This window comes from Paenibacillus barcinonensis, from assembly GCF_003217495.1.
Taxonomy (GTDB): Bacteria; Bacillota; Bacilli; order Paenibacillales; family Paenibacillaceae; genus Paenibacillus; species Paenibacillus barcinonensis.
This window is the reverse complement of sequence record NZ_QJSW01000005.1, coordinates 1-115,343: the sequence shown is the minus strand read 5'-3', so window position 1 is coordinate 115,343 and position 115,343 is coordinate 1. Positions and strand designations below refer to the sequence as shown.

The following is a 115,343-nucleotide window of genomic DNA, read 5'->3' as shown; positions in this document are numbered from 1 at the left end:
TGTGCTCCATGATAATTATCCATGCCAATGACTGCTGCAAATATTTTGGTACTCATATAATTACTCCTTTTCTTCTGTTATTCCCTGATGACTAGAGAGCCTCCTCATCTTCATAGCGCTCCAGCCATACCAAAAGCTGTTTACGAATCTGTCTTCGATACTCGCGAGGTTCCAGCACCTCCGCCTCAGGACCAAACTGATATAACCACATTAAAAATTCACGGCTGCTATTCAGTGTTACCTCAAATAACAAGCCTCCATTTACAAGATCCGTCATCCGAGGACGAACAAACATCTCTTCTTCTTTTATGTAGGGGGCAACTTTTTCAGAGAATCTCACTTTAAAATGAATATGCTCTTCTCCTCGGTCGATCGACCAGGTATTTTTCATATACTGGGTTATGTTGAAATCGCCCATATCAAATACAGCATTGGTTTTCGTAACATCCAGAAAACGGCTGATGCGAAATAAACGAACCTTCTGTTGCAGATGACAGTATCCTATCAGATAGAAACGTTGATCGCGCGGGACCAGATAATAAGGATCAATGTGCCGGAATGTAATTTGATTATTGGTGAGTGTATGATATTGAGCTTGGATTGTCCTCCCGTCTAGAATTGCCTCGATAATAGGGATTAACAGGTTGGGGTCCTTGCCTTCCTCACGGTAAGCAGGTATTCCCATTCGAATGATGCCAGCAATATTTTCCACAATTTCACTATTCCTTGTTTTAAGTTTGGTGTGTGCCGATATAACTTTATCATAAGCTGAATCAAACTCAGTCGGTAATTTAGAAGTATCGACCAAGGCAGGAAGCATACAAAAAAGCATGGCCTCCTGTTCGGTAAAATCTAGCGGATACATCGCGAAGTCACCTATAAATCGATAACCCTTTCCATATCCTTCGTTCATTATGGGAGCAACCCTGTCCAAAATCCGGAGATCACGATAAATTGTACGTACAGTTGTACCGCATTTAAGGGCCAATTCCTTAGCAGAGATTCCGGGATTAGCTTGTATAGCCTGAAGTATACGTAGCAGACGAATTAATTTCTCTGTCATGTAGTTTCTCCCCTTCGATATTTTATCGGCAAGGAAAACTAGTTCCTTTAGTTCATATATAAATCTTTAGTCCCAAGTATATTTTCGCAATTTCACCTTTTATTTGTATTTTAGTTGCACTTTTCCCCCCTTTTAATATACATTCTCTTACTTGGTTGCGTAAATTAATAACCCAAAATCAAGTCCAACTAAGCCTGAAAGCCTATACAAAATTCTAAAAATAATACAAAAAGCCCTGATCTCCAGACGATACAAGGCATAGATGGTTGTATATTTATTAAAGTAAACCCGCTTTTAAATTCTTATTTTTCCATTATTCCCAATCTGTGTAGCACGTGCAGCATGTGATGACATAACTCTGGCATGTCCTGCATCTGATCTTCATTCACCTTTCGATCAAAATATACACTGGAAGCCACATTAAAAGATGCGGGCGTCTCACCAAACGTATAATGAATACGTTGCAGCGTCCGCTGTGAGGGCCAATATTCCTGCATGATGGCCTGAATGTCAGGACATAGCAATTCCGGCTGCTTCGTCGTTACGAGCGCAAAGCGAAGCTCCAAACCACAACCCGGCTGGCTGCCCGGTGTCTCCAGAATTTCTGCAGCCGTATCCTCCAGGGCACTCTTCAGCACCAGTTCAGCGGTAATTCCAGCCTTCTCTCTGAGACAAAATTGCAGCGTAAACACTCTGGACATGCTCGCCATATCAAGCTGATCTCTTCGATGGGTAACATGGATGCGTTCATCAAGATTGTCCAGATCATAAATGTAGTTTTCAATGGCTACTTTGAGATTATCGTAGATGGTCGGATCAAACATACAGCAACCTGCTTTCTTTTCTTTTATTTTATTTTTATTTTGCTCACTTCGTTTTCTCCTCTTTTCGTCCGTCTTCACGTTGTACCACAAGTTCCTCCGTTATTTCAATGAAAGTTTTGATACCTGTGGAGAACGAAAAAAAGCCCAGCCCACATCGTGTGGACTGAGCCTGCCCGCTTAACAAGCATAAATCAGGTTTACAGCGTTTAATTATTGTTCAGCAGCTTCACCCTCTGCTGCAGCTTCAGGCTGCGCTTCATCAGCTGAAGCTGTTGGCTCCTGTTCAGCAGCCTGTGGCGGCATCACCGAAGCTACGATAGAATCTGGTGACGTGATAAGAGTCAGACCCTTATCCAGTTTAATCTCACCTGCGGTGAGTCGATCACCGATCTCCAGACCGCTGACGTCAACTTCAATGGAGGTTGGCAGGTCAGCTGGCAAACCTTCCACTTCTAGCTGTGTTTCCTGGGTCTGGAATACACCGCCTGCTTTGGAGCCGGCAGCAGTCCCCTGAAAATCAATCGACACACTCACGGTGATCGGTTTGTTTTTGGAAATCTGCAAAAAGTCTACATGCAGTAGACGGCCGTTACGCTCCTGCTGATCCTTGATCAGCACAGGAACCGTTTTGCCACCCTCTACATTCAGGTTAAACATCTCGGAGCGGCCTGTGCGTGCCACTTTAAGCACTTCCTTTTCATCCACATGTATGGCGGCACCTTCTTGCCCCGGTCCGTAAACTACGGCAGGAACTCGTCCACCTTGTCTTAACAGGCGCAGTGCTGCACCTTTCTTTTCTGTTCTTGGAGTTGCTGTAAGTTGAGCCATTTTTCCGTTGGATTTCATGATTGAACATCCTCCTTCAAGGGTTCCCTACTTTGTTTTTGTTGGCAAGCTCTGCATCTTCTCACCAATAGATCAATATGGTCTATTTGTGAGGGCCGTATGTTGGGCCATATCTATATTTACCCCAATGACCTCGCATCTAAAACATTAAACCGAATATTTTTAACCTTTTTTTGTTATTTAACACTTTTTTAAACACAAAAAAACAGCCGGAATTGCTTCCAGCTGTAAAAAACTCAAGCGCTATTCAGGTCATCATTGTCACGTGGCTCGCGTATGATGTGCATCTCATCCGATCCGCTCTGCACGTTAATCTGCACGTCACCATCCTCAGGCGCGATATCCACATAGCGGTCTCCGCACGTATCCTTGGCCTCCCATTCGTTCAATCGGATGATAAAACCCAAATGATGCAAGCCTGGAGCGACACGGAATCGTGCTTCTGCCGCACTGCCTGCCCGTTCCAAGCGAAATGCGCCATCCTGCATGCCTGTGCCCCATACCCAGACATCCCAGCCATCGTAGCAGTGATCCTCTCGTTCATAGCGGATGGTTATCACTCGCGACAGATGTCTGTGAACCGTTACTGTGTACACAGCCCGGACATTTCCGGCTTCAGCGATAATACGTGTTGTACCTGCCGTCACCGCTCTAACAAGGCCAGCATGGCTCACGGCTGCTACATCCGAATGAGAAGAGCTCCAGCGGATATGGGCATCTGTCAGAGGTTGCCCATACTGATCCAGCACCAGCGCCCGAAAACGACTGATTCGAGTCGTGTATACCACTGGCTCACCAAGAATCTCGATTCGAGCTGCAAATCGGACATCGACCTCTACCGTGCAGGTCGATGTGATCGGACCGCAAGCGGCAGTGATTTCAGCGGTGCCTCGGGTCATCGTATGCATCGTACCGTCGTCATCCATACGCACAATATCGGGATCGGACGAACTCCACAGCACATGCATATTTTCCAATACATTTCCCATGCTGTCCCTCACAACGGCTCGCAGTCGAGTAATCTCCTGCGGTGCAAACACCCGGCGCGGGATGCCAATCTCAAGCGCTGCTGGTTCTGCCTCGACAGGATGCTCCAGATCATACAGAACCATAAGTGACCATCGTTCCACCTGAACTTCTCTTGTAACTGTCTCCAGCACATCCGTTCCAGCTGTATGGTGGTTCACAACCACCTTCCATTCTCCCTCATGCAGATGAATCGTTTGAGCCTCATCGGAGCCGTTATAGATCACAATAATTCGATGCCACGAATCCCCATTAGCCCTTTGTTCAAGCATATAGGCCGCCACGTTTCCATCTGTTCGTATAACGCGAAGATGTCTGCGCACCTGCTCCGCCTCCGTCATGCGGAATGCCGGATGAGTACGCCGCAGATGAATTAACCCTCGATAATAATCAAACACAGGTCTGAAGCGCTCTTTATTCGCCCATCTTATCGCGTTCACTGCATCGCCACTACGATAGCTGTTATGGTCTCCGGCCTTGGACCTTAACATCTCGTCTCCGGCCTGCAGAAACGGTATGCCCTGTGATGTAAGCAGGATGCCTGTAGCAAGGATCGAGCGGCGAACCATCTCATTCTCCATGAGATGAGCTTCGTTCACATGCCGATAAGCATCTACCGCCTTCACCGCCGATTCAGCACTGCCACCTTCTGCGGGCTGTCCGTCCTTCCATACGGGAAAACCCAGATCATGGCGCAGATCAAGACAGGTTGCGATTTTATCCCATAGGTTCAGGTTATCATGAGCGGTTACATAATTAACGGTTTCTGCAGGTGAAGAGGCGAAATCATTCAACGCCCCTTCAGCACCCTGCATAATGGCATGCTCCTGCCCTTCTGCGCCTGTCACGAATCCCCTGCCGCTACCATCGCTATCTCCCTTGATTGCACTTCGAAAGTGATCATTGAATACAGCAAAACCATGGCCTCGCTGCGTTCCTTTGAGTGTCTGGCGTGTCAGCGGTGAAGCCCCGCCAGTCCATGGCTCTCCATAGATCAGAAAGGCGGGATCAAACTGCTCCCTCAATTCACGGGTCAGCTCAATCATCGTATCCTGATCAATCAATGCCATCAGATCAAATCTGAACCCGTCAATATGAAATTCCTCGGCCCAGTAACGTAATGAATCCAAAATATATTTCCGTACCATCGGGCGCTCTGTCGCCAGTTCATTACCGACACCAGATCCGTTACTGAGCGTACCATCCTCATTATGGCGATAGAAGTAGCCTGGCACAATCCGCTCAAAAGGACCCTTCTCCACGCTATACGTATGGTTGTAAACAACGTCCAGCACGACACGCAGACCCTGCCTGTGCATCGACTGAATCATCATTTTGAACTCACGGATGCGGACAGCGGGGTCGCGTGGATCAGTCGCATACGAGCCTTCAGGCACATTGTAATGCTGCGGGTCATACCCCCAATTGTAGGGCGCTTTGACATTAAAATCGGCATGGGCAGCCGTAAGCTCGTTTACTGTCTGATAATCGGCCACAGGAAGTAAATGAATATGTGTCACACCCAATTCAACCAAATGATCAATACCGATCCGGTTTCCTGCCTGGTCTGTAAGCCCGCTCGCTGTAAAAGCCAAATATTTTCCTTTATACGGCAGTTCTGCATAAGAATCCGAAGAGAAATCACGAACATGCAGTTCATAGATAACCGCATCTACAGGATGAACAAATGCAGGCTTTACGTCCTGATCCCATCCCTCTGGATGTGTATAACTCCAGTCGATAATTGCCGTACGCTGCCCATTCGCTGTAACAGCTTTGCTGTACGGGTCTGCTACAACATGCACTTGCTGGTTATCATGAACGATACGGTACATATAGAAGTGTCCAGCCCAGTCGCCCGGAAGCGTCAGCTGCCAGATGCCATCTGCATCACATATCATCTCGTATGCCTGGCCATCATCATGATTGGTTACAATACCAAGGTCGTTATACTCGCCCTCATTTTCAAAAATCAATATATGGACCAACTGTGCAGTAGGTGCCCATAGCTTGAACGTGCTCTCAGCACAGGTATAAGTTAAGCCAAGGTCGTTGCCTTCATAACGAAAAGAAGTCCATTCCGGCATCATTCCACCGCCTTTATATCCTTTGATTTCGTGTTGTCCCGATGTTACGAAGCGGGAAGCTATTTGTCAACCCAGGGTTGTCTGTACTGAACATATCGGTTAGAGCGACACTTTCGATGAGCAAAACGCTTTCATCTACAGCATATGTAAACAAGCCGCTGTGGTTGACAGCTTCTGTACCTGTGAACTCAAAAAACACTCCCTTTAAAACATATAAGAGAGTGTCTTGACGTATTGGCTTATTAAACAGGTCTACTTCACAAAACGGAATATAAAGTGGTCATGGAGATGCCCCTGACCTCAATCTGGCTGTTCTCTCCGTATGGACCGTTCTGACCGTTTTCCATGGTGCGAAGCGAATGCATGTCCACTCGCCCGTCTTCAACAGCGACGTTCCACACCCCGGAAGGGAGCGGGATCGAGCGAGTCTGCATGGACGCATTATAAATCACTACAATCCGCTGCCATGTATCCTCCGCCGCTGTACCTTGTATCTCGTATGCAAGCAGTCCCTCTTCCTGATGCAAAAGACAAACATACCGTTCAATCGCTTCGCGTGTACGCAGACGAAATGCCGGATGCTCTCGCCGCAGATGAATCAGCCCACGGTAGTAGTCGAACACCGGCTTATACCGCTGTTTCTGGTCCCAACGGATCGCATTAACTACATCCCCGCTCTGATGGCTGTTCATATCCCCGTATTTACTTCGCAGCAGCTCGTCTCCGGCCGCAATCAGAGGAATACCTTGTGCGGTCAATACAATGCCATTCGCAAGCAGACATCGCCTGACCGTTTCGTTGCCAAGCACATCGTTCGGATCAACCTGAAGATAGGGATTGGCTTTGCTCACCGCCTCTTCCACGCTGCTGCAGCCCTTTAGGCTTCCATCCTCGTTATACTGCAGAAAACCCAGCACCTCATGTAGCCCTTGTGTTCGTGCAACCTTATCCCACAGATTGAGATTGTCATGTACGGTGACATAATTCAGAGTCTCGGCTGGTGCTTCCGCAAAATCATGAATAGCCCCCTGTACCCCTGTCCATAAATGGGCTGCCTTCCCTTCTTCACCTGTCGCAAATCCTTTGCCATCTCCATCACTGTCCCCTTTAATGACGCTACGAAAATTGTCATTGAAGACTGCAAATCCTGCTCCGCGCTGCGTTCCCTTCAAGGTCATCTCCTCTGCCAGCGGGGATTCCATTGCTCCCCAAGGCTCCCCGTATAAGAGAATCGAAGGCGACACGCGAGTATGAAGCTCAGATGTGAGCTGCTTCATGGTAGCTACATCAATCAGACCCATCAGATCAAAACGAAAACCGTCCACATGGTACTGCTCGGCCCAGAATCGAACGGAATCAATGATAAACTTACGAACCATCAGTCGTTCTGTTGCCACCTCATTGCCTGTGCCTGACCCGTTGCTATAGGTGCCATCCGCATGCTGGCGATAATAATAACCGGGAACCAGCTTTTCAAATGAGCTGCCTGCTGTATCAAACGTGTGGTTATAGACCACATCCATAATGACCCCTATCCCCTTTTGGTGAAGTGCAGCAATCATGGACTTGAACTCACGAATGCGCGTCTCGGGATCATCTGCGCGTGATGCATACGAGCCCTCCGGCACATTGTAATGTAGCGGATCATAACCCCAGTTATAGTTGGAGACATCATGCAGATTGTCATTTACACTTGATTCATCTACCGTTGCAAAATCAAAAACAGGCATCAGGTGCACATGCGTAATGCCCAGTTCAGCCAGATGGTCAATGCCAAGGGTATGACCTGCTTCATCACGCAGCCCCGTTTCCGTGAATGCCAGATATTTGCCTTTGTTCACAATGCCCGATGAGGGATGAATGGAAAAATCCCGAACATGCAGCTCGTACAGTACAGCATCTGTCGCATGGAGCAGCTTCGGCCGCTGATCCTTCCTCCACCCTTCTGGATGGGTCCGCTCCAGATCTATGATGACACCCATCTCCCCGTTCATGGTGACAGCTCGTGCATAAGGGTCCACAGCCGTAGTGGAGGTCCCATCAGCAAAGGTGGGCCTGAACATATAACGATACCTTTGCCAATCTCCCTCTATGTTAAGAACCCACACCCCCTGCCCATCAGACTGCATCGGCATCACTTGATATTTCAGTTGATCCAGTTGTTCAGCAGAATTTCTGTCGGTCAATGGCGGGTAAAGAAGAAGGTGCATCTGGGCGGCCACCGGCGACCACACCTTGAAAATACACAGATTCGCTCCAAGGCTAACCCCAAGATCATTTCCTTCATATACAGCAGTTATCTGAACTGGACTCGCTTTTTCAACGGCTCGCTGTCCCTTCTTGTCGTCGATCATCATCGTTCTCCTCTCGCTGCGTTGAGTGTGATAAGTAGATTATTAAAATAACTCTTTACCCTTTATACCCGTTCTTCAGGTCAGTCATAATAGATCAGCTCAAAAAGAAGCAGCTGTGATGTATACCCCATCACAGCTGCTTCCGCGCCAGTATGATCCTATTTTATTTCCCGTTCAGCTCTTTGTACGATGCTTCAAGCTCAGTAAGCAGCTGGTCACCGCCTGCTTTTCTCCAGTTCGCAACTTCCTGCTCCCAGCCTGCATCATCAATTTTGCCCATAATGTACTTGGTCTGTGCATCCCAGATCATCTGATCCAGTTCCTGACCGCGCTCGGTGTAGATGGCAGACGACAGCGTCAGTGCCGGATTAGCAATCGCATACTGCTCATTTTCACGAGCCATCTTGGTGCCTTTCATGCCAATCGGAACATCGACCAGCTCAGGCACGTTGTATCCTTCCACGCTAAGCAGGTTATCACGATATGGCTTGACCTCCCGCTGGTACGCGTCGAAGTCTTTTAACTCTGTTTTGCCATCCGCTGTCTTGCTGTAATGTACGTCGAGCAATCCACGCAGTTGCAGCGTGCTAAGCTCCTCATCCATCAGTTTGTCCAGGAAGGTGAGCACTTTTTTTAGTTGCTCCTCATCCTTCACAGATGCTTTAGGAATAACAAGCATGCCATAGTTACCTGGCTCACCCGCAATGCGGATGCCCTGTGGTCCCTGGAATGGTGCAACATCAATGATACCATCCGGTGCATTCGGTGTAAGACGCTGCTGAGACGATTTCCCGTTCTGGGCTACACCGTTCAGCTTCATGGCCACGAGGCCCGAATCCATTTTTTTGTCCGCATCCGAAGGGTCCAGTGCAGGGAAATCACTGTTAATCAGCCCCTCCGTAAACAGACGCTTGAACAGCTTCATCGTATCAACATATTCGGTCGTCAGAAATTCCGGAGTTAGTTTGCCAGCATCATCCACACCCCATTTGTTGACTCCGCCAATACTTACAGCAATCCGTGTCAGTGGTGAGGATACACCCTCATTATACTTTTTGAACAGCAACGCTCCGTAAGTATCTTCCTTGCCGTTGCCGTCCGGGTCCTCCTTGCGGATCGCACGCATCACCTCATACCAGTCATCCAGCGATTTCGGGATATCCAGCTTCAGCTTGTCAAACCAGTCCTTACGATATACAATCGCGGTCCGTCCGATATCCCGGAAGTTCGGGATGCCATAGATTTTGCCCTCGATCTTGATATTGTTAAAATGAGCCTCGGACTGGGCAGACAAATTTTTGTAATCTTTCAAATACGGCCCGAGCTCCCAGAACAGCCCCGTCTTCGCTGCATTAAATGTAGTAGGCACATAGTTGACACGCATAATCGTTGGCATCTCCCCCGATGCCACCATCACATTCACCTTGTCATCAAACGCCGACTGTGGAATCCACTGCACGTTGACATCCGTGTTGGTATATTCCTCAATCTTCTTTTCAATCGCATTTTCCTTGGCAGGCACATCTCCTACCTGCATCAATGAAATGGAAATAGGCAGCTTGCCTTCCTCCGCAGCTGGAGCTTTTTCTCCCCCGCATCCTGCCAGCAGACCAGCAGACATCGCACCTACAATAACTAAGCTCCCTATGCGAAGCATAGCATTCTTTGAACTTCTTGGACCTTTTGGACTCATGAACCATCTCTCCTTTTGGATAAGCCTAGTGTTCAGCGATCTTGCCCTCATCCCCACTCATAGATGCCTTCAATCTCAAAATGTATGCGCTATCATAATTTTCGGGAGAAAAGAACTAGCGTTATGCCAGTTCCATCTCTACCCCTGCCAAAATAAACGGAGCAACCGATTTCGGATCATTGATGCGAATGGACTCGGTCACATAGTATTCGTAAGAGCCATCACGATACGGCGTTCCCCCAAGGCCTGCTCCCCCGTTGCATTGTGTCAGGGAAAGCACACCCTCTTGATCGGCTTGCAGCAAATGCTGCAGCAGACCTTGATATCCTTTTTCCGCAATCGCTTTGAACTTGCCGCTCAGATACCCTTTGCGCACGCCTTTCGCCAGAGCATAAACAAACATCGACGTTCCCGAAGCCTCCAGGTAGTTCCGCTCACGTCCCGGCTGATCGAGCAGGTGCGGCCATAAGCCCGTCTGCTGATCCTGTACATGTACCAGCGCATTGGCAAGCCGCTCGAAAATACCGATAATCTGTCCACGCTGCTCGTGATCCACGGGCAAATAGTCCAGCGTATCTACAACCGCCATCACATACCAGCCTACTGCCCGACTCCACACATGTGGAGAGCAGCCTGTATCGCCAGAACTCCAGCGCTGCTCCTTGCTCTCATCCCAGGCATGGTATAACAAACCGCTGCGTGGGTCACGCGTGCGCTCTTCGACAAGCAGCAGCTGCAGGGCAGCCTTGTCAAACCACTTTGCTTCACCATTCACTGCCCCGTATTGAGTGAGAAACGGTGTTGCCATGTACAACCCGTCCAGCCACATCTGGAACGGATAAATCTTTTTATGCCAGAATCCGCCCTCACGGGTGCGCGGCTGTCCTTTAAGCTGGGTCATCAGCAGCTCGGAAGCTTTGCGATACTTCTCCTGTCCCGTTTTCTCCAGTAGGAAAAATAATGATTTCCCCTGATTAATCTGGTCCAGATTATATTCCTCAATCGTATAGGAACGAATGGAGCCATCTTCTTGAATATAAAGGTCCATCAGCTCCTGGATGTAGTCAAAATATCTCTGCTCGCCTGTGCTCGCATAAAGCTCTTCCAACGCTTTCAGCAGGCAGCCGTTCTCATAATGCCAGGTGGAATACAGCTCATGACTGCGATAACTCTCCATAAACTGGTCAGCCATACGCATAGGTGTATGTTGCAATGTTTGCTTCATGCTTCATCCTCCGATTCTGCTCTTTATTGAGCCTGCTTTTTATAATCCTCGGCGTATTCCTCACGAATTTTGTCTCCGCCAGACTTAGCCCAGTTCTCGATTTCCTTTTCCCAGCCGCTTTGATCAATCTTGCCCATAATATACTTGGTCTGCGCATCGGCAATCATCTGATCCAGATCTGCTCCGCGATCACCGTATGTTGGTGAATACAGCGTCAATGCAGGGTTTGGCACAGCATGTTCAGCCAGCTCCTTCACTAATGCTGTCCCCTTCTCTCCCAGCTCCGTATCCTTCAGCTTAGGTACGTTGTAGCCCTCCACATAAGGGAAATTATCACGATAAGGTTTTACTTCACGCTGGAACGCATCAAAGTCACTCATCTCTACTTCATTGTCACTTAACTTGGTGTAATGCTTGCCTTCCACACCACGCATCAGCAAGGTAGCCATCTCCGGGTCCATCAGCTTGTCAATGAAAGAAAGCAGGTTTTTCAGCTCTTCTTCCGATTTTACCGTTGCTTTCGGGAATGCCAGAATACCGGAATTACCTGTCTGTCCAGCTACACGGTCGCCATTCGGCCCTAGCAGACCCGCAATATCCACAACGCCGTCCGGGTTATTTTTGGACAGACGCTCCTGCTGGCTTTTACCGTTCTGAGCGACACCCACACGCATGCCTACAGCGCCAGTGTCATACTTCTTCTCTGCTTCCGTTGAATCGAAAACAGCAAAGTCCTGGTTGAGCAGCTTCTCTTCATACAATCGTTTCAGCAGATCCATCACCTGCTTGTATTCCGGTGTCATGAATTCAGGTGTGAAGCTGCCATCACTTTCGACCTTCCACTTGTTCGGTGCACCAAAGCTTACGCCGAGACGTGTCGTGAAAGAGTATTGATCCTCGTTATATTTTTTAAACAGCATCAATCCAAACGTATTGTCCTTCCCGTCGCCATCCGGGTCAGATGTGGCCAAGGTTTTGATCGTGTTGTACCACTCGTCCGGGGTCGATGGCACCTTCAGATTAAGCTTGTCGAACCAGTCTTTGCGGTAAATGACCGTTGCCCGTGCAATATCAGAGAATACCGGTACGCCGTAGATTTTACCCTCAACCTTGATGTTGTTAAAGAAACGTTCATTCTGGGCAGCAAGGTTTTTATAATCCTTCAGGAAAGGGCCTACTTCCCAAAACACATCATTCCGCATTGCACTTGTCACCGTTGGGTTATACTGCACCTTTACGATTTTGGGCATGTCGCTGGAGGCGATCATAACATTGATTTTGTCATTGTATGCCGAAGCCGGAATCCACTGGATGTCCAGTTTGGTGTTGGTGTACTCTTCAATTTTTTTCTGTACCTCATTGCCTTTACTTGGTACGTCACCTACCTGTGCAATAGCGATGGATACGTTTTGTACGCCGCCTTCTGCAGCCTGACCATCATCTGATCCGCATCCTGCCAGCAAACCGCCCACTAACGCGAGTGTGCTCAAGGCAGCTACGGCTTTCTTTTTCACAGCTTTCATTTCATGAAAACCTCCCTTTGAATATACAGCCATGCTTCATTACGAAAGCCTGAACCCAATTCCAATAAGTCTCACTTTATTAATGCATTCTCAACCCGTCTCGAATCAATCCTGCACCATTAGCCTTTGACCGAACCAAGCATCACTCCTTTGGCAAAATGCTTTTGCAGGAATGGGTACACCAGCATGATTGGAATCGTGGAGAACACGATTACGGCCATACGAATCGTCAGCGGCTGAATTTCAGTCTCTTCAATGCTTGTATCACCGATTCGACTCTGTGCAAGAATGACGATCTCACGCAGCCAGACCTGCACAGGCCACTTCTCACTATCATTGATATAGATAACGGCGCTGAAGAAGCTGTTCCAGTGTGCCACCGCATAAAAGAGTGAGAAGGTAGCCATCGCTGGCATCGACAGCGGCAGCACAATGCGGAACAATACACCCACATCGTTACAGCCATCAATCTTCGCTGCGTCCTCCAGCTCATCCGGGATGGCCTGGAAGAAGTTTTTGAGTACGATCAGGTTGAACGCACTGATTGCCGTCGGCAGCATCAAGGACCAGAGCGTATCGGTCAGATGCAGAGATTTAACGACAAAGTATGTTGGAATCATACCGCCACTGAACAACATCGTGAATAGCACGCCCAGCAGAATCGGCTGGCGTCCGCGCAAATATTTTCTGGAGAGCGGATAAGCCATAAGCGATGTAAACAGCAGATTAATCAGCGTGCCGATTACGGTAATGTAGATCGACACACCCAAACTGCGAATCAAGGTGTCCGTGGAGAAAATGTAACGGTATGCTGCCAGAGAGAACTCTTTTGGAAAAAGGATAAATCCTCCCTTGGCTACTTCATGCGGGCTGGTAAAGGACACAGCCAAAATATAAATAAACGGGATTACGGTCACGATGCCGATGAGCAGCAGCAAGCCATGATTCACAAAATCAAAGATCCGGTTGCCCCATGTTTTATCCTGTTGCATCTGAATGTTCACTCCTGTCTGATGGAAAACGTCTGCTGCAATGCATCAATAGACGCCTTCCTCCCCGAATTTTTTGGCCAGTGTATTAGCTCCAAGCACCAGCGCCAGTCCGACAACCGACTTGAACAATCCGACAGCAGCACTATAGCTGTACTGTGCCTGGGTAAGTCCCTTCGTGTATACGTAGGTATCGAACACCTCACCCACATCACGATTCGTTGGTGTCAGCATCAGGAAGATCTGTTCAAACCCTGTATCCAGGAAGTGACCCAGACGCAAGATGAGCAAAATGATGATGGTACTGCGAATCGCTGGCAACGTAATGTGCCAAGTCTGACGCCAGCGGTTGGCTCCGTCAATCCGGGCAGCTTCATAGAGCTGTGTGTCTACTCCAGAGAGCGCAGCCAGGAAAATGATTGTGCCCCAGCCTACCTCTTTCCAAATGGATTGTCCTACAATCATCGTACGGAACCATCCAGGTTCAAGCAGGAAGGCAATTTTTTGTCCTGTCAGATTATAAAGCAATTCGTTGATTGCCCCACCCTCTGTCGTAAACAGCATGTAGAACACTCCGACGACAACAACCCAGGATACAAAGTGTGGAACGTAAACCAGTGTCTGTACGAAGCGTTTGAATCGCTCCCGCCGAACCTCATTCATCATCAGCGCAAGTAAGATTGGGAGTGGAAAAAAGAATACCAAATTATAGATGGCAAGCAAAAACGTATTTCGGAATAGTGTCCAGAACTGCGGTTCTCCAAAGAAACGCTGGAAATGCTTGAAGCCTACCCAATCACTCCCCAGAATGCCCTTGTACGGGGTGTAATCCTGAAAAGCCATCGTAATGCCATACATCGGTATGTATTTGAAAATAACAAAGTAAAGCACTCCCGGAATGAGCATGATATACAGCCACCGGTTTTTGATGATGTCCCTCCACAGCAGGTTTTTGTCACTGCGGGTAGCGGGCCGTGTCCGAGCCGCCGTTTCGGCTTTCATAGTGTCTTCCTCCCCACGTTGGAAACGATTACAAAAGATCACTTCCTGAATTCATGTCTCCATTGTGGCTGATAATCGAATCACTGGCTATCGTCTCGTTTTAGCCTCTTGTTTATCCTTATGTATCAAGGGTTACAGCGTTTGGATGCTCGCTGGATACACACCAAATACACTGTTTTCAACCTGCATGTTCCTCGTTTAACTTTGATATATAAGCACGAATCATTATTGGATAAATCTGGATTATGTGCAAAAAACCTGCCTGCCATAGCGGGCAGAGCAGGCCTTGTTGTTATCGCTGCTGCTCCCGGTACTTGCCGGGAGTGGTTCCTGTTATTTTGCGGAAGGTGCGAATAAAAGCTGTTGGGTTGGTATAATTTAATTTTTCCGCGATTTCCGCAATTTTCAGATCCGTTGTCTGCAGCCATGTTTTGGCTTTTTCCATACGGTACTCGGCAAGATATTCGGTAAAATTCACGCCCGCCTCCTTCTTGAAAACCCGGCTTAAATAGACGGGATGAAAGTTCAATTCCTCCGCACAGGCTTCCAGTGACAAATCCCGATCATACCTCTCCTCAATTAAACGAATCATCCGGCGAGCGATATTCATGTACTGAGACTCCTCCTGCTCCCGCCAGAAACGAATAACAGGCTGAAAGAGTCGCTTGCGGAACCAGTTGGTCATTTCGTCCAGAGTTGAAAGCTTGAGCAGATATGCCATAGAAGCCTTCTCTCCCAGCACTTCGGCCACATCTCCACCCTGCTCCTGCACCAGTTGATACACACGGGACAGCAGCTGAACCATAATGACGGGATATTCGCTGAAATGAAGCTTTTTATCTGCCAGCAGACCTAAATACTGCGTAAAATAAATATCTGTTTTCTCCTCGTCTCCCTGCTTGAGTGCTGATGCCAGCTGATCCTCAATCATTCGCAGCTGTGTATAGAGCGCAGCCTCCATCTGACCTCTTGGTTGAATATCCTCGTAGTGTAAAATAATGCGGCTCCCCAGGCTGACTCTGCCCTGCAAAGCTTCCTTGCTCTCCTGATATGCTCTAGGGGTAGCTCCAATGCTGGAATACGCTCGACTGATGCCTATACTCACGGGCAGATTCAGATAGGTCACAACCCGCTCACGTAGCCAATCAGCCTGCCTATGCATCCATTCCTTCAGCTGCACCTCATCGCTCAGTTCGGACGCAAGCACAGTGACCTGTGCATCATCCAGCATGACCGGTGTGAAGCGAATTTCGGCTGGCAGCAGCTCACCGACCATATTGTTAACCGCAAACAGTAGCAGATCGCGATCCTGCTCTTCATATCTTGTGCCCTCCAGCGTATCAATCTGCAGCATGAGCACTCCCAGATGTGACCAGCCGGTGGGGAAGTCGTATAATTCCCCCTGATATTTGAAATCCTCTTCCGAGATTTTGCCTGTCAGCAGCTTGGTCATAAAAAATTCCTGCAGATGCACATGTTGCCCTTTCATCTGCTCACGCATCGTTTTCTCCGAGCTGAACAGGGTAGACAATCGTTCCTCAATATAAATAAACTCATCCTGACGGCGCCCCGCTGGAGGCAGCGGGGAACCCAGTCCTTTCGTGAATTGCAGCAGTCTTGAGATCGGAGAATACATACGCCGACTGCCATATATCGCCACAAGCCCTGTCACGCATAACATGATTAACGTAGCCACACCGGTCACCACGGCAATCTTCTGTGATTGGGCTGTGATCTGCCCCAGAGAGACCACGGATACATATAACCAGCCATTAAGCGGAGACTGTCTATAACTCACTGCTACAGGTTTGTCCTCTACTTCTGCGCTGAAGAACCCCTGCGATTCTCCTGTTACCTGAACTTTTTCTTGAATTTCTTTGTTCAGTTGATCATATTTGCTTCCGTAATTGGTGTCGTTCAAAAAATATTTCTGGTCCTGGTCCAGCACGTACAGATCACCGGAATTCGGATTTCGGCTCAGAAAGCTGCTGAGCTCTGCATCCGCAATATCAATGACAAGAAAGCCCTTAGGTTTGACATTTGTCGGGACCATTGGAATTTTGAAAACCATACTCACAACGTTATCGGATGAGATCAAGGTTGGTGCCTGCTCCGTCAAAGCCTCACCCATGCCTGCCGATACAGGTACACTCTCTTTGGCCGAGATTTTATTCTGAGTCACCCAAAACAAGCTGTTCGTATGTGTAAGATAAGTTCCAATCCGATCTCGAATGCTGAAGTCGCTCAGTTTGCCAAATGAACGCATGGATACAACCCAGTCTTCATCCAGATTAACAAGATATGCCTGATCAATACTAGTGACGGCCTGCAAGTTGTTGAACCCGGAGGTAAGATCACGAATCTCCTGAAATTCGCTGCTATCCAGCGGCTGCTTCATTGCTCGCAGCACCAGTGGCGAGTTAACGTACTGAATCGAGGACAACTGTAAGCTTCGTAATACTTGCTCCACCCTCATCTGGGTCTGATGCAGTATTTGAAGATTGCTCTCGCGCACCTTCTGTTCGATATCACGAGAAGCAATCGTATAGGAGACGGAACCAATTACGATGACCGGCAAGGCCCCAAGAATCATGGTAAAGCAGAGCAGACGCAAAAGATATTTAGGCAAGAAGAGCATCTCCCTTTTAATAAAATCGCTTTCATTGGGTTAAATTACTATTGTTATTTTAAAACCCAATCATAATCAAGTCCACATCTTTATTACGATTCATTAACTTTGAAGTGATTTCCAGTTTATATTACAGGTATATTCCTCAGGTTGAAGGAGAGATTTTGATGTCGGTGAGCGCTCTTAACTAATCAAGCTTCATATTCAGGAGTTTGGCCCTTCATGACGCTTGTGCCCCTTGGCATACGTGGATTTCATGATGCGCCAGAACCCTGTACTTAGTTAAGAACAGCGGAAATCAAACATCGCCTCCGGGATTGCCTGTGTCCGGGTCTATTTCCGCGCTGTGTTCAGCGCGGATTTTTTGGATTAGACCTGTCATGGGCCCTGCTTTCCCATACGTTTCGGGCGGAGAATGACGTTTGTTCATTCTCCGCCCTTTTTGTGTTTTCCATGAGGAATATTTTTCTAAAAACATTAAAGGAGCGGTTCAAGCATGAATCCTGACCAAAACCAGCATTAAAACCAGAACTTCACCACAGATATCAAAAGTTCAAACGAACACACCCTGACCAGTCTGGGCTTCCGCATGTTCAAAAACATGCTGCAGACTGTGCTCTTTCGTACCTGGATCAAGCAGGCATCGTGTGTGAAGAAGAGGACAATCGAGGACAGATTGGGGTCATGATCCGGGGACGCAAGCTGAAAAAATTCAGAAGAAATGCTCGCAGCTGCATATCGTTGCTGACGAGTTGTACCGTGGGAATGAGGACAGCAATCAGCCTCCCTCCCACATTTATATCCACATAACCTGTACGGCAACAATATTTGGTATACTGGTATGAAGAAGATTAGCGCTGTCAAAGTGAATGTTGGTATGCATAGGCAGATCAATAGCGGATTGCATTGGTGGGTTTGAAGAACAAGGGGGGATACAGCATATTGGACAAACAAGACATTACTCATATGCATCAAGCTAAAACAAATACGGACAACGGGGTTGTATGTCCACTTTGCGGAGAAAGCAACGGCTGTACCTACGCTGCGGGCAAGCCACATTCGGAATGCTGGTGCAACCATGCCTCATTCCCTGAAGGTGTGCTTGAGCGCATCCCGGCTGAGCACCGCTTGAAATCCTGCATCTGTCAACGCTGCTTGGACAGCTACGTACGTGAACAGGTATAGCCGGAGGCCAGCAGCAGATAAATTAGGTGGTAGAGGTAACAGAATCGCGGGTAACATACCAAGTCTAACTTGTAGATTGCTCCGTATGATGTAATTAACGAAGCGTGCTGCAATCCGGCCGCCTTTTCAAAAACAAAGAAACCACTCCTGCAGCAATGGTGTGCACTTCATGCATCAGCCATTTCAGAGGAGGGTTTCTTTGTTTTTTTATGATGAATCATGTAAGATAGCTTCTTCTTATTATTACATCTATAATTCTGTATAAATAGATTATGAATGCATTAAACTACATCTGATGGTACTGCTTCACCGCTTCTGCCAGTACCGGATGGCCCTGCTCCATAGCGGTATAATGCGACAAGGCAGATGCCACGCCCTTCTCGCGAATTAGGCTTTGCAGTTCGACCACTTCCGGGTCATCGGAGACATCGAACTTGCAGGCCGCTGCTATACCCATAGCCAGATGAGTTACAGGCATGCCTTCTGCATGTGCGAGCAGCGCCGGGCGAACAAGACGATCATTCGGGGATAGCTTGCGCAGAGGCGAACGTCCCACACGGGTTACCTCATCGGTGAGATAAGGGTTAACGAACCGGCCCAATATTTTTACAATATACTGCATATGATCTTCCCGGTTAAAGCCAAAGCGCTTTACCAGTACCCCACCCGTTTCCTGTAAAGCCCCGTATACGACGGATTTCACTTTTTCGTCGGCAATGGCCTTCTGAATGGTGTCATATCCGTGCACATAACCAATGTATGCGGCAATACAATGCCCGGTATTGACAGTAAACAATTTGCGCTCAATGTACGGCTCCAGATCATCTACATAAACGACACCCTCCATCGGTTTGAAGGCCGGCGCCATCCGGGAGCGATCCACCACCCATTCGTAAAAGGGTTCCACCTGAACATGCAGCGGGTCTGCATGATTCTGAATAGGTACAATCCGGTCTACCGCCGAATCGGGAAAATATACATATTGATCAGCGTAAGCTTGTGCCTGCTCATCCAGCAAAGCATATACATGCTCTTTCAGCTGGGTGCTTCCACCAATCGCATTTTCACAAGCGATAATATGCAGCGGCTTTTGCACAGTACCGACATGTCTTCTGTACTCCAGACCTTTCGCAATACCGGCCGCAATATGCTTCAGCACCCCCACACCAACTGCGGTTGTCACCAGATCTGTTTCAGCCACAGCCTCTGCAACCTTCTGCAGATCGCGACCGTCAATGGCTGTTACCCCAGTCACCGTCTCCTGCTCTTTACTCTCATTAGCGAGCTCAACGGTGTACTCACCGCGCTCTAGCAGCGCATGGACTAGCTCCTGATTCACATCCGAGAACGTCACCTTATATCCGGCACGAGACAGAATCAAGCCGATAAATCCACGTCCAATGTTACCTGCGCCAAAGTGGAGAGCCTTCATAGCTCCATTTCACTTTCGAGAATGGTGATAACTTCCTCTGCTGTTTTTGCATGACGCAGCGCTTCCATGTTCTCTTCCTCCGCGCAGATAACCGCAATGCTGGTCAAAATCTCCATATGCTCCCCGCCCTGTGCCGCGATACCGATGACCATATATGCTTGTTCGTCCCCAAAATCAACTCCCTGCGGGAACTGAATAACCGAAATTCCTGTAGACAGGATCGAGGCTTTGGACTCTTTCGTACCATGCGGAATGGCAAGTCCGTTGCCGACATACGTGGATACGATCTCTTCCCGCTCCAGCATTTTGTCAATATAATCCGCCGTAATATGCCCTGCATCTTTCAAAATCTGTCCTGCCATACGAATAGCCTCATATTTATCCTGAGCCGTTGCGTTCATGATGACTTTGTCTGTTGTTAACATACTCATGTTAATGTCCTCCAATTTCATTTTTACTGCGATAAAATCCAACCAGCTCCCGGGACAGATAATGAATAATTTCATCTCTGTTGCCTTTACCCAGCAGCGCAATCATCTCTTCCTGTAGCAGCAGTGCACTAATCTCGCTGAGTACCTCCAGACTTTCCTTGGACAATTCTTTTGGACCCAGCATCAGTAACACATGACTGACTCCTTCAGGATCATCCATCGTCTGGAGCAACGGTTCCTCAAGCTGGAACAGATTGATGGATGGCCTATAGATGCTTTCACTCCGTGTATGGAACAGCGCCAGCCTGGTGCCGGGAATCTTCTGACTTCCCATCGACTCACGTACCTCCAGCAGTCTTGCGACCTCTCCCGGGTCTTTCAACACACCTGCACGATGTACGATTTTGCACATGGCAAGCACACTATGTGCAAAATCAAGATGTGCATTATCCAGTGCATGCACCTGAAATTTGCCGATGACTCGCACGATTTCAAGCAATGTTGTCTCCATCGCATCCGGGTCGGAATAACGATTCGGAGCCTCATCCCCCGTCTCGCGAGGTTTACGATGCTGCCGCTGTAACGTTGTCGTTTTGATAAAATGTCGAAGCCGTTCACTCTCGTCTGCCGTTAACAGCGGGCTGACTTTGTAATACTGACCTTCCTCCATCGGCAGATCGACGGTAGATAAGACAAGATCATATTCTTCCGTCGGAACTCGGGCGGCCTCGTACCAGGACACGCTGTCTATAATCTGAATTTCCGGAAACTCCTTGGACAGCCGACTGGATAGCATACGGGACGAGCCAATGCCGCTGTTACATACCACAATTGCGCGAATGTCCTGCTTTAGTGCTCGCAGCCGCTCAATGGACGCACCAAAATGCATGACTAAAAAACCGATCTCCTCATCTGGAACCTCTGTCCCCTGCCACGCTTGTAACACCGATGCTTTAACCTGTTCAAAAAGGATGTCATAATCCTTGCGAATCTGTTGTAGCAGCGGATTGCGAATGACCTGATGTGCTTCAAGACGTTCCATCACAGGAATCATATGAGCAATCAGACCTTCCCGAAGCAAGCGATCCTCATGAAAGGCATACCCTGCTCTTTTCTGCATCTGATCCGTAAGCGAGTGCACCCGATCCATCAGAATCAGATCATCAATCGGGAGCAGACTGGAAGAAAGCAGCTGCTGCTCTGTCTCCATTAGCAATTGATGAAAATAGTGCTGCTCCTCCTCGGAGAAGCTCATGCCAAGCTGTGAGGATAATACGCTGCATAGACGAGAGGCCATGAATACGGGCACTCGTGTTTCATGCGGCTCTGTCACTTTTCCCGCCGTGGCAGCCGATCCTGTCCCGGATCGCGGACGTTCAATATGAAAACCTCTGCGTATACGAACAACTGCTACTGATAATTGAATAAGCAGCTTCATATACTGCCGTTCAGGAATTTTTTCGAGCCATTCAATATCCGGTTGCCATAATGCATTTTCAATCGTAAGCACATCACTATGTCCGATCATGCCAAGCAGCTTTTGATTCACAAGCGAACCGCCTTGCTCCGGCTGTCTGCCAAAAAGATCAGACTCATCCAGCATTTCCAACGCCAGCGCAGCAATCGCTCTACGGTGAATCGCCTCACTGCCGGTGATTTTAACCCCGTATCCTCGCCTTCGGACCAGCTTCAGCCCGGCCTGACGAATGCGGGATTCCAGATCATCCAGATCCGTGGTGACCGTGGATACCGTCACCTTCAGATCGGAAGCGAGAGCAAGTAGTTTGACCGGCTCCGCTTCATCCAGCAGGATGCAAAGCATGAAGAGCTTACGCTCTTCCGGCGTAAACTCTACATATTCATTACCCTCCAGCTTCTGGCGTAATGTACTAAGGTCGTCTGAACCGGAATAAATCCGAATTCCGGTCCCTGATTTTTTTTCCAATCGCATACCGAGCGGCTCCAGCCACTGTTCAATCATCAGCAGCTCACGATGCACAGTACGGGCACTTACTTTTACTTCAACGGCGATCTCGCCAGCCGTGACTTCATGAGGATGCTCCAGCAGGAACTCCACAATTTCACGTTGTCTTTTCGTAATACTCATATCTCAGCCTCCGGCTCTTGGAAAACGGCTGCCAGGTTTAAAGCTGTATCGCAGCGGTTCACCGCTTACTTCAAACGTTCAACAAGCGCATCGTATTCCGGGCTTTTTAGGAAGTTGTCAATGGATATATGCTCTGCGTTCGGTGCAACTGTACGTGCTCGATCCGTTAATGTTTTTTGCGTAATTACAACGTCAGCATCCTGCGGAATCTCACTAATCGCCGTGTTTGTTACGGCAACATCAATGCCGTCGGCTTTCATCTTCTTACGAAGAATTGAAGCTCCCATGGCACTTGACCCCATACCCGCATCACAGGAGAATACAATCTTCTTCACATCTGCCTTTGCTTTGGTAGCAGCGGCAGTGCCGACATCTGCTGTAATGGCTGCATTTGCGGTATTACCTTGACGCTTCATGTCCTTCATTCGGCTGGAGGCCGATTCCAGATCCTCATCCTCATCCTTCTGTTTACCCGTTTTGAGCAGCAAAGAGGCGATCAGGAAGGAAACAACTGCTGCGACGATAACCCCTGCGAGCATTGGAATATATCCACCTTTTGGTGTCAGCAGGAAGTAGGCAATGATACTACCCGGTGATGGCGCAGATACCAGACCTGCTCCAGTCAACACAAACGTCAATGTGCCCGCTATGCCTCCTGCAATAGCTGCAAGAATCAGAATCGGTCTCATCAGGATGTACGGGAAATAAATCTCGTGAATACCACCGAAGAAGTGGATAATAACCGCACCCGGTGCAGATGATCTCGCTGTCCCCCGTCCAAAGAAGCAATATGCAAGCAAAATCCCTAGCCCCGGTCCCGGATTAGACTCCAGCATATAAAGCACGGATTTACCCAGCTCTCTCGCTTGTTCCGTAGCAATCGGTGTCAAAATGCCGTGGTTAATCGCATTGTTCAGGAATAACACTTTACCTGGCTCAATGATCAGATTGACCAGTGGAAGCAATCCCAGGTTCATCAAACCCTGCACCCCTGCAGAAAGCACCTTGCTGATGGCCTCTACAGCAGGTCCGATACCTAATAAAGCAATGATGCCCAGAATACCGCCGATGATTCCGGCAGAGAAATTGTTGACCAGCATTTCAAAACCAGCTCTGATTTTACCCTCGACCGATTTATCAAACTTTTTGATCACCCAAGCTCCGAATGGCCCCGCAATCATGGCTCCAAGGAACATCGGAATATCACTGCCTACAATGACACCAATTGTCATGATTGCCCCGACGACCCCGCCCCGCGTTCCATGCACCATCGTGCCCCCGGTATAACCGATCAGCAGCGGCAGCAAATATTTAATCATCGGATCAACGAGTTGTGATAACGTTTCATTCGGGAACCAGCCTGTTTTAATAAACATGGCAGTGATTAATCCCCAAGCAATAAACGCACCCATATTAGGCATAACCATACCGCTCAGGAATCGTCCAAAGCGTTGCACACCGACACGTAATCCACCCTTGGAATTGGACGTTTGGTCCAAATTACTCATTCGTTTATCCTCCTTGAATCAAGTCATAATAATTGTGAAAGGGGTGTCATCCATCCCTGCTGTAATCCTAAGCGAGAAACCTCTCCCGTTCAATCAAATGAAAGCGTACTTTCGTCATGAACAATGATGACAACATTAGATTATGTAATCGTTTTTATGTAGTCATATTCTATAAAACCCTTGATACACAAGGAATTTCATAGCTATGATCCAGATCATATACAGCACATAAAACAGCATAATAGTGTGATCCAGGAGCAGCATATTTATCCTGAAGTCATCCTTTTGGGGCTCAAACACCCTGCTTAGTCTCCTGAAAAGACATCAAAAAAACCTGCGCGGGCTGGCAGCCCACACAGGTTCAGAGATCATCATTCTTTTTTCTTATGTGATAATATATATGTCATTAAGTACAAATTAATCAGATCATGCAGATCCTCTTCTACTCAATATGCTTGTGATAAGCGTCCGCATTCAGCAGTGAAGATAAAGCCGCCTGCAAATCTCCCTCAACACGAATTTCGATCATCCAGCCATCTTCATAAGGAGAGCTGTTCACCAGTTCCGGTGAGTCCTGCAGCGTTTCATTCACCGCAATAATTGTGCCGCTAACAGGCGAAAATAGATCCGACACGGTTTTTACCGATTCAATCGTGCCAATGCTGTCTGCCGCAGCTACACTTGCTTCCAGGTCAGGCAGTTCTACAAACACAATGTCACCCAACTGATGCTGTGCGAACTCCGTAATGCCGATACGTACGGTATCCTCCCCAACGGTTTGAACCCATTCGTGCTCTTCACTGTACAGGAAATCACTTCTCAATTCGCTCATTCATATCCGCCTCGCTTTTCATTAAATGAGTGCATGCGTTCTTTGACCTTCACCTTTTCCCCAAACAACAGCGTAAATATTTCGCATGCAAATGTCAAGATAGCTGACAATTTATTTGAATTTATGCCCCTGGCTCTATCACCAAGCAATGCACTTTCTACATATACTGGAGAATAATAACATAGTAAACGTATCCATTTAAAATAAACGAACATTAAATAAAAAAAACAATATATCATTCGTATTTTATACAGGTTTAATGATATTGTTCTTGACATCATGATCGAATTCACGCTTTAATGAAAGGAGCAACTGAATTGAATTACATTACGTATGAACCGCGGATGAATGTAAAGGGAGAGACTGCCCGCGACACCCGTTATGGGGATGTACATAAGGCGGCGCCGAAGGAGTAAACCACCGACAAGCGGAGGTGAATCTCTCAGGCAAAAGGACTTTTACAGGACGCAACTCTGGAGAGCATCTAATCGTCCGTAACGGACGTTACGATCACCCAAGGGGAAACCTGTCTGCATTAGCAGCGGGGTAACTCTCAGGTACAAGGGACAGAGCCTAAGAATACAGCGTGCTACACGGCATGCCGATTCTTTGGCCTGTCCTTTTCTTTTCCCCAAAATGAAATACAGGATATCGAATCGTCTGTCTTGACAGCGTGTTTTCATAAACGACTTATTAATTTATGTATGGATGTGCCGGTTACATGACGTTTCTAAACTTGGCCCGTTAACGGCTATGACGAGGTGATTACATGTCCGATTTGTTAAGAACACCGCTCTTCCCCCTCTATTCGCAATATGAAGGCGTACGCTGCATTGATTTTGGCGGCTGGGAGCTGCCGGTGCAGTTTAGCGGTATTCAAAAGGAGCATGAAGCGGTACGTGAGCGTGCCGGGCTGTTTGATGTATCCCATATGGGTGAATTCACCGTAACGGGTGAACAGGCGGAAGCCTTTTTACAGCATATGACGACTAATGATGTAACCGTAATTGCACCAGGTCAGGCTCAATATACCCTGATGTGTTATCCCGATGGTGGTGTGGTCGACGATCTACTGATTTACAAATTGGCAGAGCAGCACTACATGCTCGTTGTGAATGCCTCCAATATCGACAAGGATTGGGCATGGCTTCAAGAGCACTTGACTCCTGGTGTGATCCTGACCAATGCTTCGGAGCAAACGGCTTTGCTTGCACTGCAAGGCCCTCTGGCGGTCGAAATTCTAAGCAAAGTTACAGGTACACACACCGATACAGGCTCTATTGAACCGTTCCGCTTTGTACAGGATGCGCATGTATGCGGGGTTAAATTGCTGCTGTCGCGCACCGGATACACTGGAGAAGACGGCTTTGAGCTGTACGTTTCAGCAGAACAGGCTGCTCTGGTATGGAACGGATTGATGGAAGCAGGTGCTGATCTGGGCCTTGTTCCAGCTGGACTTGGCGCTCGCGATACACTTCGGTTTGAAGCGAAGCTGCCTTTGTATGGCCAGGAGCTGTCGCCAACCATCTCTCCACTGGAGGCAGGTCTCGGCATGTTTGTGAAGCTGAACACCGGACCTTTTATCGGACACGAGGCTTTGCTGCAGCAAAAAAATGACGGTCCTGACCGCAAGCTCGTTGGTATTGAAGTACTGGAACGGGGTATCCCTCGGCCGCATTATCCGATCTATGCTGATGGCGTGCAGATTGGAGAAGTTACAACAGGCACTCAATCACCTACCTTGAAGCGCAATCTGGGCCTAGCCCTGATTGATGCCAGACATGCCGCACTGGGAACACCGCTGGAGATTGAGATTCGTGGCAAAAAGCTGAAAGCCGAGGTCGTCAGGACCCCTTTTCATAAACGGACACGTACGTCAAAGACCCCATCCCAAGGAGCTGAGCAAGCATGAGCAAGCACCGCTATATCCCCATGACTGAACAGGACCAGAGCGCAATGCTCGCCACGATTGGTGTGGATACAATTGAAGATCTGTTCAAAGACATTCCGCAGGAGATTCGTTATCAGGGCGAGCTGCCGGTATCCTCCAAGCTGGACGAATACGCATTAACACGTCACATGTCCAAACAAGCTGGTAAAAATGCCAACTTCGAGACACACGCCAGCTTTCTCGGCGCAGGCATCTATGACCATCACATCCCTTCTGTCATCAACCACGTCATTTCACGCTCGGAGTTCTATACAGCATACACCCCTTATCAGCCTGAGATCAGCCAGGGGGAGCTGCAAGCAATCTTCGAATTTCAATCCTATATCTGTGAGCTGACGGGCATGGCCGTAGCGAATGCCAGCATGTATGATGGTGCAACGGCTTTTGCAGAGGCTGGTAATCTGGCTGCAGCAGCCACACGCCGCAAACAACTTATCGTATCCAGAACCGTTCACCCGGAATCCCGTCAAGTGTTGCAAGCATATGCACATGGGCTAAGCCTTGATATTGTCGAGATTGACTACAAGGATGGTGTAACCGACTGGGATGCCCTGCAAGCAGCCATTTCGAACGACACTGCGGCAGTCATGATTCAAAGCCCGAACTTCTTTGGTGCTGTGGAAAATGTAAAACTTGCCGCCGACCTTGTGCATGCGCACAAAGGCCTGCTCGTCGTGAGCGCCAACCCGCTGTCGCTCGGTTTGCTGGAAGCCCCAGGCAAGCTGGGTGCCGACATCGTTGTAGGCGATGCGCAGCCCCTTGGAATCGCCGCTTCGCTTGGCGGACCCACTTGCGGATACTTCGCCGTGTCTCAGGCTCATATGCGCCGGATTCCCGGTCGCATCGTCGGTCAGACGACCGACCGCAACGGCAAGCGTGGCTTCGTACTGACGCTGCAAGCCCGCGAGCAGCATATCCGCCGCGAGAAGGCGACGTCCAATATTTGCTCGAACCAGGCACTGCTGGCACTGAGTGCTTCCGTCTATATGTCTACGCTAGGAAGACAAGGCATGATGGATGTCGCTGATCTGAATTTACAGAAGAGTCACTATGCGCTTCAGAGGTTAAAAGCGATCCCTGGTGTAAGCTTGACTTTCGCAGCTCCGACGTTTAATGAGTTTGTGATCCAGCTTCCAGAAGGAACCGATCTGGATGCCCTCCAGCTGAAGCTGCTGGATGCAGGCTTTATTGGTGGTTATGAGCTCGGTCGAAACTATCCAGAGCTTGCCGGACATATGCTCATCGCGGTCACCGAACGTCGCAGCAAAGAAGAGATTGACGAATTCGCACGTGTATTGGAGGGATCACTGTGAGTCAGGAAACGACAACCAAAGCGAATGTGGCCGGAGCCTCACCGAAAGGCCAATCAGATACACAATCCACTACGACAAAACCAGATCAGGCTGTAACTCAGCAGCCAGAGACTGGTGTGCAAACTGCAGCTGCCAAGCTGCAAGCCACATCATCCGCCGCTCCCGAGCAAACCTTGATCTTTGAATTAAGCAGTCCGGGTCGCGTAGCGTATTCCCTGCCGGAATGTGATGTGCCCCGTCAGAAGGCTGACTCACTGATTCCCCGGGAAATGCTGCGCTCCGAGGCAGCAGCGCTGCCGGAAGTATTTGAGGTGGATGTCATTCGCCACTATACTGCATTGTCCCGCCGCAATTTCGGCGTAGATAACGGCTTCTATCCGCTCGGTTCCTGTACGATGAAATACAATCCGAAGATTAACGAGGATGTAGCCCGTTATAGCGGATTTGCCAAAATCCATCCTTACCAGCATGAATCCAGCCTTCAGGGTGCGCTGGAATTGCTGTATACACTGCAGCAGGATCTTGCCGGTCTGACAGGCATGGATGCTGTAACCCTGCAGCCAGCTGCCGGAGCACATGGCGAATGGACCGGGCTGATGATGATTCGTGCTTATCACGAAAGTCGCGGCGAGCTTCGTAGCAAAGTCATCGTGCCCGACTCTTCTCACGGCACGAACCCGGCCAGCGCAACGGTGGCTGGATTCGAAACAGTCACGATCCCATCCCGTACAGACGGTCTTGTTGATCTGGATGCACTGCGTGCAGCAGTTGGCCCGGACACCGCTGCTCTGATGCTGACGAATCCGAATACACTCGGCTTGTTTGAGAAGGACATTCAAGAGATTGCGGCGATTGTACACGAAGCCGGTGGCCTCCTGTATTATGACGGAGCCAACTCCAATGCCATTATGGGTATTACACGGCCAGGGGATATGGGCTTTGATGTGGTGCACCTGAACTTGCACAAAACGATGAGCACCCCGCATGGCGGCGGCGGCCCAGGTGCAGGTCCTGTCGGTGTGAAAAAACTTCTGATTCCGTTCCTGCCCAAACCGATGGTCATTCAGACTGATCAGGGCGTTTACGCACTGGATAATGAACGAGATCAATCCATCGGCAGGGTGAAAGCCTATTATGGCAACTTCGGCATTCTGGTTCGTGCTTATGCTTACATTCGCACCTATGGACCAGAGGGCTTGCGACGTGTATCCGAATGTGCCGTGCTGAATGCCAATTACATGATGGCACGGCTCGCCCCCCACTATGAAGTTCCATATCCGGGGGTGTGCAAGCATGAATTTGTAATGTCAGGTCGCGGACTGAAGCAGTACGGTGTACGCACACTGGATGTGGCGAAGCGTCTGCTGGACTTTGGTTATCACCCGCCAACGATTTACTTTCCGCTTAACGTGGAGGAATGTATTATGCTTGAACCGACGGAAACCGAGAGCAAAGAAACGCTCGACGGATTCATTGATACGATGATTCGCATCGCCAAGGAGGCGGAGGAAACGCCTGAACTGGTACTGAACGCACCCTATGGCACACCTGTCACTCGACTGGATGAAACGACCGCAGCGCGTAAACCTGTATTGAACTGTGCTTGCAGTTGAGCCACGACCTATAACTGTTAATTCACTTACTGCTGGTTGACTTGTATGTCATCCCCTTGGCGTAATGAGGCATTCCCTCTCCTGCGCAAGGGGATTTTTTGCGAGAACTCACCCGTACCGTTCATTACGACTACCGTTTCATGTGTCCAAAACAAAAAAAGCCGGCACCCACTTCATCGTGGACACCGGCGATATTGCTGCATGTATGCAGCCCTTTAATTCGGAAAAAGAAAACCTCAAATCCGGAGGAAACTCCGGCAAAATTACGCTTGAATACTTTGAACGAGTTCAACCACTTGTTCTGCAGTTTGCATTTCCAACGCTTTGGCTGCCAGTTCCTGCATGTCCGCACGGGACAGCTTGGTAATCTGGCTACGAGCTGGCAGGATGGAGGTTGCGCTCATGCTGAACTCATCCAGTCCAAGACCAAGCAGCAATGGAATTGCAGTTTCGTCGCCCGCCATCTCACCGCACATGCCAACCCATTTGCCTTCACGGTGCGCTGCATCAATAACCATTTTAACCAAACGCAAAATAGCAGGGTTGTAAGGCTGGTACAGATAAGACACACGCTCGTTCATCCGGTCAGCAGCCATGGTGTACTGGATCAGATCGTTAGTACCGATACTGAAAAAGTCCACTTCTTTGGCGAATTGATCCGCCATGACAGCTGTTGATGGAATTTCGACCATGATACCGAGTTGAATGCTGTCGGAAACAGCAACACCTTCAGCGACAAGCTTTTCCTTCTCTTCGAGCAGGACAGCTTTGGCTTCACGGAATTCACCCAGTGTTGCGATCATCGGGAACATGACACGCAGGTTTCCATGTACGCTTGCACGCAGCAAGGCACGCAATTGGGTACGGAAAATATCCAAGCGGTCCAGACACAGACGAACTGCACGGAAGCCGAGGAATGGATTCATTTCTTTTGGCAGATCGAGATAAGGAAGCTCCTTGTCCCCACCGATGTCGAGTGTACGCACAACGACCGGCTTGCCTTCCATTTTTTCAAGTACCGCTTTGTAAGCATTGTACTGAATGTCTTCGGAAGGAAGCTTGTCTCTGCCCATGTACAAGAACTCGGTACGGTAAAGGCCAACTGCCTCGCCGCCATTCTCCAGAACACCTGTAACGTCATTCGGCGTTCCGATGTTAGCCGCCAGTTCCACATGTACGTTGTCCACGGTAACCGTAGGTTCGTCACGCAGTTTTCTCCACTCGGCACGCTGTGCATCATACTGTTCCTGTTTGGCACGGTATTCAGCAACAACATCGTCAGTAGGGTTAACCAGCACATGGCCATCCAAACCGTCAACGATAATCAGGTCGCCTTGTTTCGCTTGAGACAAAATGTCCTTCGTTCCGACTACAGCCGGAATTTCCAGCGAACGAGCCATGATTGCAGAGTGAGAAGTACGTCCACCAATGTTGGTTGCAAAACCTTTAACATACTGGCGGTTCAATTGAGCTGTATCGGAAGGAGTCAAATCCTCCGCAAGCACAATCACTTCTTCACTAATCTCGGCCGGGCTCATGAAGTCGATACCAAGCAAGTGATTCAGCACACGCTTCGTAACGTCACGCATATCTGCCGCACGTTCCTGCAGGTATGCACTCTTCATGTTTTCAAACATGGAGATGAACTGGGAAGCCGTTTCATTCAGAGCGAATTCCGCATTCACCATTTCATCAGCGATTTTGGATTTCACCGGATCAATCAGTTCCGGGTCATCCAAAATGAGCAAATGTGATGCAAAAATTTCAGCTTTCTTCTCACCAAGCTCTTGTAATGTACGCTCTTTGATCGCTTCGAGCTCAGCTCGGGACTTGCCCAGAGCCGAGTCGAGTTTAGCGATCTCTGCGTCAACGTCGTTAATTTGGCGTTTTTCTACAGAGTAGTCAGGATGCTCCAAGATAAACGCCTTGGCGATAGCAATACCCGCCGAAGCCGCGATCCCGGAAACATTAAGCATTAATTTCGCCCAACCCTTCGTTCACCATAACGTCAGTCAAAGCTTGCAGAGCTTCTGCTTCGCCTTCACCTTCAACGATAATGCTGATGGTGTCACCTTGCTCCAGACCGAGGGAAAGAACGCCCAGAATGGATTTCAACGTTACTTTTTTGCCGTTCGCTTCTGCAAAGGATTCAGCACCTTTGAATTTGTTTGCTGTATTAACCAGGGCAGTTGCCGGACGTGCGTGGATACCATCTTCGTCTGTAATTCTGAATGTTTGTTGCATTACAATCATCTCGCTTTCAGTAGTTTGGTTTAGGCATTGCATATATTTACACTTGCTTGCCATCGTTGGAACAGTTCTTATTTTATCTCAATGATCGGCTGATCGCCAACTTTGAGCACGCCACTCTTCTTCAGCGTGACGGTAGAGCCTTCTGGCAGGTTGGTGAAAATCACCGGCGATATGATAGACGGAGCGTTTGCTTTCACATACTCCAGATCCACTTCCATAATCGGTTGTCCGGCAGATACCAGATCACCTTCCTGAACAAGCACGTTGAAACCTTGACCTTTCAGCTTCACCGTATTGACACCTATGTGTACAAGCACTTCCTTACCGCCATCGGACATAATGCCTACGGCATGTTTGCTTGGAAATACATTAAATACTTTACCATACACAGGGGAGGTAATCGTTCCGTCATGTGGCAAAATAGCGAACCCGTCGCCTGTCATCTTCTCAGCAAAGACGGGATCAGGTACTTTGGTTATATCAAGCAGCTCGCCATTAACCGGCATAACGATATCCTCTGGTACAATGCGCTCGCCCTGCTCTCCTTGCGCCTTCTCCTCTTCAGGAGCTGGTTTAACCTCTGCCGCCGGAGCTGGTGCAGGTGTGCGACCTGCAATGATATCCTGCATTTGGGATTTGATCGTATCGGAACGTGTTCCGAAGATGGCTTGAACATTATTACCCACTTCAAGCACACCAGATGCACCCAATTGCTTCAAACGGTCTTTTTGCACATTCGATTTTTCGTTAACTTCAATCCGCAAACGAGTAATACATGCATCCAGATGTTTAATGTTTTCCTTACCGCCAAAGGCTTCAAGGATATTGTGAGGCAGATCGTCCGTGGAGCCCGTGCTTCCACCAAGTGCCGTTTCAGGTGTGGCATCCTCACGACCCGGTGTTTTGAGATTGAATTTGCGGATGATCAATCGGAAACCGAAGTAGTAGATCACTGCAAGAATCAAACCAACGATAATAACATCCCACCATGGCGTGCGGTTTGGAATGATACCAAAGATCAGGAAGTCAATGAAACCACCTGAGAAGGTCATCCCGATTTTGACATTAAGCAGTTGCATGGTCATGAAAGACAAACCTGCAAAGATACAGTGTACTGCAAACAACAGTGGAGCCACAAACAGGAATGAGAATTCAAGGGGTTCCGTAATACCTGTCAGGAATGAAGTCAGCGCTGCTGAGCCCATGATACCTGCAACGTATTTTTTGTGTTCTGGTCTTGCTTCATGGTACATCGCAAGTGCCGCTGCGGGCAAACCAAACATCATGAACGGGAATTTACCAACCTGGAATGTTCCTGCTGTAAGGGTTACACCGTCACGCAGTTGGTTGAAGAAAATTTGCTGATCCCCGTGAATAACATCTCCAGCCTTGTTCACGTACTGACCAAACTCAAACCAGAATGGCGAGTAGAAAATGTGGTGAAGGCCGAATGGAATAAGCGATCGCTCCACAACTCCGAAGATAAATGCCGACAGTGTCGGACTTGTATCCACCATGAAGTGAGATACAGAGTTCAATCCATTTTGGATCGGTGGCCAGATGATAACCATGAGCAACCCGAGCAAAAGGGAAACCACTGATGTGATGATTGGAACAAATCGTTTACCTGCGAAGAAGCCAAGGTAAGACGGCAATTCAATTTTGAAGAACCGATTATAACACAGTGCTGCGGCGATACCGATAATGATACCTCCGAACACCCCTGTGCTTAGTGTAGGAATTCCCAGAATACTCGCATAACCCGGCACCTTGCCAATCATAGCAGGTGTAACACCTACAGCAGTCCCCAGAGTTACGTTCATAACCAGATAACCAATGATGGCTGCAAGTCCTGCAACACCTTCACCACCAGCCAGTCCGACGGCTACACCGACCGCAAACAGCAATGCCAGATTATCAAATACGATCTGACCTGCATTCATCATGATGGTTGCAATCGAATTTACCCAAGGGGTATCGAGCGCAGTAGCATATTGCAGGAAATCAGGATTTACTAGCATGTTACCAATTCCGAGCAGCAGACCTGCGGCTGGCAGAATCGCTACAGGCAGCATGAGAGCTTTACCTACTCTTTGCAATACTCCAAAAAGCTTTTTAAACATCGCGTCGTATTCTTCCTTTCGTTTAATTCTGTATGTCGTGATGCAAGCAAGGGAACACAAAAAAAGGCATGAACTAATAAAAGTGAATTGTGCCAACCTTAGGGTATAGCATACCCTTAAAAAGGTAGAACAATCACACTCAAATTAACTCATGCCTGATCGAGTCAGTAACACGTCGCTTATGTTTATTCAGTTGCTTGATTACGGTCACCATTGTAGCATCACTTTGGACACATTGCAAGCCTTTACAGAAAAAAACGTTATTCCTGTGTTATTTCAAAACATACTTCAGTTATTTTCTTCCTCTTTCCGCTGGTTTAGCCGCTGCAGATGTATGGTTAAGTAGCCAACTTCTGCCGGATAAACAGGCAGCTTGAGGCGTTTTTCCATCACTTTGGTCAGCTTCCATGCAAGCGAGTACATTTCGGGATACTCCAATTTTAACAGCGAATCCAGCTTGTGAAGCTCCTCCACCTTATCTCCCCGGCGTACACGCTCAAGAGCAAATCGCAGATGCGTTAACAAACGCGAATAATCCAATGATTGCGTTTCAAATGAATAATCCAGCTGATCTGCAACCAGATTCACCAGATCCGTAATTAACTGCGAATGCTCCCTTACCTGGGAAATATTCTGGTTTGTCATCGCACTATAGATATGCAGAGCTACAAAGCCGATTTCATCCAGTCCAAGATCCACACCCATTTTTTCTTTAATCAAACGAATGGCATACTCGCCCATACGATATTCATCGGGATATATCTCCCTTGTTTCGTACAGAAACGGATTTTGAATGACAATGCCCTGCTCTTTGCGTTTCAAGGCAAACGAGATATGGTCTGTTAAGGCAATATGAATATGTTCATTGAGCGGAACGTCGGTACGCTCTGCAATATACGTAATTACTTCGTTAATAATTTCGATAAGCGCTTCATCCACCTGCGGAAGCAGCTGCTTGTACTGCTCTTGCTCCTGCTGGTTTTTCAAAATAAACATCTTTTCCACAGCCGTCAGCGGAATGTCATCACTCGGCTTCCGATTAAAGCCGATGCCTTTACCGATGACCACGACTTCACCATGCTCGGGATGCTGTGCAATAATTACATTATTATTTAGCGCTTTATTTACATGCAGGCTGCTCATTTTTGCACCTCTTTTTTTCACACCATCTTGGATGTGCCGCACACATCTTGTTACAGACAAAAAAACGACCGGAGCGGGCAAACCGCGCCGGACGTCTCGCTTAAAAAGTAACAAAAAATCGCCTTTAGGTCAATAGACAAGCCCTGTATTGCCGTTGCCAGTTCTTACTCTTTACTTTCGCTTCTTTCCACAAGGCTCTCCATAACAGGTAAGGTCTCTTTTACAGGTTCACTTGATTGCACCGCTGTTTTTGTTTTGGTCAAACCTTTAATGAGCTGTTCCACGTCGATACCTGACACACTTTTCAACATCTCAGGAGCTGTGGCCATCAGTTCGGTTACATAGTTGCTGACACGCGCAGCCCCTTCCCCTTTTCCTGTATCTACCACCGTCAGCTTATCAATCGACGCGATCGGCTCAGCAATTTTGCCAGCCAGCTCAGGCAGCATCTTGACAATGATATCGAGCACCGCTGCTTCGCCAAACTTCTGGAACGCCTCTGCCAGCTTCTCTTTCGCTTCCGCTTCAGCAAGACCGCGAAGACGAATAACTTCAGCGTCCGCTGTACCTTTGGCGCGCTCTGCATCCGCAATAGCCTGACCCTCAAGTCGCTTTTGCTCGGCTGTTGCCTTGGCTTGGGTTTCGATCGAGTATTGTACTGCGTCAGCTTCACGCATACGCTTTGCTTTGTCCGCTTCCGCAGCCTGTTCTACCGCATAACGATCCGCTTCCGCTTTTTTCTTCACTTCAGCGTCGTATTGCTTCTCACGAACGGTAATTTCTTTTTCTTGCAAATCAATCTCGCGTTCTTTACGGACGAGTTCAACCTTCATCTGCTCTTCAACAACCGTCTGTCTGGCACGAGCCTCCTGAATGTGGTACGCCTGATCGGCTTCCGCTTTGGCGGTATCCTGATCACGTTTAAATGCAGCTACCTTCAATTCTTTTTCTTTGGCGGCCTCGGCGATGTTGGTATCACGAAGCAGCTCGGCCTTCTGCCCCTGCTCTTCCGCATTTGCCTTCTGAATCCGTGCATCACGCATTGCTTCCGCTTCAGCAATCTCGGCATCACGCTTTACGGCCGCGATTCTTGGCTTACCAAGCGCATCGAGATATCCTTGCTTGTCACGAACATCCTTAATTGTAAAAGAGACGATCTGAAGACCCATCTTTTTCAAATCCCTGGCTGCCACGCCCTGTACTTCCTGAGCGAAACGGTCCCGGTTCCGATAAACCTCTTCTACCGTCATCGTACCGAGAATGGCCCGCAAATGGCCCTCCAGCACTTCCTGAGCTTCGCCCCTGAGAGATTCCACCGGCTTGCCTATAAATTGCTCTGCCGCCGTTGCAACGTCCTCTACAGCGCTTCCAACCTTGATGATCGCCACCCCGTCAGCAATAACGGGAACACCCTGCTCTGTGTACACTTCAGGTGTGGAGACATCAAGCTTGTGTGAAAGCAACGAAATAAATTCAGACTGCTGGAATACAGGCAGAATAAACGCACCGCCACCACGCACAATTTTAATTTTGCGCCCGGAGTCATCCTCGGATATATTTTTGCTGCCCAGGAATGAACCTGTTACAATCATCGCTTCGTCCGGTCCAACCGTCTTGTATCTTGCCCAGAAGGCCAGCCCCAGAATCAGAATAACCCCTATAACCACGACAGGAATCAACAATACATCCCAATCCAAATTACCGAACATTCACATCTCTCCCCTTATTCTCATAAGTATTTAAAATGAATTCCTACACTGTGAGCTCCTCCCCTCTTTCGGGATCACTCACTGATCTCACACTTCTTTAAGTCCATCCTCATCCCACTCGGAAACTCTCAGCACACCATCCACCACATCAATAACAACCACTCGCGCTCCCGCCGCAATGGGAAGCTGCTCGAAGCTGGATGCCGTCTGAATGGTATTTCCAGAGGCAAAACGAATCATGACTTCACCGAATCCGTTTGCCGGTATCGGAATCGTAATCTCCCCGATTTTCCCCGCCAATTCTTTCATCGAAAAAGCAATTGATACGTCACTGTTGCGCATCGGCTTGATATATGCGAAGAATACCAGCATGGCTGCAGCAATACCGATCAGCAGGGATAAGATCAGACTTGACATCATACTGAACGAGCTATACCGTGTCAGCAGAATACCCGCTCCGCCAAAAGCAGTAATGGAACCTGCCAGTACCACAGGTTTGAAAAAATCAACACCCGGCATTTCGAAAGCTCCATCCAGCAAGCCGTCAATCAAGTCACCAAGCACCAGACTCACTATAGCAAACACAGCGCCTCCGATAAGACATCCCCAATAAATTGCTTCCATCCCCTCTTCCTCCTCTCTCTGCTGCAAATTCTCCCAACTGTGCATTCCACATGTAAATAAATACGTAGAACTGGGCAAAATGTTTCAAAATCTTTCCTAAGATGTATCCTGAAGGCTACTATTGGGGATTATCATCACAATCTTCAAACATGCTCCAGTTCGCTCGAAGATATGAATCGACAGCACAGCAAAGAACGCAAGCCCGTTAAGACTTGCGTTCTGATTGTTATTTTGCGTATGCAGGGATGTCTGTCCCTTGGTCTTCGAATAGCGTGCTTATAAAGAAGCTTTATAAATGGATACTACATCTTCACGCTGCAGTTTTTTGAAGTTACCGAACGGTCCAAACAGCATCGCTTTATCCGCCATAACCTCGATCTGGCTATCGTCAATATCATAATCCGCCAAACGATTTGGTGCTCCAATGGATGTCCAGAATTGGCTAAGAGCGTCAATGCCTTCTTCAGCGATCTGTCTGTCCGATTTGCCTTCAGGGTTCACGTCAAATACATGGACCGCAAGACGTTTGAAACGCTCCACCTTCACATCAAGGTTATGTCTCATCCAATGCGGGAACAGAATGGCAAGTCCACCCCCGTGCGGAATATCATAAACGGCAGATACCGCGTGTTCAATGTTGTGAGTTGCCCAGTCTCCGGCAAGCCCCATATTAAGCACACCATTCAGTGCCATCGTGCCGCAATACAGAATCGTTTCACGCAGCTCGTAGTTCTCCAGATCTTGCACCAAACGAGGAGCTGCTTCCATTACGGTCCGCAGAATTGTCTCACAGAAACCCAATTGAACCGGCGTATTCGGGTCCAAATGGAAGTAATGCTCCAATACATGCGTCATCATGTCTACCATACCATATACCGTTTGATCCTTCGGTACCGTGTATGTATTCACTGGATCAAGGATGGAGAATGCAGGGAAGGAATATGCACTGCCCCAGCCCAGCTTCTCTTGTGTGTCCTGATTAGTAATAACAGAGCCCGAGTTCATCTCCGAACCGGTAGCTGCCATAGTCAACACTGTGCCGAGTGGAAGAGCGTCTTGTGCAACAGCCTTGCGCTGCGCAAAGTCCCACATGTCCCCGTCATATTTAGCACCAACAGCAATCGCTTTGGCACAGTCGAGTACACTTCCGCCACCTACTGCCAGAATCAACTCAATATCATTCGTTCTGCAGAGGTCCACTCCCTGATGCACCGTCGAAAGACGCGGGTTAGGCTCTACACCTGCAAGTTCGGTAACTTCTGCCCCGATTTCCTTCAGCAAGCCAAGCACCTGATCATACAATCCACTACGTTTAATGCTTCCACCGCCATATACAAGCAGAACTCGTTTGCCGTATTTCGGCACTTCCGTTTTCAACGCTTCCAGCTGTCCTTTACCGAAAATCAGGCGAGTTGGGTTATAAAATTGAAAAGATCTCATGATCTATAATCGCCTCCAATGGAGTTTAGTTTTTTAGTGCAACCTCAATTATAGTACCCTGTTTATAGAAAAACAAATCCATAGCCGCTCACTTTAGTTCAACCCGTTGATCTGAAGATGGGCGCGAAACATTTCACTCATGGAAGGCAGCTGCTCAGATTGCGCCCATGTCGATGTATCCCATAGCCCCGCCTGATCAAAAGCTCTGGGACAATGAATGAAGCATTCCTCGACCTCCACAATGACAGCTGCTCCAATCGTTTTGCCGCTCCAGTTCATCCCCGTAATGAATGCTTCATCCTTCGTAATTTTTGCTGTTCCGTTGATGCGCAGCACCTCATTTAATCCCGGTATCACAAACAGCATGCCCACTCCAGGATCCGATAAAATATTTAACAAGGAATCCATCCGGCGATTGCCCGGTCGTTCCGGGTAAACCAGTCTATAAGGGTCCAGAACATGAACAAAGCCGGGACCGTCTCCACGCGGAGATACATCACTTTTTCCATCACGATCCGAGGTTGACAAGAAAAACAAAGGTGACATTGCTATAAATTGTCGCACATGGTCATCTGCATACGGAATCACTTTGTTACGCACGCGCTCACTTGCTTCGCCTACCATGCTTTTAAGTTCATTTTCATCCGAAATAAACGGAATATGAAGCGGCTGCTTTTCCATGATCTCTCCCCGTTTCGATATACATTTGGCTGGACATCCGACTCCAATTTGGATGCTCCTTCCATTATACATGATTACGCTCTTTTCACACATTGATCCATACCAAAAAGCACCCGTTCATCATCGAACGGATGCCTTCTGTTATCTGTAAGCTTATAACACAAATGCAATTACATTTCTTCTTACTCTGTATACCCCATGCTGCTTACGAAGCGGCGGAAGCCTTGACGTCCAGCCTCATCATGCTTGTACACACCTGCATGCTCCAGAATCTCAGAGAATTTCAGTCCAACCTGCTGCTGTACAAGCGCAACTGCTTCTTCCTTCGTCAGATGGGAGCCATGATTCTGCTTCAGCTCTTTTGTCCACTGCATATGTTTGTTCAATTCATGATCTGCCGCCTGTGCAGCTTCAGCAAGCGCTGTATTCCCTGCCAAAATATCGGCAATGCCGTCCAATTCTTGCTTCAATCGTCCCGGCAAAATAGCCAGTCCCATCACTTCGATCAGACCGATGTTTTCTTTCTTTAGATGATGCATCTCGCGGTGTGGGTGGAAAATGCCCTCAGGGTGCTCATCGTTTGTACGATTGTTACGCAGAACGAGATCCATCTCGTAACCGCCATCCGCACTACGACGAACGATTGGTGTTACCGTGTTATGAGGCACCTGTTCCCCGTCTACTTCGCTGAAAGCTTCGATCTCCACTGCCGAGTCACTATACACCTTCCACGCTTCATAAACGGCATTACCCGCTTCCAGAAGCTCCGCAGGATCATGTGAATGCAGACGCATCACGGACATCGGCCATTTTACAAGGCTAAGTTTCAGCCCTGGTGCATCTGCGTGACGGAAGACTGCCTCAGGCTGTGCATTTTGGATGGCAAATGTATGGCGTCCTCCCTGGAAGTGGTCATGTGTCAGAATGGAACCGCCCACGATTGGCAGATCGGCATTAGATCCGATAAAGTAGTGCGGATATTCCTGAACAAAGGCAAGCAGCCTGCGCAGTGTATCCTTCGTCAGCTTCATTGGCACATGATCATGGTGGAAAATAATACAGTGCTCATTGTAGTACACGTACGGCGAGTATTGGAACAACCACTTCTCATTGTTCAGCTGCAACGGAATGACCCGCAGATTCTGTCGAGCGGGGTGATTGACCCGTCCCGCATAACCTACGTTCTCGCGGCAGAGCTGACACTTTGGATATACCGGTGGTGGAAGGAGCTTTGCCATAGCAATTTCCTTCGGACTTTTCTCCGGTTTGGACAGATTGATCGTGATCTCCATCTCGCCATAAGCGGTATCCTGCGTCCAGTACACATTCTTTGAAACACGATCCATCCGAATATAGTTCGAGTTAATGGATAAGTCGTAGAATTGAGAGGTCGCCGCCTCAATGCCTTCATTCTGCTCCGTGTGGCGGAAAGCACGCACAACCTCTGATGGGCGTGCCATCAGATGCCCCATAATTTTCGCATCCAGCAGGTCACGGAATGTGTCGCTGTTTTCGGGAATGAGTCCAATCGTATATCCGTAATCAATCAACGTATCCAGCATGGATTGCGGACCATCAGGTATCGTTGTATCCGGTTCACCAGCATACGGCTCGGAGAATCCGAACTGCTCCATCAGCAGATTACGACTATAGTCGTAATCCGCTTCCTCAATCAATTTTTTCTCTAAGGCAAATGCAACCAGACGATCAATGGCATGCAGTGCTTCCTGCTGCTCGGGTGTACGCTCTGTGGCCTCTGCTCCAGGTTGAGTCTGTGACATATGATGTTCGCCTCCTAGTTTTTTCCGTAGCCTTCAGGGCGGGACTGGTGCCAGTTCCATGCACTTTGAATGACATCTTCGAGATTCGTCCATTTCGGGTTCCAGCCCAGAACGGATCTGGCTTTGGCAGATGAGGCCACAAGTACAGCAGGGTCTCCGGCACGACGCGGCTCCTGAACAACCGGGATGTCCAGACCTGTTACTTTTTTCGCTGTTTCAATGACCTGTTTTACCGAGAAGCCCGTTCCGTTACCCAGGTTAAACACGTTACTGCTCTCGCCTTTACGCAGGTAATCTACTGCACGCAGATGTGCATCCGCCAGATCGCTAACATGGATGTAGTCACGGATACATGTGCCATCCTCTGTTGCATAGTCATCACCGAATACAGCAATATGCGAACGCTGCTTCAGTGCGGTTTGCAGCACAAGTGGAATCAGGTGACTTTCCGGCTGGTGATCTTCACCGATTTTGCCGCTTTCGTGGGCACCGGCTGCATTGAAGTAACGCAGTGACACGTATTTGATATCCTGAACTTTATCGAACCAGGACATCATGCGCTCCATCATCAGTTTGGTTTCACCATATACGTTGGTAGGTTCAGTACGGTCGCTTTCCTCGATAGGCACCTTCTCAGGCTCTCCGTAGGTTGCTGCTGTAGAAGAGAAGACGATGCGGCGAACGTTCGCTGCATTCATCGCTTCCAGCAGGCAAAGTGTACCGAACACGTTGTTGTCGTAGTATTTCGCTGGCTCTTTCATGCTCTCGCCAACCAATGAGTTCGCAGCAAAGTGAATGACGGCATCAATTGAATTTTCCGCAAACAGCTTAGTCAAAATCTCTTTGTCACGCAGGTCCCCTTCGTACAGCTTGCCACCGAGCAGTGCCTCACGATGTCCTGTCTGCAAGTTATCCAGTACAACAACCTCTTCGCCACGCTCCAGCAATGCTGCCACTGTATGAGAACCAATGTATCCTGCTCCACCTGTCACCAAAATTGCCATTTTACTTCGCCTCCTTGAGTTCGTTAACGCCTTCGCCTACACCACATACGTAGAAATCACCTTGGAGCCCGGTACGCGCTTCATACGCTGCACCCACTTCACTCACAAAGCGTTCAACATCATTTTCATGCACCAGAGATACCGTACATCCACCAAAGCCAGCACCCGTCATACGCGCACCTAACGTACCAGAAATACGCCGTGCTTCTTCTACCATCACATCCAGCTCCGTGCAGCTCACCTCATACAGATCACGCAGCGAGTTATGAGAAGCATTCATCAACTGACCAAACGCTTCCAGATCATTGTTTCGCAGTGCTTCCACAGATGACAGCACTCTTGCGTTCTCTTCCACAACATGCTGGGCACGCTGTCTGACCTTCTCATCCTTGATCTGATCCTGTAATGTTACGAATTGCTCCGGCTTCAATTGAGCCAGATAATTCAGTGCAGGCAGCTGTTCCTTCAAAATGGCAAGTGCCTGCTCGCATTGAGAGCGCCGCTCATTGTATGCCGAATCGACCAGACCGCGACGTTTGTTCGTGTTACCAATAATTAGCTTGTACGCGCCAGTACGGAAGGGAACCTTCTCGTATTCCAGCGTATCACACATGAGCAGAATGGCATGATCCTTAGCCCCGTTCGCTACTGCAAACTGATCCATAATGCCGCAGTTGACACCGACAAACTCATTTTCTGCTTTCTGGGACAAAAGCGCAAGCTCAACGGTATCAATCTCCGATATCCCTTCCATCGCCTGAACCGCATAACCGGTGAGCACTTCCAGAGATGCAGACGAGGAGAGTCCTGCTCCATTCGGAATCTCACCATGGTAGAGAAAATCATATCCCTTACTTACCTTCACGCCTTTGCCTTCCAGCTCTACCATGACGCCAACCGGATAGTCAGTCCACTCTCCCGTTTTCTCCTGACCGATGGAGGCTGTGTCCAGCGTTCCCTCGTACGTCATATTCGTGGAGGCCAGATTCAGCTTGTGATCCGCACGTTCACGAATGAGCAGGGTTGTGCCAAATTCAAGCGCGGCCGGAAGGACATAACCACCGTTATAGTCGATATGTTCACCGATCAGATTCACACGCCCAGGGGCATGAAACACACGGATGTCCGCTCCACTTTCTCCGTACTTCTCAATAAACTTTTGTTGCAATTCAGTTGCATTCAAAGCTGATGCACCTCGCCTCTTTGTTGTGGTTTTCTTAATGCTATTATACAAGGCATTGCTCTCTCTTGAAATGAAACCATGTGTGATTGATATGGATAAATGTGACCTTTCATCCTATAATGATATTAACGATTGAACACGGAAACATAGGAAAGAAGGAACTACGATGAAGGACTCCAGTACAAATCCAGCGGAAACATCTCCTAACACTGCCGAGGTGCCCACTCCCCGGTCCGTGCAGGAAACAAGCTCTGGCAAGAGTGGCGCGCTCAGTTATTCAGTTGCATCCAATCCGGTCTATTATAATGAGGGGGCCCTGCATGTCCTCTTTGCCGGAGCAAGTCAGACGCTGCCTGGACACGCCCTTGGTCCGAAGCTATATGATTATTATCTGTTGCATTATGTAGAAAAGGGGGCCGGTACGTTTCGTACCGAGCTGCACACCTACGATCTCTACGCTGGTGACTGTTTTCTCATCCCTCCGGGCCAACTGGTCAGCTACCAATCGCATCCCCGCAATCCATGGCAGTATCGCTGGATGGCTTTTACCGGGAGTCAGGCAGCCCAGCATGTGGAAGAGGCTGGCTTCCGCCCGGAAAAGTCTTGTTTTCATGCAGGAACCTCCTGTGACATCTCGGATTGGCTGGCTGTCATGCAGGATGCTTTTGCCGAGCGTAAAGAAAGTGCCCACTTTACTTCCCTGGGTACCTTATACATGATTTTGGCCGAAGCCCAGAATCAGCTGTCAGAGGGACCCACATTGACGTCGGGCGAATCCTCCATCCGGCGAACGGTCAAACAGATGATTCAATATATGTCTACTCAGTACGCTTACCCCGTGTCCATTGAGCAAATGTCTGAAAGTCTGGGATATAACCGGGCTTATCTTTCCCGTATTTTCAAGCAGGAGACCGGCCTCACCCCGGTGACATATTTACTGAAACTTCGGATTGACAAATCCCGTCAGCTGCTACGCGAGCGTCCTGATCTCTCCATTGAGCAGGTATCCGCATCGGTGGGTATGCCAGACGCATTGTATTTCTCGAAACAGTTCAAACGTTTCCACGGAGAAGCCCCCAGTCTTTACCGGGAGAAGCTTCTCACCCGTCCGGTAAAAGTTAAAGGCAAGAACGATAAATAAGATGAATACCAAGCGCTGATTAGAATGAATCGGCATCAGTTTACGCATATTGGGGCATCTATCCCAATGCACACCAAAAAAAGTGCACTCAGCCTTTATGGCTAAGATGCACTTTTTGGGCATGATTTATTTGTGAATCCTCCCTTGCTGGAGGGTCAAATGTTAATGCTTCTTTTTGTTCACAGACTCGGGACGTAGAATGGATTCAATTCGCTCCAGTTCATCAGAGGAGAACTCAAGCTGGCTGAGCGCAGCTACATTCTCTTCGATCTGGGACACACGACTTGCGCCAATCAGCGCAGAAGTCACTCGTCCATTGCGCAGTACCCAGGCCAGTGCAAACTGGGCCAGACTTTGACCTCGTGCTGCAGCCATCTGATTCAGTGCACGTACCTTGCGAAGTGTTTCTGGTGAAATATTGTTCTCATTCAGAAATACGGAAGGGCCCTTGGCGCGTGAATCCTCAGGAATGCCATTCAGATATTTGTTCGTGAGCACTCCCTGCTCCAACGGGCAAAATGCGATACTGCCCGCACCATACTCATCCAGCACATCCTGAAGTCCGTCTTCAATCCAACGATCCAGCATCGAATATCTTGGCTGATGGATCAGGAGCGGCGTACCCAGGCCTTTCAAAATTTCGGCAGCCTGTTTCGTTTGCTCTGCAGGATAATTCGAGATACCGACATACAATGCTTTGCCGGAACGAACAATCTGGTCGAGTGCCATCATCGTTTCTTCCAATGGTGTATCCGGGTCATAGCGATGGGAGTAAAAGATATCAACATAATCCAGCCCCATTCGGGTCAGGCTCTGATTCAGACTGGAGATCAGATATTTGCGTGAACCCCACTCGCCATAAGGCCCCGGCCACATGTAATATCCTGCTTTGGTGGAGATAATCAGTTCATCCCGATAAGGCTTCAGATCCTGGGCAAGCACCTGTCCAAACAGCTGCTCTGCGGAGCCTGGCGGTGGGCCATAATTATTGGCCAGATCAAAATGTGTAATGCCGAGATCAAATGCGCGGGTAATCATGTGGCGCCCGTTTTCTACACTGTTTATCCCGCCAAAATTATGCCACAGTCCGAGTGAAATTGCGGGCAGCTTGAGACCAGAACGTGCAACACGGTTATACTTCATCGTTTCATAACGCGCTTCAGCAGCTACATAGACCATCATGAATCCCTTCTTTCCACAGAATTAACCAAGAAATTAAGCCAGGAGCCTATCCACTTCCTGCATAACCGCTCCAATTGGCTCGGTAATTAATACATCCGCCTGGCGGTCATACGCAGTTGGTGTGGCATTGAGCAGCACGGTGTGCTTTCCTTGAAAATAAGTAATCAGCTGGGCTGCCGGATATACTGTTAGTGAAGTTCCACCGACAAGTAGCAAATCTGCTGACGACAGCGCATCAATAGAATGATACAGCGTTGCCTGATCCAGCTCTTCTTCATAGAGCACCACATCTGGTTTGACTACCCCTCCGCATGACGCGCAGCGAGGCACGATATCTTTCGAATCCATAATGTATTGCAATGAATAAAACTGCTTGCAGTCCATGCAGGCATTGCGATGTACCGAGCCATGAAGCTCTAGCACGTTGCTGCTGCCTGCCTTTTGATGAAGACCATCGATATTTTGTGTGACCACGGCCGTTAGCTTGCTCTCCTTCTCTAACCTGGCAAGCAGGCGATGGCAGCCATTAGGCTCCGCATCCGGATGAAGCATCTTCCCCCGGTAAAAGTCATAGAAAATATCCGCATGCTGATCAAAAAAATGGCGACTCAATAGTTCTTCCGGTGGATAAGGAGAGTGCTGCTCCGTCTGATACAATCCCGCAGCCGAACGGAAGTCGGGAATACCGCTCTCCGTGGACGTGCCCGCTCCTCCAAAAAAAACAATGCGCGAGCTTTCCTTAATCCAGGCAGCCAACTGCTCTATCGCGTTCATTCTCTCTCCTCCTTTAACCCGATGCCCACTTCATCATAGTGACGAATGACGGCATCTGCCTCATGCAAATAGGAGCCCTGATTCAATTGCGGACAATATCCCACCGTAAAGGCTGATCCCGCATGACGTCCCATCTGCATATCACCGTTGCTGTCTCCAATGACTACAGCCTCATGTGCCTCAACGGATAATTCCCGGCAAGCCAGCAGAAACGATTCACCATCAGGTTTACCGCGCGTTACCCGATCACAACCAACGATGGATGTGAAAAAAGAACGAATACCCATCCACTCCAGATGTGCTTCAGCCGCAGCCGTACTGTCCGATGTGACCACGGCAAGTGAAAGCCCGGCTTCCTTGCAGCGCTGGAGCAAGTCCAGCAAACCAGGCAGCGGTTCAGCAGATTTTCGCTCTCTCACCGATTTCATTGCAGCACTGGAAAACTGGCGGATTGTTGTAATCGCTTCATTCCAGGGTGTCCCGCCCGCATAGAGCTGACCAGCAAGCCATCCGTTACACTCATCTACTGTCGCAATTGCCAGCGGTCCCTGTACATCGTATCCGTTGATACGACCTTCTGAATCGTGAAGCGTCCCCAGCACATGCTCCAGCTTAACTGTGAAGGAAACACCGTGCTCCTTCATCCAGACCTTTAGCTGAGAGAGCATACTTTCAGCCCACGGGCCCCATAATTGCAGGAAATCTAGCAAGGTTCCATCCTTATCAAATAAAATGGCCTTGCAGGAAATGCTCCTTCCATGCACGTTCAGCACTGCCACTCGTTATCACCTCCGCTGCGAATGTGATTACTTAATGGTATTTAACCAGGACAACAATGTTTTGACCGTCTGCTTTAGTTGATCCTCTCCACTGACTGTCGGATCACCGTCTCCATTCTGATGACCATAATCACCGAATTGGGAATGGTTTCCCCCTTCAATGGTGTAATACACGGTATCTGGCGGCAAGTACATACGACCATTCTGGTACTTGGTCATATTGATGACCCCGTCGTTGGTGCCAAGAATGGATAAGACCGGAATGTCCAGCTGCTGCACACTCCCTTTTTCATCCGGGTAGGATGCGAGGAAAAAAATGCCTTGCAGCTCATCTGGATGTGCCACTACATATCGTGCAGCCATGGAGCCTCCTAGCGAGTGACCCCCCATGACAAAATGCTCTTCCGGGTATGCTGCCAATATATCATCGGCCAGATTGGGCTTGATCACAGCGAGATTCACCGGCATCTTGGCAATAATCGTATGATGACCAGCAGCGGCAAGCTCATGAGCCAGAGGAGCATAGCTTTCTGGCTTAACTAAACCACCAGGATAGAACAGCACACTTTTACCAGCAGGTTTATCAGGCTTGAAATCAATCCAGTTCTCCTGTTCACTGACGGTCACCCCGTCAGATGTCTCCATCGCCGCTTGTGCTGCTTCCTGAGGTCCATAAGGCGTAAACAGCTTCCATGCCACATATCCACATCCAATAACAATGAGCGCCAGAAGTACGAGCAGAAACTTGCCAATGCCCCTCTTCTTGCGCCCTGTATTATACCGATTTCTCAATATCAATCACCTTTCTGAGCTTCCGCAACTGCCGCAGCTTATGGAAGCGGGAGCCTGCTTGCGGCAGACTCCCTTCCATGTTGACATCCTATTCAGCCTTGGCTTTACGATAAGCTTCCATATATTGTTCCGCTTTGCGGCGGACATGACTCAAATCTCCTGTTTTCACAGCCTCTGAAGTCAGATCAGAGCCAATGCCAACAGCTACTGCTCCTCCCTTGATCCATTCACCCAGATTGGACAAGGATACCCCGCCTGTCGGCATAAAATTGGCCTGCGGCATAGGACCCTTCATCGTTTTGATAATGGAAGGGTCATACAGATTGCCAGGAAACAGCTTGATAATATCCACACCAAGCTCAAGCGCACGCTGTACATCAGCGATCGTCATGACACCCGGCAGAATGGGCACACGATACAGATTGCACATTTGCACTGTTTCAGGGTTAAGAGAAGGTCCCACGACAAACTCAGCACCTGACATAATCGCCGCTCTCGCCGTTTGTGCTTCAAGCACTGTTCCTGCTCCGATAATTGCAAATTTCTCCGGGTCCTGCGTATTCCAGTGGTATACACGGCTCAGCTTTTCAATAGCTTTAAGTGCGCCCGGAACGGTCATCGTAATTTCGATCACCTTGATTCCGCCCGCAATAGCCTGCTCGGCCATCGCAATGACCTGGTCGGCAGAATCTGCGCGCAGAACCGCCACCACACCATTGTCCGTCATTTTTTGCAGCAGTTGAAGCTTCTTCATTTCATTCTCTCCCTTGTCAATGTGGTGGTTGTGAATACAAGCTTTACATTTGGAAAAACGAAGATGAGTCATCCTGATTTTAACGGAACTTAACGCTCGACGTGAACAACGTTGTTCAGCTTGGCCTCGACCTGTGCCCAGGTAGGAAGTGCTTCCCAATCACCGACCGCCTGTATAACCATCGAACCGGTCAGATTACCAAGGCGAGTCGCTTCCTGCGGAGTGTAGCCTTTCAACAGACCAGCCAAAAAGCCAGCGCAGAATCCATCCCCGGCTCCTACAGTATCGAGAACCTGATCTGCTTTAAAGTACGGAACCTCCGTTAGGGTACCATCCGCAAGTACATAGGTCAAATCAGGGCCGCCCTTAACGATGCACACAGCATTCATTGCTGCTAATCGCTCAAGCACCTTCTGATCACTTTCTTCGTTATATAGAAGTTTCATCTCATCCAGACCCGGTAAAAAGTAGTCGGCCTGTTCAGCCAAACGCAGCAATACAGGGCGAGCCTGATCCGCTGACCACAGCTTGAGGCGCAGGTTCGGATCAAAGCTCACCTTCACACCTGCCTGCTTGGCGATATGTATAGCGGCTTCAACCGTCGCAAGTCCCGATTCGCTTATAGCTGCAGTTATACCTGTAACGTGCAAAATCTTCGCACCGGCGATATATTCTGGGTCCAGATCATCCGGCGTTATTGCACTTGCGGCTGATAACTTCCTATAATAATGCACCGAAGCTTTCCCGGAAGCGTTCTCACGAATCATTAGCCCCGTAGGCTCCTGATCACTTAATTTTGCCCGGGAGACATCCACGCCTTCGCCGCGAATAGCTTTCAGAATCATGTTTCCAATCGGATCATTACCTAGACGTCCAAACCAGCCGCTGGTATGTCCAAGGCGTGCTACGCCAATGGCCAGATTGCTCTCTGCTCCTCCGAACGTCTTGTCCAGTGTAGCTGCATATTCAAGCCCTCTCGTATCTCTGGCCGTCAGCAACCCCATACTCTCCCCGAATGTAATAATATCAGGGCTTGGAAAGGGACTCGTTGACATGTTGCCTTCCTCCTTAATATTGACTACTCATCTTCTTTCTCCATTGTCATGCCGCACGCAATGGTTGTCAATCCCGAAGCATTCTTTTTGTTGTCACAGGTTTGAGAAAAGATAACGCTTACTAATGTGAATTAAATCACAATGTTACCATGAAAATCATATTACCCTTGATACAGATATACAACTTTTGAATGAAGTTTTATTAGGGGGCAGCATCATGAGAAACCAGATACTGATTCAAGATGATCAGGAATCTTTCTTTTACAATCTTCGCTTCATGCTCATCGTCTGCGTACTGGCTGCAAACGCACTTGAGCCGCTCATCACACGCTTTGCAGGGGCAGAAGCTTTGTTTATGTGGATCTACACCTTTCATATGCCACTTTTTGTCTGGGTTACCGGGTACTTCGCCAGACCCTCCATTCGAGGGACTTCCGGACGCAATGTGCTGAAACAGATCGCCATACAGTATGTTCTGTTTCAAACGTTGTACTCCCTGATGGATGTGACCCTATTCCATACACCCCATATGCGGATTTCTTTCTTTGCACCCTATCTGCTGCTCTGGTTCCTTGCCAGCCATTTCTGCTGGAGGCTGCTCGTCTGGCTGACCCTTACATGGAAGCCGCATCAACGATTGATGGCCTCCATCGCGCTGGGCATTATCGTAGGTTATTTGCCTGTTGACGGATTCTGGCTGAGTATCAGCCGCACCCTTGTTTTCCTGCCCTTTTTTGTGCTTGGGTACGACTACGGTGCCTCGATTCGCTCCCACCTTCTTCCAGGCTGGGGCCGGAAAATCGCCGCTGTTCTATCTGTTGCCCTGCTGGTCTACATCGCTTGCGACGGCTTGAATATTCCAGCAGGCTGGCTGCTAGGGAGCAAAACGTATGCCGAATTGGGGCATCATGAGTGGTATGCTGGAGTGCTGCGTCTCGGTGTATATCTGCTGGAGATCGTTTCAGCATCGCTATTCCTAGCCTGGGTACCTAATCTGACCTCTAAAATAACTGATCTGGGCAAGCGTACGTTATACGTTTTCCTGCTGCACGGCTTTCTTGTACGTCTGGCGATCTGGTCGGGAATCTACAGTTATATGGGAAGTGCCCTATTCATTCCAATCATCCTTGTCGTTGCTGTGCTATTTGCCATTACGCTGGCTCATCCGCTTGTACGACGTACCTTCAAGGCACTGATTGAACCGGACATCACACGAATTCCCTTGCATCGGCCCGGTGCTTTCAAACGTTCAGCTTAATGCCATAAGATTCTCTTCCTTAATAACTCGGACTATAGCCCGGACATCCATAGAAACCCATCCTTTTTGTTTCAGGCTGGAAATGATGTGGTAATTTAGGATACACACTGCAAAAAACAACTTATCATTATAAGGAGTGATTTGTAATGACACGAGGGCATACTCCAGATCGCAAAATGAGTAGAGAAGAAGCTGGGCGCCTAGGCGGCAGAGCGACTTCGAGAAGCCATGACCGAAGCTTCTACCAGATGATTGGTAAAAAAGGTGGCGAGGCCACTTCCGATGCTCACGATGCGGAATTTTATAAAGAAATCGGACGCAAGGGCGGCGAAGCGACCTCCGAGAATCACAATACGGAATTCTATCGTGAGATCGGCCGTAAAGGTGGAAGCAGCTAACGATCCCTTGAAGTACCCTGCTTTTAAAATAAACTACATTTTCTTCAATATTTCAGAAGCCAAATCCATGAAAATGAAATCTGGCTTCTTTTCTATTGTCTATTGATTGTAGAAATATGACGAGGGTTGTGATAGACTCTATAGAAAAACCGGGTGTTCACGGGTTTAAAGCAACAGAGAATGTCACAAACTACGGAAAGCCTGAAACCGGATTAACCGGTCTGTTTTTTTAGGGCGTGTCTGAAAACGCTGAAGGAAGCCCATTTTGCTGAATTTTCGTTCCAAGCCAGGAAGCTTTCCGCAGGCGTGCCGGGGCACGTCTAGGGAAAGTGACGCAGCAGGGGGCGAAAAGGCGTAAAAGATGCACTTCAGTAGGTTTCAAGACACGCCCTAGAGTACGGATGAAATTAAACGACAGATGCACTGCCATTTATTTTTCCATTCATGCTGCTCAATACTATATATTTGGGGGGAATACACCATGTCAGCCAATAAGATGCGTTCCGATATGATCAAAAAAGGTTTTGACCGCGCACCACACCGGAGTTTGCTCCGTGCAGCGGGCGTTAAAGAAGAGGATTTCGGCAAGCCGTTTATTGCGGTATGTAACTCTTACATTGATATTGTCCCTGGTCACGTCCACCTGCAGGAATTCGGTAAAATTGTTAAAGATGCCATTCGTGAAGCCGGCGGCGTTCCGTTTGAATTCAATACTATCGGGGTAGATGACGGGATTGCGATGGGCCACATTGGCATGCGTTACTCCCTGCCAAGCCGTGACATTATCGCGGATTCGGTGGAAACGGTTGTGTCTGCACACTGGTTCGACGGCATGGTTTGTATTCCGAACTGTGATAAAATCACTCCTGGTATGATGATGGGCGCACTGCGTTGTAACATCCCTACCGTATTTGTAAGTGGTGGGCCGATGAAAGCAGGCCGTGACAGTAACGGTAAAGCTCTCTCCCTCACGTCTGTATTTGAAGGCGTAGGTGCATTCCAGGCTGGTAAAATTGATGATAAAAGCTTGCTTGAGCTTGAGCAGTTTGGCTGCCCGACTTGCGGCTCGTGCTCCGGTATGTTTACAGCTAACTCCATGAACTGCCTTGCAGAAGCAATGGGACTGGCTATGCCGGGTAACGGAACAATTCTGGCTGTTGCTCCTGAGCGTCGTGAGTTTGTTAAACAATCCGCCAAGCAATTAATGGAATTGATCAAGCTGGATCTGAAACCGCGCGATATCGTAACTGTAGAAGCGATCGACAATGCGTTTTCGCTGGATATGGCGATGGGCGGCTCCACGAATACTGTATTGCACACGCTGGCTCTTGCTCACGAAGCTGGCATCGAATATCCAATCGAGCGGATCAATGAAGTAGCCAACCGCGTTCCGCATCTGGCTAAACTTGCTCCTGCTTCCGACCTGCACATCGAAGACGTTCACAATGCAGGCGGCGTAAGCGCAGTACTGAACGAATTGCTCAAGAAACCAGGTGCAATTCATGCAGACTGTATTACGGTTACAGGTAAAACCATCCGTGAGAACGTGGAAGGTCAGGAGATCAAAGACACCAACGTAATTCACAAACTGGACAACCCTCACTCCGAAAAAGGCGGTTTGGCTGTATTGTTCGGTAACCTTGCACCACAAGGCGCCATCATCAAAGTTGGTGCGGTTGATCCTTCCGTTGGCGGATATCACAAAGGTCCTGCCATCTGCTTTGACTCCCAGGAGCAAGCCCTTGAAGGCATTGCTAACGGCAAAGTAAAAGAAGGACATGTTGTCGTGATTCGTTATGAAGGACCAAAAGGTGGACCTGGTATGCCTGAAATGCTCGCTCCAACGTCTCAGATCGTAGGTATGGGTCTTGGTGCGAAAGTGGGTCTGATCACGGATGGACGCTTCTCCGGTGCCTCCCGTGGTATCAGTATCGGACATATCTCTCCAGAAGCAGCGGAAGGCGGTCCAATTGCCTTTGTTGAAGAAGGAGATATCATTGAACTGGATCTGAACAACCGCATCATTGAGCTGCATATCAGCGATGAGGAATTCGCAGCCCGTCGTGCGAACTGGAAAGGTTTCGAACCAAAAGTCAAAACTGGTTATCTGGCCCGCTATTCCAAGCTTGTAACGAATGCTAGCAACGGTGGCGTACTGAAAATCTAATTTTGTAATAACGCAAACAACAAAACATAAATAAAAGGATGCGCTCTGCTACAACAGCTGAGCGCATCCTTTTTGTCATTACACAATGAGTCCATGGCCTATGCTTGATATTAATTTCGTTCTGGCAAAATTTCGTTTTCAAGTAAAATTGACTCGTCTCGTATATCCTCAGTCGAAGCAGCAGCAAGCTTACGATGCTGTCCGTAGCGTTTTAACAGTTCCTCCACTGGCATAACAATCATTTTGGGCACCAATTGATCTGTACGCTGTTTCAGACGGTCTTTCCCCGCCGGATGAATGACGCCAAGCAGCAGCTTCAGATATAGCCTGGAGGCCATGCTGAACGGGCCTGGAGGCAACTCCTGAATTGTAAATCCAAACTTCTCGGGTCCACGATTAATCATGCTCACACCGTAGATCGCTTTCGCTGAGCGTAATTCCGAATCAGCCGCAACAAGCTCAGCCAGATCAGGCAGTTGCTGCTCCATGGTACGAATCATGCGAATGGCTAAGTGCATGCTAGAGCGTGAGCTTACTCCAAGTTCATATAATTTCTGATTATCAAAATGCAGCTCAATAATCGGATCCCCGTTCTGTAAAACGTAACCTTGCCCCATCTCTACCCTTGCACCATGATATACACGGGAACGGAAATGAAGCATTGGATCTTCCGGGGAAGCCGTTCTCAGGTGGTATACCCAGTGAAACAGCTTCTCCCAACCTAACCACAACGCAACCAAAGCACGTTTCCACAGCTTCAGGTTTTTCCGGGTTTCGGTTTGATTCACAGTGGAAGTGGCTGTATCGCCATTCATCAGCGTATCCACTCGAACACTGGTTAATCCACGGCGCTTCGCTTCCACAAGAACGGTCGCCAGCGCTTCAAGCATCTGCTCTGGCGCCTGTGCATCAGCTCCAAGGGTTGTACCCCGATCATGTAGCAGCAGCACCTCTCCGCCCTTTAACTTCCGAAGCATGCGTTCCTTTAATAGCTCTGCACCCACACTGCATCTCCAGTCCTCAAACATGGCAGACCACAGAATAATTTTACGATCCTTTTTACTGAAAAAATCAAACAGGTTCACAATGCCCCATGGTGGACGATAATAACAGGTTTTCTCACCCGTAATTTCTTCAATAATCTGACCTGTTCGTTGGATCTGATCCCGCACTGTTTGCGGTCGCATTAGCCAGTTCGTTTTATGGATATAATTATGAATACCAATTAAATGCCCTTCTTCATGAATACGTCTGATTAACTCAGGGTGACTCTCCGCATGCTCGCCCACAACAAAAAAGGTTGCCTTCACATCATGCTCTCGCAGCAAATCAAGCAAACGAGGTGTATATGTCGGGTCTGGTCCATCATCAAACGTTAAAGCATACGCTGTATCACTCTCTCCCCTTCTGAATACACGAAAACCAAACAGTCTGCTAATCAGACTTGGAATAAAAGCGTAAAAAGAGGACAGGTAAAATAACCATAATAAAATACTCTGAAGCATCGTTGTCATGATGTTGATTCCCCACTTCTCCTACTAATTTACGGCCTGATAGGCACTATCTAAAATAAATCGCCTTTAATTTTATCATAATTATCACATTTCTTAAATGCTGTTCCCCCAAATAGCACTATCATGTACAATGAATACAATCTAATTTATACCTGTAAAGGAGTCTATGTCCATGTTGCCGCTGTATAAAAAATACGGGCGTACCGTTTTCGATATCGCTCTGCTCGTGTTAACCGTGTACGTTATCATGTTCACTTTTAGTAAATTGTATCACATCGCTGCGCCTGTTTTCCTTTCATTTCTTGTATTCTGGATAATTGAACCCTTAGCCAGCTTTCTGCATCGAAAAGGCCTGCCTAAAGTGCTGGGCACAACCATCGCTCTCTTGTTATTTCTCGGGCTGATCATTGCCGGCTTCTTTGGGGTTGGTTTCTTCATCATTTCGCAAATTTCCGATCTGCAGTCCAACTTCCCGGGATACGTTCAGTTAATTCAGCATGAATTCACCAATCTCGTACTGCTGATACAGGACAAATCAAATGCTCTTCCCGGAGGAATACTGGATAAAATCAATGAATATTTCGCCACGCTATCCGGCTTTCTGTCCAAATGGGTCGCCAGCGGGGCACAGGTTATCATCGGTTTTCTCAGCTCATTCTCTTCCTTTATAACCAACTTCGGGATCGCGATCATTCTTGCCTTTTTTCTCAGCATCGAGATTGAATCCTGGCGTAAATTCGCTCGTGCCAAAATGCCAAAGACATTAAAAACGGCTAACAATTTTATGCGAACTCACGTGTTCAAGACCATTCGTTTCTACATAAAAGCACAGTTGATTATGATGCTTATTACATTCGTATTGATATATGCAGGATTGCTGATTCTGGGAACTTCCAACGCTTTTACAGTCGCAGCCATCTGTGCCATATTTGATCTGGTACCGCTGCTCGGCGTGCCTGTCATATTCATTCCATGGATTATTTATTTACTTATTGTGGGAGACAGCGTGCTCGCGATCGGACTAATTGTCATTTTGGCCGTAACGATGCTGACTCGGCAATTGCTTGAACCTAAAATTTCGGGCAATTCGATTGGTGTCTCTTCTGCTTATTTGATGCTTTCTTTCATGCTGATTTCTCTCTCCATCTTTGGACTTGCAGGTGTTGTGCTTTCTCCAGTGCTTCTGATTTTATTAAAAGAACTGCTCGAGCAGGGTTACCTGCAAAAATGGATTCATCTGCCTCAGGACGAATTCGACTCCTCACCACTCGTGATGGACTCACCTGTTCCCGGCACCTCCAAGAAAACAGGTGAATAATGAACGGCCACTGAGCAAAATTATTTATTTCCATATACAGTTCAATTTGAGCTTGCCAAGTAGTCCATCACCTTTCCAAATAAAGCTGTCGCTTGATGAGCACTGCTCGGTGAGACGTTCTGCACGAGCACAGCAACAGCATATTTCGGGTCTTCGATGGGGCCGTATCCGATAAACCATTGATGGTTTTTAGGTTTTCCCTTGTGCATCACCTGAGCTGTTCCTGACTTCCCTGCAACATGCCACCTCGCATGCTGCAGGGATTTTCCTGTGCCCTTGCGAACAACAGTATGCATCCAGCTCAATAGCTGATGTGCGGTAGTCGGGGATATCTGTCCTGCTGCAGATGGAGATGCATGTAAGGGCATTTCCAGCATTGTTCCTCCGTCCGCATACCGAATACGCTGTACAAGACGGGGAGCCGTCACTTGGCCATCATGCAGCAGTGTCACCATCAGGTTAGCCGCCTGTAATGGAGTAACCAAAGCGTCCCGCTGTCCAATCGCTGTCTGGATTCTGGCCCCTTCATCGTCAGACTTGACGGCTTCCGTTCGAATACGCCCTGACTCTTCATGATCAAAATGCTTCAACACAGGCATACCCGCAATATGCTGCTCCTGCCAGCCTACGGTACGTGCAAGCCCCAGAAGATCCGCAGTCTGTTCCAATTGCTCCGTGTGCAGTCTGCGGGCAATTTCAGCAAAAACAATGTTGCAGGACTCGGCAAAGCCCTGCTCCAGATTCAGCTCCCCATGTCCATGCTGCTTCCAGCAGGAAAGACCGTATTTTCCGTATTTACCTTCACAGTGGAACTGCTCATTCCGAGAAACGACACCATTCTCCAGTGCGGCTGCTGCCGTCACTATTTTGAAAATAGAGCCTGGCACCGCTCCCTGGATAGCTCGATTACCCCAAGAGGAGGAGTGCTTGGGGTCCACATGCTGCGGATCATAGAAAGGACGTGATACCATGGCACGTACATCTGCATTCGCCGTATCCAGTACAACGACAGCGCCTTCCTGCATGCCCGAAGATTGCGTAAGGTCCTCAATAGCTTGTTGTATACGAGCATCAATCGTTGTTTCCACCATTAAAGGATAGTGTTGATTCGCAGGTGCAATAACTCTTGGCTGCATCTCCGAAATAACCTGTCCATTCCCCGAGACCATCCGGGACACCAGAGTCGGACCAACACCTCGTAATAGAGGCTCCAGCGTTCTCTCCAGCCCGGCCGCCCCAGACTTCATTGCATAAGGCTGCTTCACCTCATCCTGATGACTGCCTGACTGCCCCGCTATTGTGGCTTGTTCATTCAGGTATCCTAGCCATTGACTGCCGCTTGCCTTGTGAGCGTACCTCGCCATAACAGGATAGACTTCGATCCCTTCAATCCCCAGTTCATGTATGCGTAAGCGTTGCGTTTCATTCAGCAGAACCGGTTCTGATCCACCTCCAGTCCAGAAATGAGGAGTCTGCTCCTGCTGCCACTCCGCTTTGAGCGAATCTGTCCGGCTATTTAGTATTGACGCCAGTTGTTCTAGCTTGAACTGCCTCTTAGGTTTGTGCGTCTTCAAATTTGAGTCCAATTGGTGCTGTCCTGGAAAAAAAACAAGCCCCCATTCCAGTCTGCCGGTTAATGGACGTCCATAATGATCCGTAAACTGCCCCCGGCCCGAATCAAGCATCACACCTCGTTCTCGCTGCAGCACTGACATCTCACGCAGCGTTCGTTGATATCCTGGCATCACCCGGTTCACCTGAGCCATCTGAATCCAGCCAAGTCTTAGCGCCAGAATTGCAAAAATAAGTGTCAAGCCGGCGCAAAGCATCGCTATACGGCGCTTCCATCCAAGCTGCAGTTGCACGTCAGTATTCCACCCTTACCTTTTTCAACTATTATCCGTTAAGGTGTATGGAATTATCCGGAAAAATCAAGAAAACCTGCCCCAAACAGGGACAGGTTCCGTCAAACATTTTATACGGTGAAACGTGACAGCGTGTCTTTCAGTTCATTGGACACATTCTCCAGCTTACCAGATAGACTTACTAGCTGGTTACTGATATTCTGTTGTTCACTGCTCAGTGAAGCTACTTCCTCAGAAGTAGCGGAGGACTCTTCAGCGACCGCACTGACATTACTCATCGCTTCAGACAGCGTAGCCTGAGATTTGCTCAGTTCTCCAATAGAGCCTGTAACCATACCCAGACGTTCCACGAATGCTCCCATTTGCTCCTGTACAGAAGCAAAGATCACATTGGTATCCTTCACCGCATCCATCTGTTCTTTGAATAGTGGGTAGGCATCCGACAGGGCTTCAACCGTTTCGTTCATCTCTGACATGATTTTGTCGGTAATCTCTCCGACCATATCAATGGACTGTCTGGACTGGGCTGCGAGCTGACGTACTTCATCCGCTACAACCATAAATCCACGACCTGCCGCTCCTGCACGCGCCGCTTCAATCGTTGCATTAAGAGACAAGATGTTCGTTTGTTTCGTAATATTTTGCATGACATCCAGCACTTTTAATACAGACGATGTGCTTTCCTTCAACGAATCCACTTTTCTCACCAATGCGCCGATCATTTCTTCGGTTTTCTGTGTTTTGGTCATCAATTGATTCAGATGCTGTGTTCCCGTCTGACTGGATTTCTCTACATGACGGGCCGAATCGCCCATCTCCTCATTGGCAGCAATAACACTTTCCATCTGGCGAGAAATGTTGTCCGTTAACTCATTTCCTCTTTCTGCCTCTGTCGCGAGACTGCCTGCGCCACCAGCAATTTCTTCCGTAGCCACAGCGATTTCAGATGCAGACACCGCTGTTTTCTTCGATGCGTTGCTCAATTCTGCGGCTGTATCCAGCACTTCCTGTGCTGTACGATTGGTTTGCTCAACCAGATTGGTAATCTGCTCCATCATCGTATTAAATGCGGCGGACAACTGTCCAATCTCGTCTTTGGAAGCAAATGGAGTTCTCACTTTCAGATTCCCCTTCGCGCCCTCCTGCATCAAGTCTTTCAATCTGCTAAGTGGACGAGCAATCATGCGAACCATCCATACACCGATCAATACCGCAATAGCGGCATCTACAAGCGCCATCCACAGGGTTAGTGTCAGAATGCCTTTGGCGTCTTTAACCAGCATTGAAGTAGGAATCAGACCGATGAGCTTCCAGCCTGATGTCTCCATCGTGCTGTATACAGCCAGCATGTTGGTTGATTTGCCATCCACCTCATATTCGGCATTGGTACTTCCTCCTGCTTCCTTTAAATCTTTGACAAAAGTAAGCTCTGTTGCTTTGCCAATACGATCAGGAAGAGTAGAAGCAACCACTCGGTTATCAGGCGCAATCAGTTGAAGTACCGAACCTGGCCCCAGATCCAGTGATTTCAACTGTTCTTCCAGCACCTCCAGCTTCAACTCAATGATCAGCACGTAGGATTGTGTCGTGCCTTGCAGGTTCTTCATAGAGCGTGCAATTCGGAAGGTTGCTGATGATCCGTCCTTCTTCTCCTCTGTAGGGAGCCAGCGATATCCGCCCTGCGAAATAAGCTCGTTGTACCAAGGCTCCTGACGAATGCTTCCCATGGATGAGCTGCTGTTGCCTGTGCCCATCACCGATTTTGATTCGTCTGTAGGCACAAGATAAATCGCTTCCATAGATTTATTTGTAAACGCAACATTCGATAACTGTTTATTGATCGAGCTCGTATTCACGAATGTATCATACGCTGTCAGATTCGGATCTGACATTTTCTGTAGCAAACTCTGCATCTCTGGATCAAAGAAAATCTGTGTAGACGTATCCACAAATCTCTCCAGAATGATATCAAGCTTCTGTTTCGTTTGATCAATTGTTTCCTGATTCGCTCTGGATGCGTTGATCTCAATGGTGTTTTTAGCTTTTGAATAGGATAATAGACCCAAACTGACTACTACGATCATGATGGCTGCAAAGAAGATTAAAAATAGCTTAACCCCCACAGACTTGGCTGGATTCACTCTTCTAATCTGTCTAAACGACGTTCCTCCGAGTCCCTTCCAATCTCTATTTTTGAGCTGTTTCTTGATCCAGTCCGTCTTAACTCGATTAAGCCGGATTTTACTAAAATCAATCTTGAAAGGCTTTTTATTGCCTCCTTCTTTTTTGATTTTAACCGGTTTAACTTTTTTCACCTTCTGTGTCTTATCAGGCTTAGCCTGTTCGGGCTGTGTAAACTGTTCCCCACTGTCTTTATCCTTCTTTTGAACCAATCCCATTCACCTGCCAGTAATTTTCTTGTTAGATTTTTAATCTCTCCCCTATAAATATGTAGTATTCGACAACTTTCCCTCTTTCCCTCCAATTTCTCGGAAATATATTACAACTTTTTTCCTATTTTTCTATAAAAAAAAGAGACCCATTTACCGATATACGGGGGTCTGTTATTCGAAAAACATCTCCTCCACCTCATTTCTGATGGTTTGGAGATGTTCTTTTATTATTCTTTAGTACCGAAGGTGGATTCATAGGTATATATAGCTAGGACATGCCTGACTCAAGTTCTCTCATTCCTATCAACCAACCCACTTCGATGACAGAATAACCTACTTCTTTTTTCTCATCATATCAAAGTAGGACACTGGCTGATCGACTTTCATCTTCACTAGCTGCAACGGATGGCGGGCAGCATCAAGCACTTTCCCCTCTTGATCCTGAATTTCCCCAACCACCTGTTTAAAGAACGTACCGTTAGGACCGAAAAATTCAATCTCCTGTCCCGGTTTGAAGTGGTTCCGCTGTTGAATTGTTGCCATACCTGTAGCTGCATCATAATCCATAACGAGACCAGCGAAATCGTAAGGGACTGCTTTTTCCTCCGGCTCATAGATATGATCCTCGTGATCTGGCGTATCGTAGAAGAAACCTGTATTCAGCGGACGATTTGCCGCCTTGTTCATCTCCTCCACCCACTCCGGTTTCAGCACATAATTTTCAGGATCAGCCATATACGAATCAATCGCCTGACGATATACGTTGACAACCGTTGCAACATAATGAATGGATTTCATGCGGCCTTCAATCTTGAAGCTGTCCACACCTACATCAATCAGTTCGGGAATGTGCCCGATCATGCACAGATCCTTCGACCCCATAGAGAAGGCGTTATCCTGCTCCTGGAATAGAGGCAGTTGATTTTCACCCAGCTTGAATGGTGCAGGGGCCTTCATCTGCATGTCCTCTTCACTTACCCAGACCGTATCCTCTCTCGCGTCCTCGAACAGGTCATACTTCCAGCGGCAAGACTGGCAGCAGCCCCCACGGTTGGAATCGCGGTCTGTAAAATGGTTCGACAACACACAGCGTCCGGAATAGGAGGAACACATCGCGCCATGAATGAACGCTTCGATCTCGATATCGACATGATTCTTGATTTCCTCAATCTCTTCAAAGCTTGTTTCACGGCCGAGCACCACTCGTGGCAGCCCTTCATCCTTCCAGAACTTCACAGCCTGCCAGTTCAATGTAGACTGCTGTGTGCTAAGATGCACCTCAAGGCCTGGTACCGCACGCAATGCTACCTCGATAATTGCCGGATCGGCAACAATAACTGCGGAGATGCCCGCATCATACAGGCTCTGCAAGTACGCCTCAATGCCTGCCACATCTTCGTTATGGGCATAAATATTCGTTGCCACGAATACCTTAGCTCCATACTTTTTAGCAAATTCTACACCTTCACGCATCTCTTCAAAACTGAAGTTATCTGCGTTGGAACGCAGCCCATAGGCCTGTCCGCCAATATATACAGCATCTGCACCATAGTGAATTGCAAACTTTAATTTTTCCAGATTTCCCGCCGGAGCCAGCAACTCCGGTTTATCCAGACGGTTACGTTTACCCGAGAACTTCCGCTTGACCGCCACTGTTTCCATCATGTTCACCTCTTCGATTAATACACTTGTTCTTTGTAAAAAAATCCAAACGACAATTCTCGCTCAGGGTCCTGCAACTCATGAACTTCCTTCAGCCACTGCTCGTCATATTCATACGAATCCGGGTCAGCTTCATACAGATCAATCGCCTGACGATAAGCCCTAACAACAGCTTCATTATAAGCCAAAGGTTTCAGAATGCCCTCCACCTTGAAGCTATGCACACCTGCCTCCATCATCAGATGAAGATCCTCCAGAATGCAAATATCCTCAGAGCTCATAATATGTGTTCCGTTCATATCCTCATAGATCGGGAATTTCTCATCCCGCCGCTCTGCCTCAATCAGGAATAAACCACGTTCCTTGCCAAGATGTCCTTCTACCGGACGCCCCTGGTGAGCCATGTAACTTTGCACCAGACTGCGCTTGGAGTGATAAATGTTGGTCATGCCATGAACCTGAACCTGTGCCTCCACTTTTAAAAAGGGAACCATCTCCGTGATCTCGTCCATGTTCAGCTCCCGCGCAAGCACCACCCGTCCGGCCCCTTTGGTTCCCCAATAGTTAGCCGTGGCATAGTTCGTGGACGTCATCTCGGCGTTCCAGTGCAAACGAATGTGCGGAGCATGCTCCTTGATTGCAGCCAATACGGACGGGTCATTAAACTCGACTGCGTGCACACCAATCCGTCCCAATGCTTGCACATATTCAGGCAATTCTTTCAATAATTCATTGGACATGAGGTTGTTCATGGACACAATAACCTTTGCGTTATGCTTGGCAGCCAAAGCTGCCACCTCTGCCGTTTCCTCCACACTGAAGCTGCCCGGCAGGCGCATGCCAAAGCGGTCATCTCCAATTAATAAAGCATCTGCTCCGGCCTGAAGCAATGCTTCCGCCTCTTTTACATTAGCCGCTGTCACGAGCAGTTCATGTTTGTTACTCATCTAATCCCCTCCGCTTATTGCGCAGCCTTACTTTTGGCTATATTTTGCTCATGTTCCTTGTATGTCTTGGCAAAGAGATGCCCTGACGTACCATCTTTCTTTGTTACATAAAACAGATATTCCGAAGCCTCTGGACTCAGCGCGGCCTTGATGGAAGCAAGACTCGGACTGGCAATAGGTCCCGGCGGCAATCCTTTGTTCAAATACGTATTATATGGGCTTTCCACCTTCAAATCTTTGAACAGCAGCCTTGCTTTCGGCTTATCCAGCAGATACTGAACCGTTGCATCAATCTCCAGCTTCATGTCCTCTTTGATCCGATTATAGATTACACCTGCTACCAATGCACGTTCTTTGTCCACAACCACTTCTCGTTCTACCAGTGATGCGATCGTTAACAATTCATGCAACGAAAGCTTCTTCTCCTCAAGCTTTGCTTGTAAATCGGGGATAGAATTTACTCTCGTCTGAAATTCCTCAAGCATCCGCTGCATCACCTCATGGGTTGTGCTGCCCTTTTTCATTTCATATGTCTCCGGGAACAGGTAGCCTTCCAGTGCATATCGCATTTCCTCATCCACCGGCATATTTTTGATTATCTCCACATCAAAGGCCGATGGCTCGTTCGCCAGCTTGAGGAATTCCTTTTTATCCACAATCCCCTCTGCCGATAGCTTGTCCGCCATTTGCAGAACGGTGTATCCCTCCGGTATGGTGAATTTCACCATCTCCTCGGGAACGACATCACCGCTGTTCAGTTTATGAATGATCTCATCAAACGTTACACCCGGATTCATCGCGTACGTTCCGGCCATAAATTTACCGCCAAGTTTATTCCATTTCAAATACCCCTTGAACACCAGACTGTTCCGTATCAGCCCTTCTTGCTGAAGCTGATCCGCGATCTGGGAAGTTCCTGCCCCGCTTTTAATTTCAAACACGACAGGCTCGGAAGAGGCTTGCACCGGACGCATCAAGCTCCAGATATAACCGCCGGCCCCAACTGCAAGAAGCAGCAGCACGAGCAACAGGCTACCTATGACTTTGCCTTTCAACAGAGAAACAACTCCTTTACACAACCAAAAAGAGCGGACTGCTCCGCCCTTCCGGTTTTTTCAATTTGAAGCTGATTAATCCTCGTCAATCGGGAGAGTGCATTCATCATAAAGCTCCGAGATGCTCTCCCACTCATCGTCATCATCAATCGTAACTAATTCCGGCATGATCTGGTCTTCACTGCCAGGTAGAACCCGCAGCAGCTCAACTTCGTCATACGGACGCAATGAACTGCGGAGTACCGCGTACTGCTGCCCATGAACTTCAAATTCAGCGAGCAGTTCGTACGGATGTGATTTACCGTTCTCTTCCTCGAGCTCTACATGAGCACCGAATGCCAGACGCAGCGAATCTGTCCATTTCAGGTCCTTGCGATTATATTCCGTCATTTAGTTCGCTTCCTCTTCATCTTCAGCAAGAAATGTATTAAAGGTCTCCTCGACAATATCCCACTCGGCATCATCTTGGATCACGAAAAGTTTGATATCGTCGCCTTCTTCTTCATAACGGAATGCATAGACATCCGTCTCGCCATCTTCAGGTTCAACCGGAGCAACCATCATATACTTGGCCTCCGAACCGTCTACTTCGAATTTCATGATGACTTCAAATTCCTCTTCATTACCCTCATCATCTGCAATGTAAATGATCTCAGCTTCTTCTTCCATACCCAGTTGATCTTCAGCCATTGTTGATCCCCCTCACCTTTTACTATTGGCATCCAAATAATTTTGCAAAATCAGGCTGGCGGCCATTTTGTCCACAACCTGTTTGCGTTTTTTCCGGCTGACATCCGCTTCAATCAGCGTACGTTCGGCTGCCATCGTTGTCAGCCGTTCATCCCAAAGGTGAACAGGTAAATTCAGCTCGCCCCGCAGGCGTTCGGCAAACGCAATGCAAAGTTCACCGCGCGGCCCTACGGTACCGTTCATGTTCTTGGGGAGTCCAACCACAATCTCGCTGATCTCGTGCTCTCGCACCAATGCAGCAATTCGCGTGAACTCACCTTCATCCCGGCGGCGTTCAAGCACTTCCAATCCCTGGGCAGTCCAACCGAAGGCGTCACTCACGGCAACTCCGATTCTGCGGTCCCCGTAGTCCAAACCTAATTTTTTCATCATGCTCTCCCATCCCAAGGCCTGTGCAGATTAATGCTAACGTCTGCTCAGACTTCAGTCTGTCTTCTGTCGGTTCATTGTTCGTTTGTCTGCATGGCTGCAGATCCACGAAAGCGGCATATATTACCGGTGATTGGCCAGATAAGAACGTACCAGCTCTTCAATCAGCTCGTCGCGCTCCTTTTTCCGGACCAGACTGCGTGCGTTGTTGTGACGCGGAATATACGCGGGGTCGCCAGATATCAGATATCCAACGATCTGGTTAATGGGATTATACTCTTTATCGACCAGCGCGTCATATACCGTGAGGAGAATCTCTTGTGAAGATGCCTCCTGCTCATCACCTTTCACATTAAATTTAACCGTCTTATCCATGGAGTCCATTGATGACACCTCGCTCCTGCATGAACATGGGGACCATGTCCTGCCGAATTGATTTCTGTTTATATAATAACATATTCTGACTGCCACAAGTACACAAAGGATAAGGCAATTGTGTTTTTTGCTTGTCCTTTACTGGCTGACGATCGAAACGGCCAGTTTCAACGCTTCATCCAGCTTACTTGCGTCCTTGCCTCCGGCCTGTGCCATATCCGGACGTCCACCGCCACCGCCGCCACATACAGCTGCAACTTCCTTGACGATTTTCCCCGCATGCAGACCTTGTTTAACCTGCTCGGCAGGTACTGCAACAACAAAATTCACTTTGCCATCTGCCGGCGCACCAAGCACCAGCACTGCATCAGGCAATTTCACTTTCAACTCATCCGCAACAGTACGCAGTGCATCCATATTCGGTGCATCCACGCGTGCTGCCAGCACTTGTGTATTGCCAGCTTGTACGACTTGATCGGTGAGCTGACCTGCTTCCATCGCACTAAGTTTGCTTTGCAAAGATTCAGTCTCTCTAGCCGCTTCTTTCAGTTGCTGATTCAGACCTTCAATCCGCTTAGGCACATCAGTGACGTTTGCTTTAAGCAATGCCGCGGACTGCTTGAGCAGTTCAAGCTGACTTTCCACGTACAGATAAGCCCCTCGACCTGTCACAGCTTCAATCCGGCGCACACCGGAACCAATTCCGCTCTCGCTCACCAATTTGAAGATTCCGATCTCTGAAGTATTATTTACGTGACAGCCGCCACAAAGTTCCAAACTGTACTCGCCAATTTGAACGACGCGCACGATATCTCCATATTTCTCTCCGAACAGGGCCATAGCGCCCATTGCCTTCGCTTCATCAATGCCTTTCAGCTCAATGTTCACGTTGAGGCGATTCCAGATCTGCTCATTCACTTGACGCTCAATTTCCGTTAGTTCTTCCGGCGTAATGCTGCCAAAGTGAGAGAAGTCGAAACGAAGACGCTGTGGCTCCACCAGGGAACCGGCCTGATTAACATGCGTACCCAGTACATCTTTCAGCGCTTTATGCAGCAAGTGGGTTGCCGTATGGTTTTTGATAATGTCACCGCGTTTGGTGGAATCCACTTCGGCTTGAATGTTATCTCCCACACGGAGCTCACCAGACTCAATCGTTACCATGTGCACATGCTGTCCTTGCGGAGCCTTAAACAAACCTTGAACCTTGGCCACAGCAGCTGTACCGCGAAGCACGCCTTGGTCACTCACTTGACCGCCACTTTCCGCATAGAAAGGAGTTCTGTCCAGAATAACCTGAGCTGTCTGTCCCTCGCCTACAGCGTCTGCAAAAGCATCTCCTGCAACAATGGCTACCACTTTTGCTTCCGTCAACAGGTCAGTATATCCAACAAACTCGCTTTTAACCTCCAGGTCAGCCAGCGGTCCGCCTTGAATCTTCATGCTTTCGTTCTCTTGACGTCCTGCACGGGCACGGTCACGCTGCTCCTGCATGGATGCATCAAAGCCTTCGCGATCTACCGTCAGACCATGCTCAGCCGCATAATCCTCTGTCAGGTCAAACGGGAATCCATACGTATCATACAACTTGAACGCTTCTGGTCCGCTAATCACCGTACGTCCTTCGGATTTTGCTGCCGCACTGATATCAGCCAGAATCGCAAGTCCATCCGACAAGGTTTCGTGGAAACGCTCTTCTTCGGTTTTGATCACTTTGGCAATAAACTCCTGCTTTTCTACCACTTCTGGATAGTACATGCCCATGACTTCACCAACAGTTGTTGTCAGCTCATACAGGAAAGGACGATCCAGACCCAGCACTTTACCGTAACGAACAGCACGACGCAACAGACGACGGATAACATATCCGCGACCTTCATTGCTTGGCAGTACACCGTCGCCTACAGCAAATGCAACTGTACGAATATGATCGGCAATGACTTTGAGCGCAACGTCGATCTCTACGCTGTCGTTATATTTCACACCCGCCAAAGCGGCTGTTTTTTGAATCATTGGCTGGAACAGGTCTGTATCAAAGTTCGAATCTACATTTTGCAGAATGGAAGCAAAACGCTCCAGACCCGCACCAGTATCAATATTTTTGTTCGGAAGCGGTGTGTAACTACCGTCCTTGTTGTGGTTAAATTGTGAGAATACAAGGTTCCATACTTCCAGATAACGCTCGTTTTCTCCACCAGGGTACATCTCTGGATCATTCATATCACTGCCGTAGGCCTCGCCGCGATCATAGAAGATCTCGGTACAAGGTCCGCACGGGCCTTCGCCGATATCCCAGAAGTTCTCATCCAGCTTAATAATCCGTTCAGCGGGCAGGCCGATTTTTTCATTCCACAGCTTGAACGCTTCCTCATCTTCCGGGTAGACCGTAACGGACAGACGATCCGGGTCAAATCCGATCCACTCTTTGCTCGTTAGAAATTCCCAAGCCCAGGTAATTGTTTCTTCCTTGAAATAATCGCCAATCGAGAAGTTACCCAGCATTTCAAAGAACGTGTGGTGACGACGTGTTTTGCCGACATTTTCGATATCATTCGTACGAATACATTTTTGAGAGTTGGCAAGACGTGGATTCTCCGGCTTCTCCCGTCCGTCAAAGTACGGCTTGAGCGGTGCCATACCTGCATTAATCCACAGCAGAGACGGATCGTTATGCGGCACAAGCGATGCGCTTGGTTCAATTTTGTGTCCTTTACTTGCAAAAAACTCTATCCATTTGGAACGGATTTCACTGGCTTTCATACTGGTTGCCCCCATCAAATTATAATGTCCGCAGCGAGATCGCCCCGGTTGGTTAACTTCAATCAACTTAAAAATTAACACAAAAAACGCCCCTGAATTAAATCAGGGACGATGTTATCGCGGTACCACCCTGGTTATTGTTCTTGACCCCGTTCTAAGCGGATGAACGAACAATCTCCTCGTTAATGCGAGTAACGGTCGCGCCCGGCAGGGTTGTCCTGCACTCCGAAATCAGCTTTCTGCCGCTTCAACTTTCAAGACTTTTCCAGCCAGCAAACTCAGAGCCATTTCTGAATTCGAAGAAGTCTATTCTCTGAGGAAAGGAACCCTCGGCATACTTCATTTCATCATCGTTTTCACTTTGTAAACATACACTCTCATTATATCGACAGAGTTAGTTAGTGTCAACGCGCCTGCATCGACAAATCGCAGACATTTCCCTCGTTATCCGATCCTCTACGCGCATTCCATTTTTCTTTGTTAATTGTTCCTTCTTCTGATTACTTATCACTCTGTTCTTCGTTTGATGTAATAAGCGAAAAAGTGTTGCAGGATAACCTTGAGAACAGCAAAAACAGGCACAGCCAATATGAGTCCCACAATGCCTGCCAGCTCCCCCCCAACCAGCAGTGCAAAGATGATAGAGAGCGGGTGCAGATGCAAGGTACGGCCCACCACCTGGGGCGAAACAACGTTGCTTTCCAGCACTTGGCAGAGTGTGTTCACCACGATAACCAGCAGAACCATTTTAAACGAAACCGTTGAAGCCATCACCACCGCAGGTGCCGCCCCCAGAAAAGGCCCCAGATAGGGCACGATGTTGAACACAGCTACGATGCTTGCCAGAAGCAGGGCATAGGGCATATCAATCACGATGTATCCGATGTATGCAAAGATGCCTACGATAATACATACAATAAATTGCCCACGGATATAGTTGCCAAGAGCGGTATCAATCTCCTTCATCACCGAAACAATCGCCTTGCGGCGAGAACGGGGCAGATAAGCCACGATCGTGCGTTCAAACACATCAAAATCTTTTAACATATAGAAAATGAGAAACGGCACAATAAACACATTAAACAGCACATTAATGGTCGCTCCGATATTGTCCATCAGCACGGTAATGCCTTGAGTCAGCCGATCCTCCATCTGAAAAAACCAGCTGTTCATGCCTGAGCGTATGCTCGGCGGCATTAACTTGTGGTCCATGCTGTTCATCAGGCTTTGCGCACGCATGGATAATTCCGGCATATGCTCGTTTAATTCCTCAAGCTGCTCAATCAGTACAGGGATGACGTTCATCAGAATAACTCCAATGCAGGTGAGAAAAAAAGCATAGATTAACAGCACCGCGATTGAACGCGGAACCTTACGTCCCCCAAGCATACTTACAATGGGATTTAACACATAAGATATAATCAGGGCCACGATGAAGGGAGCAAATATCGTTTTGATGAACCCGTAGATATGTAAAAACAAAGGGCGCAGCAGCCAGATGAAATACAAGATAATCAATCCGAGCAAGAGCCAGATCGCATAACGAAATAGTTTGTTCTTGGTTAATTGCTCCACCCTAATCTCTCCCCTTTAGACTGAATCTTTGATCTGGCTGTTGGACTGGCTCTAGAAGTCAGTATATGTAGGAAAGAGAATCTTTATTAACCTAAATCTGGAGAGGCGCCGAGCCAGGCGGTATAGAGGTTTCTTTTACAAAAAACAAAAAGCGCCCCTTCACTAAAGAAGGAAGCGCATGTTGCGGGACTGTACCGCATATCTTTATACATGTCCCGTGTGAGCATATGTAACTGCATCTATATCCATCTGCCGCCGAATTGCGACAGCTTTTATTGACATGTGTTGTCATAAAACCGCATATAGAGGAAGTTATGCACAATTTAAGAAGAAGCATGAATGTGAGGGAAGTCTTGTGGCAGCTCTTCTCCAAAGAACAGATCATCCAGAGAGCTTAACGTGCCATCCTCTTCCACCTGATAAACAGACATTTTCTCACCGTTTACCGTTAATTCAATAAAGCATCCCCAGCAATAAAACTGATGGGAGCCAATTTTTCCGATATCTTTCGAACTACAATTTGGACATTTCATCTTCATTCACCTATCCATTAACAGAATGAATGGCATTTTCCAAGCGCTGTTCACTCAGCGGCGGCACCATAATGGCACTTTCTCCGATAGACATCTCACTTGTACATGGCAGCCATTTACGGCCCTCGATCAGATCGGACACAAAACCGTCCGTAATTTCAATCCCTATTATTGTATTTCCCAACTCCTGGTCAAAATAAACATCGGAGACTCGTCCGAGCAGCAAACCTTCTTCGGTGAGCACGGACATCTCCTTCAGCTTCGAGCGACCAAGGAGGTACGTATACTTTATGTCGTCGGCCCCCGTCTTGCGGACAGCCTGTTGATTACGGATCATGACGGCATCTTCGCCATAGGCAACGATATGTTCCCATCGCACCATTTTGACATGATTGGTAAACAGGCCTTTGTTCTCAAGTTCAATGCCTTCAATCTCCCAATCATCATTCACAATGAAATCCTGGATTTTACCGACCTGCTTCCCGTCCTCGACATCAAAAACGGCAAGTCCGATCATTTCCTGAAGCTTCATCGCTGGGTCCCCCTCATCTTCTTCACATTGTATAGTCGCGGCGTTATTGCTAGGTATGCCCAAAGTTGATGAGTGACAATCAGACGCCGATCATCAAACCGCTTCTATGCAACCGATGAAAATGGAACTGCTTCCCTCCTTCTGTTCCAAGTATATAGAGCCCCTCAAGGTCTATTACGAAGGCGTTCGAGAATGGTTCCAATTTTTTCGGCGGTTATGATGATTTCTTTTGTAGTATTACCCAACCCCCAGCTAAATCGAATCGCAGACTGTAAAAATGTCTCTGGCAAATGCATCGCTTGCAGCACATGGGATACTTCCAGCGAACCGGAAGTACAAGCCGAGCCACTCGCAACAGCAATGCCCTCCATATCCAGATTCATCAGCATCGTCTCGGTAGAGACCTCGGGAAAGCTAATATTGAGGACGTTAGGTAACGTGTGCTCGGGATGTCCGTTGACATGAAAATGTTCTGAGCCCACATGAATGGTAAGTTGATCAAGCAGCAGTGTTCTGAGCTCCAGATCATGCTGAAGATGCGCATCTGCTTGCTCGGTTATGATCTTGAGCGCTTCTGCAAATCCTGTGATCCCTGCAATATTCTCTGTACCTGCACGACGTTTGCGTTCCTGCAATCCCCCATGCGATCTTGCTTCCAAATTAACGCCGCGTCTGACATACAGGGCACCGACACCTTGAGGACCGTTAATTTTGTGTGCTGAGAAGCTGATCAGATCTACAGGCAAGTCCCTGCATGAGATAGACTGACTGCCCAGTGCCTGAACCGCATCGGTATGGAACAAAATGCCATGCTGGCGGGCCAGCTCCCCAACCTCATGGATCGGCTGAATGGTGCCAACTTCATTGTTAGCATACATCATGGTAATCAGCACCGTGTCCGGGCGAATGGCCTCACGCAGCTCCTCCATTCTTATGCGTCCGTATTTATCCACTCCCAGATAAGTCACATCGAAGCCCTGACGCTCCAGCTCCTGGCAGGAATGCAATACAGCATGATGTTCAATCGACGTAGTAATCACATGCCTTCCCCGCTCCGCTCTGGAAGCAACCGCACCAAAAATCGCCAGGTTGTCACTCTCTGTGCCGCCACCTGTGAAGACAAGCTCGTCCGGAAAGCAGCCCAAAGATGCCGCGATCACATCTCTTGCTCCACTAACTGTCCGTTTAGCCTCCCGTCCGAAAGCATGAATGCTGGATGCATTACCATACTGTCCGGTCATCACCTTCAGCATCGCTTCAGCGACGCGTGCATGCATAGGTGTCGATGCGGCGTGATCCAAATAAATACGTTGCATTGCTGTCACCTCATTGGTTGTTAAATTTCATTATGTCATTGCATATCTTTTGTTTAATAAACAAGGATAATAAAACACCAGAATAATCACGAAATGCTTTTATCTCTGTTGGCACGGCTAAAGCCCCCATTGTGGGGGCTTTAGTGTGTAGTCTGGATGATTAACTCGTATTACGGCTAAATGTAGAACATATACGAATCTTTTTTCTCCTGATCCTCGAAGTTAATCAGATCTTTCAGGGTCGTTGAATCCAGCACCTCTGCGATGCTGTCACGAATGCGCAACCACAGATCACGCTTCGCCGGGTCATCTTCTTCCGTAAAGTCTACAGGAGAAATGGGACCTTCCAGCACACGGATGACGTCTCCCGCTGTTACCGTTGCAGGGTCACCTGCCAAAATATAACCGCCATATGCGCCGCGAATACTTTTTACCAATCCGGCATTACGCAAAGGTGCAATCAATTGCTCCAAATAGTGCTCCGAGAGCTGATTACGCTCGGCAATGCTTTTAAGTGATGTAGGGCCTTCGCCAGTTCTGGCAGCCAGCTCCATCATAATCGTGAGACCATAACGGCCTTTTGTCGATATTTTCAAAGGAGTCACCTCTTTCAATTTTCAGAAAAACAAACAGGAATATGCCTTATGATTTGTTTCTAAGTGATATTTTCGCCTTGGTTCATGACCGTCCAATGCACAGTTCCGTCTAGCAGGAACGCAGGAAACAGATCTTCTCATTCTAATCCACCCTATTCCGATCATAACCCTCAAGTAATGTTAACATAATTGCATGCGTTATGGAAAAGAAAGATTGACGATATTGCAAAATGTGCGTCTGGAGTGGACATCATCCAAAATTGGCCGGGTGTATCGTAAGTTGAGCCGGGTTATGCTAAAATAGAAACGAAACACATTTATATATAGAAATGGTGATAACGATGTCCAAAGCAAATGAAAATACACGGGTCGTCGTTGGCATGTCCGGAGGTGTAGATTCATCTGTAACCGCGTTGCTTCTCAAGGAGCAAGGTTACGATGTCATCGGCATTTTCATGAAAAACTGGGATGATACGGACGAGTTCGGTCACTGTACCGCTGAAGAAGATTCAGAGGACGTGCGCCGGGTATGCGAGCAGATCGGCATTCCATATTACACTGTCAACTTCGAGAAAGAATACTTTGATAAAGTATTTACCTATTTCCTTGATGAATATAAGTCGGGTCGTACGCCGAATCCGGATGTCATGTGCAATCGTGAGATCAAGTTTGGTGAATTTCTGAACAAAGCGCTGGATCTCGGTGCAGATTATGTAGCTACAGGTCACTATGCACGCCTCATTGAAGAGGATGGCGCTTTCAAGTTACTTCGTGGTGTAGACAACAACAAGGATCAAACTTATTTCCTGAACGCTCTTAGTCAAAAGCAGCTCTCCAAAGCCATGTTCCCGATTGGTCACCTGCCTAAACCGGAAGTACGCAAAATCGCTGAAGCTGCCGGCCTGTACACCGCCAAGAAAAAAGACAGCACAGGTGTATGCTTCATCGGCGAACGCAATTTCAAGGAGTTCTTGAGCAACTATCTGCCCGCCAAAGGTGGAGACATGATTGATATCGTGACTGGTGAGGTCAAAGGCCGCCACGATGGTCTGATGTATTACACCCTGGGTCAACGCCAAGGCCTTGGCATCGGCGGTTCAGGCAATGGCGAGCCTTGGTTTGTCGCTGACAAGGACCTCGACAACAATCAACTGCTTGTGGTGCAAGGCGATGCTCATGCAAGCTTATACTCTACTGGCCTGACAGCAACAGGCGTGAACTGGATCGCAGGTGCAGAGCACACGCCAAACGTTCCGTTCCGCTGCACAGCCAAATTCCGTTATCGCCAGCCGGATCAAGGCGTTATATTGACTTGGCAGGCAGACGGCAGTGTCGATGTGCAGTTTGATCAGCAGCAAAAAGCGATTACACCGGGACAAGCTGTTGTTTTCTATGACGGAGAGGTGTGTCTCGGCGGCGGTACGATTGATCAGGTACAGAAAGTACCCGTACCGGCGATGCAATAACATGCAGGACTTGCCGGACGGATTACCTGCCACAAGTATATAAAGCATGAGCAGGTCAATCCCATGTATTCCTACAAAAAAAGCCGTCTTTCATGTAATACCATGAAGGATGGCTTTTTTCCTGCTTTTTTTGCAAAAAAAATTAAAATAGATAGTTATGTAGTGAGCGAGACACCCGCTAGACACCCTAATACCCCCACCACAACAGAGCTTGCCACATACAGAGCCGCTTTACCGTATCGTTCCTGTCCCATCAGCGTTATGGTTTCATAACCAAAGGTAGAGAAGGTGGTGTATGCTCCGCAGAAGCCTGTTCCCCATACAACCCACATTTCATCAGGTATCCTCCCTGCTTGATGGCTGCCATAGAGCAGTCCAAGAAGCAAAGAGCCACTAACGTTAATCAACCAGGTGCCCCAGGGAAATGCACTTCCGAGTTTATCTGTGATTACTTTACCCAGGCTATAACGAAGCAACGCACCCAGCACCCCGGCAAGCCCAATCCATATGATCATCGAATATCCCCCTCCTGTTTGGAGGATGCGAGCATGTCATTTCCCAGCTTGATGCCAAGCGCACAGAGCAGAAGTCCCGCCGCAATGCTAAAAACAAGATAAATCGCAGCTTTGAGCCATTCTCCATCCCCGGATAATCGGACAATATCCAGTGTAAAGGTGGAGAACGTTGTGAACGCTCCAGTAAATCCTGTGCCGATGGCGAGGCGAAGCCGTGGTGTTATTTTATCAGGTATAGCGATTGTAAAAAACCATCCGAGAAACAGACAGCCTGCCGCATTAATAAGCAGTACTGCCCAAGGAAAACCCGTGTTGGCAGCAGGCATCGCGAGTTGAATGGCATACCTCGTCAAAGTGCCCATGAATCCGCCTGCCCCGATATATGCTAACTCTCTCATCTGTGTCCATCCCCCGGATCAAGCTTTGGAATCTATCGTTGGTTAACCTGGAATGACCAGATCACGATTATCTGATTATACTGACCAGCTTGAACCTGCACTGTCACTAACAACACAAATTACAGTTCTCTGCGCCGCTGCTGGTTCAGCCTGATCTTTGCTTCATTTCCCTGCTCTGTCGCTTCATAGAAAATTTTGCGGGACAGCTGCTTTGGCAAATACTCCTGCTTCACATAATGGCCCGGATAGTTATGTGGATACTGATATCCTTCATGCCCCAGCTTAGCGGCACCTGAATAATGTGTATCTCTCAGATGTAGCGGCACTTCAGCCGATTTCACCTCATCCATCGCACTCATCGCTCTGGATATCGCTGTGTACACTGCATTCGATTTGGGACTTTCCACTGCAAACAGAATCGCTTGCGCAATATTCAGCTTCGCCTCAGGCCAGCCGTTATTACGGTAAGCGTCCAGTGCGCCAATTGCCTGTGTCATCGCCTGCGGATTGGCAAGTCCAATGTCCTCACTGCTCGCTGCAATCAGGCGACGAATAAACGTCATCGGGTCCATTCCCAGCTTCTCCACCGCATACAGAAACCAGAACAGCGCTGCATCGCTCGAACCGCGAATACTTTTGTGAAAAGCAGACAGCACGTCATACTGCGTAGACTCATCTGCCTTGACAATAGGACGGCGAATCGACTCTTCCGCAACAGCCAGCGTGATGTGAACCGTTCCATCCGGCTCAGGCGGTGTAGTTAGCGCAGCCAGCTCCAGTGCGTTCAAGGCACGGCGAATATCGCCGTTGGCCATCGTTGCAATGTGCTCCAGCGCTTCGTCGTCTGCCCGCAGCTCCATAAAGCCAAGACCTTTATCTGCATCACCTAGCGCTCTGCGCATCGCCACCATAGAGTGCTCCTTGGTGAGCGATTCCAGCTGAAACAGGGTAGAACGACTCATTAAGGCTCCGTTTACATAATGAAAAGGGTTCTCCGTCGTTGCGCCGATAAAAATGATCGTGCCCTTCTCCACCGCTGGCAGGAGCGCGTCTTGACGTGAGCTGTTGAAGCGATGCACCTCGTCAAGAAACAGAATCGTCTTGCTTCCGTACAGCTGCTTATTCGTCTGAGCCTGCTCAATGACTTCGCGCACATCCTTGACCGAAGCGTCTACGGCGTTCAGCCGTACGAATTGTCCCTGCGTGTGCTGAGAGATAATGTGGGCCAGAGTAGTCTTGCCGCAGCCTGGCGGACCGTACAGCAGAATAGAAGAAATCTGATCGGCCTCAATGGCTCGGCGCAGCAGCTTTCCGGGGCCAATAATATGCTCCTGTCCGATATATTCATCCAGATGCTCGGGCCGCATACGATCTGCTAACAATCTGGCCTGCGGCTGTGTATCCTGTTGAAACGAAAATAAATCCATGTATAGTTCACTTCCTTAACGGATTGCCAATTTTAATGTTAATGCTGCATCTAAAACATCACTTGCCATGCAGCAGTGTGCGTCCTGAGCTATTATCAACCAATGATTCTCCACTCGCTATCATATCACATCCCTGAGGCAGCATGGCTATAAATGCGCCAAGCGCACTGCTGACGAACGCGTCCTTGCGTGTAATAAAACGGGTCATCATGCGGTTCATGCCTTCAGGAAGAGTATGCTTGTGCAGCATACCACTTTGAATCTGCTGTTGAATCACAATTTCGGGCAGCAGGGAGATTCCCATACCTGAGGCTACGCCGCTGATAATGGCCTCCAGTGTCCCGAATTCCATAATGACAGGGCGGTGGACACCGCTCAGGAGCATCCAGTCCTCGAGAATTTTACGGTAGGAGCAGCCCATGCTATAAACCAGAATCGGCTTTCGTGTCAGCTCATGCTCTGATAGAGCCGGAGAGGATACGATAAACAGCTCCTCGTCAAATACATCCACAGATTTAATGTCAGAATGGTCACAGGAGCAGCCAATAAAAGCTCCTTCCAGTTCATACCCGACCACCTGATCAATCAACATCTGGGAATGACCTGTAGCCAGTGCCAGTGAAACATCCGGGTACTGGCTATAATATTTCGCCAGCAGACGCGGCAGCCTTACCGCAGCAGCTGTCTGGATCGAACCAATTTGCAAAGGACCCGAGGGTGTGCTGGTAGCCTGCAGTGCTCTGGAAGCATCATTTAACAGGCCAATAATTTTATCCGCATAGGTGAGCAGCATCTCTCCCGCTGGTGCCAAGGTCATTCCCCGATTGTGGCGGATGAACAACGGCGTGCCTACCTCAGACTCCAGATGCCGGATGCGTGCCGTAACGTTGGACTGCACATACCCCAGCTTGGCAGCAGCCCGCGTCAGATTGCCTTCCTGTGCCACACATTGAAATATACGAAGGTCCCCGCTCTCCATCCATCATTCCCCCACTCTGACATCATCCAAAATGATATCCAGTTCATTAGTAATCATTATACTCCATACAGAAAGCACACTACAATGAATTCAGATCGTTCAAACAGATTGTAAAGCAGATCAGGCAATATAAAAGGAGTGTTCAATATGACCTACTGGGCAGATCGAATTGTTTTAATTACAGGCGGGGGAACAGGCATTGGCCGTGCTGTCAGTACAATGCTTGCGGAACGAGGGGCACGGGTTGTACTGAATTATTCTCGCTCCAAGCAGGCTGCAGAAGAAACCGTGCAGCATATCCTGAATCAAGGTGGCCGTGCTTTTTCCATTCAAGCCAATGTTGCCAGTGATACAGAAGTACGTCAAATGGTTAGAGAGATCACTGAAATGGTTGGACCCGTTACGGATCTGGTGAACAGTGCCGGAATGACCTATCATATCCCCTTAGATGACCTCGAAATGGTGACAGATGAGATTTGGAATGAGCTCCACGATGTTAATGTGAAGGGCATGTTTCACTGCGTTCGAGCTGTAACCGAGGGCATGAAACAGGCTGGTGGAGGGGCCATCGTCAATCTGGGCAGTATTGCAGGCAGCACCGGCAAAGGCTCATCACTTCCATATGCTGTATCCAAAGCAGCAGTCCACGGCCTGACTTTATCTCTGGCTCATGCGCTCTCTCCTCATATTCGTGTGAATGCAATCATTCCCGGAGCTGTTGCAACACGTTGGTGGGCTGGCCATGAGGAACGAATGCATCAGCTCGGAGGACAATTATTGCTGAAGCGAATCGCTTCGCCTGAAGATATCGCCCATATGATCTGTGCTGCCCTTGAGCAGCCAGCGATGACAGGACAGCTCATCACGGTAGACGGTGGACAAACGTTATGAGCACCCTAAACCGCAGTTCAACTGGATCGAACGGAGTCGAATCCTCCCTCAATCCGGTAAAATACATCCTACTGATTATCATCACCACACTGATCATGGGAACTTCTTTTCCTGTGGGGAAAATAGGGATGGGGTATGCACCACCCTTTCTACTTATGGGACTTCGCTACATTCTGGCGGGTAGTGTGATGGCCCTGGTGCTGCGCAAGCGTCCATTACCACGGAGGTGGCAGGAATGGGTTAAAATTATACTCATCGGACTGTTTCAATCCGCCGGAGTGATGGGCTGTGTCTATTACAGCATGAACTGGATTTCCTCCAGCGAATCAGCCATCATTACGTTTACGAATCCGCTACTCGTCATTGTTTTCAGTGCAATGTTGTACGGCATCACCTATCGTTTCAGCCAATGGATCGGCGTAATTGTAGGCTTTGCCGGCATTCTATTTACTTTTGGCTGGCATATAAGCCTTACCCCCGGAACCTGGATCGGTTTGTGCGGCGCCATTTCCTTTGCCATATCCACACTGCTGATCAAACGTTGGGGCAAGCATTTTGATACCTTTGTGCTTACTTCATATCAGATGCTTGCGGGAGGGCTCCTTTTACTTCTGCTGAGTTTATGGGTGGAAGAGCCTCATTTTACCGTGACGACAGTCTCTGTCCTGTCTCTCTTCTATCTGACGCTGATCTGCTCTATTGTGCAGTTTTCGCTCTGGTTTTATTTGCTGCAGAACAGTGATCCTGCTCAAACCAGTTCCTTCCTGTTTCTTGCACCGTTTTTCGGTGTGTTGTCGAGCTGGGTGATGTTAGGGGAACAAATTCAATGGTTTGTCGGGGCTGGAGGTATGCTGATTGGGCTTGGCATCTATCTGGTGAACCGTCTCTCTCCGTCATCGTTGTAATCATTGATTATATTCAGAAAAGCAAAAAAGGCATGCGTTCAGGACAAATTCCTGCACATCATGCCTTTTAATCTATACGTTATGCAAACTCTGGCAACCGTTAAGCTAGGATGCGTCTTCGTCCGGCCAGCCTTGAATCGTAACCTGCTCGCCTTCGGCATTATGCGTTGCTGCCGCATATTCAGGCATGCCGCCATCATGGAATAACCACAATTCATGCAACGCCCGTGTACAGCCTACATAGAGCAATTTGGCATCGCCGGCCCCTGGCATATAGTGCTGCTCGTCTACATCAGCTACAATGGCTGCATCGAACTCCAGACCTTTGGACAGATATACGGGCAAAATGGAGTGTCCACCACTGTACTGCTTTTTGCCACCGTCGATCAGATTCAAATCCCAGCCTGCGGTCTGCAGCTCCCGATGAAGCTCTTCGGCCTCATGCAGTGTACGCGTCAGGATTGACACCGTTCGGTAGTCTTTAGTCGTCAGCACCTTCAGAGCACGCTCCAGACTGCCTGCTCGTCCTTCACTTCCATAAGCAAGCGTACGCACCGGATCACCGCTACGAAACACCGGAATTGCCGTAATACCACTCTTCACACCCTGCTCCAGAATCGTATTGGCATAATCAATGATTTCCATGGTGGAACGATAGCTTCGGGTTAAGGCAAAATACGCATTCTGTTCCTCAGGAAACAGCGAGCTCATCTCTTCCCATGCGTGCACCCCCCTATACTCATGAATGCCCTGAGACAAGTCCCCGAGAATGGTGAAGGAATGCCCTTTGACGAACTGATCCAGCAATGCCACATGAAATGGAGAGAAATCCTGAGCTTCATCAATGACAATATGGTCAAATCGCTGCGACCCTTCAATATCATTCACCAGTGTATGGATGTATACGAGTGCAGGCAGATCCTCTTCCCGGATAACGTCCTGCTTCAGGTCGACTCCCGTCTGTTTCATCACCGCTTTCGGAATCCGTACACTCAGCGACGCAGGTACAGCCCCGCCTTTCACGGTCTTGAACAGCTGTTTGTACAGCGTCAGTGGGTTGTACTCAGGCCATTTTTTAGCATAAGCCTTCTCACGGGTTGCTGCCTTTTTCTTGCGTTCTTTACGCACCGTTTCAGACATCGGCTTCTTCAATTCCATCTCAATCCAGCGATGAATACGTGCCATTACCCGCTCTTTGCGCTTCGCCAGTGGATAATGCTTGTATTCCGTACCAAACCAGTTTTCGATCTCCTGCTGGCTGAGCACGGCTCCATCCCACGGACTGAAATCTACATTCGGCACAGACTCCGCTTCCATCCCTGATAACCATTCCCGAATCAGCTCCATGAAACCAATTGAGCCCTTGAAGCGTCCCGGAACCTCATCATTCAGCTCGGGTCGTGCGGCAGGCGTTTCAAACCACGTATGCAGCGTCTGTGACGCATCCGCAAGCGGCATATCCAATCCGAGCAGATTCATGGCCCAGTCAGGGAAGGTACGTTGCTGAATATCTCCTACACCGAGCTCTGGCAGTACATCCGAGATATAATCGAGAAACATGTGATTGGGTGCAAAAATAACCATTTTCTCAGCCGACACCTGCCCTTTATACTGGTACAGCAGAAAAGCAAGACGATGCAGGGCAACCGTTGTTTTCCCTGATCCGGCTACCCCTTGAATGATCAACGCGGTGTTTCTCGCCGCCCGAATGATCTGATCCTGCTCGGCCTGAATTGTGGACACGATATCCCGCAGCTTGTTATCCTTGTTTTCGCCAAGGCGGTATACGAGGAATTCGTCAGATACGGCTGGCTGGTCACTGTCCCGGTTATATGTATCTGCCACACGTTCCAGGATGCGCTGTCGAATCACAACATTTCGTTTCAAATACACCAGACCTTCGATCAGACCCTCCGGGGCTTCATACGTTGCAGAGGCCTCGCCTCCTGTGAAGGAGTAAAACAAACTTGCAACCGGAGCACGCCAATCAATGACGAGCGGATGCTCACCGACCTCTTCGCGATCCACACCGATTTTGCCAATATACAGCGGTTTCCGTTCCCCACTGCCCTGCTCTTCGAAATCCAAGCGTCCGAAATAGGGTTGCTGCGCACTCTTGGACAAGGCTTTCCGACGTTCTTCACGTCCGGCTTCCAGCACTTGTTCCGTGAAGTCATGGCCGGTATACACCGGGAAATTCCGCAGCCGCTCCAGCTGACGATCCACTTCTTCCATCGTTCGCTCTAACCTGTACTCTTCTTCTTGATAGGCACTTTGAAAGCTGTCTTTCATGTTTCAGTTACCTCCTAAGAATGATATAATTTGTTCTGCATCGCCGAACATCGCGCAATACAAAAGGATATCTACTATATCACATAGAGAAACTGAAAGCCATACCCTTTTTTTTCATGTAACACTGAATATCATTTCACAATAAACCATTTCTGATTACCTCCTTTATTTCGAGAAATTTAAACGAAAATAAAAAAAGGATTCCCGTTGAATTACCGTTCAGGTAATAACGAAAATCCTTCTATGTTCTTGTCTTGCGCTTAACTTGCAACGCCCGCTGTTATCGTTCTTGGGCAGTCGGCCCCTCCACATCCTGTGCCACAAACTGCTTTTGCGCAAGCTCACGATAGACCGGATGTGTGCTGATCAGCTCTGTGTGAGTTCCTGTCCCGGTAACATGTCCGTGCTCCAGTACAACAATCTGATCGGAGTCCACCACCGTCGATAAGCGATGTGCAATAACAATGGTTGTTCTGCCTTCCATCAAATTGGACAAGGCCTGCTGCACTTCGTATTCCGAGGTGCTATCCAGACTGGAGGTTGCTTCATCCAGCATCAGAATGTCCGGGCTGCGCAGTAACGCACGAGCAATAGCAATTCGCTGACGCTGCCCGCCGGATAGCTTGATGCCGCGTTCGCCAACTTCCGTCTCATAGCCTTGCGGCAGCTTGTCTATAAAGTCTGCGGAATACGCCATTTCTGCCGCTCTTCTAATCTCGGCCATTGTCACCTCGCGGTCTAAACCATAGGTGATGTTGTCTTTGATCGTGCCCGCCATCAAGGGACTTTCCTGCGATACATACCCGATCTTGTTACGCCAGGAAGCGAGGGAATACTCGCTGATCGGCTCTTCCCCATAGGAGATATGGCCCGAATCTGGCAGATAGAACTGCTCCACCAGTGAAAAAAGCGTGGATTTACCACTGCCGCTCGGGCCAACAATCGCTGTCACCTTCCGGGTGGGAACGGACAGATTAATGCCATGCAGCACCTCTTCGCCTGTAACATAGGAGAAGTGTACATTGTGAAATGTAATCGTGTCATTGCCATGAGGAGCCTGCTTCGTGCTATGATCCGGCTCCTCCTCATCCGCAAGTATAGCCTGAATACGCTCGGTGGCACCGACTACTTTTTGCAAACGTGAATATAAGGTTGTGAACTGCCCCATCGGCATAATGACCTGGAAAAGCAGCAGAATGAACGCAACCAATTCCCCTGGTGACAGCAGGCCGGAAGCTACCCGCATCCCTCCAACACCGAGAATGACAACCAATACAGCCGTCATGACAAAAGTAAACAAGGGACCAATCAGTGCCAGAATACGCGCTTCCTGCAAGCCAAACGCAAACATTTTGCGAATACGGGAATCCCCCGCCTCTGCTTCCTGCTTCTCCGTTCCATACGCTTTGACCAGTCGAATCTCACTAATAACCTGACTCAACACGGAGGTAAGCCCGGCCATCTCATCCTGCTGTTTTTTAGAAATTTTGTACATTTTACGGCCTACTGGCATGAGAATCAGCATAGTCAACGGCACCAGACTCAGAATGATGAGCGACATCACCCAATCCAGATAAAACAGAAGTGCGACACCACCGATCACAGCAACAATGTTGGAGACAAATGAAACCAGATAATCCGCAATCAGTATCATAATCTGGCTTGTATCATTCGTAATCCGGCTCATCGTGTCCCCGGTACGGTTACGGTCAAAATAAGGCATGCGCAGCGATAATACTTTGTTCCACAGCTTGGTACGAAGTGTGGCCACAACGCGCTGACCCGCATAATTCAACATATAGATGCTGATCCCTGAAGCGATGGCTTGAATGACAAAAGCTCCGAGTAATAGAAAAATAACTGATTTGTTCAGCGCTGATGTGGTCAGCCCATCAATCAAACCTTTGGTCATCAAGGGAACGATTAATCCTGCTGTCGTTTGAATCAACGTCAGAATGAGAGCTACAGTCAGAATCAGTTTCGGCGGATTCGTGGACGCGATGAGTTTAACAAAATCCATGAAACCTTTCTTCCCTACTTTCGGTTCATCCGTATGAGCATGCACATGCTGCTCTTCTTCCATTCTCTTTTCCTCCCATTTTCGATCTGTTCACCTTTATTTTACAGAATGCCGTGCAGCACAAAGTTCGCCAGAAACAGAATCGAGATGCCATACATCACCGCTGGCACTTCTTTCCCTTTTCCCGCAGCCAGCTTGGCCAGAGGATACGCGATAAATCCAAAAGCCATGCCATCCACAATGCTGTATGTAAAAGGAATCATCACCATAATCAGAAACGCTGGAAATGCCTCGGTAAAATCACTGAAATCCATATCCTTCACACCCTGTACCATCAGACCGCCGATGATGATCAAAATAGGTGCAATCGCACTGTCGGGAATATAACCGAGCAGCGGAATGAAGAAAAAGGTCGCGCCAAACAGCACAGCTGTCACAAGCGGAGTCAAGCCCGTGCGGCCGCCTGCGGCGATGCCCGCTGTAGTCTCGGCTGCCGCCACGGGCGGACTGCTGCCGAAAATCCCTGCCAGCACTGTGCTAATCGACAATGCACGCAGGCTTCCCTTAAACCGGCCCGGACGACCAATCATATTGGTCTGAGCGGTGATAAGTCCAATATTTTCAAATACTACAATCAATAGCAGCAGGAATACAGCAATCCAGAACGCAATATCTGCCAGCTTCATCAGAGACAATTGACCGAATAAGCCCCCATATTGACGCAGTGCTTCCATCGCGGATACCGGTTCACCAGGATGTACAGCTCCAAGCAGGTATGCAAGCCCTGTTCCGATCAAAATACTGATGAGCAGCCCGCCCTGCACATTGCGTATGAATAGAATAACTGCCAGCACAAGTGTCACACAGGCTGTGATAACATTCGGATCATTGAAATGCCCAATCGCAACAAAGGTTGTCTGGTGGGCAATGACGATACCACTCTTTTGCAAGCCGATAAATGTTAGAAATAATCCAATCCCTACGGTTATGCCATGTTGCAGATTTTTAGGGATCGCTTCACTGATCATTTTGTATAACGATGTAAAGGCAACAATGGCAAACAGCACACCCGTTACAGCTACCACAGCAAGCGCTTCCTGCCATGTCAGCTTCATCGAGTGCACAAGTGTATATGTGAAGAACGCATTAATCCCCATACCTGGTACCACCACAATAGGTGATTTACCGCCAAAAGCCATCAGCAGACATCCGGCAATGGACGTGAGCAATGTGCCCACCATCGCTGCCTGTAGCGGCATTCCTGCATCGGAAAGAATGGTTGCATTAACCATCACAATATAAACCACAGCAAAATAGGAAATGGCACCCGCCACAATCTCCTTCTTCCACTGATCTTCTGGTGTCATGCCCAGCTGTCTGGACATCCATCCGTGTTTCATTCGTTCTGTTCCCCTCTCTGCTTACAATCCTGTATGTATATATCATCATTTCGCGCACCACACCATATCATACACCGTTTTCACAGGGAAGTACATGCCGCAGGCAAACAGCAAAAAGCGCAGGTGCACATGGCACCCGCGCTGGCTGGGTAAATATTTTACTAATTCACTCTGCGAACGAGCAGGATTCACCTTACGCCTGTGATTTCTCCGCTGCTGCAAGCAGGTCTTTCACTGCTACACTAACCATAATCAGCCCCGCTACTGGTGGGACAAAGGCGTTACTCGCTGGTGGCTGCTTCGCTTTACGAATCTCCGGTGCATTTTCAGGCACAATTTTCTGTGTCACGTCTGCACGCGGCTTGAGCGGCTCCTCGGTGGAGAAGACCACCTTTACGCCTTTTTTGATGCCGTCTTTACGCAGCTTGGTGCGAACTACACGGGCAATAGGGTCCATCGACGTTTTGGAAATATCCGCAACCTGGAATTTCGTCGGGTCCATTTTATTGGCAGCGCCCATGCTGGAGATGACTGGAATTTTACGTTTCAGACACTCTTTAATGAGGTGCACTTTATAGATAATCGTGTCAGAAGCATCCAGCACATAGTCCAGCTCATACTTGAACAGTTCCTCATACGTTTCTTCAGTGTAAAACATATTCAGCGCAATCGCGTCACATTCGGGATTGATCAGCTTCACACGTTCTACCATGAGGTCGGCTTTCTTCTGACCTACCGTCGTCGTAAGAGCATGAATCTGACGATTGATGTTTGTGATGTCCACCACATCTTTATCAATCAGAATAATTCGTCCAACACCACTGCGAGCCAATGCTTCTACAGCAATACCACCTACACCGCCAATGCCGAGTACGGCTACGGTGCTATTTTTGAGTGCGTTCAGACCTTCAGGTCCGATAGCGAGCTCTGTTCTTGAAAATTGATGGAGCATTGAGAATCGATGCCTCCTTTATTTCTTTTCCGCGACCGGTTTACGGGCTACACGGATATGAAGCTGCTCAAGCTGTGATCCGTCCACTTCGGAAGGTGCATTCATCAGCAGATCGGTTGCACTTGCCGTTTTCGGGAAGGCAATCGTTTCACGCAGATTTGTGCGTCCTGCCAGCAGCATCACGAGACGGTCCAGACCAAAAGCGATACCGCCATGTGGTGGTGTACCATATTCGAATGCTTCAAGCAGATAACCGAATTTGTCATTGGCTACTTCTGGCGTAAGTCCAAGCGCAGCAAACATTTTCTCCTGTACATCACGCTTGTAGATACGCATCGAACCGCCACCAACTTCATAACCGTTCAGAACAAGGTCATAGGCTTGGGCACGGATTGCGCCCGGGTCTGTGTCGAACAGATGTACATCTTCGTCTTTTGGACGTGTGAACGGATGGTGTTCAGCCACATAACGCTTCGCCTCTTCATCATAGCCGAGCAGCGGGAAGTCCACAACCCAAGCAAACTTGAACTTGCTGTCATCAATCAGACCGAGTTGACGTCCGATTTTCAGACGCAGGGCACCGAGAACATCAGCAACCACTTTTTTGGTGTCAGCGGAGAAGAGTAACAAGTCGCCTTCTTCAGCGCCTGTACGTTCTTTAACAGCTTCAATCTCTTCCGGCGTAAAGAACTTCACGATTGGCCCTTTGAACTCGCCGTCCTTCACTTGAATCCAAGCAAGACCTTTAGCTCCGTAACGAGCAGCGAATGGTCCGAGATCGTCGATCTCTTTACGGCTCCAAGTACCACAGCCTTTGGCGTTCAGTACCTTCACTTCTCCACCTTTTTCGATGACGGAAGCAAATACTTTCACTCCGCTGCCTGCTACGATATCATTCATTTCCACCAGTTCCATGCCAAAACGCAGATCCGGCTTGTCGGAACCGTATTTCCCCATTGCATCAGCATACGTAATCCGTTGGAACGGCAATTCCAGCTCAATACCTTTTGTTTCACGCAACAATTTCGCCATCAACTGTTCCATCATTGGCAACAGGTCATCCTGCTGCAGGAAGGACGTCTCGATGTCGACTTGAGTGAATTCCGGTTGACGGTCTGCACGCAAGTCTTCATCACGGAAACAACGAGCGATCTGGTAGTAACGCTCAAGTCCACCAACCATCAACAATTGTTTGTAGATTTGTGGGGATTGTGGCAGGGCGAAGAATTCACCTTCATGCACACGGCTTGGTACGAGATAGTCACGCGCACCTTCCGGGGAGCTCTTGGTCAGAATTGGTGTTTCCACCTCAACAAACTCTTCTCCGTCCAGGAAGTCACGGAACACTTTGGACGCTTTGGAACGAAGCTTCAATGTTTCGAACATTTCCGGACGACGCAGGTCCAGGTAACGATATTTCAAACGCAGGGACTCATCTACCTCAACACCATCTTCAATGAAGAATGGAGGTGTTTTAGCCGCGTTCAGCACTTCAATTTCTGTAATTTGTACTTCGATCTCACCTGTTGGCAGGTTTTTGTTTACTGTTTCTGGATCACGTTTAACGACTTTACCCGTTACGGCGATAACATACTCGCTGCGTACGCGATCTGCGATTTGCAGAGCTTCACCTGAATATGCCGGGTTAAAAACAACCTGTACAATGCCGCTGCGGTCACGCAGATCAATAAAAAGTACGCCCCCCAGGTCACGGCGGGTCTGTACCCAGCCGTTCAATGTTACCGTTTCACCGATGTGTGCGTTAGTTAATGCGCCGCAATGATGACTTCTTTTCATAATCAGACTCCTCATTATATAAATTTCCGTTCTGCACAGACAGGCTCAAGCCTTCCTTGTACATCCCGGTTAATTCAACATTTATTGGTTCCCGCGTACCGCTGCAACCAGATCATCCAGCTTCACCGTCTGCTGTTCACCTGTATCCATCGCTTTCAGTGCAATCTCGCCTCGTTCCAGCTCGTCATCGCCAAGGATCGCGGTGTAGCGGGCTTTAAAACGATCCGCCGACTTCATCTGAGCTTTCATTTTACGACCCAGATAATCGCGTTCACCAGACAGCCCGGATTGACGAAGCTTGAAGAGCAGTCGGTTCACTTCACGATCCGCTGCCTCGCCCAGAGCAACAAAGTACACATCCAGCGGAGCCAGTGTTGTAACTTCTATGTTCTGGTGCTCCAGAATCAGCTGAATCCGCTCCAGCCCGATACCAAAGCCGATGCCTGGCTGATCTGGCCCGCCGATATCACCGACAAGACCGTTGTATCTTCCACCGCCGCCGACGGTATCAATAGCTCCGATGCCTTGTGCTTTAAGCTCAAAAGCGGTCAGAGTGTAATAATCCAGCCCACGTACCAGCCGGTTGTTCACCGCGTAGTCTACTCCGAAATCATCCAGATACGCCTGAAGCTTGGCAAAATGATTGAGCGATTCTTCATCGAGACTGTCCAGAATGGATGGTGCTCCAACGAATTTATCCTGATCTACCTTACAATCCAGCACACGCAGGGGATTACGCTCCATACGGGATTGGCAATCCTTGCACAGGCTGTCCTTCATCGGTCTCAAGAAGCCCAGCAGTGTCTCACGGTATTCCGCACGGCTCTTGGCATTACCAACCGAGTTGATCTCCACTTTGACATCCTTCAGGCCAAGCTCGACACAAAGCTGATACCCTAGTGCAATCACCTCGGCATCAATTGCCGGATCTACCGCACCCAGAGCCTCAACTCCGAACTGGTGGAATTGACGCTGGCGACCTGCCTGCGGGCGTTCATAACGGAACATCGGCCCAATATAATACAGTTTGCTCACGTCCGGCTCGCCGTACAGCTTGTTCTCCACATAAGCGCGAACGACACCTGCCGTTCCTTCCGGGCGAAGTGTCATGCTGCGATTACCTTTGTCATCAAAGGTGTACATTTCTTTCTCTACGATATCTGTCGTTTCACCTACACCACGCACAAACAATGAGGTTTGCTCGAAAATGGGTGTACGAATCTCGCGGTAATTAAAACGACGGCACAGGTCACGTGCTTTTTCTTCTACGTACTGCCATTTCTCCACTACACCGGGCAGCAGGTCCTGCGTCCCTGTCGGTTTCTGAAAAGCCATCTTTTTCCCTCCAGTATTGATTTTCTCTGTAAACGTTAATCCTAAATGCACACTTAGCCACTCCGATTGTAGTACCATCTTCCGAAGCAGCTTTCTTGTAGAAAGCTTTTAACTTCGTTTCTTCAGATTGGTTCTACACTCTGCGTTCCGGCGTACAGGGAGAATCAACTTGAAAACAAAAAAATCCCTCGCCCTGTTTGCTCCTATACAGCAAACAAAGGGACGAGAGATTGTAATATACATTCACCCGTGGTACCACCCACATTCCGGAAGCCTGACCTTACAGCCGTTCAGGTTGTCATCTGCTGAGCAAGGATGGTTTAACAAGCACCCTCCCGGTTCAAACAGCTCTTCCGCTTTACGTATAACGCACGTCATGCGCAGGCCGGCTACTAAGATCCGCAGATATCTCTGCCTTGTTCGCCGTCTGTTCTCGGGGAAGTCATTCGTCCGCTCATCAAGAGAATCCTTACAGCCTTGGGATTCCTCTCTGGTCATGTGGGTACGGAGTACTTGGTCCCGTCATCAAATCAGTCATAGGTTTCAAAAAACGACTTTAGTTGACTATAGCCAACGTATTATTTTCTGATTGTAATGAACCGCAGTGCTAAAGTCAAGGGCTAACATGTCAGGATAGAAAAAAATAACCTGCACACGGTGTGCAGGTTCAAAGGATATATAAAAAAAAGGGGGTCATGTCTGTTATTATAAACGCACATTGTTAAAGGCTTGTGTTACTAATATTACAGGAATATTACAAAAATGATAGCGCTTTATTTTTAGCTTATTCCACAATATCTTTGCTTTTCAGTCATCAAATTTGCGAAGGCAATACTGGAGGTGAGTATTACACAAGAAGGCCCTTACGCTGGCGTAAGGGCCTTCTTGTGTGCATATGTTTAATCCAATTCTTCCACAAAGGCGTGGTTGGAGCGGAGCTTATGAACGATTGCCTCATAATCCTCATCCCTGACTTTGGCAGACAGAACATAATGCAGGTCATCATGATCAGCCGAAGTCACATCTGCGGCATCCAGCATATCTCCGTCCTCGTTCACTCTGTTGCGAGGATCACGTTCAGCGTCGCGATTAACGTCGGTGACCACCGGGATTACATTTTCACCCGCCGGAACTCCGGGAGCTGCTCCTACGCCCATTGCACCATTCGTCCCTACACCCCCGGCCGTATTATACGGGACCAGCGGAACCATAACTCGTGTATCCCTGCCAATGGCAGCATCCAGCTGACCTACTTCCAACTGCTCGGTATGGAACGTCAATAGTGAAGTTCTGGCACCCTCTGCCTCGTCTTCGGTTCGAAAATACGCCTGAATATGTTTTGCCATGTCAAACCCTCCCACTATAAATTCATATTTTTATCCTTTGCGGAATGAAATCTATTCATAGAATGCCATCATCGCGTTAAATTTAACCTTCTGACGCTTAGATCACTTTCATCAGTTCGCGAACAAATGCCGGCTCATCCTCAGGTGTACGGGATGTAATATAGTTTCCATCCACCACCGCTTCATGATCCTTGAACTCGGCTCCAGCATTCACCATGTCATCCTTCAACGGTGGATAGGAGGTGATTGTTCGTCCCTTGAGCAGATCTGCGCTGGCCAAAATTTGAGGACCATGGCAAATTGCAGCGATTGGTTTTCTGGCAGCATTGATTTCCGTGACAAACTTGAGGATGTTTGCGTCCGTCCGCAAATTTTCCGGCGATGAGCCACCTGGAATAACTACGGCATCATACTCGGAAGCATGAACCTCAGAGATGGCTTTATCCGTTGTGTAGGAAGCCTTGCCTCCTTTGCCTTGAAGCGTTTCACCGGCTTTTAATCCGATAATATGCACCTCATGCCCAGCCTTTTTCACCTCATCGTACGGAACCTTCATTTCTGAATCCTCAAACTCATTCGCAAGCAAAAAAGCAACTTTACTCATGATCTATGGTCTCCTTTCCGTATTCGAATGCGGTACTCACATGGGGAAATCTGTTGATCCTTTGGCACATCTTTTCGGTGCCTCGTTTTGTTATTACCCCATACAGTGGCTTTTATAACAACCACACATTTGGAATTGGTATCAGAAGGGGACCATCCCAATGAGAACAGCAAAAAGCCCCGGATGGTCGAACCCTCGGGACTTTGATCGCACCTATTTTGTTGAATGAATAATGTTATGGTCGTGGATGATGCTCCTGCCTGTCCTTATCTGAAGTTTGCAGCATCCACATCGTAGACACATAAGCTGCCGCAGAGCGGGCAAGGTGAAGTGACTCTGCCAGATTGCCAGGGATCAGCAGCGGCTCGATTCGTGCCTTGGTTACTTTTGCAGATTGGCGCATAATAAGAGAGGCTCCTTTGGTCAACAAAGATACTACTACAATGTGATACCAACGATGACTTATCTCTCATTATGGCCTCTTCACTATTCAATTATGCGCAAGTTCAGTCGCGCAAAGGACTTTCTACCATCAGGGTAACCGGGCCCCAGTTCGTAAATGTCACGTCCATCATCGCTCCAAAGCGTCCGGTTTCCACCTGAATTCCTTTATCGCGTAACAATTGATTAAACGTTTCATATAACCGCTCCGCCGCATCGGGACGAGCTGCCGCAGCAAAACTTGGACGTTTGCCTTTACGGCAATCACCATACAACGTGAACTGCGAAACGGACAAAACTGCTCCGCCTACATCGAGCAAACCAAGATTCATCTTCTCCTGCTCATCCTCAAATATGCGAAGACCGCTAATTTTATCTGCCAGATAGATCGCGTCCTTCTCGGTATCCTCATGAGTTATACCTACAAGCAGCATCAAACCGGCTTCGATTTTGCCTGTAAGTTCATCCCCTACCGTAACCTGAGCCTCTTTACAGCGTTGTACCAGCACTCTCATTGTACAGACTCCTTACTGCATAATCCGGTGCACAGAATAAACGTCCTTCACCCGTTTGATTCGTTCAACTACGGAATGCAGATGGTCTGTATTGCGAATCAGAATGGTGACGTGCACCAATGCCAATTTATTTTTATCGGTCCGTCCAGTGACGGCGGATATACTCGTTTTGCTTTCCGAAACAGCCTGAAGCACCTCATTGAGCAGTCCATTGCGATCATGGCCTGTAATCTCAATATCGACACTGTAGCTTGATTCGATGTTCTCTTCCCACTCCACTTCAATCACCCGTGCTGCTTCTTCCCCATCTGCACTTGTAGGGATATTTGGACAGTCACTACGGTGCACAGATACGCCGCGTCCGCGTGTAACATAACCAATAATGTCATCCCCCGGCACCGGGTTACAGCAACGTGCAAAACGAACCAGCAGGTTATCAATACCTTTGACACGGATACCGTTCGTTGGTCTGTTTCTACGTTCTGGCGCAGGCTTCAGCTCACGCATCTCGGAATTCAATTCCAGCAAATTGGATTCTTCCTGCTCCTTACGGAGCTTTTCTGTTGCTTTGGTAACAATCTGCGCTGCGGTAATTCCACCAAAACCTACTGCGGCGAGCATGTCATCAATATCGTTAAACGCAAATTTCTTCGCCGCTTCCATCAGCTTGTCATCTGTCATCCACGCAGACGGATCAAGTCCCATGCGCTTCAGCTCACGCTCACAGCTTTCCCGGCCTTTTTCCACGTTCTCCTCGCGGCGCTCCTTCTTGAACCACTGCTTGATCTTGGCTCGTGCATGAGAGGATTTCGCAATTTTCAACCAGTCCTGGCTAGGACCATAGGAATGCTTGGAGGTGAGAATTTCAATAATGTCGCCCGTTTTGAGATGGTAATCCAGTGGAACAATACGGCCATTGACCTTGGCTCCGATCGTCCGATTACCAACCTCGGTATGAATGCGATAAGCAAAGTCAAGCGGTACCGAGCCGCTTGGCAATTCGATAACTTCACCTTTTGGCGTAAACACAAATACCAGATCGGAGAAGAAATCCATTTTGAGCGATTCCACAAACTCGGAAGCGTCCTGTGCTTCATTTTGCAATTCGAGAATTTCCCGAAAAAAAGTAATCTTGTCCTCAAACTGAGGACCTGCCGAGGTTCCTTCTTTGTAGGCCCAGTGTGCCGCGATACCAAACTCGGCGGTACGGTGCATGTCCCAGGTACGAATCTGCACCTCGGTCGGCTCACCGTTGGGTCCCACCACCGTTGTATGCAGGGACTGATACATATTTGCCTTCGGCATGGCAATATAGTCCTTAAAGCGTCCAGGCATAGGCTTCCATAGGGTGTGAATAATACCCAGCGTAGCATAACAATCCTTGATATTATCCACAATAATACGAATCGCAAGCAGATCATAAATCTCGTTAAACTGCTTGTTTTTGGTGGTCATTTTTTTGAACACACTATAGATGTGTTTTGGACGACCTGAAAGGTCTGCCTGAATGCCCATTTCTTCAAGTTTGCTCGTAATGCCGTCCATAACCGTGTCTATATACTGCTCACGTTCTGCACGTTTCTTGTGCATCAGATTGGCGATACGATAGTATTGCTGCGGATTCAAATAACGGAGGGCGATGTCCTCCATTTCCCATTTGATTGCAGAGATCCCCAGACGGTTGGCAATTGGACAGAAAATCTCCAGCGTCTCATACGAGATCCGGCGCTGGCTTTCTTCCGACTGAAACTTGAGGGTCCGCATATTATGCAAACGGTCTGCCAGTTTGATCACAATGACACGGATGTCCTGTGCCATGGCGATAAACATTTTGCGGTAGTTCTCGTTCTGCTGCTCTTCCTTGGAGCGGAACTGGATTCGTTCCAGCTTCGTCAAGCCGTCAACAAGCATGGCACACGTATTGCCGAAATGAGTGCGAATCTCTTCAAGCGAAACCGTAGTGTCCTCGACTACATCATGAAGAAGTGCTGCAATAATGGAGATGGTGTCCATCTGCATATTCACAACAATATCGGCAACCGCAAGCGGATGCAGAATATACGGTTCTCCCGATTTTCGCGTCTGTCCGTGGTGAGCCTGATCAGCAAATTCATAAGCCTCTCGTATGCGCACCAAATCGGGTTCTTTGATATATGCCCCGGCCTTCTCAAGTAATTGCTCTATGCCCATTCTGATGTGTTCCGTGTCCTTTCTATACAAAATGGAACCCGTGACAATACATCAACACAGGTTCCCCGTAAAAGTAATTTCCTATAATTATGACGCTTCGCCCGTTTCCCGTCAACTAGTGACGAACAAGAGCGTTTAATCCATTTTTATAACCGCTCAGTTGGTATACATTATTGCCGTTATTTGCTGAAATAGAAGGTAATGAAAAAGTAATTATCAAGAAATCAAGTGTTTTACAAGCCAATTCCGAAAAATGTTATTGCTTATTTGCAAGAAAGTCTGTAATCTATTGAAAGTTTGTGTATCGGAAAAGGAGATGAAATTCTTTGCAACGCGAAATTCAGGTTGATCAGAAGATGGCTTTTGGCCCTGGCACATTATTGAGCCTGCAACATTTATTTGCCATGTTTGGCAGTACGGTATTGGTACCTAACCTTTTTGGGGTAGACCCTAGCATGATTCTGCTAATGAACGGAATTGGTACACTATTGTACATCCTGATGTGTAAAGGAAAAATTCCGGCATACCTCGGATCAAGCTTCGCTTTTATAGCTCCTGTAATGGCCGTCTTAAAAGGGCATCCTGAGAACGGATATTCGATGGCACTTGGAGCATTCATCGTAACAGGCATCGTATTTTGTATCGTAGCCCTCATCATTAAATATGCTGGCACAGGCTGGATCAATGTGGTATTCCCCCCTGCTGTAATGGGCGCAATCGTCGCCTTGATTGGTTTGGAGCTTGTGCCGGTTGCTGCTGGCATGGCAGGCCTGATCAATTCCGACCCTGTCAACAACCCTGGCTGGGTACCTCAAGCCAAACCGATTATTCTATCCATGGTAACCTTGGGAGTCACTGTGATCGGAGCTGTAACGTTCCGTGGTTTCCCCAAAATTATTCACATCCTGATCGGTATCGTGGTCGGTTACATTCTCGGATACTCTATGGGCTTTGTTAAAACAAGTACCATTGCTGATGCCGATTTTATCTCGCTTCCAACGCTAACTACTCCTACATTTGACTGGTCCGTCATTCTCACAATTCTACCGGTAGCGCTCGTTGTTATTGTTGAGCATATTGGACACCTGCTTGTCACAAGCAGCATCGTCGGCAAAGATTTGTCTAAAGATCCTGGTCTGCATCGCTCCCTGCTGGGTAACGGTGTATCTACGATTCTTTCCGGCTTCGTTGGGTCAACACCAAATACCACGTATGGTGAGAACATTGGTGTTATGGCGCTCACTCGTGTTTACTCGATCTATGTCATTGGCGGCGCCGCTGTCATTGCCATCCTGCTTTCATTCTCGGGTACGTTCTCGGCACTGGTTGCGAACATTCCTGTACCAGTTATGGGCGGGGTCTCCTTGCTCCTGTTCGGAGTTATTGCAGCATCGGGTCTGCGTATTCTGGTTGAACAAAAAGTCGATTTTGCCAAACCAACAAACCTGATCCTGACTACACTCGTACTTGTCATTGGACTCAGCGGTACGGAAATTTCCTTCTATGGTGTGCATTTGAAAGGAATGGCGCTGGCTACAATCGCTGGAATGCTTCTCAGCCTGCTGTTCAAACTGTTTGAAGTGATCGGTCTGTTAAACGAGGAGACTCAAAAGCAACCTGTTACTGAAAAAACACCCGACTGATTACAGGATGCTTGACAGGGAATTGCTCGAATGCGGATTCATGCAATCTCATATCAACCTCAGAGCGCTTTTTCTTCAAAAAATGATTGGCAAAAAGCCTGTTCTCCCAACCAAAGCGTTGGAGAAACAGGCTTTTTGCCAATCATTAATGCTGTATATTATTTCCCGGGAAACGGGAAAGTTACACTTCATTACTCACAACAATCCAATCCACAATGGATCACGATCTTAGTAGTTCATCAATGTGAATACATCCATATTTTCAGGCAGCTTTGCTCGGCCATTCAGATCGGACAGCTCAATCAGGAATGCTGCGCCAACCACATTACCACCTAGCTGCTCAATCAAATTAATGGAGGTTGCAATCGTTCCACCCGTTGCGAGCAGATCGTCTGCAATCAGGACATTTTGTCCTTTTTCAATTGCATCTGTATGCATTGCAAGTGTATCCTTGCCATATTCGAGATCATACCCTGCTTCAATTGTCGCTCCAGGCAATTTTCCACTTTTGCGAATGGGAGCAAATCCAACACCAAGAGCGTATGCGAGTGGAGCGCCCACAACGAAACCACGCGCTTCAGGTCCAGCAATAACATCAATTTTGAGGTCAGAAACCATCTGTTTCAGTTCATTGATTGCATTGCGATACATTTCTCCATCTTTCAACAAGGTGGTGATGTCCTTAAAGCTGATTCCCGGTTGTGGGAAGTCAGGAATGACACGAATATACTCTTTAAAATCCAAAATAATCTCCTCCTAAAATAAATACACAAACTTCCATCTAAGATACGCCCTTCATCCGGGATATCATCCATTGTGTCAGCTGAGGTGTCGATGCATCCAGCATCACCTGTTCCGTCTCGGCCATATGCTCCAGCGCCTGATAGTGACGTGCCGATGTCAGATCACGTTTCGGTGGATTGTCAGCGACCGTAATCATACCATCCTCTCGGGTAATGAAGGACAGCTCTTCAAAAACATCCAGCATCATCGTAATCATACGTGGAGAACAGCCACACTGACGGCTGAGCACAGGAATCATTTCTTGTTCCACCACGGGTTCCGCTTTCCATTTAAACACCAGCATATAAATACGCTTGAACAGTTCTCTGGAAGGCATCTGAAGGCGATCCAGGCGGTTGCCTGATCCGTGCAGAAGGATGATATTCTCAGCTCCGCTGAATAGAGCCAGCATTGCATCAAGTTGTTCCGGAGTTTCCGGCGTATCAAACACAAATAACGTTCGCACTTCTTCCTGTCCATACTGCTGAGCAGCAGCATTACACGGAAATAGCCCGACCTTTCTATCATATACCCAAAGGCACGGTTCATACAATGAATTTCCCTCAGAAACATTTGTCTCCTTACGCACAATCGCTCCGATGGAACCTGCCTTATAACGCAAGTGTACATCCAGTGCGCTCAGGAAGTGTTTCATGGCATGTAACGGATCAGCATGTCCCCGCATATCAAATACCTGCGCCCCAGGAACATGGATGTCCTGAAGCATCAGCTGCGGCTTTCTCATACCATTCCATTCATTAATGGACAGTTCGCCCATCACATCAATGACAGAACCTGGAGTGAGGAATTCAGCCAACGCTCCCTTGCCAAAAGCAACGGTTTCCAGTTGCTGACCTTCCTGCTCCAGCACCAGTTTCAGATGGCGTTTATCTCGCCCCATGGTCCGGGTTTCTTTGACAGTCACCTTTCGAAATACAAAACGCGGGGATGGATTGCTCATGCCAAACGGCTGCAAACGGTCGATCTCCTGAATCACCTTGATAGGCACGTCACTGATTCTGCATTCATCATCAGCCAGCCGCTGAGGTATAAAATCCGCTTCTGTTAGGACAGTTGCGGCATATTCATTCAAACCTGTCTCTAGCTGCTGCAATTGATCCCGATGAAGTGTCATCCCCGCAGCCGCAGGGTGTCCGCCATAGTGGTCCATATACTGCTTGTTCGCTGTCAGCGCCTCATAGATATCCAAGCCTTCGATTGAACGAGCGGAGCCTTTGCAAACCCCACTCTCGGGATCAATGCCGAGAATCAACGTTGGTCGATAATATCGCTCGAGTAATTTGGAAGCTACGATGCCAACCACGCCAACATTCCAGCCCTCGCCAGCCAGTACGATGACATCCGGGACTGATCCTGAACGCGACTCGATTTTCAACTCCAGCTGCATCGTCGCTTCCTGTAGTATGCCCTCTACGACTTGCTGTCGCTCCCGATTCAACAGATCAAGCTGTCCTGCGAGTGTGTGCGCCTCGTCCAGACTTTCTGTCGTAAGCAAGGATACGGCTCTTCCGGCATGATCCAGACGGCCACTGGCATTGATACGCGGGGCCATGGCAAAGGCAATATTTACGGAAGTCACCTGGGTTTGGTCCACACCACTGATCTCCAGTAAAGCACTAACTCCTGGCAGCTTCGAGCCGCGCATGGATTCTATCCCGTAACTGACAATCACCCGATTCTCGCCTTCCAGCGGCATCAAATCGGCTACTGTGCCGATTGCCGCAATCTCCATCCATTCACCAGGCACTTCACCGATGAGCGCCTGTGCAACCTTCAGGGCCACCCCTGCTCCTGCCAAGCCTTTGAAAGGGTAGGGACAATCCGGCAGCTTGGGATTAATTAATGCGTAGGCCTCTGGTAGTATTTCAGGGGGTTCATGGTGATCCGTTACAATCACCTCGATACCCAGTGTAGAAGCATAGGCAATCTGTTCAACAGCGCTGATGCCAGTATCAACGGTAATAATCAAAGTTACTCCTTGCTGATGAGCCCAATCCAAAGCATGGTTATGGAGTCCATACCCTTCGTTGGAACGATGAGGGATATAGATGTCGTATGAAGCCCCCAAATGACGCATGAGATGGATCATCAGCGATGTACTGGATACTCCGTCAGCGTCATAATCCCCGTATATTAAAATATGTTCTTCTCGCTCTAAGGCCAGCTTGATTCGGGGAATAGCCTCTCGCATCCCCAATAGCAGATAGGGATCATGCATCTGATTCATATCCGGATGCAGAAAACGTTCTGCCTCTTGTTCATTGTGCACACCTCGGCTGACAAGCAAACGTCCTACAAGTGGTGAAACGGAAAGCGCCTGCGAAAGTACCGCAGCCGCCTCCAGATTAATATGTGGTGTATTCCACCGATATTGCGAATAAAGCAATGATAACGCTCCTTTCCTGATCTGCTTGACCCGCTCCACTACTGAATTAATGTCGCTTCATGATCGGGCAGTTCATGATTGGATTTATAAGGATATCCAGGATCATAAGGCACAGCCTGTACCTGGACTTCTTTGACATGACTGAATCTTGTTAATAACAACGTCCTTGCTCTGTTAGCGATCTCTTGCGCCTCCAGAATGGAGATTCTGGGGTTCACACTAATGACCAATTCAATGGTAACGTCGTGCTCCTGCTCCCGTGCAACCAGGTGTTCAATCGTAATAATGCCATACACGCGTTGTACAGTTTCCTTAAAGTCCGTTGCATCCTCCTGATCCAGTTCCTGAACAAGTGATCCATACACTGTATCTACGATCATTCGGTAGCCTTTATAGAAAATGAAGCCAGAAGCAAGTATAGCTGTAATCGGATCAAGATAGAGAAGCAGGTTTAACCCTGTTTCTTCTCCTGCCATAGAGCCGATGATACCGATTAACACGGTGAGTGAACAATAGAGCGCACGCCGATGCTGAAGTGCATACGATAACGCTTGGGACTGATTCCGCTTGCGGAAAACACGATATTGAAATTGAAAAATAGCTTCTTTCACCGCCAGCGCTGCGACTGCAATCAGAAGCACGGACCTGCCGGGAGCCTCAATTTCATCGCTGGATAGAATGCCTAATGCAGAGATAGCCAACTGCAGACCTCCCATCAGGATCAGTACCGCTAACAGAACCGTCATACCCGGCCTTGCGGCACGTGCATGCTGCTTGAAACGTTCCCTTTGTACCTTGCCTTTGGAATGTACAGATTTTGAGGGAAACAGACCGACCAGGGAAGAGGCGGCTTCAGAAGCGGAGTACAAGCCATCAGCTAACAAAGACTTGCTGTTCGCCATGTATCCTGCTCCTGTTTTAATCACGGCAAGTGCCATATTTCCGACGATACCGCTCCATGTCGCTGCATGCGCAGACGGGCCGGATTCTCTTGTCATGTTTATTCCCCCTTCATTCTGTACTTAACGCTGCAAAACCGCGCCTGGCAGACGCGGCTTTGCATTTCGATGTTTAGTTAGAAGCTTTAGCCGCTGTTTTAGGCTTATTGCTCTGTTTGCTTTTAAGCGTGAACCACAACGGAGCTGCAATGAAGATGGATGAATACGCTCCAAAGAATGTTCCGATCACCATCGCCAGAGAGAACATACGGATGGACTCGCCGCCGAAGATAAACAAGCAAAGTGACGCAATGAATACGGTGAATGTGGTATTCAAGGAACGAGTCATCGTTTGAGCCAAACTGTGGTTCACAACCTCACGCAAATCGGCTTTGGTTGTCTTTTTGGCAAAACGCAGATTTTCCCGAATCCGGTCAAAAATAACAATCGTATCGTTGATTGAGAAACCAACAATAGTCAGCACTGCTGTAATAAACGTCAGATTGACTTCCAATCGGAAGATCGAAAATACACTGATGACCACAAACGCATCATGAAAGATGGAAACTACCGCCGCCACTGCAAAACGCCATTCAAAACGAATCGCCACATAAATCATTATCCCGATACTTGCAATGAGTACCGCATAGATTGCGTTGCGTTCCAGTTCCTTGGCCATCTCAGGATCAACCGTGTTGACCTCATAGGAGGCTGTTGAATCCAGCTTGCTAAATTCTTGCTTGAATTTACTTTCCTGATTTTCATCCAGAACATTGGAGAACCGAACGTTTACCCGATCAGCGCCCGGCGTGATGTGCACATCACCCTCCTTGACACCCATATCGTTGATAATCGGATCAATCTGCTCCGTTGTAATTGCTTTGGATACGGTAATATCCACGTTGGAGCCTGATTTGAAGTCAACAGCATAGTTCAAGCCAAATGTTAATAAACTGACGATACCGGCCACTGTCAAAATAATTGAAAAGATATAGGCAATCTTACTGCCTTTAACATAGTCATAGTTCCAATTAAAGCGCACGAATTTCACTCTCCTTCACTCCGAAATACTTAGGCTTCTTGAGCACGTTACCCCGTACAAGCAGGGTCAACAGGAAGCGGGAGAAGAAAATATTCGTGATAATACTGGTCACAATATCAAAAATCAGGACGAGCGCAAAACCTTTAACTGCCCCCGTTCCCAAGAAGAACATAACAGCCGCTGCAATAATGGTTGTTACATTGGAATCAATAATCGTACGGAAGGAGTGCTTGCCTCCAGCCTTAACGGATGACAGAATGGATTTGCCACTGCGCATCTCTTCCTTGATCCGTTCATACGTAATGATATTTGCATCCACCGCCATACCTATACCCAGGATGAAGGCTGCAATACCCGGAAGGGTAAGAACAAATTCACCAAGATAGAAGATCGCAAGCACTAACCACGTATGTGTGATCAAAGCAAAGCTCGCAATAATACCAGGTACGCGATAAAGTCCAATCATAAAGATCAGGATAATTAACGAGCCAATTAAACCAGCTTTGATCGTTTGATCCAGGGACAGCTTACCAAGCGTCGCACCAACACTTTGGGAGTACTTCTCGGTAAGTTTCAAAGGCAGTGCACCCAGGTTAATGGTATCACGAAGCTGGTTCGCTTCTTCACGGGTATAGTTACCCGAGATTTGAGCCGATCCGTCCGTCAGCTGCTGTTGCACAGTTGGTGCAGAAAGCAACGTATCATCCAGATAAATGGCGAGAGGTTGTCCAACCAAACGTTTCGTGATTTCAGAAAATTTGGCTTTGTCCTTCACTTTAATGTCGATCATCGGCTGATTCAAATTCGTAAAAACAACCTTCGCCGCATTTTCGACAAATTCATTACCACGAAGCTCAATTTTGGAGTATTGGCCTTCCTTGTCATTCTCTGCTTTACTCCGGAAGGTCAGAACAGCAGGTTCTTTCATTTTGGCTCTAACCTCGGCCTCATCCGTAACCCCTGCCAATTTCAACCGAATACGGTTGGTTCCTTCCGTTGTTACTTCAGGCTCACTTGTTCCGAGCGCATTGGCACGGCTTTCGAGGCTTTTGGCTGTTTGCACCAGAGAGGCTTTGCTGACTTGCTGCCCTGCTTCGAGCGGCTCTGCTTCATATAAGATCTCGTAGCCTCCTTTTAAATCAAGGCCCAAGCGTATATTTTTGAGCAGCTCCGGGCTTGTTCCCACCATAACCCCTGTGGTGACAAGCACGACCAGAATGAAACTGATAATTCTTTTCATGCCGTTCCTAGATCCCCTTTCGTTCTCAATATTCCTATTATAGCGATGCCGTAAAAAGCAGTCAATTTTCAACAAAAAAGATCCCTTTCGTCTAGAAAGAGGACCCCCGGTATGCAGACACGGTCATAAAGTTCATAAAGCTTGTTGCTTTCAGTGACAATATGTCGTTCACCAGCTGGTGAAGCGGTGGAATGCCCTGTTTTTCGTATTTATGACTGACGCAATTCCAGACATCTTTGCTGGTGACATATTCGTAACCGACAAGCCTTAATTCCTCTGCCTTGCTTCGGCAGAGTATCTCTATGGACTCTTCCAACTCCACATCATTCATCTCTTCCAAGTGGGGAGCCTCCCTTCGTACATCCAAGCCTCTCTGCGGCATCGATACTACATCATTCGACCTCACCCGATCATATTCCTTCTTGCTGAAGATGGTTCTTTTTGTTAATCATGTCCAAGTTGTCATGAGATGATAAAACCCCGGCATAGGATGAAATACAACGGCTTTGTCCCATTAATAAGCATAACCTGTACCTTTAGTGAGGATAACCTGTACCTTCAACCGGGAAAGAGGGGTAGTTTTGAAGAAACAGACATTTATTCAGGGGGCCATGATCCTGCTCGCGGCAGGTATAATTAATCGCATTCTCGGCTTCATTCCGCGTATTGCACTGCCACGGGTCATCGGTGCAGAGGGTGTTGGCATCTATCAACTGAGCTATCCCTTTTTCATCGTGCTGGTCACGCTGATTACCGGCGGTATTCCTTTAGCTGTAGCCAAGCTTGTGGCAGAAGCCGAAACCGGTGCTAACCGATATTCCCCCCAGCGTATTTTGCAGATCAGTCTGAGCTTTACACTTACGCTTGGAGTCGTTTTTATGTTTCTGTGCATCGTGTTTGCACCGTGGATCACTCAGTATGTACTTACGGATGAACGGGTATATCATACATTCGTGAGCATGAGCCCTATGATAGCCATTATAGCCGTTTCAGCCGTGTACCGGGGGTATTTCCAGGGCAAACAAAATATGATGCCTACAGCCGTGTCTTCCATTGTGGAAACCATCATCCGTATTATTTGTGTCATCTGGTTTGCATGGTTGCTGTTGCCTCACGGGATTGAACATGCAGCCGCCGGGGCCATGCTGGGCGCAATGGTCGGTGAACTGGGGGGAATGCTGGTCCTGTTATGGAACTATGCAAGAGCAAGAAAAGAACTGCCTCTTTCAAAGAAGAAGCCGCACACGGAACAGCCCGTAGAAACAGAAACCTATCAGGGGGGACTGATCCGGCGACTGCTCGCCATATCGGTGCCCGTTACTGCCGGGCGTCTGGTTGGCTCATTATCCTATCTCGCAGAGACAATTGTAACGGCCCAGAGTCTCGCTCTTGCCGGAATTGCCAAAGGACTCGCTACTGCCCAATACGGCGCATTACAAGGCATGGTCATACCACTGCTCTTGCTGCCTGGGGCATTGACCTCTTCCCTCGCCACCTCTCTGGTCCCATCTCTGTCAGAAGCTTCTGCCCGGGGGGATCGTGCGCTTATTCATAAAAGAATGCATCAGGCTCTGCGGCTTGCACTGGTCACCGGTGCACCGTTTTCCGTCTTTATGTATGTGCTTGCCGAACCGATGTGTCTGGTGCTTTATAACGATGCATCGATTGGAAGCATGCTGAAGCTGATGGCTCCGTTTGCATTATTTATCTACATTCAAGCTCCGCTCCAGGCTGCGTTGCAGGCACTTGATCGCCCTGGTAAAGCATTGTTGAATACGTTTATCGGTGCTGTTATCAAAATCTCGTTAATTCTGATGCTGGCTTCACGGCCTGAATACGGTATTTTCGGTGCGGTCATTGCAATCTGTGTCAATTCGATGGTCGTAACCTTATTACATGCACGCAGCGTTCGTATTCTTTTGAATTTTCGCTTCAAGCTGGTGGATTGGGTCAAAACAGGAGCCGGCATGTTCATCATGGGTGCAGCGACCTTGCTCGTATACGAGCACACCGTAGCCATGCTTCCTTTTTGGTTACGCATGATCCTTGCCCCGATTACCGGTTTAATTGTCTATTTGCTCATCATGGGTTTGACCAAAATGATTGATTTCCATGATTTATCCCGGGCACCGCTCATTGGTTCGTGGTTCAAACGGCGCTCCAAAAAATAAATTCACTTCTTGTCCTCACGAGGGCTGATATATAATTTGCCATTGTGGTCGATGGAGCATATAAAGACATCCTTGAAATCCGTGATACCTTTTTGTTGAATCTCATTTTTTAACCAGAAGCGTGTTTTCTCGATCATCTCCAGATTCTCATCCTGAACCTTCCCATCCATAATGAGCGGAACAGGCAGCCCTTCATATTTGATGTTGGGGAAGCCCTTTAATTTGATGTTGCCCTTTTGACCTGACAATGGTTTACCTGAACCCAAAGTGGAGGAAGCATTGCCACTACCTTCGCTTTGATCTTTAGGAAACACCGTCAGCTTGCCCGTTGTCTCAAGCAAAGCAAAATCCACATCTTCTATGCTATCTATGTTTTGTTCCCGTAGCTGCTGAAGCAGATCATCCAGATTATAACGCTGCTTTTTCATTTCATCCCGGTGAAGCTTGCCTTTGGAGATGATAACCGTTGGTTTTCCATCAATCATCAGACGAAGCTTTCGGCTTTTCAAGCCGACATAGGCCATACCTATCTGCATGATGATGACCGTCAGCATCGGTGCAATGCCATGGGAGAGCGGTTTTTTAATATCTTCGATGACAAAAGCAGCCATTTCGGCGAGCATAATCGACACGACCAGATCAAACATGGACAGCTTGCCGATCTCACGTTTGCCCATAATACGAATTGCACAGTAAACCAGAAAATACATGAGTATTGTACGGAATACATGTGGGCCGATATCAGTGAAATTCATAACAGGGACCTCCTTCGCATTTCAGCATTTGGACAGACACCGGAAGTGCAATCCCTATTTTGACCTGAACCTGACGGGCTCATGCAGAAATAATCCGTTTATTTAATGGAAATCAGTTCATAAGTACGCAGGCTTGACCATACACTGTATTAATTTCAAACTTGTACAAGGGGGATACTTCATGCAATTGATTCGCCGCTTGTTCTCATTTCGGATGTCCAATCCAATTCTGTCTGGCCTCTGTCATGCTTTTGTCTGGATGTTTATCGGCGCTTTCATTCTTTCCTTCTTCCTGTGGATGAGCGACATGCGAGAACAGGACCTCTCTACCTATACTTACGTTGTTCATGGCTTGTCTCTTCTCATGGGTGGTTTCATTGCGGGTAAACGGTCGGGCGAGAAAGGATGGTACTATGGAGGCCTTACGGGCATCGTATATGGGCTTCTCGTGTTACTCATCGGCTTCCTCGCACTCGATGCTTCCTTCAACTGGAGGGACAGCCTGCAGCTGCTCAGCGCTTTTGTGCTCGCCGCGTTCGGAGGCATCTTCGGTGTGAATACTCAACGTTCTTCCTGACCGCCTTCTCTGTTCAACATCCCTGTTCGTTAAAAATACAAAAAGAGAACCGGATCTGCTCAGATCCGATTCTCTGTTCGGGAATATGCCAGGCATATTCTCATCATGTATAAAATTATTGAGCCGTTTCACGACTTACAGCACTGCTGATGGCGTTGCGATCAAATGTAAGTTTGGTTACATCGTTAACGCGCAATACCACGACATCGTCTGTAATTTCGGCAATTGTACCGTGAAGGCCGCCAATGGTTACAATTTTATCGCCCTTTTTCAACTGGCTCAACATTTGATTACGTTGCTTTTGCTTTTTGTTCTGTGGACGAATCATCAGGAAGTAGAAAATCGCTACCATGAGTACCAAAGGTACGATTAATGAGAAAATTCCACCACCTGCACTAGGCGTTGTTCCTGCCGCTAACATTCCTTGAAACATGCAAACTCCCCCTTATCGACTATACATACAGATATTGCTTGTTACATCGGCTCCGCAAAAACCTTAATCAGAAACCTTTGTCATTGTCATGCAGACCATATTGATCGAAAAATTCATCCCGGAAATCAAGCAAACGATCTTCCATTATGGCTTTGCGCACATTCCGCATCAAATTCTGTAGGAAATGAAGATTATGGATCGTTGTCAGACGCAAACCAAACGTTTCATCTGCTTTAATCAGATGACGCAAGTACGCTCTGGAATAGTTTCGGCAAGTGTAGCAATCACATTCAGGGTCAAGCGGCCCAAAATCCGTTGCAAACTTGGCATTGCGAACCACCAGACGTCCCTGACTTGTCATCGTTGTTCCGTTACGGGCAATTCGGGTTGGCAACACGCAGTCAAACATGTCCACTCCACGAATTGATCCCTCAATCAACGCGTCGGGTGAACCTACACCCATCAAATAACGTGGTTTATTGGAAGGCAGCAAAGGCACCGTATAATCCAATACACCATACATCAAATGTTTCGGTTCTCCAACACTCAGTCCACCAATAGCATACCCCGGGAAATCCATGGAAGTCAAATCAGCCGCGCTTTGACGGCGAAGATCTTCATGCATGCCTCCCTGAACGATGGCAAACAAACCTTGATCATGTGGACGGGCATGACTTTCAAGACAACGTTCTGCCCACCGGGTTGTTCTTTCAAGTGATTTTTTCACGTATTCATACTCGGCCGGATATGGAGGGCATTCATCAAAAGCCATCATAATATCCGATCCTAGTGCATTCTGAATTTCCATAGCTACTTCCGGGGAGAGGAACTTTTTGTCTCCGTTTAGATGGGAGCGGAAGTGCACGCCTTCTTCTGTAATTTTGCGCATCTCACTAAGAGAGAACACCTGAAACCCACCGCTGTCAGTCAAAATAGGGCGGTCCCAGTTCATAAACTTATGCAAGCCGCCAGCTTGACGGATAATTTCATGCCCTGGTCTCAGAAACAGGTGATAAGTATTACTCAATATAATCTGAGCATCCATCTCTTTCAGCTCTTCAGGACTCATCGTTTTTACTGTTGCCTGCGTACCTACCGGCATGAAGGTTGGTGTTTCGATAATGCCGTGTGGGGTATGCACACGTCCCAGACGCGCACCGGATTGTTTACACGTTTTGATATGTTCGTACGTAATTGCTGCCATTGGTTTTAATCATCCTCTGAAAGTTAATCGATTATTAATAAATCAGCATTGCATCGCCAAAACTGAAGAAACGGTATCTCTCCTTGATCGCTTCGGCATAGGCATGCATTATATTCTCCCGACCCGCCAGCGCACTAACAAGCATAACCAGTGTTGATTTCGGCAGATGGAAGTTAGTAAGCATCCCGTCAATAACTTTGAAGGAGTATCCTGGGTAGATAAAGATGCTCGTCCAGCCACTGCTTTCCTGCAGCATGCCATCTTCGAATTTGCTTCCCACCGTTTCCAACGTTCTGCAGCTGGTTGTACCCACTGCATAAACTTTATTGCCGTTCTCTTTGGTCTGGTTAATCAGATCCGCCGTCTCCTGAGACAGAGAGTAGTATTCCTCATGCATAACATGATCCTCGACAACATCAACAGACATCGGTCTGAAGGTGCCTAACCCAACATGTAGAGTTATAAAGCCGATATTCACACCTTTAGCGCGAATCTGATCAAGAAGCTCATCTGTAAAATGAAGCCCGGCTGTCGGTGCAGCAGCGGAACCTTCGTGTTTCGCATATACCGTCTGATAACGCTCACGATCATCAAGCGTTTCCTTGATATATGGCGGCAGCGGCATTTCGCCCAGACGATCCAAAATCTCCTGGAAGATGCCGTTGTACTCAAACGTTAACGTACGCGCCCCCATTTCACCGACTTCATTAATAACGGCCTTGAGTTCATCACTAAACACGATGACCGCACCATCTCTCAGCTTTTTACCTGGCTTGACCAGTGCCTCCCACTTGTCGCCTTCCACATTCTTGAGGAGTAACACCTCCGCCTTGGCGCCTGTGTCTTCTTTGACACCGAACAGGCGGGCAGGCAATACACGAGTATCATTCAAAATCAGCGTATCTCCTGGCTCCAGCACGTTGATGATATGAGGAAAATGGTGGTGAGCAACGTCGCCCGTCTCTTTATTCAAAGTAAGCAACCGAGAAGCGGTGCGATCCAGCAATGGTGTCTGTGCAATTAGTTCCTCTGGTAATTCAAAGTTATATAAGTCCACATTCATGTTCTATTCATTCCTTAACACATTGGTATTCTTTCAATTCATTCTTGAACTGCATCGTATTCTTTGTTTCATTCTTTGACAATCGTCGCATTTTGATAATAGTGTTTCAATATTGTCTGGTAATCATACCCTTCATCAGCCATCCCTTTGGCTCCCCATTGAGATAATCCGAGCCCATGACCATTACCTTGACCGATGAACATAAACATCTGCCCCTGTGTTACAGCTCTCGCTTGACCATCAGCACTCATCACAACCAAGGCATTGCTCGAAGAGGTTCCAGTTCCTGAGGCAGATAACACAGCAGCCCCCTGTGATCCCGTTTTGCTGACTTTATTGCCGTCAGCGCCTAATACAGTATAACTTCCGGTTCCAGCAATATCAAATAAAGTGCTAGGCAATCCACCTAATGCAGAGCGGTAAGTATCAGCATATTTGACTGTCAGTGGCTGCCCGTTCGCCGTAACTTCCATCGCTCGTCCAGAAGGTCCTCGCTTGCTTACTTCCAGCATGGAGATTGAGGAAGGAAGGGCGGTTGTCGTTTTACCCTGCAATGTTTTAAGTAGCTGCGCTGAGGTAAACGGTCCTCTTACCCAGGCATAATCATTGGATTGAGCCACTTTTGCCAATACAACAACCTCTGTTCCGGGATTAATTTTGGCTACCGGTTCAACATTGGATTGGATCAGCGGGATAGGTCTTACATTCGTATTTTGAGCCGTGACGGTTACTTTAGAGAGGCCCGCATCCGACTTTGCTGCGAGTTGCTTTACGTTATCTTCACGAATATATCCGCTCACACCTGAATTCAGAAGAACATGATACCAGGTCTGAAGCCCGGCTTGGGCAGATTGATCTCCACGGCTCTCCACATTAGTGAAGACTCCTGCACCACCGTTCCATACCTCAGAAGGATGGGCCGTTTGACCGCCCGCATTGGAGGAAAACACAGCTTCTACTATTTTGCCTCCGCTTTTAATAACTTCTCCGGCAGTAGCATCCACAGCTTTCGTTACTTTATCGTTCTCCGAATTCATTCCGTTATAGGCCTGACTCAGTGTGGTATCTACAACATTGGCAATCTTGAAACGCTCCCCTTGCTGCAGCGCATAGGAACGAGCCGCAACTGCTTGCACTTTCAATGCTTCTGCCGGCCAGGAAGAATAGACCTCCGCACCCACAACTGAATACAAGTATTGTTCTAGCGCTACAACGTTAACCAGAGCCAAATCCCCATTAACGATACTGATTTCCATATCTCCACGATAAGTTCGCTGTGATCGCTCCACAACTTTGATACCGCTACCTGTTCCTTGTACAAGAACTTTAGAGTCTTTACCTGCAATTGTATAATGCGGAGCAGTTATTAGCTTGTCCATATTCAATCCTGCATCCTGACGAATTATTAGACCCCCACTGCCTGCAGGAGTGAGGTTCATGCCAGCTGCACTCGTTTCGATACGCTGCTTTAGCGTAGATAACTCTGCTGCAGATGCAGCTTCCCCCACCCAAACTGTATAAGTCTGGCTTCCGTCCAGTTGAAGTACAGGATAAGCTGTAAAGCCGGCTGACAGCAAACTTGCCTGCGCCGCTTCTGCTTCCTGAAGAGAGTTATAGCTGCCTGCTTGCAGATGTTCGCTTCCTGTCACAGCAGGTTGCTGTCCTGCTAATTGAGCTGAAGCTGTTTTTTGTACTCTTGTAACGGCTTGTCCTGCCAGTGCTGCCGTTCCATAATTGCCTGTATACAATTGATAAAGCGTTTTGCCATTGAACGATGCACTGAATAATAACGGTTTATCTGTAGTCGCCTGGAGCAATTTTGCAGCTGCTGCGGCTGTTTTAAAATCGGTCGTTTCTAGCACTTTTACACGAAATCCATCTGCACTAAAACGTGCTTGTCCGGATGGAATCGTCATAGTGGTGCCCCGCTCAGACTGAAGCCCCCACTGTCCACTCGCTTCAAATGTGACGAGTGGTGTCGTTGATTTATATGTGCTTCCTAAATTGGCAAACAGAGCTACCCTGATCAACTGTGCATCATTGCCATCAGCATAAGCGGGTAACTGCAAACATGTTGCTGTCATCATTAGAGCAGCCGCCAGCACTTTCAATCGACGACTCCATTTTTTCGTACGTATTGCTTTTGCCACCTTCAGGCTCCTCTCTGTACAGTGTCTTTTGTGTATATCGGTTCTTCTCTTATCATTTTGTAATCAGGAGCTCTTGTCCAATCCACATCACCGTATAGTTAATCCTTACTTGGCATCTCTAGGCGGAACAGGCAGCCCAAGATGATGGTAGGCCAGATCCGTTACGATTCGTCCTCTTGGCGTCCGCTGAATCATACCGATCTGCAACAGATACGGTTCATATACATCCTCAATCGTCTGAGACTCCTCCCCAATGGTTGCCGCAATGGTATCCAGACCAACAGGGCCTCCCCGGAAGCTATGAATCATGGACTTGAGCATCTTGTGATCAATTTCGTCTAATCCACGCGGATCAATCTGAAGACGTTGCAATGCTTCTTCTGCCACCGCTTGTGTAATAATGCCATCGCCCCGCACCTGCGCAAAATCACGTACCCGTTTCAATAAACGATTAGCAATACGTGGTGTCCCGCGTGAACGCAGAGCAATCTCCTCTGCGGCATCGCCCACAATCTCTACACCCAAAATTTCGGTAGAGCGTGATACGATGTAGGCCAGTTCATCAACTGTGTAGAATTCCAGACGGCTAATAACCCCAAACCGATCTCGAAGAGGAGCAGACAATAGCCCCGCACGGGTAGTCGCACCAATCAACGTAAATGGCGGCAAATCCAAACGAACGGATCGTGCACTGGGACCCTTGCCAATCATAATATCTAATGCGGAATCTTCCATTGCGGGATACATCACCTCTTCAACCGTACGATGCAGGCGATGAATCTCGTCAATAAACAAGACATCTCCCTCTTGCAGATTCGTCAGCAGCGCAGCGAGATCGCCTGGGCGTTCAATTGCCGGACCTGAAGTTGTTCTGAGATTTACGCCAAGTTCATTGGCAATAATATTAGCAAGTGTTGTTTTACCAAGTCCCGGAGGACCGTATAACAGCACATGATCTAATGCTTCATTTCGTAATTTAGCCGCTTCAATATATATTTTAAGATTTTCCTTCACCTGATTCTGCCCGATGTATTCATTCAAATAACGGGGACGAAGACTTAATTCAACGTTCTGGTCCTCCATCATCAGGTTTGCGGATATAATCCGTTCATCCATACTTTTCTCACCCTTTTCTTGCAGGCTGCAACTCTATTATATTATTTCAAAAAATTTATCCGGTAAATAACATCTGCAGCGCGCGCTTCATCAGCACGTCTACAGAATCCGCCGTAGTCGCATCTTTTTTCATTTTTAGCCATACCTTATCCAGCTCACTATCTGTGTAACCAAGTACCTTCAGGCCTTCACGGGCCTCATCCCAAGCAGAGCCGCTTCCAGCCTCTTCAGATGGCGGTGCGAACAACCCCGTCTCGTATGCTGCCGTACCGAAGCCGTCCAGCTTGTCTTTCAGATCAAGAATCATACGCTGCGCTGTTTTCTTACCGATGCCTGGCAGCTTTGTCAAGAACGTCAAGTTCTCCTGATAGATCGCAGTAACTACGTGATCTGGCGTACCGCCAGCAAGAATCCCCAAAGCCACTTTCGGTCCGATGCCGGACACTTCAATCAGTTTGCGGAACAAACGCTGCTCATCTCGCGTCACAAAACCAAATAGCAGCATTGCGTCTTCACGAACATGATGATGGGTATACACCGTTATTTCGCCTTCTTGTTTAGCAAACGCATAAGGATTCGGACAGAATACACGATAACCTACGCCATGAACATCCAGAACAATATAATCACTCTCAACATGTATGAATTGTCCTCTTAAAAAATCAATCATTTTCGCAATACCTCATTCAACTTGGAATTTAATGTATAAGAATGGGCATGACACACAGCAACAGCCAGCGCATCTGCCACGTCATCCGGTTTGGGCACAACTTGAAGGCGAAGAAACATTTTGACCATCTCCTGTACCTGCTTTTTCTCCGCCTTGCCATACCCCACAATAGCCTGTTTGATCTGCATTGGAGTATATTCTGCAACCGGAAGACCCTTCTGGGCAGCTGCAAGCACCATGACCCCTCTTGCCTGACTGACAGACATCGCTGTAGTTACATTCCGGTTAAAAAAAAGCTTCTCCAGTGCTACCGCATCCGGTTTATATTTGTCAATTAACTGTACCATGCCCTCATATACGTGAAGAAGTCTCTCCTCCTCAGGAGTATGAGCCTCTGTCTGAATACATCCATATTGTACGGGCACAACCTTGTTCCCGATCTTATCCACAAATCCGAAACCCACAATCGCAATCCCCGGGTCAATCCCCAAAAAACGCAAAACCATCTCTCCCTTACAAAAGCGAACATATGTATCGTTCATTTCATTATAACAAAAGATAAGCCGCGCGGCAGGAAAAACTTTGTCTATGCTAATACTTGCTGTTTTTCGTTTGTATTCTGCAAAATGTTTTACATTCTACGTTTCCACAGACCACGACAAAAAAGGACATACTGATGATGTCCTTTGGTCAAGTTCTTTTGTTCACATATTCGACTGGAAGCTCCGACTTTTTATTGTGAGAGTTAACCGCCGTTCCGAAGCAGTCGATGCCTTTCATCCACAGCAAAGTCGCTGAATGTGGAAATCACACTGTCATATTCATCCTTATCTTGAACACGAATCCCTTCCTGCAATTGCTCTAAAACTCCATTAGGCAGTGAGCTCTCCAACGTACCTACATCCAGTTGAAAAAACGTACGAATAACGTTATCTTCCGCAGGCTTACCCTCGTATAGATTCAGATTACCAGCAGCATCAATACTGATGTAGGCTTGCTGCTTGCAGATCGGCGAGAGATCATCTATGCTCTGCTTCAGTTGCAGAGTATCCACTGAAGTAACCTCAGCATCCCACTCTGGATGTTGAGCAAGTAATACTTTCAATTGAGGTATATCCATTCTTCCTAATTGTTCTGTCTCCACACCACAGATATATTTAGTTTGCAAAACGACACGTATTAATTTCGTTCTCTCAGTCTGGAGTTGGCTTACAAGTGTCTCAATCTCCTGCTCAGTTCGGCGATCCTGCTCGACTGAACCCATAACACTCACAGCTTCCCCAAATTTTGTTGTTAATAAGCGCTCTACCGCGGCTGATATGGTTATACCACGGTATGCTAATACCGTAATCGCTATGATCGCACCGGCCATCCACAACGTTCGTCTCCATCGCCGCCAACGCTTCCTGAATTGTTTTCTGAAGTTGAGCCTGCTCACATAAACCCCTTCAATCACTTTTTAAAACTATTGTGACCTAATGTATTACGCTTTATGCACACCCGTGTGCTCGAAGTCTGCAAGGATATTATCAAACAGCAAAAAGCACTATCCGTTAAGATAGTGCTTTCTAAAGATCGGGATGACACGATTTGAACATGCGACCCCCTGGTCCCAAACCAGGTGCTCTACCAAGCTGAGCTACATCCCGTTATATATACCGGCGAGAGGACTCGAACCTCCACGGTTTCCCACTCGATTTTGAGTCGAGCGCGTCTGCCATTCCGCCACGCCGGCAAACGATAAAATAAAATGGCGCGCCCTGAGAGATTCGAACTCCCGGCCTTTTGATTCGTAGTCAAACGCTCTATCCAGCTGAGCTAAGGGCGCAAAATATTGGAGCGGAAGACGGGAATCGAACCCGCGACCCTCGCCTTGGCAAGGCGATGCTCTACCGCTGAGCCACTTCCGCATGCGATAATAAAATATATAAATGGCGGAACCGACGGGATACTCTCACTCCGTTCGAGACTGCGAAGCAAATGCTCTCGAAGTGTATGCTCCGACGAACCCGAAACCCGGATTCTCATCCCTGAAGCATATATAAATGGCGGAACCGACGGGATTCGAACCCGCGATCTCCTGCGTGACAGGCAGGCATGTTAGGCCAACTACACCACGGTTCCAGATCACTTTCGGTTAGGAAAGCTACAATTGCGGGGGCAGGATTTGAACCTGCGGCCTTCGGGTTATGAGCCCGACGAGCTACCGGGCTGCTCCACCCCGCGTCATTAGAAAAGATATAT

95 protein-coding genes, 6 tRNA genes, 1 pseudogene and 2 riboswitches (1 of these 104 running past the window's edge) are annotated in these 115,343 nt (G+C 48.2%); of the genes and pseudogenes, 15 read left to right on the top strand and 87 right to left on the bottom strand.

All coding sequences use genetic code 11. From position 1 onward, the window contains the following. From DFQ00_RS09855 to DFQ00_RS30120, 13 genes are all read right to left on the bottom strand, one after another. Positions 1–56, bottom strand: the 5' portion of a protein-coding gene (locus DFQ00_RS09855; RefSeq protein WP_110896311.1) for an HIRAN domain-containing protein. The gene continues 307 nt to the left of window position 1, outside the view; only the first 56 of its 363 coding nucleotides appear in the window; the start codon lies at positions 54–56; its stop codon lies off the left edge, out of view. A gap of 35 nt (positions 57–91) precedes the next feature. After that, on the bottom strand, positions 92–1,063 hold the full coding sequence (locus tag DFQ00_RS09850; RefSeq protein WP_110896310.1) for a helix-turn-helix transcriptional regulator: 972 nt from the start codon (positions 1,061–1,063) through the stop codon (positions 92–94). A 302-nt stretch (positions 1,064–1,365) separates the two neighbouring features. Then, on the bottom strand, positions 1,366–1,887 hold the full coding sequence (locus tag DFQ00_RS09845) for a hypothetical protein (RefSeq protein ID WP_110896309.1): 522 nt from the start codon (positions 1,885–1,887) through the stop codon (positions 1,366–1,368). Between the two features lie 210 nt (positions 1,888–2,097). Beyond that, a complete protein-coding gene (locus tag DFQ00_RS09840) occupies positions 2,098–2,733 on the bottom strand; it encodes a 50S ribosomal protein L25 (protein ID WP_110896308.1) in 636 nt (211 codons plus the stop codon). A 236-nt stretch (positions 2,734–2,969) separates the two neighbouring features. Then, complete coding sequence (gene pulA, locus DFQ00_RS09835; RefSeq protein WP_110896307.1) at positions 2,970–5,846, bottom strand: type I pullulanase; 2,877 nt, start codon at positions 5,844–5,846, stop codon at positions 2,970–2,972. Between the two features lie 257 nt (positions 5,847–6,103). Continuing rightward, the gene (pulA, locus tag DFQ00_RS09830; RefSeq protein WP_110896306.1) at positions 6,104–8,200 is read right to left on the bottom strand and encodes a type I pullulanase; all 2,097 of its coding nucleotides are present in this window, start codon (positions 8,198–8,200) and stop codon (positions 6,104–6,106) included. Between the two features lie 163 nt (positions 8,201–8,363). Next, complete coding sequence (locus DFQ00_RS09825; protein ID WP_110896305.1) at positions 8,364–9,893, bottom strand: extracellular solute-binding protein; 1,530 nt, start codon at positions 9,891–9,893, stop codon at positions 8,364–8,366. A gap of 121 nt (positions 9,894–10,014) precedes the next feature. Further along, on the bottom strand, positions 10,015–11,118 hold the full coding sequence (locus DFQ00_RS09820; RefSeq protein ID WP_110896304.1) for a glycoside hydrolase family 88/105 protein: 1,104 nt from the start codon (positions 11,116–11,118) through the stop codon (positions 10,015–10,017). 23 nt (positions 11,119–11,141) lie between these two features. Beyond that, positions 11,142–12,641, bottom strand: a complete 1,500-nt coding sequence (locus DFQ00_RS09815) for an extracellular solute-binding protein (protein WP_110896303.1) — start codon at positions 12,639–12,641, stop codon at positions 11,142–11,144. A gap of 119 nt (positions 12,642–12,760) precedes the next feature. Next, positions 12,761–13,633, bottom strand: coding sequence for a carbohydrate ABC transporter permease (locus tag DFQ00_RS09810; RefSeq protein WP_110896302.1), 873 nt, complete (start codon positions 13,631–13,633; stop codon positions 12,761–12,763). A gap of 45 nt (positions 13,634–13,678) precedes the next feature. Next, positions 13,679–14,632 carry an ABC transporter permease gene (locus DFQ00_RS09805; protein ID WP_110896301.1) on the bottom strand — a complete coding sequence of 318 codons (954 nt, stop codon included), beginning with the start codon at positions 14,630–14,632 and terminating at the stop codon, positions 13,679–13,681. Positions 14,633–14,924: 292 nt separating this feature from the next. After that, entirely contained in the window at positions 14,925–17,261 is a 2,337-nt protein-coding gene (locus tag DFQ00_RS09800; protein ID WP_167433650.1) for a helix-turn-helix domain-containing protein, read from the bottom strand. 298 nt (positions 17,262–17,559) lie between these two features. Further along, entirely contained in the window at positions 17,560–17,691 is a 132-nt protein-coding gene (locus DFQ00_RS30120; RefSeq protein ID WP_279630396.1) for a hypothetical protein, read from the bottom strand. Positions 17,692–18,203: 512 nt separating this feature from the next. Here DFQ00_RS30120 and DFQ00_RS09795 point away from each other — a divergent pair. Next, positions 18,204–18,446, top strand: coding sequence for a cysteine-rich CWC family protein (locus DFQ00_RS09795; protein ID WP_244213760.1), 243 nt, complete (start codon positions 18,204–18,206; stop codon positions 18,444–18,446). Positions 18,447–18,732: 286 nt separating this feature from the next. Here DFQ00_RS09795 and DFQ00_RS09790 read toward each other — a convergent pair whose 3' ends face one another. The 5 genes from DFQ00_RS09790 to gcvH form a co-directional block, all read right to left on the bottom strand. Then, positions 18,733–19,878 (bottom strand): mannitol-1-phosphate 5-dehydrogenase, encoded by a 1,146-nt coding sequence (locus DFQ00_RS09790; RefSeq protein ID WP_110896299.1) that lies wholly within the window; start codon positions 19,876–19,878, stop codon positions 18,733–18,735. Next, the gene (locus DFQ00_RS09785) at positions 19,875–20,309 is read right to left on the bottom strand and encodes a PTS mannitol transporter subunit IIA (protein ID WP_110896298.1); all 435 of its coding nucleotides are present in this window, start codon (positions 20,307–20,309) and stop codon (positions 19,875–19,877) included. Before DFQ00_RS09785 ends, DFQ00_RS09790 begins: the two co-directional genes overlap by 4 nt. A 1-nt stretch (position 20,310) precedes the next feature. Next, entirely contained in the window at positions 20,311–22,416 is a 2,106-nt protein-coding gene (locus DFQ00_RS09780) for a BglG family transcription antiterminator (RefSeq protein ID WP_110896297.1), read from the bottom strand. Positions 22,417–22,481: 65 nt separating this feature from the next. After that, on the bottom strand, positions 22,482–23,924 hold the full coding sequence (locus DFQ00_RS09775) for a PTS mannitol transporter subunit IIBC (protein ID WP_110896296.1): 1,443 nt from the start codon (positions 23,922–23,924) through the stop codon (positions 22,482–22,484). Between the two features lie 442 nt (positions 23,925–24,366). Next, positions 24,367–24,756 (bottom strand): glycine cleavage system protein GcvH, encoded by a 390-nt coding sequence (gene gcvH / locus DFQ00_RS09770; RefSeq protein ID WP_110896295.1) that lies wholly within the window; start codon positions 24,754–24,756, stop codon positions 24,367–24,369. 344 nt (positions 24,757–25,100) lie between these two features. Further along, positions 25,101–25,224: riboswitch (glycine riboswitch) on the top strand. 3 nt (positions 25,225–25,227) lie between these two features. Further along, positions 25,228–25,328, top strand: a riboswitch (glycine riboswitch). 197 nt (positions 25,329–25,525) lie between these two features. On the opposite strand from gcvH, the gene gcvT reads away from it, so the two are divergent. From gcvT to gcvPB, 3 genes are all read left to right on the top strand, one after another. Then, positions 25,526–26,668: a glycine cleavage system aminomethyltransferase GcvT gene (gene gcvT, locus DFQ00_RS09765; RefSeq protein WP_110896294.1), complete on the top strand. Its 1,143-nt coding sequence runs from the start codon at positions 25,526–25,528 to the stop codon at positions 26,666–26,668. Next, the gene (gene gcvPA / locus DFQ00_RS09760) at positions 26,665–28,020 is read left to right on the top strand and encodes an aminomethyl-transferring glycine dehydrogenase subunit GcvPA (RefSeq protein WP_110896293.1); all 1,356 of its coding nucleotides are present in this window, start codon (positions 26,665–26,667) and stop codon (positions 28,018–28,020) included. The genes gcvT and gcvPA overlap by 4 nt, the downstream gene beginning before the upstream one ends. A 116-nt stretch (positions 28,021–28,136) precedes the next feature. Further along, positions 28,137–29,633 carry an aminomethyl-transferring glycine dehydrogenase subunit GcvPB gene (gcvPB, locus tag DFQ00_RS09755; protein WP_279630401.1) on the top strand — a complete coding sequence of 499 codons (1,497 nt, stop codon included), beginning with the start codon at positions 28,137–28,139 and terminating at the stop codon, positions 29,631–29,633. A gap of 263 nt (positions 29,634–29,896) precedes the next feature. Here gcvPB and ptsP read toward each other — a convergent pair whose 3' ends face one another. The 11 genes from ptsP to DFQ00_RS09700 form a co-directional block, all read right to left on the bottom strand. Beyond that, positions 29,897–31,609 (bottom strand): phosphoenolpyruvate--protein phosphotransferase, encoded by a 1,713-nt coding sequence (ptsP, locus tag DFQ00_RS09750; protein WP_110896292.1) that lies wholly within the window; start codon positions 31,607–31,609, stop codon positions 29,897–29,899. After that, positions 31,602–31,877: an HPr family phosphocarrier protein gene (locus DFQ00_RS09745; RefSeq protein ID WP_036617010.1), complete on the bottom strand. Its 276-nt coding sequence runs from the start codon at positions 31,875–31,877 to the stop codon at positions 31,602–31,604. The genes ptsP and DFQ00_RS09745 overlap by 8 nt, the downstream gene beginning before the upstream one ends. Positions 31,878–31,954: 77 nt before the next feature. Continuing rightward, positions 31,955–34,009, bottom strand: coding sequence for a glucose-specific PTS transporter subunit IIBC (ptsG, locus tag DFQ00_RS09740; RefSeq protein WP_110896291.1), 2,055 nt, complete (start codon positions 34,007–34,009; stop codon positions 31,955–31,957). Between the two features lie 288 nt (positions 34,010–34,297). Then, positions 34,298–35,152, bottom strand: coding sequence for a glucose PTS transporter transcription antiterminator GlcT (gene glcT / locus DFQ00_RS09735; protein ID WP_110896290.1), 855 nt, complete (start codon positions 35,150–35,152; stop codon positions 34,298–34,300). Between the two features lie 164 nt (positions 35,153–35,316). Further along, positions 35,317–36,861 (bottom strand): flotillin family protein, encoded by a 1,545-nt coding sequence (locus DFQ00_RS09730; protein WP_110896289.1) that lies wholly within the window; start codon positions 36,859–36,861, stop codon positions 35,317–35,319. 87 nt (positions 36,862–36,948) lie between these two features. Further along, complete coding sequence (locus tag DFQ00_RS09725; RefSeq protein ID WP_110896288.1) at positions 36,949–37,485, bottom strand: NfeD family membrane protein; 537 nt, start codon at positions 37,483–37,485, stop codon at positions 36,949–36,951. Positions 37,486–37,761: 276 nt separating this feature from the next. Beyond that, on the bottom strand, positions 37,762–38,925 hold the full coding sequence (locus DFQ00_RS09720; RefSeq protein WP_110896287.1) for an iron-containing alcohol dehydrogenase: 1,164 nt from the start codon (positions 38,923–38,925) through the stop codon (positions 37,762–37,764). Positions 38,926–39,018: 93 nt separating this feature from the next. Continuing rightward, positions 39,019–39,606: an MSMEG_1061 family FMN-dependent PPOX-type flavoprotein gene (locus DFQ00_RS09715; RefSeq protein ID WP_110896286.1), complete on the bottom strand. Its 588-nt coding sequence runs from the start codon at positions 39,604–39,606 to the stop codon at positions 39,019–39,021. Between the two features lie 182 nt (positions 39,607–39,788). Further along, positions 39,789–41,387 carry a UDP-glucose--hexose-1-phosphate uridylyltransferase gene (locus tag DFQ00_RS09710; RefSeq protein WP_110896285.1) on the bottom strand — a complete coding sequence of 533 codons (1,599 nt, stop codon included), beginning with the start codon at positions 41,385–41,387 and terminating at the stop codon, positions 39,789–39,791. Between the two features lie 14 nt (positions 41,388–41,401). Beyond that, positions 41,402–42,391, bottom strand: coding sequence for a UDP-glucose 4-epimerase GalE (galE, locus tag DFQ00_RS09705; RefSeq protein ID WP_110896284.1), 990 nt, complete (start codon positions 42,389–42,391; stop codon positions 41,402–41,404). A gap of 1 nt (position 42,392) precedes the next feature. After that, positions 42,393–43,574, bottom strand: a complete 1,182-nt coding sequence (locus DFQ00_RS09700; RefSeq protein WP_110896546.1) for a galactokinase — start codon at positions 43,572–43,574, stop codon at positions 42,393–42,395. A 166-nt stretch (positions 43,575–43,740) separates the two neighbouring features. Between DFQ00_RS09700 and DFQ00_RS09695 the strand changes: the two genes are divergently transcribed. Continuing rightward, complete coding sequence (locus tag DFQ00_RS09695; protein WP_110896283.1) at positions 43,741–44,715, top strand: AraC family transcriptional regulator; 975 nt, start codon at positions 43,741–43,743, stop codon at positions 44,713–44,715. A gap of 162 nt (positions 44,716–44,877) precedes the next feature. Here the strand turns inward: DFQ00_RS09695 and mgrA are convergent, their stop codons facing one another. From mgrA to DFQ00_RS09665, 6 genes are all read right to left on the bottom strand, one after another. Then, entirely contained in the window at positions 44,878–45,894 is a 1,017-nt protein-coding gene (gene mgrA, locus DFQ00_RS09690) for an L-glyceraldehyde 3-phosphate reductase (protein WP_110896282.1), read from the bottom strand. 36 nt (positions 45,895–45,930) lie between these two features. Next, a complete protein-coding gene (locus DFQ00_RS09685; RefSeq protein WP_110896281.1) occupies positions 45,931–46,671 on the bottom strand; it encodes an NAD-dependent protein deacylase in 741 nt (246 codons plus the stop codon). Beyond that, positions 46,668–47,450: an HAD family hydrolase gene (locus tag DFQ00_RS09680; protein WP_110896280.1), complete on the bottom strand. Its 783-nt coding sequence runs from the start codon at positions 47,448–47,450 to the stop codon at positions 46,668–46,670. The genes DFQ00_RS09685 and DFQ00_RS09680 overlap by 4 nt, the downstream gene beginning before the upstream one ends. 27 nt (positions 47,451–47,477) lie before the next feature. Next, positions 47,478–48,242, bottom strand: coding sequence for an alpha/beta fold hydrolase (locus DFQ00_RS09675; RefSeq protein WP_110896279.1), 765 nt, complete (start codon positions 48,240–48,242; stop codon positions 47,478–47,480). A gap of 88 nt (positions 48,243–48,330) precedes the next feature. Beyond that, positions 48,331–48,996 carry a bifunctional 2-keto-4-hydroxyglutarate aldolase/2-keto-3-deoxy-6-phosphogluconate aldolase gene (locus DFQ00_RS09670; RefSeq protein ID WP_090915508.1) on the bottom strand — a complete coding sequence of 222 codons (666 nt, stop codon included), beginning with the start codon at positions 48,994–48,996 and terminating at the stop codon, positions 48,331–48,333. Positions 48,997–49,085: 89 nt separating this feature from the next. After that, a complete protein-coding gene (locus DFQ00_RS09665) occupies positions 49,086–50,051 on the bottom strand; it encodes a sugar kinase (RefSeq protein WP_110896278.1) in 966 nt (321 codons plus the stop codon). Positions 50,052–50,268: 217 nt separating this feature from the next. On the opposite strand from DFQ00_RS09665, the gene DFQ00_RS09660 reads away from it, so the two are divergent. The 3 genes and pseudogenes from DFQ00_RS09660 (at position 50,269) to ilvD (ending at position 53,874) form a co-directional block, all read left to right on the top strand. Next, positions 50,269–51,309 (top strand): acyltransferase family protein, encoded by a 1,041-nt coding sequence (locus tag DFQ00_RS09660; protein WP_110896277.1) that lies wholly within the window; start codon positions 50,269–50,271, stop codon positions 51,307–51,309. Positions 51,310–51,455: 146 nt separating this feature from the next. Then, positions 51,456–51,704 (top strand): annotated as a pseudogene (locus tag DFQ00_RS09655) (KGG domain-containing protein); the annotation flags it as partial. 484 nt (positions 51,705–52,188) lie between these two features. Next, positions 52,189–53,874 carry a dihydroxy-acid dehydratase gene (gene ilvD / locus DFQ00_RS09650; protein ID WP_110896275.1) on the top strand — a complete coding sequence of 562 codons (1,686 nt, stop codon included), beginning with the start codon at positions 52,189–52,191 and terminating at the stop codon, positions 53,872–53,874. Between the two features lie 110 nt (positions 53,875–53,984). Here ilvD and DFQ00_RS09645 read toward each other — a convergent pair whose 3' ends face one another. Further along, on the bottom strand, positions 53,985–55,388 hold the full coding sequence (locus tag DFQ00_RS09645) for a polysaccharide deacetylase family protein (protein ID WP_110896274.1): 1,404 nt from the start codon (positions 55,386–55,388) through the stop codon (positions 53,985–53,987). 172 nt (positions 55,389–55,560) lie between these two features. On the opposite strand from DFQ00_RS09645, the gene DFQ00_RS09640 reads away from it, so the two are divergent. After that, positions 55,561–56,706 carry an AI-2E family transporter gene (locus DFQ00_RS09640; protein WP_110896273.1) on the top strand — a complete coding sequence of 382 codons (1,146 nt, stop codon included), beginning with the start codon at positions 55,561–55,563 and terminating at the stop codon, positions 56,704–56,706. 41 nt (positions 56,707–56,747) lie between these two features. On the opposite strand, the gene DFQ00_RS09635 is transcribed toward DFQ00_RS09640, so the two are convergent. From DFQ00_RS09635 to cymR, 15 genes are all read right to left on the bottom strand, one after another. Next, positions 56,748–58,451 carry a peptidoglycan D,D-transpeptidase FtsI family protein gene (locus DFQ00_RS09635; RefSeq protein WP_482805325.1) on the bottom strand — a complete coding sequence of 568 codons (1,704 nt, stop codon included), beginning with the start codon at positions 58,449–58,451 and terminating at the stop codon, positions 56,748–56,750. A 230-nt stretch (positions 58,452–58,681) separates the two neighbouring features. Beyond that, positions 58,682–60,970 (bottom strand): methyl-accepting chemotaxis protein, encoded by a 2,289-nt coding sequence (locus DFQ00_RS09630; RefSeq protein ID WP_244213759.1) that lies wholly within the window; start codon positions 60,968–60,970, stop codon positions 58,682–58,684. A 327-nt stretch (positions 60,971–61,297) separates the two neighbouring features. Continuing rightward, complete coding sequence (locus DFQ00_RS09625; protein WP_110896271.1) at positions 61,298–62,626, bottom strand: peptidase U32 family protein; 1,329 nt, start codon at positions 62,624–62,626, stop codon at positions 61,298–61,300. Between the two features lie 17 nt (positions 62,627–62,643). Next, entirely contained in the window at positions 62,644–63,573 is a 930-nt protein-coding gene (locus DFQ00_RS09620; protein WP_110896270.1) for a peptidase U32 family protein, read from the bottom strand. 14 nt (positions 63,574–63,587) lie between these two features. Next, a complete protein-coding gene (gene mltG / locus DFQ00_RS09615; protein WP_279630394.1) occupies positions 63,588–64,628 on the bottom strand; it encodes an endolytic transglycosylase MltG in 1,041 nt (346 codons plus the stop codon). A gap of 75 nt (positions 64,629–64,703) precedes the next feature. After that, the gene (locus DFQ00_RS09610; RefSeq protein WP_110896269.1) at positions 64,704–65,018 is read right to left on the bottom strand and encodes a DUF1292 domain-containing protein; all 315 of its coding nucleotides are present in this window, start codon (positions 65,016–65,018) and stop codon (positions 64,704–64,706) included. Further along, positions 65,019–65,318, bottom strand: coding sequence for a DUF1292 domain-containing protein (locus DFQ00_RS09605; RefSeq protein ID WP_017686820.1), 300 nt, complete (start codon positions 65,316–65,318; stop codon positions 65,019–65,021). It abuts the gene before it with no gap. A gap of 12 nt (positions 65,319–65,330) precedes the next feature. Then, a complete protein-coding gene (ruvX, locus tag DFQ00_RS09600) occupies positions 65,331–65,747 on the bottom strand; it encodes a Holliday junction resolvase RuvX (protein WP_174812308.1) in 417 nt (138 codons plus the stop codon). A gap of 123 nt (positions 65,748–65,870) precedes the next feature. Next, positions 65,871–66,131, bottom strand: a complete 261-nt coding sequence (locus tag DFQ00_RS09595; RefSeq protein ID WP_090915537.1) for an IreB family regulatory phosphoprotein — start codon at positions 66,129–66,131, stop codon at positions 65,871–65,873. A 129-nt stretch (positions 66,132–66,260) separates the two neighbouring features. Further along, positions 66,261–68,882 carry an alanine--tRNA ligase gene (alaS, locus tag DFQ00_RS09590; protein ID WP_110896267.1) on the bottom strand — a complete coding sequence of 874 codons (2,622 nt, stop codon included), beginning with the start codon at positions 68,880–68,882 and terminating at the stop codon, positions 66,261–66,263. A 507-nt stretch (positions 68,883–69,389) separates the two neighbouring features. Next, on the bottom strand, positions 69,390–70,457 hold the full coding sequence (locus DFQ00_RS09585) for an AI-2E family transporter (RefSeq protein ID WP_110896266.1): 1,068 nt from the start codon (positions 70,455–70,457) through the stop codon (positions 69,390–69,392). Positions 70,458–70,780: 323 nt separating this feature from the next. Next, positions 70,781–70,990, bottom strand: a complete 210-nt coding sequence (locus tag DFQ00_RS09580) for a hypothetical protein (protein WP_090915543.1) — start codon at positions 70,988–70,990, stop codon at positions 70,781–70,783. Between the two features lie 10 nt (positions 70,991–71,000). After that, a complete protein-coding gene (locus DFQ00_RS09575; RefSeq protein ID WP_110896265.1) occupies positions 71,001–71,522 on the bottom strand; it encodes a PRC-barrel domain-containing protein in 522 nt (173 codons plus the stop codon). A gap of 164 nt (positions 71,523–71,686) precedes the next feature. Beyond that, entirely contained in the window at positions 71,687–72,838 is a 1,152-nt protein-coding gene (locus DFQ00_RS09570; RefSeq protein WP_110896264.1) for a cysteine desulfurase family protein, read from the bottom strand. A 176-nt stretch (positions 72,839–73,014) separates the two neighbouring features. Beyond that, positions 73,015–73,434: a cysteine metabolism transcriptional regulator CymR gene (gene cymR / locus DFQ00_RS09565; RefSeq protein WP_110896263.1), complete on the bottom strand. Its 420-nt coding sequence runs from the start codon at positions 73,432–73,434 to the stop codon at positions 73,015–73,017. 341 nt (positions 73,435–73,775) lie between these two features. Between cymR and mnmA the strand changes: the two genes are divergently transcribed. Then, positions 73,776–74,900 (top strand): tRNA 2-thiouridine(34) synthase MnmA, encoded by a 1,125-nt coding sequence (mnmA, locus tag DFQ00_RS09560; RefSeq protein ID WP_110896262.1) that lies wholly within the window; start codon positions 73,776–73,778, stop codon positions 74,898–74,900. 155 nt (positions 74,901–75,055) lie between these two features. Here the strand turns inward: mnmA and crcB are convergent, their stop codons facing one another. The 4 genes from crcB to DFQ00_RS09540 all read right to left on the bottom strand — a co-directional run bounded on the left by crcB (position 75,056) and on the right by DFQ00_RS09540 (position 78,219). After that, a complete protein-coding gene (crcB, locus tag DFQ00_RS09555) occupies positions 75,056–75,415 on the bottom strand; it encodes a fluoride efflux transporter CrcB (protein WP_110896261.1) in 360 nt (119 codons plus the stop codon). Then, complete coding sequence (locus DFQ00_RS09550) at positions 75,412–75,813, bottom strand: fluoride efflux transporter FluC (protein WP_110896260.1); 402 nt, start codon at positions 75,811–75,813, stop codon at positions 75,412–75,414. The genes crcB and DFQ00_RS09550 overlap by 4 nt, the downstream gene beginning before the upstream one ends. Before the next feature lie 119 nt (positions 75,814–75,932). After that, positions 75,933–77,240: a replication-associated recombination protein A gene (locus DFQ00_RS09545; RefSeq protein WP_110896259.1), complete on the bottom strand. Its 1,308-nt coding sequence runs from the start codon at positions 77,238–77,240 to the stop codon at positions 75,933–75,935. A 58-nt stretch (positions 77,241–77,298) separates the two neighbouring features. After that, positions 77,299–78,219 carry a LysR family transcriptional regulator gene (locus DFQ00_RS09540; protein WP_110896258.1) on the bottom strand — a complete coding sequence of 307 codons (921 nt, stop codon included), beginning with the start codon at positions 78,217–78,219 and terminating at the stop codon, positions 77,299–77,301. Positions 78,220–78,366: 147 nt separating this feature from the next. Between DFQ00_RS09540 and DFQ00_RS09535 the strand changes: the two genes are divergently transcribed. Both DFQ00_RS09535 and DFQ00_RS09530 read left to right on the top strand, forming a co-directional pair. Then, positions 78,367–79,110, top strand: coding sequence for an SDR family NAD(P)-dependent oxidoreductase (locus DFQ00_RS09535; protein ID WP_110896257.1), 744 nt, complete (start codon positions 78,367–78,369; stop codon positions 79,108–79,110). Beyond that, on the top strand, positions 79,107–80,015 hold the full coding sequence (locus DFQ00_RS09530; RefSeq protein WP_110896256.1) for a DMT family transporter: 909 nt from the start codon (positions 79,107–79,109) through the stop codon (positions 80,013–80,015). Before DFQ00_RS09535 ends, DFQ00_RS09530 begins: the two co-directional genes overlap by 4 nt. 105 nt (positions 80,016–80,120) lie before the next feature. Here the strand turns inward: DFQ00_RS09530 and DFQ00_RS09525 are convergent, their stop codons facing one another. The 11 genes from DFQ00_RS09525 to DFQ00_RS09480 all read right to left on the bottom strand — a co-directional run bounded on the left by DFQ00_RS09525 (position 80,121) and on the right by DFQ00_RS09480 (position 94,907). Beyond that, positions 80,121–82,307 carry a HelD family protein gene (locus tag DFQ00_RS09525; protein ID WP_110896255.1) on the bottom strand — a complete coding sequence of 729 codons (2,187 nt, stop codon included), beginning with the start codon at positions 82,305–82,307 and terminating at the stop codon, positions 80,121–80,123. Between the two features lie 280 nt (positions 82,308–82,587). Further along, positions 82,588–84,390, bottom strand: coding sequence for an ABC transporter ATP-binding protein (locus DFQ00_RS09520; protein WP_174812151.1), 1,803 nt, complete (start codon positions 84,388–84,390; stop codon positions 82,588–82,590). Between the two features lie 38 nt (positions 84,391–84,428). Further along, positions 84,429–85,727: an NCS2 family permease gene (locus DFQ00_RS09515; RefSeq protein WP_110896254.1), complete on the bottom strand. Its 1,299-nt coding sequence runs from the start codon at positions 85,725–85,727 to the stop codon at positions 84,429–84,431. A gap of 193 nt (positions 85,728–85,920) precedes the next feature. Beyond that, positions 85,921–86,679: a tRNA threonylcarbamoyladenosine dehydratase gene (locus tag DFQ00_RS09510; RefSeq protein ID WP_110896253.1), complete on the bottom strand. Its 759-nt coding sequence runs from the start codon at positions 86,677–86,679 to the stop codon at positions 85,921–85,923. A gap of 18 nt (positions 86,680–86,697) precedes the next feature. Further along, positions 86,698–88,476, bottom strand: coding sequence for an aspartate--tRNA ligase (aspS, locus tag DFQ00_RS09505; protein WP_110896252.1), 1,779 nt, complete (start codon positions 88,474–88,476; stop codon positions 86,698–86,700). Between the two features lie 81 nt (positions 88,477–88,557). Then, positions 88,558–89,811 carry a histidine--tRNA ligase gene (gene hisS, locus DFQ00_RS09500; protein ID WP_110896251.1) on the bottom strand — a complete coding sequence of 418 codons (1,254 nt, stop codon included), beginning with the start codon at positions 89,809–89,811 and terminating at the stop codon, positions 88,558–88,560. 899 nt (positions 89,812–90,710) lie between these two features. Then, a complete protein-coding gene (locus tag DFQ00_RS09495; RefSeq protein WP_110896250.1) occupies positions 90,711–91,157 on the bottom strand; it encodes a hypothetical protein in 447 nt (148 codons plus the stop codon). Between the two features lie 97 nt (positions 91,158–91,254). Then, positions 91,255–91,761 (bottom strand): type 1 glutamine amidotransferase domain-containing protein, encoded by a 507-nt coding sequence (locus DFQ00_RS09490; protein WP_110896249.1) that lies wholly within the window; start codon positions 91,759–91,761, stop codon positions 91,255–91,257. Positions 91,762–91,996: 235 nt separating this feature from the next. Beyond that, complete coding sequence (locus DFQ00_RS29105) at positions 91,997–92,164, bottom strand: hypothetical protein (RefSeq protein WP_167433649.1); 168 nt, start codon at positions 92,162–92,164, stop codon at positions 91,997–91,999. Positions 92,165–92,267: 103 nt separating this feature from the next. Continuing rightward, entirely contained in the window at positions 92,268–92,717 is a 450-nt protein-coding gene (gene dtd, locus DFQ00_RS09485; protein WP_110896248.1) for a D-aminoacyl-tRNA deacylase, read from the bottom strand. Positions 92,718–92,729: 12 nt separating this feature from the next. Then, the gene (locus tag DFQ00_RS09480) at positions 92,730–94,907 is read right to left on the bottom strand and encodes a RelA/SpoT family protein (protein ID WP_110896247.1); all 2,178 of its coding nucleotides are present in this window, start codon (positions 94,905–94,907) and stop codon (positions 92,730–92,732) included. Positions 94,908–95,233: 326 nt separating this feature from the next. On the opposite strand from DFQ00_RS09480, the gene uraA reads away from it, so the two are divergent. Next, positions 95,234–96,550 carry a uracil permease gene (gene uraA / locus DFQ00_RS09475; protein WP_110896246.1) on the top strand — a complete coding sequence of 439 codons (1,317 nt, stop codon included), beginning with the start codon at positions 95,234–95,236 and terminating at the stop codon, positions 96,548–96,550. Positions 96,551–96,778: 228 nt separating this feature from the next. On the opposite strand, the gene DFQ00_RS09470 is transcribed toward uraA, so the two are convergent. From DFQ00_RS09470 to DFQ00_RS09445, 6 genes are all read right to left on the bottom strand, one after another. Then, positions 96,779–97,294 (bottom strand): adenine phosphoribosyltransferase, encoded by a 516-nt coding sequence (locus tag DFQ00_RS09470; RefSeq protein ID WP_110896245.1) that lies wholly within the window; start codon positions 97,292–97,294, stop codon positions 96,779–96,781. 37 nt (positions 97,295–97,331) lie between these two features. Beyond that, entirely contained in the window at positions 97,332–99,740 is a 2,409-nt protein-coding gene (recJ, locus tag DFQ00_RS09465; protein WP_110896244.1) for a single-stranded-DNA-specific exonuclease RecJ, read from the bottom strand. A gap of 38 nt (positions 99,741–99,778) precedes the next feature. Further along, entirely contained in the window at positions 99,779–100,738 is a 960-nt protein-coding gene (locus DFQ00_RS09460) for a cation diffusion facilitator family transporter (protein WP_110896243.1), read from the bottom strand. A 73-nt stretch (positions 100,739–100,811) separates the two neighbouring features. After that, the gene (gene secF / locus DFQ00_RS09455) at positions 100,812–101,720 is read right to left on the bottom strand and encodes a protein translocase subunit SecF (RefSeq protein WP_110896242.1); all 909 of its coding nucleotides are present in this window, start codon (positions 101,718–101,720) and stop codon (positions 100,812–100,814) included. Next, positions 101,710–102,960, bottom strand: a complete 1,251-nt coding sequence (secD, locus tag DFQ00_RS09450; RefSeq protein ID WP_110896241.1) for a protein translocase subunit SecD — start codon at positions 102,958–102,960, stop codon at positions 101,710–101,712. Before secD ends, secF begins: the two co-directional genes overlap by 11 nt. A 91-nt stretch (positions 102,961–103,051) precedes the next feature. Continuing rightward, on the bottom strand, positions 103,052–103,291 hold the full coding sequence (locus DFQ00_RS09445; protein ID WP_244213785.1) for a post-transcriptional regulator: 240 nt from the start codon (positions 103,289–103,291) through the stop codon (positions 103,052–103,054). Positions 103,292–103,541: 250 nt separating this feature from the next. Between DFQ00_RS09445 and spoVB the strand changes: the two genes are divergently transcribed. Further along, a complete protein-coding gene (spoVB, locus tag DFQ00_RS09440) occupies positions 103,542–105,131 on the top strand; it encodes a stage V sporulation protein B (protein ID WP_110896240.1) in 1,590 nt (529 codons plus the stop codon). A 2-nt stretch (positions 105,132–105,133) separates the two neighbouring features. Here spoVB and DFQ00_RS09435 read toward each other — a convergent pair whose 3' ends face one another. Further along, a complete protein-coding gene (locus tag DFQ00_RS09435) occupies positions 105,134–105,886 on the bottom strand; it encodes a YetF domain-containing protein (RefSeq protein WP_110896239.1) in 753 nt (250 codons plus the stop codon). Positions 105,887–106,067: 181 nt separating this feature from the next. Between DFQ00_RS09435 and DFQ00_RS09430 the strand changes: the two genes are divergently transcribed. Next, positions 106,068–106,463: a TIGR04086 family membrane protein gene (locus tag DFQ00_RS09430; RefSeq protein WP_110896238.1), complete on the top strand. Its 396-nt coding sequence runs from the start codon at positions 106,068–106,070 to the stop codon at positions 106,461–106,463. A gap of 115 nt (positions 106,464–106,578) precedes the next feature. Here DFQ00_RS09430 and yajC read toward each other — a convergent pair whose 3' ends face one another. The 14 genes from yajC to DFQ00_RS09360 all read right to left on the bottom strand — a co-directional run bounded on the left by yajC (position 106,579) and on the right by DFQ00_RS09360 (position 115,325). After that, on the bottom strand, positions 106,579–106,896 hold the full coding sequence (gene yajC, locus DFQ00_RS09425) for a preprotein translocase subunit YajC (protein WP_244213758.1): 318 nt from the start codon (positions 106,894–106,896) through the stop codon (positions 106,579–106,581). Between the two features lie 67 nt (positions 106,897–106,963). Continuing rightward, the gene (gene tgt, locus DFQ00_RS09420) at positions 106,964–108,100 is read right to left on the bottom strand and encodes a tRNA guanosine(34) transglycosylase Tgt (RefSeq protein WP_110896237.1); all 1,137 of its coding nucleotides are present in this window, start codon (positions 108,098–108,100) and stop codon (positions 106,964–106,966) included. A gap of 34 nt (positions 108,101–108,134) precedes the next feature. Then, positions 108,135–109,163: a tRNA preQ1(34) S-adenosylmethionine ribosyltransferase-isomerase QueA gene (gene queA / locus DFQ00_RS09415; protein ID WP_110896236.1), complete on the bottom strand. Its 1,029-nt coding sequence runs from the start codon at positions 109,161–109,163 to the stop codon at positions 108,135–108,137. Positions 109,164–109,231: 68 nt separating this feature from the next. Further along, positions 109,232–111,250 carry a SpoIID/LytB domain-containing protein gene (locus DFQ00_RS09410; RefSeq protein ID WP_110896540.1) on the bottom strand — a complete coding sequence of 673 codons (2,019 nt, stop codon included), beginning with the start codon at positions 111,248–111,250 and terminating at the stop codon, positions 109,232–109,234. 168 nt (positions 111,251–111,418) lie between these two features. Further along, positions 111,419–112,429, bottom strand: a complete 1,011-nt coding sequence (gene ruvB / locus DFQ00_RS09405) for a Holliday junction branch migration DNA helicase RuvB (protein ID WP_110896235.1) — start codon at positions 112,427–112,429, stop codon at positions 111,419–111,421. 55 nt (positions 112,430–112,484) lie between these two features. Next, the gene (gene ruvA, locus DFQ00_RS09400) at positions 112,485–113,099 is read right to left on the bottom strand and encodes a Holliday junction branch migration protein RuvA (protein WP_110896234.1); all 615 of its coding nucleotides are present in this window, start codon (positions 113,097–113,099) and stop codon (positions 112,485–112,487) included. Beyond that, on the bottom strand, positions 113,096–113,599 hold the full coding sequence (gene ruvC, locus DFQ00_RS09395) for a crossover junction endodeoxyribonuclease RuvC (protein WP_110896233.1): 504 nt from the start codon (positions 113,597–113,599) through the stop codon (positions 113,096–113,098). The genes ruvA and ruvC overlap by 4 nt, the downstream gene beginning before the upstream one ends. A gap of 245 nt (positions 113,600–113,844) precedes the next feature. Further along, on the bottom strand, positions 113,845–114,471 hold the full coding sequence (locus DFQ00_RS09390; RefSeq protein WP_110896232.1) for a BofC C-terminal domain-containing protein: 627 nt from the start codon (positions 114,469–114,471) through the stop codon (positions 113,845–113,847). 203 nt (positions 114,472–114,674) lie between these two features. Further along, positions 114,675–114,748, bottom strand: a tRNA-Pro gene (locus DFQ00_RS09385). A gap of 7 nt (positions 114,749–114,755) precedes the next feature. Next, positions 114,756–114,834: transfer RNA gene (locus DFQ00_RS09380), tRNA-Leu, on the bottom strand. Positions 114,835–114,850: 16 nt separating this feature from the next. Beyond that, positions 114,851–114,927, bottom strand: a tRNA-Arg gene (locus DFQ00_RS09375). A 7-nt stretch (positions 114,928–114,934) separates the two neighbouring features. Continuing rightward, positions 114,935–115,009, bottom strand: a tRNA-Gly gene (locus DFQ00_RS09370). 136 nt (positions 115,010–115,145) lie between these two features. Further along, positions 115,146–115,223, bottom strand: a tRNA-Asp gene (locus DFQ00_RS09365). Between the two features lie 28 nt (positions 115,224–115,251). Continuing rightward, positions 115,252–115,325: transfer RNA gene (locus tag DFQ00_RS09360), tRNA-Met, on the bottom strand. Positions 115,326–115,343 lie beyond the last annotated feature (18 nt).

Coding starts and splice junctions, on each gene's coding strand:
- DFQ00_RS09635 (WP_482805325.1), bottom strand. CDS start 58,451: ATGCCAGGATATCAACGAACGCTGCGTGAGATGTCAGTGCTGCAGCGA.
- ptsG (WP_110896291.1), bottom strand. CDS start 34,009: ATGTTTAAAAAGCTTTTTGGAGTATTGCAAAGAGTAGGTAAAGCTCTC.
- pulA (WP_110896307.1), bottom strand. CDS start 5,846: ATGCCGGAATGGACTTCTTTTCGTTATGAAGGCAACGACCTTGGCTTA.
- tgt (WP_110896237.1), bottom strand. CDS start 108,100: ATGGCAGCAATTACGTACGAACATATCAAAACGTGTAAACAATCCGGT.
- DFQ00_RS09570 (WP_110896264.1), bottom strand. CDS start 72,838: ATGCAACGTATTTATTTGGATCACGCCGCATCGACACCTATGCATGCA.
- secD (WP_110896241.1), bottom strand. CDS start 102,960: ATGAAAAGAATTATCAGTTTCATTCTGGTCGTGCTTGTCACCACAGGG.
- alaS (WP_110896267.1), bottom strand. CDS start 68,882: ATGAAAGCCAGTGAAATCCGTTCCAAATGGATAGAGTTTTTTGCAAGT.
- DFQ00_RS09620 (WP_110896270.1), bottom strand. CDS start 63,573: ATGAGTAACAAACATGAACTGCTCGTGACAGCGGCTAATGTAAAAGAG.
- aspS (WP_110896252.1), bottom strand. CDS start 88,476: ATGAAAAGAAGTCATCATTGCGGCGCATTAACTAACGCACACATCGGT.
- DFQ00_RS09790 (WP_110896299.1), bottom strand. CDS start 19,878: ATGAAGGCTCTCCACTTTGGCGCAGGTAACATTGGACGTGGATTTATC.
- DFQ00_RS09545 (WP_110896259.1), bottom strand. CDS start 77,240: ATGGATTTATTTTCGTTTCAACAGGATACACAGCCGCAGGCCAGATTG.
- DFQ00_RS09430 (WP_110896238.1), top strand. CDS start 106,068: ATGCAATTGATTCGCCGCTTGTTCTCATTTCGGATGTCCAATCCAATT.
- mgrA (WP_110896282.1), bottom strand. CDS start 45,894: ATGGTCTATGTAGCTGCTGAAGCGCGTTATGAAACGATGAAGTATAAC.
- DFQ00_RS09435 (WP_110896239.1), bottom strand. CDS start 105,886: ATGAATTTCACTGATATCGGCCCACATGTATTCCGTACAATACTCATG.
- DFQ00_RS09630 (WP_244213759.1), bottom strand. CDS start 60,970: ATGGGATTGGTTCAAAAGAAGGATAAAGACAGTGGGGAACAGTTTACA.
- DFQ00_RS09745 (WP_036617010.1), bottom strand. CDS start 31,877: ATGCAACAAACATTCAGAATTACAGACGAAGATGGTATCCACGCACGT.
- DFQ00_RS09605 (WP_017686820.1), bottom strand. CDS start 65,318: ATGGCTGAAGATCAACTGGGTATGGAAGAAGAAGCTGAGATCATTTAC.
- DFQ00_RS09530 (WP_110896256.1), top strand. CDS start 79,107: ATGAGCACCCTAAACCGCAGTTCAACTGGATCGAACGGAGTCGAATCC.
- DFQ00_RS09575 (WP_110896265.1), bottom strand. CDS start 71,522: ATGAAGCTTCAGGAAATGATCGGACTTGCCGTTTTTGATGTCGAGGAC.
- DFQ00_RS09515 (WP_110896254.1), bottom strand. CDS start 85,727: ATGAAACACGGATGGATGTCCAGACAGCTGGGCATGACACCAGAAGAT.
- DFQ00_RS09780 (WP_110896297.1), bottom strand. CDS start 22,416: ATGAGTATTACGAAAAGACAACGTGAAATTGTGGAGTTCCTGCTGGAG.
- DFQ00_RS09730 (WP_110896289.1), bottom strand. CDS start 36,861: ATGTTCGGTAATTTGGATTGGGATGTATTGTTGATTCCTGTCGTGGTT.
- ruvB (WP_110896235.1), bottom strand. CDS start 112,429: ATGGATGAACGGATTATATCCGCAAACCTGATGATGGAGGACCAGAAC.
- ptsP (WP_110896292.1), bottom strand. CDS start 31,609: ATGCTTAATGTTTCCGGGATCGCGGCTTCGGCGGGTATTGCTATCGCC.
- DFQ00_RS09490 (WP_110896249.1), bottom strand. CDS start 91,761: ATGAGTAAAGTTGCTTTTTTGCTTGCGAATGAGTTTGAGGATTCAGAA.
- pulA (WP_110896306.1), bottom strand. CDS start 8,200: ATGATCGACGACAAGAAGGGACAGCGAGCCGTTGAAAAAGCGAGTCCA.
- gcvH (WP_110896295.1), bottom strand. CDS start 24,756: ATGAGCGAATTGAGAAGTGATTTCCTGTACAGTGAAGAGCACGAATGG.
- gcvT (WP_110896294.1), top strand. CDS start 25,526: ATGTCCGATTTGTTAAGAACACCGCTCTTCCCCCTCTATTCGCAATAT.
- DFQ00_RS09775 (WP_110896296.1), bottom strand. CDS start 23,924: ATGAGTAATTTGGACCAAACGTCCAATTCCAAGGGTGGATTACGTGTC.
- ruvA (WP_110896234.1), bottom strand. CDS start 113,099: ATGATTGATTTTTTAAGAGGACAATTCATACATGTTGAGAGTGATTAT.
- DFQ00_RS09670 (WP_090915508.1), bottom strand. CDS start 48,996: ATGAAGAAGCTTCAACTGCTGCAAAAAATGACGGACAATGGTGTGGTG.
- DFQ00_RS09820 (WP_110896304.1), bottom strand. CDS start 11,118: ATGAAGCAAACATTGCAACATACACCTATGCGTATGGCTGACCAGTTT.
- DFQ00_RS09535 (WP_110896257.1), top strand. CDS start 78,367: ATGACCTACTGGGCAGATCGAATTGTTTTAATTACAGGCGGGGGAACA.
- DFQ00_RS09610 (WP_110896269.1), bottom strand. CDS start 65,018: ATGACGGAATATAATCGCAAGGACCTGAAATGGACAGATTCGCTGCGT.
- DFQ00_RS09580 (WP_090915543.1), bottom strand. CDS start 70,990: ATGAAATGTCCAAATTGTAGTTCGAAAGATATCGGAAAAATTGGCTCC.
- DFQ00_RS09720 (WP_110896287.1), bottom strand. CDS start 38,925: ATGAGATCTTTTCAATTTTATAACCCAACTCGCCTGATTTTCGGTAAA.
- DFQ00_RS09695 (WP_110896283.1), top strand. CDS start 43,741: ATGAAGGACTCCAGTACAAATCCAGCGGAAACATCTCCTAACACTGCC.
- DFQ00_RS09785 (WP_110896298.1), bottom strand. CDS start 20,309: ATGAGTATGTTAACAACAGACAAAGTCATCATGAACGCAACGGCTCAG.
- DFQ00_RS09825 (WP_110896305.1), bottom strand. CDS start 9,893: ATGAGTCCAAAAGGTCCAAGAAGTTCAAAGAATGCTATGCTTCGCATA.
- DFQ00_RS09840 (WP_110896308.1), bottom strand. CDS start 2,733: ATGAAATCCAACGGAAAAATGGCTCAACTTACAGCAACTCCAAGAACA.
- gcvPA (WP_110896293.1), top strand. CDS start 26,665: ATGAGCAAGCACCGCTATATCCCCATGACTGAACAGGACCAGAGCGCA.
- DFQ00_RS09810 (WP_110896302.1), bottom strand. CDS start 13,633: ATGCAACAGGATAAAACATGGGGCAACCGGATCTTTGATTTTGTGAAT.
- DFQ00_RS09715 (WP_110896286.1), bottom strand. CDS start 39,606: ATGGAAAAGCAGCCGCTTCATATTCCGTTTATTTCGGATGAAAATGAA.
- DFQ00_RS09595 (WP_090915537.1), bottom strand. CDS start 66,131: ATGGACTCCATGGATAAGACGGTTAAATTTAATGTGAAAGGTGATGAG.
- DFQ00_RS09550 (WP_110896260.1), bottom strand. CDS start 75,813: ATGAGAGAGTTAGCATATATCGGGGCAGGCGGATTCATGGGCACTTTG.
- DFQ00_RS09645 (WP_110896274.1), bottom strand. CDS start 55,388: ATGACAACGATGCTTCAGAGTATTTTATTATGGTTATTTTACCTGTCC.
- DFQ00_RS09540 (WP_110896258.1), bottom strand. CDS start 78,219: ATGGAGAGCGGGGACCTTCGTATATTTCAATGTGTGGCACAGGAAGGC.
- DFQ00_RS09520 (WP_174812151.1), bottom strand. CDS start 84,390: ATGGAAGAAGAGCAGCATGTGCATGCTCATACGGATGAACCGAAAGTA.
- ruvX (WP_174812308.1), bottom strand. CDS start 65,747: ATGAAAAAATTAGGTTTGGACTACGGGGACCGCAGAATCGGAGTTGCC.
- glcT (WP_110896290.1), bottom strand. CDS start 35,152: ATGAGCAGCCTGCATGTAAATAAAGCGCTAAATAATAATGTAATTATT.
- DFQ00_RS09625 (WP_110896271.1), bottom strand. CDS start 62,626: ATGGAAACAGTGGCGGTCAAGCGGAAGTTCTCGGGTAAACGTAACCGT.
- crcB (WP_110896261.1), bottom strand. CDS start 75,415: ATGATCATATGGATTGGGCTTGCCGGGGTGCTGGGTGCGTTGCTTCGT.
- DFQ00_RS09525 (WP_110896255.1), bottom strand. CDS start 82,307: ATGAAAGACAGCTTTCAAAGTGCCTATCAAGAAGAAGAGTACAGGTTA.
- DFQ00_RS09665 (WP_110896278.1), bottom strand. CDS start 50,051: ATGTCAACGAGTCCCTTTCCAAGCCCTGATATTATTACATTCGGGGAG.
- yajC (WP_244213758.1), bottom strand. CDS start 106,896: ATGTTTCAAGGAATGTTAGCGGCAGGAACAACGCCTAGTGCAGGTGGT.
- DFQ00_RS09495 (WP_110896250.1), bottom strand. CDS start 91,157: ATGGCAAAACATATTCAGGCGTATTTTCGAACCGAAGACGAGGCAGAG.
- queA (WP_110896236.1), bottom strand. CDS start 109,163: ATGAATGTGGACTTATATAACTTTGAATTACCAGAGGAACTAATTGCA.
- DFQ00_RS09640 (WP_110896273.1), top strand. CDS start 55,561: ATGTTGCCGCTGTATAAAAAATACGGGCGTACCGTTTTCGATATCGCT.
- DFQ00_RS09710 (WP_110896285.1), bottom strand. CDS start 41,387: ATGTCACAGACTCAACCTGGAGCAGAGGCCACAGAGCGTACACCCGAG.
- DFQ00_RS09510 (WP_110896253.1), bottom strand. CDS start 86,679: ATGCTCCATCAATTTTCAAGAACAGAGCTCGCTATCGGACCTGAAGGT.
- DFQ00_RS09850 (WP_110896310.1), bottom strand. CDS start 1,063: ATGACAGAGAAATTAATTCGTCTGCTACGTATACTTCAGGCTATACAA.
- DFQ00_RS09685 (WP_110896281.1), bottom strand. CDS start 46,671: ATGAACGCGATAGAGCAGTTGGCTGCCTGGATTAAGGAAAGCTCGCGC.
- DFQ00_RS09725 (WP_110896288.1), bottom strand. CDS start 37,485: ATGGAAGCAATTTATTGGGGATGTCTTATCGGAGGCGCTGTGTTTGCT.
- galE (WP_110896284.1), bottom strand. CDS start 42,391: ATGGCAATTTTGGTGACAGGTGGAGCAGGATACATTGGTTCTCATACA.
- dtd (WP_110896248.1), bottom strand. CDS start 92,717: ATGAGAGTGCTGGTACAACGCTGTAAAGAGGCTCAGGTTACGGTAGGG.
- DFQ00_RS09390 (WP_110896232.1), bottom strand. CDS start 114,471: ATGGCCGGTGCGATCATAGCGATTACGGTATTAGCATACCGTGGTATA.
- DFQ00_RS29105 (WP_167433649.1), bottom strand. CDS start 92,164: ATGCGCCAATCTGCAAAAGTAACCAAGGCACGAATCGAGCCGCTGCTG.
- ilvD (WP_110896275.1), top strand. CDS start 52,189: ATGTCAGCCAATAAGATGCGTTCCGATATGATCAAAAAAGGTTTTGAC.
- mnmA (WP_110896262.1), top strand. CDS start 73,776: ATGTCCAAAGCAAATGAAAATACACGGGTCGTCGTTGGCATGTCCGGA.
- DFQ00_RS09805 (WP_110896301.1), bottom strand. CDS start 14,632: ATGAAAGCCGAAACGGCGGCTCGGACACGGCCCGCTACCCGCAGTGAC.
- DFQ00_RS09660 (WP_110896277.1), top strand. CDS start 50,269: ATGAGAAACCAGATACTGATTCAAGATGATCAGGAATCTTTCTTTTAC.
- hisS (WP_110896251.1), bottom strand. CDS start 89,811: ATGGCTTTTCAGAAACCGACAGGGACGCAGGACCTGCTGCCCGGTGTA.
- DFQ00_RS09460 (WP_110896243.1), bottom strand. CDS start 100,738: ATGACAAGAGAATCCGGCCCGTCTGCGCATGCAGCGACATGGAGCGGT.
- DFQ00_RS09445 (WP_244213785.1), bottom strand. CDS start 103,291: ATGAATGATGTGGAGTTGGAAGAGTCCATAGAGATACTCTGCCGAAGC.
- DFQ00_RS09815 (WP_110896303.1), bottom strand. CDS start 12,641: ATGAAAGCTGTGAAAAAGAAAGCCGTAGCTGCCTTGAGCACACTCGCG.
- DFQ00_RS30120 (WP_279630396.1), bottom strand. CDS start 17,691: ATGAACAAACGTCATTCTCCGCCCGAAACGTATGGGAAAGCAGGGCCC.
- DFQ00_RS09410 (WP_110896540.1), bottom strand. CDS start 111,250: ATGATGACAGCAACATGTTTGCAGTTACCCGCTTATGCTGATGGCAAT.
- DFQ00_RS09480 (WP_110896247.1), bottom strand. CDS start 94,907: ATGGGCATAGAGCAATTACTTGAGAAGGCCGGGGCATATATCAAAGAA.
- DFQ00_RS09845 (WP_110896309.1), bottom strand. CDS start 1,887: ATGTTTGATCCGACCATCTACGATAATCTCAAAGTAGCCATTGAAAAC.